The sequence below is a fragment of the Cellulophaga sp. RHA_52 genome (assembly GCF_007827205.1).
In the GTDB taxonomy this organism is placed as follows: domain Bacteria; phylum Bacteroidota; class Bacteroidia; order Flavobacteriales; family Flavobacteriaceae; genus Cellulophaga; species Cellulophaga lytica.
Map to the genome: position 1 here is coordinate 1,627,501 of NZ_VIRZ01000001.1, position 115,343 is coordinate 1,742,843.

The window sequence follows — 115,343 nt, forward strand, 5'->3', positions numbered from 1 at the left end:
CTCTGCAGATGGCTTACGCTCATGTGCTTGCTCTAGAAAAGCAAAAGTTTTATTAATTTTGTTTATAGATCCAATTTTGTTAAGAGGTAAACGTACAATACGAGATTGTTCTGCTAATGCTTGTAATATAGATTGACGAATCCACCAAACAGCATAAGAGATAAATTTAAATCCACGAGTTTCATCAAAACGTTGCGCAGCTTTTATAAGACCTAAATTACCTTCATTAATTAAATCTGGTAATGTTAAACCCTGATTTTGGTATTGCTTAGCAACAGAAACTACGAACCTAAGGTTGGCTTTAGTTAATTTTTCTAAGGCTACTTGGTCTCCCGCTTTAATTCGCTGTGCTAATTCTACTTCTTCATCGGCAGTAATTAAGTCTACCTTACCAATTTCTTGTAAATATTTATCTAGCGATGCGGTTTCCCTGTTGGTAACCTGTTTTGTAATTTTAAGCTGTCTCATTTAATATATAATTTACGCGCAACTAAAGGGCTGCATATACTTATACGTAGAAAAACAAGAAATGTTACATTTTATTAATGTTAAATTTATCTTTTTCTGATTATTTAGTCGAAATAAAGTAAATAACCTTAAAAAATATTTCAATTTTAATTTAATTGCTTCATTATTAGATATAAAAAAAGCAGGTATAAATTTGATACCCGCTTTTTTTTAATGATAATATGTAATATAATTTATTTTTTTTCTGCCAACCCACGTGTTAACCATCCTCTTCTGCTTGCTGTTGCTATGGCATAAGGAGTAATCCAGAATAAACCAAATGTGTATAATATGCTATAGGTGTATGCCCATAAAGACTCTTGCGGCTTGTATTTTTTAGAGTAAAATATTACAGAAAATGTAGATAATATTAAAATACTAAAAAGGGTAGATGTTAAAAATAATAGTGGGTGAGTGGCTACAAAAAATAGCATAAATAATAAAAATGGGTAACTCATTATTATTTTTAAAGATTGGTTTATAAATAATAATCTAGAACCAGCTTTAGATTCTTTTCTAAAGTTTGTAAATACGTATTTAGCCATTTCTATATTTTCACGTACATTACTTCTTCCCCATCTAATAAACATTTTATATAGGCCTTTGTATTTTTCTGGAACATTAGTATATGCATTTGCATTTCTTTGAAAAAGCACGTGATTGCCTTCTTTTAAAATCATATTTGTCATAGCTCTGTCTTCACCAATATCTGAAGGTTTTCCCATAAAGGTTTGGTTTATCCACTTAGGTAATACTTTAAAAACAGCAGAGCTACGGTATGCTGCTAAAGCACCAGGTGTGCATAAAACTGAATTTAATGTACTCTCTGCAGAACGCACAAACTCAAAACTTAAAACAAAACTTACGTCTAGCATTTTAGGGATTAATGCTTTTGCTTTGTTTAAAACTCTAATATTACCAGCTACGGCACCAACTTTTTCATTAACAACAAACGGACTAACTAAATTACGTAGAGTATCTGCGTCTACTATAGAGTCACTATCTACAGTAACAAAAACATCTCCAGTTCCTAAATTAAAACCACGGTATAATGCGTGTCTTTTGCCTTTATTCTCTGGCTGTTGGTAAATTTCTACACTTTCTCCTAGTTGTTGTTTGGCTTTTTTCATCCAATCCCAAGTGTCATCAGCACTACCATCATCAATAGATATTAATTGTAATTTTTCTTTAGGGAAATCGCTATTTATTAAACTAACTAAAGTGTCATGTACTTGTTTGCCTTCATTGTAAGCAGGTACAATAACAGTTACTCTTGGTAACTTATCATCAGAAACAGATGCTATAGGTTTATATTTAAAATATCTATATAATACAAAAAGAAAAAAGGCAACTTTAAATACTAATAATGTAGTAGCAATAACCATAAAAATTAAACCAAAAGTAGAGTTTGTTCTGCTTTGGTTAAACTGAAGAAAATCGTTTTGAAAAGTTACCATATAGTAAATAGAACCTAACAACAGTAAAAAGGTTGTTGCTAAAACTAATATAGCCAAAGAATTATTTTCTTTAGAGGCGCTTACTTTTTCGTCTACAGACATTTTAAAATCTTGAAAAATTGTTGCAGTCTTTTGATATGAAGTTTTTAATAGCATAGGTATAGTGTTCATAATTTTATAGTTTTTAACTCTGTTCTCTGTTAGTTTTACGAACTGAATGCTATTTTAGATTTTTAGAATTTTTTATTTATGAATATCTTAAGAAAAAGTATGGCTTTAAGTTTAAATTGTTAACAATTTGTTAAATAACAGAGAATTTGGTAGTGTTAGCTATTTGATGAAAATAAAAAAGAGACTATTTCTAAGCTTAGAAATAGTCTCTTTTTTTGTAGTAAAATAAACCAGTTTTTACTTACTCTCTTATGTGCCCGTCTCCAAATACATAATATTTATTTGTAACCAATTGTTTTAAGCCAAGTGGACCTCTGTGGTGTAGTTTATCTGTACTAATAGCTAGTTCAGCACCCACTCCCATTTGTCCACCATCTGTAAACCTAGTAGATGCATTGTGGTAAACCGCAGCACTATCTACCTGTTGCATAAATGTTGTTGCTTTTTTAGTGTCCTCTGTTAAAATTGAAGCAGAGTGTCCACCAGAATAAGTATTAATTTTTTCTATTGCATCGTCAATACCACTAACTTCTGCTATAAGAATTTTGAGAGCTAAAAACTCTTGATACCAAATATCATCAGCAGTAATTTTTTCATTTTCTGGTATTAAGTTGGCTATATTATTATCTGTAACTATGCTAACATTAAGTTGTTTTAAAACTATTTCTAGTTCTTTTACTTTAGCTTCGTAATCATTAATGTTTTTATTTATTAGCACTTTATCTAACGCATTACAGCCCGATATTTTATGCGTTTTTGCATTAACAATAACATTAATTGTTTTGGTCCAATCTGCATCTTGGGCTACATACAAAAAGTTGTTGCCACGGCCGCTTACAAGTACAGCGCAACTAGCATTATCTTTTACAAATTTAATTAAACGCTCACCACCTCTAGGAACAATTAAATCTAGCTTTTCCGGAGGATTTTTTAAAAACTCTTGCGTTTCTTCTCTTTGTAAATGCAATAGTTTTATCCAGTCTTTAGAAACATTATTTTCTTCTAAAGCTCTATGCCAACATTTTTCTAAAATTGTATTACTATGCAGTGCTTCTTTACCACCTTTTAGTAAAATTTTGTTGTTAGCTTTAAAGGCTAAAACAGCAGCTTCAATAGTAACATCTGGTCTAGATTCATATATAATAAGAATGGTTCCAAATGGAGCTGTTTTGTTGGTAACCACTAGGCCACTATCTAAAGTTAGGTTAGATATTTCTTTGCCAACGGGGTCTTCTTGTTGCTTTACTTCTGCTATAGCTTTTATCATACCGTCTATTTTACTGTTGTTAACAATTAAACGGTCTAATAATGCCTGATCTTCTTTGTTAAAAGCTTCAATGTCTTTTTTATTTGCTTCTAGAATTTTATCTCTGTCATTGTCAATAATTTTAATCATTGATTCTAGAACGTTATTTTTTATTTTGGAGCTTAATAATTTCATATATTTTTATTTTAATGAATAAATTTTGTTCCTATCTTTTTATTATCAATAATATCTACAATAACATTTTGTTTTTTTCCATTTGCTATGTAAGTAGGAATCTCTTTTTTAGCGGTACTTTTTGCTATTTTTAATTTAGATGCCATACCGCCACGGCCTTCGCCTTCTTTTTTGCCACTGGCTTTTACATATTTTTCTACATCTTGGTCATAAGTAACCTCACTAATTTTTTTAGAGTTTTCATCATCAGGATGCCCAGTGTATAAGCCATCTGTATCAGATAAAATAATAAGTCTGTCTGCATCAATTAACTCTGCAACTAAACTTGCTAATTCATCATTATCAGAAAACATAGACATTGTTACAGAAACGGCATCATCTTCATTGGCAATTGGTATTATGCCTTCAGATAGTAAACCTTCATAACAATTAATCATATTATCTCTATGTACACCCAAATCAAAATCTCTTTTAGTTGCTAAAACTTGGGCGCAACGCATACCATAATCGCTAAAAAGGCTGTAATAGTGCCTCATTAGTCTTGGCTGTCCAACGGAAGAATATACCTGTCTTCTAGTAGATTTGTCAGTAATATTAGTCTCTCCTAAAATTTCTTTTCCTGCTATAGCAGAGCCAGATGAAACTAGTACAACCATAATATCTCTTTCATATAAAACAGATATTTGTCGTACAAGTTCTTTTAAAATTGGACCTAAAATTCTGTTATCTTTATTTGTAAGAACGTTAGTACCTACTTTTACAACTACTCTTTTAATTTCCATTTTTACTTTTCTTTACCCATTTCTATAGCTCTATTAAATGCAGCATATGCGGCATCTTGTATAAGCTGTTTTACGTTGTTGTCTTCCATAGAATCTATAGCAGCTTGTGTGGTACCACCTTTAGATGCAACGCGGTCTATCCATTTTTTTGGAGAAATATCATTTTGGTTAAAAAGCTCTATAGCGCCTTCAAAAGTACTACTAACAAGAACTTTAGAGTCGTACTCAGAAAAGCCCATTTTTAAAGCGGCTTCTAGCATAGATTGCATAAAGTAAAAAACATATGCAGGACCACTTCCTGAGATTCCTGTAGATGCATCTATAAAATTTTCTGTTTTAACATGTATAGATGTTCCTGTAGTATCTAGTAAATTACGAACCATTAGGAGTTCTATTTTAGATACATCTTTAGACTCTGTATATGATGTAACACCCTTACCAACCTGTGCTGGTAAATTTGGCATTGTGCGTATTACTTTTGTTGTGTTTAGACGATCTTTAATAGATTGTATTGTAACGCCTGCCATTAAGGATACAATTATTTGCTGGTTGTTTAGCATAGTTTTCATTTTAGAAAATAAATCATCACTATGATAAGGTTTAACAGCAATAAAAACCAAGTCTGATTGTGGAAGACAATCTTCTAAATTGTCAAAAACATTAAATGCTGGGTTTTCTCTAAGTGTTTCAATTTTTTTTGGATCGGTGTCGTAAATTCTAAGTTTATGCTTGTTTAGAAGTGGAGATTTGGACATACCTTCTGAGTATGTTAACCCCATATTACCTGCACCAATTACTAATACTTTCATTTTTTGTATATATTGTTTTATATACATTAAGTGGCACAAGTATTATGCAAGAGTCCAGATATTAAAGTCTAATTTTAGGAAATCATTAATTTGATAATCATACGTCTATAGATTATGATGTTGTTAAGCTATATGTAAAAAGCTTGCAATATTTTAAATTGAAATTTTTTTAAAGCAAAACAAAGGTGACATACTGTCGGTAAAAAATGTCGGTTTTTGACAAAAAATGCGTTTTTAGATAAAAAAAAGCCCAAAAATATTAATTTTTGGACTTTTTTTATTGTTTTTCAAAATTTTTAGTAGATTACAGTTATGCTGCTGTAAAGTAATATTACATTTTTGAAGTAATAAATGTACCATTATTTTCTTGAGCTAGTGTTCTCATAAAATCTAAATCTGCATCTTCACCAAAAGCAATAGTATGTATAATAATATTGCTAGTATTTACTTTTTTAATTTCTTCTAAAACAGCTTTGGGTCCGCTGTTAGGAAGACCATCACTCATTAATACAATTTCTTGAACATCTGCAGTAGATAATGCTTCTAATAACCCTTCTAAAGTATTAGTTCCTCCACTAGCTTTTAGATTTTGAACAAATATGTTAGATGATGTTCTGGTAGTATTGCTAGCTACTCTAAATTCTGTAGCTTGTTTTGTAACATTATTATTAAAAGAAAAAACTAAGAATTTTTTTCCATCAGGAAGTCCTTTTATTGCAGGTATTAATTTACGTTTTACAGCGCCAAGCTTGGTAGCTTCTTTAGTAACTTGTTTCCCTAAAATAGAGCCAATTTTACCACCAATAGCTTTGCTAACTTGATTACCAGCTTTGTTGCCTACTTCTCTTACTACTTGGTCTTTTACAGAGCCCTCATCAATACCTTCCATACTTCCAGAAACATCTATAAGGTATAATGTGTTTTTGGTAGATGTTTCAATTCCAAAAAAATCATCAGACTTTTTTGCAACATAGCAAGATTGTAACAGGGTACAAATAGTAATAAGGGTAATTACGGTTAGTGTTCTTTTTGTTTTCATTTTGTGTTTCATTTTATTTAAAAAGCTAAAGTACTATTATTTTAGATTTACAATTAGTTAATAGTAATTTTTTAAAAGCCTCTTTTAACTAAAAAGAAAGCCCAGCAATTTAATATTGATGGGCTTAATAATTTTAAGAAAATTATAAATTAATCTTCTTTTTTGTTTTCTCTTGGTTTACGATCATCACGACGATTGTCACGACCACGATTATCTCTACCTTTATTATCACGTCCTTTATTTTCTCTAGGAGCTCTTTCTACATAACCTTCTGGTTTAGGTAATAAAGCTTTTCTAGATACTTTTTCTTTACGTGTTCTAGGATCTACGCCAAAATATTTTACGTCAAAAACGTCTCCCATATTTACAACATCGGTTACATTTTCTGTGCGTTCCCATGCTAACTCAGATACGTGTAATAAAACCTCGTTTCCAGGAGCCTCTGTATATTCTACAACAGCACCAAAATCTAACATTTTAATTACTTTAACTTCGTAAACACTACCTTTTTCTGGTTTAAATAATAGCGAATCTATTTTAGCTAAAACAGCATCTATACCATCTTGCCCAGTACCTAAAATTTCAACAACACCTTCTTCTGTTTCAGGATCTTCATTAATTACAATAGTAGTACCTGTTTCTTTCTGAAGCTCTTGAATAACTTTACCACCTGGGCCAATTAATGCACCAATAAATTCGTTAGGAATTCTTCTGGTAATCATTTTTGGAGAGTGAGATTTAACATCACTTGCAGGAGCAGAAATAGTATCTGTTAATTTACCTAAAATATGTAAACGTCCTTCACGTGCTTGTTTTAAAGCATTTACAAGAATTTCATAAGAAAGTCCTTTTACTTTAATATCCATTTGGCAAGCAGTAATACCGTCTGCAGTACCTGTTACCTTAAAGTCCATATCACCTAAATGATCTTCATCACCTAAAATATCTGATAATACAGCGTATTTACCTGTTTCTGCATCAGAAATTAATCCCATTGCAATACCAGAAACTGGCTTAATAAGTTGCACACCAGCATCCATTAATGCCATTGTACCAGCACAAACAGTTGCCATAGAAGAAGAACCGTTAGACTCTAACACCTCAGATACTACACGAACAGTGTAAGGGCAATCTGCGGGAACCATATTTTTTAATGCACGTTGTGCTAAGTTACCGTGACCAACCTCACGACGAGAAGTACCTCTTAAAGGACGAGCCTCACCAGTAGAAAAAGGAGGGAAGTTGTAGTGTAAATAAAAACGCTCCTCACCTTCGTAAGATGGCATATCTATTTGGTTAGCTTCTCTAGAAGTTCCTAAAGTAACTGTTGCTAATGCTTGAGTTTCTCCACGTGTAAAAATAGAAGAACCGTGTGTAGATGGTAGGTAATCTACCTCACACCAAATTGGTCTAATTTCATCAGTCTTACGACCATCTAAACGTAAACCTTCATCTAAAGTTAAGTTACGTATTGCAGCTTTTTCTGCTTTAGCGTAGTATTTAGAAACTAAGTCTCCATAGTCTGCTAATTCTTCTTCAGAAAAAGTAGCTTTTATTTCTTCTTTTATTTCACCAAAAGCAGTGCTTCTTTCGTGTTTAGAAGAGCCTGCTTTAGCTACAGCATATACTTTATCATATGCCATATCATAAATTTTCTTAGCTAAATCTTCATCTTCTCTTTCTGGCTCATACTCACGTGTTTCTTTTTTACCAAAAGCTTCTGCTAATTTTACTTGAGCAGCACATTGTACTTTAATTGCTTCGTGAGCAAATTTAATTGCCTCTGCCATTTCTTCTTCAGAAATTTCAAGCATTTCACCCTCAACCATCATTACAGAGTCTGCAGAAGCACCAATCATCATATCAATGTCAGATTCTTCTAATTGAGCTCTGGTTGGGTTAATGATGAATTCACCATTAATACGACCAACTCTAGCTTCAGAGATAGGAGTTTCAAAAGGTACATCAGATAATTGTATTGCTGCAGATGCTGCTAAACCAGCCATAGCATCAGGCATTACATTTTCATCATGAGACATTAACTGTATCATAACTTGAGTTTCTGCGTGGTAATCTTTTGGGAAAAGTGGACGTAAAACACGGTCTACTAAACGCATAGTTAATACTTCACCATCACTAGGTCTTGCTTCTCTTTTGAAGAAACCACCAGGATAACGACCTGCAGAAGCAAATTTTTCACGGTAATCTACCGTTAAAGGAAGAAAATCTACATCACTTTGTTTGTAGTTAGAAACTAACGTACATAGTAACATACAATTTCCAGATTGAACAACAACAGAACCGTGGGCCTGTTTTGCTAATTTTCCTGTTTCAATAGAGATTTCTCTACCGTCCCCAAGGTCTATGACCTCTTTAAATACTTTTGGAATCATAAATTTTTTTTAAAGCCTTATAATTTTAAGGCTTGTTAAACAATGGTCTTACGCCTTGTTGGGCGAGGTGTTGTGTTGTTGTGTTGACCAATGAAAAACTATAAATAAGCTTTTAATTTTGCCTTGTACTAAAACAAGGTCTTTGTAATTTTAGCTAAGATAAATATTATAAATTAACTAGTATAAAAAAAGGGAAAGCATTGCTTTCCCTTTATGTATTATTTTCTAATACCTAATTCTTTAATAATAGCACGGTAACGTACAATATCTTTTTTGATTAAGTAATCTAAAAGACTTCTTCTTTTACCTACCAATTTAACTAGAGAACGCTCTGTGTTATAATCTTTATGATTATTTCTTAAGTGACCTGTTAAGTGGTTAATTCTGTGTGTAAACAAAGCAATTTGTGCTTCTGCAGTACCAGAATCGTTTTCGTTTTTACCGTATTTCTTAAAGATTTCGGCTTTTACTTCTTTTGTTAAATACATTCCAATATTTATTTAATGATTTTTATGTATGTGATTGGTTTTCAATCAAGCCGCAAATATACAATTTATTTATTACACTTTAACTTAACCTGTGTAGATTTTTTTGTGCGAATACTATTTTTACTTTAATTGGATATGTTGCTAATAAAAACAACCCTTGATAATAATAAATCAAGGGTTGTAAAATTATAAAATAATGTTGCTTACGCAGACATAGGTTTATGTTTACGAACAGGTTTGTTCTGAATTAAATCTAGATAAAGATTTATTTTTTGTTTTAAATCTCTTCTGTGTGTAATAAAATCTAAAAACCCGTGTTCTTTTAAAAATTCTGCAGACTGAAAACCTTCAGGAAGGTCTTTACCAGTAGTGTCTTTTACAATTCTAGGACCTGCAAAGCCAATTAAGGCTCCAGGTTCAGATATGTTAATATCTCCTAACATTGCGTAAGATGCTGTTGTACCACCCGTAGTTGGGTCTGTACATAAAGATATGTATGGTAAGCCAGCCTCTGCAAGTTGTGCTAACTTAACAGATGTTTTTGCTAGTTGCATTAAGGATAATGCAGCCTCCATCATACGTGCTCCTCCAGATTTTGAAATCATCATAAAAGGAACCTTCTTTTTAATAGCAAAATCTATAGCTCTTGATATTTTTTCGCCAACAACACTACCCATAGAGCCGCCAATAAAGCTAAAATCCATACAGGCAATAACTATATCACTACCATTAGATTTTCCAATAGCGGTTCTAACAGCGTCATTTAATCCTGTTTTTTTCTCAGCAGCTTTTAAGCGGTCTACATACTTTTTAGTGTCTTCAAACTTTAAAGGATCTTTAGAAGTTAATTTCTCGTCTAATTCTTTAAACTTATTATCGTCAAAAAGTATTTCAAAATATTCCTTACTTCCTATTCTTACGTGGTAGTCATCTTCTGGACTAACGTAAAAATTCTTTGCTAAAACTTCAGACTCAACAATTTTACCTGTTGGAGATTTGTACCACAATCCTTTAGGTGTGTCTTTTTTCTCTTCTGTAGCTGTCTGTATTCCTTTTTCTTTTCTTTTAAACCAAGCCGACATAAAATAATATTAAGTTAAGTGGGGATCTGTTTGTTATAATGTGTTTACATTATTAAGATCCTCAAATGCTTTCTTTAAACGTGTACTAAACGTTTTTTCTCCTTCACGAAGCCAAACTCTTGGATCGTAAAACTTTTTATTTGGTACATCTGCACCTTCTGGGTTTCCTATTTGTGATTGTAAATAGTCTTTTTTACCCATTACATAATCTCTTACACCTTCTAAAAATGCATATTGTAAATCTGTATCAATATTCATTTTTATTACTCCGTATCCTATAGCTTCTCTAATTTCTTCTAAAGTAGAACCAGATCCTCCGTGAAAAACAAAGTCTATATGGTTTTCTTCTACATTGTATTTTTTAGAGATATACTCTTGTGAATTTAATAAAATTTTTGGAGTTAATTTTACATTACCTGGTTTGTAAACACCGTGTACATTACCAAATGCAGCTGCAATTGTAAACTTAGGGCTTACTTTAGATAACTCTTCGTAAGCATATGCAACTTCTTCTGGTTGTGTGTAAAGTTTAGAATCATCTACATCTGTATTATCTACACCGTCTTCTTCACCTCCAGTTATACCTAATTCTATTTCTAAAGTCATATCCATTTTAGCCATTCTAGCAAGATATTCTTTACAAATTTCAATATTTTCTTCAATTGGCTCTTCAGATAAATCTATCATATGTGAGCTAAATAAAGATTTACCAGTTTCTGCATAATGTTTTTCACTAGCATCTAGTAAACCATCAATCCAAGGTAATAATTTTTTAGCGCAGTGGTCTGTATGTAAAATAACAGTTGCACCATAAGCTTTTGCTAATTCATGAACGTGTTTAGCACCTGCAACTGCACCAGCAATAGCAGCTTTTTGGTTTTCATTAGACAATCCTTTACCAGCGTTAAATTGTGCGCCCCCATTAGAGAACTGAATAATTACAGGAGCGTTTAAGCTAGCTGCAGTTTCTAAAACACTGTTTATAGTGTCAGATCCAATTACGTTAACAGCAGGTAAGGCAAAGCCTTTTTCTTTTGCGTAGTTAAAAATTTCTTGTACTTGGTCGCCTGTAGCAACTCCTGGTTTAATGTTATGAGCCATACTTTATGTGTTGGTATTTTATTAGATTAACATAGCAAAAGTAATAAAATATTTAGGGTTAAAAAGGATAATTAACACCAATGTTAATTGTTGCATTGCTAAAATTATAGTCGTTAAACCATCTTTTTGACGCTTCTAACTCTGGATTGTATGTTTTAAAACCCGTATCTAAACGCAGTACAAAGTATGAAAAATCATACCTTAAACCAAAGCCAGTGCCTAGTGCAATTTCTTCTAAAGAATTAAAGTCTTTAAAAATTGCATCTTCGTTTTCTTCGTTATCAAAAACGTTCCAAATGTTACCGGCATCTGCAAATAAAGCTCCTTTTATACTACCCGCAATAGGAAATCTAAATTCTAAATTTGCAGCAATTTTTAGGTTGGCCTCATTAAAATCGTTTAAAGATTGTGTGCTACCTGGACCTAATGAATAGGCGTTCCATGCACGGTTATCATTAGAGCCACCTGCAAAGTAACTTTTGGCAAATGGCACACTATTAGAGTTGCCGTAAGGTACTGCTAAACCTAAGAAACCTCTAAAAGCTAAAACATTTTGAGACGGAAAACTCCAGTGTTTTATATAGTCAAAATCTGTTTTTATGTACTGGGAGAAAGGAACACCAAATATTTCTTTGTGTCCGTCTTCATTCTCATTAAATTTTGTAATTCCGGAAATAAGAGAAAGTAAGTTTCCTGCGCTTTCTACCTTAATTTTAAATTGATGAAAATCATTGTCATTAACACCCTTTCTACTGTCTTTAGAATAAGAGAAACTTGTAGAGAAAATAAGGTTGTTTTCAGTTAACCTTTTTTCTCTTTCATCTATACTTCTAACTTCTTTGTAGTTGTCTGATGTGGTAGGTATTAAACCTTGGTTTAAAACTTGGTCTATAAAGCCACTTGTACCAGTAGGAATTATTAGTTTTGGGTCAGAATCGTTCTCAGATGTTTCAAAAAACTCGCTTAATGCGGGATCATCTTGGTAATCATCTGCTACATCATCTAACCTTTTGTAGGTGCTTTGGTATACATTATAAAACCTATTTGGGTTAAGGTTTCTAATAAATTGTATATTAATTAACTCTAAAGAGTTTTTTTTAAATTGTGTAGGAGACCAGTTGTACCCTAAAATAGTATTAAAGTTTTGCTTATCTAAACCAATATTTTTCTGAAAATTTGTACCAATTACCATTCTTGTTTGTGGTAACATATAAGGAGGTATAATTTTCTTTGTTTTAAATGGCATCCAAATTCTTGGTACAGTTAAGTTTACATCTGCCCCAATTTCAGAAACAGAGTTTTCATTTGGGTTGTTAACTTCACTTAAAACACCAACAGATCCACGTGCAGATATACTAAGTGTTTCTGCACCGCCAAAAACATTTTTTATGTTTAAAGATGTACTAAGCGCAGCACCTAACCTTTGTATGTTAGAGTGTGTGCCTTCAATATTAGTTTCTAATGTGTACTTTTTTAAAGGAGATAAGTATATGTTAGTTTTAAGCCTATTGCTTAAAGTATCAAACGTAATGTTTGGGTATTTAAAAGTATTTAAATTGTTTATTTGTTTGTAGGTCCTAGACTTATTTATTTCTTTATAAACACTATCCTTTTTTATAAAAATAGCATTTGTAATTGCTTTAGGTTTATACTTTAACTTGTCTTTATAAAAAAGAGTGTAATTATCATAGGTGATAGATTTCATTTTAGAGACATCATCTCCAAAAAAATAATCAGTATAAATATTTATAGTATCAAACTTAAAAATTTTATAGGCAGTAAGTTTATTTTGTCCTCTTTGTTTTAGGTTGCTAATTTGTAGTTCAACCTCCATTTTTTTAGAAATAGGTTTTTTAGTACTATCACTAGGAATAAAATATTCTATAGAGCTCTCTTGAAAATTAAATATGCCAGAGTTTCTAAATAAATTAGTTAATCGTTCTCGTTCTTTATAAAAGTTAGATGAATTGTATTGCTCTTTTTCTTTTAAAAATGAATTTTCTGCGTTTAACTTGTAAATAGAGTCTAATGTTTTTGATGTAATGTTTTTTGTGATACTATCTATAATGTAAGGGTCTCCAAGCTCTAATTTATAGTTTATTTGTGCACGTTGTTTGCGGTTGCTAGAATCTATTTGATAAAATGATTTTGTGTCAAAATATCCTTTACTGTCGTAATAAGATTTTAAAAGCTTGGCAGATTTAGATGTTTTAGTTGTGTCTATAATAGCTGGTGATTCTCCAATATTTTTTAGCCATTGGCTAGCTCCTTTTACAATAAAAGATTCTCCTAAACCGTCTACCTGTTTTTTAGAAAGTAATTTGTTTAAACGGGCAACACGTTTTGGTTTTTTGTGCAGCCAAACTTGGTATAAAGAGTCTGGGTTGTCTTTTGCTAAATTGTATAAATTTAAACGTAAAGGATACCCTAATAAATTACTATTTGGTTTTTGAGAAATTAAACTGTAAGCTTCTTCATTTTTTATTTTTTTACCATCTGCTGTAATAGTATTTTTGGTTAGTAAAAGTTCATCTTCTTCTACTTTTTTTAACGCATTACAAGATGTTATTGCTATAACTAGCAATAATAAACTTATTTTAGCAAAATGTTTTGTGTTACGTAAGCACATTTTCATAGAGTTCAAAAATACATTATTTGTATGGTTAGTAAAAGCCAAATAAAATTTATAAAAAATCTACAGCAAAAAAAGTACCGAACTGAAAATAAGTTGTTTGTAGTAGAAGGTATAAAAACGGTAAAGGAGTTGGTAAATGCCAAGGTAAAGCCTTATGCAATTTATACAACAAGCAATGCCGTTTTAGAAGATAATGCTTTTAAGTGTGAGTTAATTTCTGAAACAGATTTAAAAAAGATTAGTGCCTTAAAAACACCTAATAACATCTTAGCTGTTTTTTATCAGCCAAAAACTAAAGAAATAATAGAAGACAATTGGCTTGTTGCGGTTGATGATGTGCGTGACCCTGGTAATTTAGGTACTATAATAAGGTTGTGTGACTGGTTTGGTGTTGCAAATTTATTTTGCTCTAAGCAAACCGTAGATTGCTACAACCCTAAAACCATACAGGCAACAATGGGCTCATTAGCAAGGGTCAATATAGTTTACGGAGATTTAGAAGCTTTTTTAAAGCAAACAAATTTACCTGTTTATGGTGCCTTTATGGATGGTAAAAATGTTTATAAGGAAGATTTTACAGCACAAAGTGGTGTTTTAGTAATGGGAAATGAGGCAAACGGTGTATCTAAAACGATAGAAGAATTAATTACTAAAAAAATAAGTATTCCTCAATTTGGTAATAAAACAACAGAAAGTTTAAATGTAGCTACAGCAACTGCAATTTTGCTAAATGAAATAAGACGAGGATAAAAACTATTCAAACGTAAAGTTTATAAAAATACCTCTGGTTTTCATAGAATTAATATTACCTGTCCAAGGGCTATTAGGGTCAGCATCTGGTACTAACTCATTATTAATAGCAAAAACTCCTCTAATAGATGGTGAAAATTTAAAGTATTCTAAGTAAAAATCTATACCAAAACCCATTTCGTAGTAGTAGGTGTTCTTTTTCATTCTAAATGTAGCACTACTATTATCTTCTACGCTGTCTTCATTAGCGCTTAAGTTCATAGATGTAGATGCGCCTCCAATAATATAAGGTTTCCAGTTTCCAATTCTTCTTGTGCTTACTTTAAGTAAAAGCGGAAAATTAATGTAGGTACTTTTTATTTCTCTAATAGCATCATTAGCATCTGTAAAACCCCTAAACCCTAATGTTCTTTTTGTGTAGTGCAATCCAGGTTCAAAACGTAAATCTAAAAATTCGTTTAAGCGCAGTTCACCAATTAAACCCACATTAAACCCAAGAGATTTATCAACCAAAACATCACCTAGGTCATCTTTGTAATCAAACTTAAAATCATATTGGTTAAAACCTAAAAAATACCCCCAGTTTAAAGGACGTAAATCTTCCGATTCTAAATTTATAATAGGATCTTCATTAAACTGAGCATTTGCAGTGTTGCCAGCAATAAAAAGGCACAAAAAAAGAAACAGAATTTTTTTCATTAGATTTTCATATCTTATTTAGATGCAACGTAAATGGATGCAACTCCAAAAGTTTGCGGCTTATTCTCTATAGATATAAACCCATTTTTTTGTAAAATATTGTTGAACTCTTCTCCATGAGGAAAAATAGATGCAGATTCAGACAAATAAGAGTATGCAGTACGGTCTTTAGAAAATAGTTTTCCTATAGTAGGTAGTATGTATTTGGTGTAAAATTTATAGCCTTGTTTAAAAGGAGTTTTTGTAGGTACAGAAGTTTCTAAAACTACAAAAGTTCCTTTGGGTTTTAATACTCGTAAAATTTCTGTTAACCCTTTGTCTAAGTTTTCAAAATTACGCACACCAAAAGCAACAGTAATAGCATCAAAAGTGTTGTCACTAAAAGGTAAGTTTTCACTATCACCAATAATCATATCTATGGTGTTACTTAAATTTTTTGCAGCTACTTTTTGTTTGCCTACTTCTAACATTCCTGGAGAAATGTCTAAGCCAGTAATTTTAGTAGCACCTGTTTTTGTTAAGTTAATAGCAAGGTCACCTGTACCAGTAGCAATATCTAAAATGGTTTCTGGCTTTTTACTTTTTATAAGATTTACAACTCTTTTACGCCATTTAACATCTATGCCAAAAGAAATTACTCTGTTTAAGCCATCATAATTCTTAGAAATGGTATCAAACATTTGTGTAACCTGTTCTTTTTTTCCAAGTTTAGAATCTTTATAGGGAGTAACTTTTTCTGCCATTATTATTTTTTTTGCAAAGATAGTACAATGGTTACATTTTATGCATTTTAGAGTCTTAAAAGAGCTAAAACCTGCCATTATGTAATATATGTAGGTATTATACGTTTTAAAAATTAGGGATTTAAACGTGCAAGTTAACTGGTTAGCAACGAAATATATAAGGTGTAAAAAGTATACTGTAAGTTGTTTTTTGTTTTTACGTCTATATACCAGCCAATTGCATAAAATTGAGTAATTTTGCCCTCCAAAGTTTACTAGGGTAGGTTTTGGCTTAGTTAAAAATATTTATGAAAATAATAATAGCAGGAGCAGGAGAGGTTGGTTTTCATTTGGCAAAATTATTGTCTTTTGAGTCGCAAGACATTACCTTAATAGATACCTATAAAGAAAGTTTAGCTTACGCAGATAGTCATTTAGACATTCGTGTTTTAAAAGGCGATGCTACATCTATTGCAGTTTTAAAAGATGCTCAGGTTGAAAAATCTGACCTTGTAATAGGTGTTACGTCATCAGAAACTACAAACCTAACACTATGTATTATGGCTAAGCAATTGGGCTGTAAGCGTACAATTGCCCGTATATCCAATACAGAATTTATAAGGAATAAAGAGGCTCTTAATTTTGAAAAATTAGGAGTAGACGAATTAATTTCTCCAGAAGAATTAGCTGCCACAGAAATACAGTTGTTACTAAACCAATCTGCTTTTAATGAGAGTTATGAGTTTGAGGATGGAGCACTAATTATGATTGGAGTTTGCTTGCCAAAATCTGCACCTTTTGTAGGTAAAATGGTAAAAGAAGCAGCGCGCATTTTTCCTGAATTAAATTTTATGCCAATAGCTATACAGCGTGTAGGAACGCAGTATACTATTATCCCTAGAGGTGATACTGAGTTTATGAAAGGAGATCAGGTATATTTTATTACTTCTAAAGAAGGATTAGATGATCTTTTAAAATTAACAGGTAAAGAAAAAAGACAAATTAAAAATGTAATGATTCACGGAGGTAGTAAGTTAGGTTATAAAACTGCTCGTGATTTATGCGGAAAAAGATTTAATGTTAAATTAATAGAAAAAGACAAGGAAAGAGCAATGCAACTTGCCGATGATTTACCAAATGCCTTAGTAATTAATGCAGATGGTAGAATTGTTGAGGTTTTAGAGGAAGAAAATTTAGATGCTATGGATGCATTTATATCAGTAACATCTAACTCAGAAACCAATATTATGTCTTGTTTGGTAGCTAAGTCTAGAAACATAAAAAAAACTATAGCATTAGTAGAAAATATGGATTATTTTCAGCTATCGCACACTATTGGCATAGATACGCTAATTAATAAAAAATTATTAGCGGCTAATAATATATTTAAACATATAAGACGTGGAGAAGTTGTAGCAATGACACGTTTAAACAACCTTAATGCAGAAATTTTAGAGTTTGTTGTAAAACCAAATTCTGCTGTTAATGGGCAAATTATTAAGGAGTTAGATTTTCCTAGGTCTGCAACCATTGGTGGTGTTGTAAGAGACGGAGATGGTATTATAGCTCTTGGTGATTTTAAAATTTTAGAAGGAGATAGAGTAGTGGTATGTTGTTTGCCAAGGTCTATTCCTAAAATTGAAAAGCTTTTCTTATAAAATGACGCTTAATTATAAAATTATTGTTCACATAATGGGCTTGTTGCTACTTTGCAACGGCGGATTTATGGGTTTGTCTGCTGGTATTAGCGCAATTTATAAAGATGGTGCTACATTAGAAATTGCTATGGCTGCATTAGTAACATTAGCAGCTGGTGCTATGGCAATGTTAAGTACAAAAGGGCACAAAAAAGAAGTAAAGAGAAAAGAGGGGTATTTAATTGTAACATTTGGGTGGATTGTGATGTCTATTTCTGGAGTGTTACCGTATTTATTTACAGACTCTATACCTAGTTTTACCAATGCTTTTTTTGAAACAGTTTCTGGTTACACAACAACAGGGGCAACTATTTTAAATGATATTGAAATTTTACCAGAAGGTGTTCTTTTCTGGAGAAGTTTAACTCACTGGATTGGTGGTATGGGTATTATTGTTTTAGCTATAGCAATTTTGCCAATTTTAGGTATTGGTGGTATGCAGTTATTTTCTGCAGAATCTCCTGGTCCTAGTGCAGATAAGTTACACCCACGTATTACAGATACCGCAAAGAGATTGTGGTATATTTATGTAGGTTATACTGTAGCAGAAACAATATTATTACAACTGGCAGGAATGTCTTTTTTTGATGCTATAAATCACTCCTTAGCAACATTGTCTACTGGTGGTTTTTCTACTAAAAATGCAAGTTTAGCTTATTGGAATAACGACCCACTAATACAGTATATTGTTATTTTATTTATGTTTTTAGCAGGTAGCAACTTTGTATTAAGTTACTTTGCTTTTAAAGGTAAAATACAAAAAATGCTTAAGGATGAAGAGTTTAAGTTTTATACTGGCTTTGTTGTCTTTTTTACATTAATAGCTGCTGTTACAGTTTATTTAAAAGCAGAAGTGCCTGTGTCTGATTATCATCCTATGGTTTTGGGTGAAGCTGAAAGTGCATTTAGGCATACATTGTTTCAGATAATATCTGTTATTACTACTACTGGTTTTGTAACTGCGGATTTTACTAGTTGGACACCTTTTTTAACGGTTTTCTTTTTTGGACTTATGTTTTTAGGTGGCTGTGCAGGGTCTACAGCTGGTGGTATTAAAGTTATGCGTCACTTGCTAATTATAAAAAATGGATTGTTAGAGTTTAAACGTACACTACATGTAAATGCAATTATACCTGTGCGTTACAACAATAAAATGGTGCCAGAAAAAATTGTATACAACATTATAGCTTTTTTAGTATTGTATATGTTACTTTTTATAATAGGTGCCTTAGTGCTTAGTTTTTTAGGGTTAGATTTTATATCTGCAATAGGTGGTGCAGCTACTTCTTTGGGCAATGTTGGCCCTGGTTTAGGAAGTTTAAATCCGTTAGCTAATTTTGATAGTTTACCTGCTTTAGGAAAATGGTGGACAGCCTTTTTAATGTTAGCTGGTAGATTAGAGTTGTTTACGGTACTTATTATTTTAACTCCGTATTTTTGGAAGAGGATATAAACTTGTCTAGTAAATTATTGGTTTTGGTTTGTATTTTAGTTTTAAAAAAAGAAGACCATCCTAATAAATAGCCACTTATACCTAATGCTTGTTTAGACCATTTCCATAAGTTAAAGCTATCTGTGTGTTCTATTATTTTTCCGTCTAAGAAAGTAAAATTTGCAGTTATGTTATTTACTACGCTTCTTTTTTTTGGGCCATAGTTGTATACTGCTTTCCAGTGTACACTTCCTGTGTTTTTATTGGTTTTAATAGTGTTAAACGTTATTTGTGTTCCGCCATTACTTTTACTTAATAACATTTGCCACATTGCCTTTGCTCTGTCTCCTTTTAGTGTGCCAAAGGCTGGATCTGTAAATATAATGTTGTCGTGGTAACAACTAAGCATACCATTTACATCTGCATTAGAGAAAGAGGTGTAAAACTTTTTAATAAGCTCTTGGTTGGTCATTTTTGTTTGGTTTAGTAGGTTGTAGTCATATCAGCATCAACACAAATAATATAATCTGCAATGTTTAAATGTTCTTCTTTTAGTTTGGTAAGGTCTTCTTGGTTTACAGTACTTATTGTTGCGTAGTTTAAGGTGTTATTTTCATTCTTTAAATACCACAAAATGCCTTCGTAGTTGTTAGAGTGGTAAGCTCCATTATAGTGTATAAAAGTTGTGTTAGCTTTGTAATTTTTTAGTATAAAATGTGCCATTGTAGCATCTTTTATAGCTTGTGCCATAACAAGTTCTGGTGTGCCATGATCTCCCATCATTTTTAAAATGTTTTTATAGGTAGGCAACTCACTATCAAAAGTAATAGGTAAAGGAGCAATCCATTCTTTTTCTTGTGCACTTAAAGTATCTAGGCTTTTAAAACCTTTTTTGTATACTAAGTTAGCGTACCTTCTAGGTATGTTGGTAGCAATAAAGTGTAGTTTATTTTTTTTAGCATAGTTTACTAGCGGAGCATAATCTGTATTGTAATTAGGCCATAGTCTTGCTACAGTATCTAAAGTCTTTGCGTCAATTACTCCGTTAACATAATTAGTTAGTTGTGTTTGGTTATCGGCTTCTAGCATTTCTGCACCTAGTGTAACTGTTTTGTTCTTGTGTATATCTTTGGTAACCTCTAATTCTAGCCAATGGGCAATAGCATTATTGTGCAACTCTCCAAATAAAATAATATCTTTTTGGTTAAGGTTCTTAATCATTTTTTTATAACTCACTTTTTTACCTTTTGCATTGTAAATTACATATGCAGGTTTTTGGCTGTATATTGATAAGGAGAAAAGTATGGCAATAGTAATCTGAAATATTTTCACAAGTGTAATTTTTTTTAAGTAGGACTAAATTAATGAATATTATTAAGTGTAAAGTGTATTTAAAAAATTGTATAAAGAAAGTTGCATATATTTAGGTAGAGTAATTTTATAATGAAGAATTTATGGGTAAAAAAATATTAAATGTAGCAATATTGATATCTGCTTTTGCAGCTATTTATAGTCAGTATGTTAAAAATCTAGAATTGTACAATTACTTAAAACCTTTAACCACTATTTTAATTATAGCTGTTGTTGTTGTATTTGGAAAAAGAAAGCCTAAAAAATATTTTATAACTGTATTAACAGCTTTGTTGTTTTGCTTGTTGGGAGATACATTGCTTTTAAATAATAACTATTTTATTTATGGATTAGCTTCTTTTTTAGTGGCTCATATATTATTTGCGTATAGTTTTATTTCTTTAAACGGAATTAATTTAAACATACGGCCACTTGTTGTTTTACTTACAACTGGTATTGCTTACTATAGTTTTATTTATAAAGGTTTAGGAGAGTTGGTTATTGTGGTTGGTGTTTATATTCTGTTTATTTTATTTATGTGTTGGCAAGGTATTAATCTCTACATAAAACACAAGGGTGGTGTATTTTTGGCTATAGCAATAGCTGTTAGTTTGTTTTTAATATCAGACGCTATTTTGGCTTACAATAAATTTGTACAAGCTTTCAATTACTCAGGAGTGTTAATTTTGCTAACATATTGGCTTGCTATTGGTATTATTGCAAATTCTACTATGTATCTAAAAAACACTAAATAAGTTAGTATGCTAAAAAAGCAAAAGTGCTTAGTATTGTAATGGCAATTGGTATAACAATAACAAAATAAATAAATGTAGCTAATGAGCTTTTTAAAAAGCTAGAAAGCCAACTTTGGTTGTAGAACTTTTTAACAGCAATACATAAATATATAAAAGTTGATAGCACAATTAAAAACTGTAAAAATCCAGAAAACCCAGACCATATATAGTTCATAATTAGTAAAATTATAAAAGTACTAAACAGGAAAGAGAAGTAGTAAAAAGCAAATACCAAGTGGTAAGCAAACGGATTTTTGTTGAAAAATAAAATTTTTAAGATGAAAGCAAATATTGGTAACAGAAAAAATAAAGCAATTGGTATAGTGTCATAAAACGAGTGTAGTATGCTTGCTAAACTACCATTATCTTTATAAAGTTTTAAAACTTGAGTGTATGCTTTTTTAGTAAAATAACCAGCATCTTCTTTTCTGCCCATTTCTTTAGTTATTAAAGAGTCTGGAGCGTTAATAGCTATTAAAGAGTCTACTTTAGATTCGTTAAAACCAAAAGTCATGAAGTCATCACCCTTATAATTTTGTCCTTTAATAATAGAGTCTAACTTGGCTAATTCCTCATCTTTTAAACCTGTTTTATCTTGACTTTGCTTTAGTTTTTTTATAACAGTGGCGGCAGCTAAAGAATCGGTAGTATTGTACTCTTTTATAGAATCTATAGTTTGCTTAAGTGTTTTCTCTGATTTTACACTTTCTCTAATTTGGCGCTCTTGTTTACTTACTTTAAATGAAAATAAAAAGAAGAACACAATTGAAGAAAATAAGTAGAGTTGTGCGGGATGTAAATATAACAGGCGCTTGCCCTCTATAAATTTAGATGGTAAGTAGCCAGGTTTTAAAAGCAATGGAAAAAAACTTTTAAAAAAACGAGCATCTACAGAAAAGTAATTTTTAATTGTATTGCTAAATAATACGCCAACCGTAAGTTTATCGTTAACTTTTTGTCCACAATGTGGGCAATATTCAAAATTAGCGTCAAATTTATTTTCGCAGTTTTTGCAGTTGATATCTTGGTTGGGCATTTACATTGGTTTTATGGCTAAGGTAATTATTTTATGTAAAAAAATAACTCTTTTTAGAACTAGAGCATCGGGAAAATTTTTGTGTATTTATTATGAGGCTCTTTAGTTACAGATATTTTTTTATTGGTAAAAGGGTGTGTAAAATCTAAAGAGTATGCGTGTAAATAAAGTCCTTTTCCTTTAATAATTTTTCCAGGAATACCATATTTTGCATCTCCTAAAATAGGGTTGTTAATTGAAGATAAGTGTACTCTTAATTGGTGTTTTCTGCCGGTTTTAGGTTCTAGTTTAACAAGGTTTAGATAGTTAAATTTGTTAGAGGTAACTGTTTTTAATACGTTATAAGTTGTAAAAGCCTCTTTGTTATCTACATTGGTATTAATAGTTCCTTTTTTTATCATTTCACCAATGGTAACTGCTAAATAGGTTTTTTGTATTTTTTTGTTTTCAAACAGTTTGTTTAATGCTAGTATACTTGCAGAGGTTTTACCAATAATAAGGAGTCCGGTTGTGGGAAAATCTAGCCTATGTACAGGTCTAGGTTTGGTAGCATCTGGTAAACTACTTTTAGTAATATTTTGTTCTAGTGCGTTATCTATGGTTTTAAAGGTATTACCACTAACTAAAATTCCTGGTGGCTTATTAATAATAGCAAGGTAATTGTCTTGGAATACAACTTCTAAATTTAAATTTAATCTCTTTTTTGTGTTGTTTTCTTCAGGTTTGTTAAAGGTTATTTTTTCAGACCCATAAATAAATGTTCCAGTAGATGCTTTTTTTTCATCAATATAAATTAACCCCTTTTTTATTGCTTTTTTTAAAGCAGATTTTGTGCTTATACCTGTAAAAATACCAGTTCCATAGTCTTGAAACCTAATAGGTTCTTTTTGTGTAACCGCTATGTGTGTTTCTATTGTAATAATTATTTTTTAAAGTAAAAGTATAAAAAAAGGTCTTATAGCAAATGCTAATAAGACCCTTTTGTAGTTTTTAAGTATATAATTATAAAACAGCTTTAATTCTGCTTATAGCTTCTTTTAATTCTTTTTCTGATGCAGCATAAGAAATACGGATACAGTTAGGATTGCCAAAAGCTTCACCTGTTACTGTAGCAACATTTGCATTTTCTAATAAGTACATAGATAAGTCTGACGCGTTGTTAATAGTAGTACCGTTTAAAGTTTTACCAAAAAACGCAGAGATGTCTGGAAAAACATAAAAAGCGCCTTCAGGTACATTTAAGTTAAACCCTTCTATTTGTCCTAATAGCTCTAAAACAAGATCTCTTCTTTTATGAAACTCATCTATCATAAACTGTATTTTGCTTACGGGAGCTTCAAGTGCAGCAATTGTAGCGCGTTGTGCAATAGCATTAGCACCACTTGTGTTTTGTCCTTGAAATTTAGTACACGCTTTAGCAATAAATTCTGGAGCACCAATAAAACCAATACGCCATCCTGTCATTGCAAATGCTTTGGATACACCGTTTACTGTTATGGTACGCTCATACATACCATCTATACCGGCAATACTAACGTGTCCTCCTCTAAAGTTTATGTGCTCATAAATTTCATCAGAAACCACATAAATATTAGGGTGCTTTTTTAATACTTCTGCTAAGCCTTCTAATTCTTCTTTGCTGTATACAGATCCGCTTGGGTTACAAGGAGAGCTAAACCACATCATTTTAGTGTTAGGGGTAATAGCTGCTTCTAGCTGAGCAGGGGTCATTTTAAAATCTGTATCTATACTAGTAGCTACTTCTACAGGAGTTCCTTCTGCAAGTTTAACAATATCACTATAGCTAACCCAGTAAGGAGCAGGTAAAATTACTTCGTCTCCTTTGTTAAGCATACACATTGCTATGTTTGCTAAAGATTGTTTAGCACCTGTACTAACCACAATTTGGTTAAGTCCGTATGTTAAATTGTTATCTCTTTTAAACTTATTTGCAATAGCTTGTTTTAAATCTGCATAACCATCTACAGGAGAATAACTACTGTAGTTATCATCAATAGCTTGTTTAGCTGCGTCTTTAATAAAATCTGGAATATTAAAATCTGGTTCTCCTAAGCTTAAACCAATAATATCTTTACCAGCGTTGCGTAATTCTCTTGCTTTTGCTGCCATTGCTAAAGTGGCAGAGGTAGACATGTTTGTAATTCTGTTAGATAAGTGATTGCTCATACTTTTTTGTTTTTACTAGTACTGTAAAGCAGGTTTTTTTCCTAGCTCCTTTAAATGTTTAAAGTGCGAAATTATAGCTTTTCTAGTAGTTTTGTATTCATTATATGGCAAATTAAATTCATTTGCCGTTTGTTTCACAATTTTAGAGATATTTGTGTAATGAATGTGACTAATATTTGGAAAAATATGATGTTCAACCTGATGATTTAATCCACCTGTAAACCAATTTACAATCTTATTTTTAGTCCCAAAATTTACAGTAGTAAATAATTGATGTATTGCCCAAGTGTTTTTCATTGTGCCTGTTTCATCTGGTAATGGTGTTTCTGCATCATCTACCACATGTGCTAATTGAAATACGACACTCAAAATTACACCAGCAACATAATGCATAATAAAGAAACCTAGGAGTACTTGCCACCAAGCTACATTAGCAAAAAGTAGTGGTAAAACAATCCAAATAGTAATGTATAATAATTTTGTAATAACTAAAGTACTCCAGTTGCCAATTTTACTTGGTTTTTTACCGTATGATAAATTACGTTTCATATAACGGTACATTTGCTGAAAATCTGTAGTAATAGCCCAGTTAAATGTTAGTAAGCCATATAAAAAAACCGAGTAAAAATGCTGAAATTTATGATGCTTGCGCCATTCTGCGTGTTTAGAAAAGCGTAAAATTCTACCAGCTTCTAAATCCTCATCATGTTCATGAATGTTAGTGTAAGTATGGTGCAGTACATTGTGTTGTACTTGCCAGTTGTATACGTTACCAGCTAGTATGTAAATACTACCACCCATTATTTTGTTAACCCATTTATTGTTAGAGTATGCGCCGTGGTTACCATCGTGCATAACATTCATACCAACACCAGCCATACCAACACCCATAATAATGGTAAGTAGTAAGTTAGCCCAAATTGGTAAGCCAAGGGTTAATATTAAAAAGTAAGGCGCTAAAAATAGCGTAAACATTATAACTGTTTTAACGTGTAGTTTCCAGTTACCTGTTTTTTTTATGTTGTTTTCTTTAAAATAAGTATTAACACGTTTGTTCAAAGTCTTAAAAAACTGAGCTGAGTCTTTACGTGAAAATCTAATTGATTTATTTTCCATATTTTTTAAATTCTTAATTCTGATTTCCTCTATAGTTACTTTTTTGAGGATTATGTTTTATATGTAGATGTTTTATATTATTCTGATATTTATGATCTATAAATTTTTAATAGTCACAAAAACTAAGTAAAGATAATGCAAAAGTACTTTTTATAATATGATAATTATCTTAAAATAAGAAATTTTTATGATTATGGAAATGCTTACTTTTGCCAAAACTTTGATAAAATATATGAAAGCAGATATTATTTTTAAGTATTTTCCAGACTTAACAGAAGAGCAAAAGCAACATTTTATACAGCTTGAAGCATTGTATGCAGATTGGAACCAAAAAATTAATGTGGTTTCTAGGAAAGATATAGATGAAATATATCTACGTCATGTATTGCACTCTACTGGCATTGCTAAATTTCAGCAGTTTTTACCAGGAACAACTGTTCTAGATGTTGGTACTGGTGGTGGTTTTCCTGGCATACCTTTGGCAATTCTTTTTCCTGAAACCCAATTTACTTTAGTTGATGCAATTGGCAAAAAAATAAAAGTAGTACAACACGTTGTAGACGGTTTAGGATTAACTAATGTTACCGCTAAACATATGAGGGTAGAGGACTTAGATACTAAGTTTGATTTTATAGTTAGTAGAGCGGTAGCCGCTATGCCCACATTTGTTCGTTGGATTAAAGGGCGTATTAAAAAAGAATCTTTGCATGAACGCCGTAATGGTATTTTGTACCTTAAAGGTGGCGATTTATCTGAAGAATTAAAAGATTATAAAACTACAGAGATATACAACCTTTCAGATCATTTTTCTGAAGACTTTTTTGAAACTAAAAAAGTGGTTTATTTACCTTTAAAGTACAAAGGGTAATTTAAATACTAAGCATTCTGTTAAAAGAATACTTGCAATTTTTAGCATAACTCTTCATATAGCTGTATATGTTGGTTATGCTAATTTTTTTTCTCTTTTTTTCTGTGTGTGTAACGCTCTCTTTCATGGTCTTTCTGTTTAATTATACAAATTTACAATAAGTAAACTATATGTTTACATTAGCTTAACGTTAAATTTACATTAAAATTGTTTAAAAAGCAATTTTATGCCGCAAGAGCTTGATTTTTAAGCATAAAAAAGCCAAAACAACAGATAATTACCTGCTTGTTTTGGCTTTAAATTTATATTTAAAAAAGGTTTATCCTAAAAATGGATATCTATAATCTGTTGGTGTAACAAATGTTTCTTTAATTAGTCTTGGAGAAACCCAACGTAGTAAGTTTTGTGCAGAGCCAGCTTTGTCGTTGGTTCCTGATGCTCTTGCACCACCAAATGGTTGTTGGCCAACTACAGCTCCTGTTGGTTTATCGTTAATGTAAAAGTTACCAGCACAGTTTTGTAATGCTTTTGTAGCTTCTTCTATAGCGTAACGGTCTGTAGATAATACAGCACCTGTTAATGCATACTCAGATGTACCATCAACTAACTTAAGTGTTTCTTTCCAATCTTTATCATCATACACGTAAATAGTTACAACAGGACCAAAAAGTTCAGTTTCCATTGTAGTATATTTAGGGTCTGTAGTTACAATTACAGTAGGTTCTATAAAGTAACCTTTAGATTTATCATAATTACCACCAGCTACAATTTCTGCATTATCATCAGCCTTAGCACCATCTATGTATTTGGCAAGTTTATCAAAAGAACCTTCATGAATAACAGCTGTAACAAAGTTGCTCATATCTTCAGGTGAACCTGGCTTGTTAATAGAGTCTAGGTCTCTTTTTACTAAATCTAATACTTCATCAGCAGTAGATTTAGGTAAGTAAACTCTAGATGCAGCACTACATTTTTGCCCTTGAAATTCAAAAGCGCCACGTACAATTGCAGTAGCTACTTGTGCAGGATTAGCAGTTTTATGAGCTAAAATAAAATCTTTACCTCCTGTTTCGCCAACTATTCTAGGGTAGGTTTTGTAATTGTGTATGTTGTTACCAATTTGCTTCCAAAGTTCTTTAAAAACATAAGTAGAACCTGTAAAGTGTAAACCAGAAAAATCTGGACTAGCTAATGCAGTTTCTGTAACCATAACTGGGTCTCCGTAAACAACATTAATAACGCCATCTGGTACACCAGCTTCTTTAAAAATATCTACAATTACTTTTGCAGAAAATATTTGACTATCACTTGGTTTCCATAAAACAACATTACCCATCATAGCGGCACTAGCAGGTAGGTTACCGGCAATTGCAGTAAAGTTAAATGGGGTAATTGCATAAACAAAGCCTTCTAAAGGTCGGTATTCTACACGGTTCCAAATACCCTCTGCAGAATCTGGCTGCTCTGCATATATTTGAGACATGTACTCTACGTTAAAACGTAAAAAGTCTATAAGTTCACAAGCAGCATCTATTTCTGCTTGGTGTATAGTTTTAGATTGTGCCATCATTGTGGCAGCGTTTATTTTAGCTCTGTAAGGACCAGCAATTAATTCTGCTGCCTTTAAAAAAATAGCAGCACGTTGTTCCCAAGCAAGGTTTGCCCAAGCTTCTCTAGATTCTAAAGCATTTTCTATAGCTTTAGTTACGTGTTCTTTTTCTGCTAAATGGTATTGACCTACAACATGTTTGTGATCATGCGGAGGAGACATTGGTTTTGTGTTACCAGTTTTTATCTCTTCTGCTCCAATATATAAAGGAACATCTACATTACCGTTGTAATAAGCTTTGTATTGCTCTAATACAGCTTGGCGCTCTGGTGTTCCCGGAGCATAGCTTTTTATTGGTTCGTTAAAAGCGGTTGGAACTTCAAAAAATCCTTTACCCATTGTGCTACGTTTTATAAATTAAATAATTGTAACAAATGTAGTAAAATCCTATTCGTTATTAAAACAATTAGAAAGTAAGAAATAGGTATTTTTTAATTTAAAGCAAAAGGTGCGCTAAATTTAAAACTAGGAATGTAAACTCTAAATTTTTTACCATCTGTAAAGCTTATCATATTGTAGTGTCCGCGCATTGCGCCAATAGGAGATGTTAATAGGCAGCCAGAGTTGTATGTATGAGATTGCCCTGGGTTTAAAACTGGTTTTTTGCCAACTACGCCTTCTCCATCCATAATTTCTAAGTCATTTAAAGAGTCGTAAATTTCCCAGTGTCTAGAGGTTAGTTGTACAGAGTCTTTGCTTAGGTTTTCTATAGTTACAGTGTAGCCAAATGCGTAGTGCATTTTGTAGTTTTTAAAAAATGTACCTTCAAAATTGGTGCTTACTGATATTTTTATGCCTTTAGTAACTTGTGTAGTCATACGTTTTAACTTTAAAAAATATAATACTCAATCTGTGTATTATGTCTAAAAAAAGAATACTTTATTACGTTGTAATACTTCTTCTTATTTTAAAGTAGAAATGTGTAACTTGCTATGAGTGTGACACATTCGCTACATACAAATATAAAAAGTAAAATTTAAAGTACCTTACTCAGCTTTCATATATTCGCTGAATGAACTTTTTTTCGGCAAACAGGCAATTACACCTGTTCATTGAGCCGGAGTTGGTTTTTTGTTAGTTGGTAATGTTTCTAGAGTTGCCACTTCCAACTCCAATAACGCTATCATATTGGTCGCCAAAATTTCTGTAATAAACCAATACTAAATAATTGTTTTCTGTAAAATGAAAATTGCCTCCAATTGCATTTTGCTTTAGTTCTCCTTTATCGGTCTTAATAACATATTTATAATTGTAAAAACCTTGCTTAAGTGTAATTTTAGCTTCTAAATAACCGGTTTTTTCATTGTAAGTCATTTTATTCTCATCTGTAATAGCGTAATTGTTAAACTTGCCAAATACATAAACATCATTTAATCCTATAATGTCAGTGTAAGGTAATTTAAAATGTACGTTGGTGTACTCTGCTTCTCTAGAGGCATCTTCACCTTGTTGCGTTGTAATTACAAAGTCGCCATTAATATCTGGGTAATAGGTATAAGGCTCGTTGGCTCTAATTAGATCTGCATACATATAGTGGTTGTACAATTCTTTCATCTCTACACGTGCAATTGCAGTGCTAGTTGCGCGTAAATCTTTTGTGGTAAAATTTAAAAACTCATTACCGCCAAAAAAACTACTTTCTTTGTCGTATTTGTATAACAACTCCTTACCAATTGTATATTGTGGTTTTAAATTGGTAATTGCAGTAGGCCAGTAGTAGTTTTTTAAAATTGTAACTTTAACCTCTTTTTTTGGGTTGATAAGTTGAAAATTACCTGCGTTTATGGCAATTTGTATGGCTTGCTTTTGGTTTAGAAACTCAAAGTCTCTTGTTCTTTTTGGACTAACGCCTACTGCTACAGCATCCTTGTAAATTATAAAGCGTCTAGAAAATTGAAGCTCATTATAGCTGTTGTATATTTCTAACATATAATTGCCACTTACCTTTAAACTAATGCTGCTATTGGGTATTTGTAAGCGGTAATTAGAGTAAGCTTGTAGTGTGTTGTAACTATTTTCGTAATTTGTGATTCTAAGATTGTCAAAGCCACTTAAATACTGAGATTTGGACAGTGTAGACGGAGACCAATCATAATTATAGTATGATATTTTGTAGTAGTAATCTTCTTCAGAGGCAGTTAAGTCATCAAACTCTAAATAAATTTTATCTCCCAATTGTGCAATAGGAAATTGATCTTCTGTAGGTCCTTTAAATACAATAGATTTTATATGGTTAGGAGCATCTTTTTCTACAGCGTTTTGTGCGTAAGTAGAGAAACTAACTAAAATTATAAAAAGTAAAAAAGAGTAGTGTTTCATTTATATAATAATTGTATCACAAAGATAAGCAAAAGTTATGCCTAAAAATTACGTGGATAAAAAGTGTTAAAATTTTATTTAGAATTAATATAAATAAAAACATCTTAGCTGATTTAACAAGGAAGTTTGCGCTTAAAACTTTAAATTTGCACGAAATTTTGTTAACCTAAGGTCTGCAATAATATGTCTAAAGACATTCGAATAAAAAAAGGCTTAAATATAAACCTAGTCGGTGCCGCTGAGCAAACTACTTCTAAAGCGGTTTTAAGCAATGTTTATGCAATAAATCTTAATGATTTTCACGGGATAATGCCAAAAATGTTGGTAAAAGAAGGGGCAACTGTAAAAGCAGGTGAACCTATTTTTTACAACAAAGATGTAGAAGAAATGAAGTTTGTTTCTCCTGTGTCTGGTGAGCTTGTTGAAATTGTAAGAGGTGCAAGGAGAAAAATATTAACGCTGAAAATACGCGCTAATAAAAGTGGTGAAGTAGTAGAACACAGTACGCTAAACTTGGCAAGCGCATCTGCAGAAGACGTAAAGTCGCAGTTGCTAATGTCTGGTTGTTGGCCTTTTGTAAAACAAAGACCGTATGATGTTGTTGCAAACCCTAATGTGGCTCCAAAGGCTATATTTATTTCTGGGTATACAACAGCCCCATTAGCAGCCAATTTAGATTACGTGTTACAAGGCAAAGAAAAAGAGTTGCAAGCGGCTGTTACAGCATTAGCAACTTTAACATCTGGCCAAGTGCACATTTCTGTGGGTAGTAGCAACTCTCCATTGTCTGGTTTGTCTGGTGTAACAGAACATAAAGTAGCTGGTCCGCATCCAGCAGGTTTAGTGGGTACACAAATAAACAAGATAGATCCTATTAACAAAGGAGAAGTAGTTTGGACAGTTAATGCACAAGACCTAGTTATAATAGGTGAGTTGTTGTTAACAGGTAAATTTAACCCTCAAAGAACTATTGCATTAGCAGGTTCTGCAGTTAAATCTCCAAAATATTACACAACTACTATTGGATCAGAAATTTCTACATTTTTATATGGTAGCGGAGTTTCTATAGAGAACTTTAGAGTAATTAATGGTGATGTGTTAACAGGTTCTAAAACTAGCCCAGAAGGGTATTTAGGGTTTTATAATAACACAGTAACTGTTATTCCTGAAGGAGATGATTACGAGTTGTTTGGTTGGAATAAGCCAGTTTTTAACAAAATATCGTCTACTAGAGCAATGACTTTCTCTTGGTTAAACCCTAAGAAAAAATACGATTTAAATACCAATACTAACGGAGAACATAGAGCATTTGTGGTAACTGGTGCTTATGAAAAAGTTTTTCCATTAGATATTTATCCAATGCAACTGCTAAAAGCTTGTATGATAAAGGATTTAGATGAAATGGAACAACTTGGATTGTATGAGGTTGCACCTGAAGATTTTGCTTTAACAGAGTTTATCTGTATATCTAAACAACCGCATCAGCAAATAATTAGAGAAGGGTTGGACTTATTACAAAAAGAAATAGGATAAAAGATGGGTCTTAAAAATAAATTACACAATTTAAAGGAAAAGTATAAAGGCAAAAAAATGGCGCCTGCATTTAATGCAATCCATACGTTTTTGTACTTGCCTAATGAAACTACGCACTCTGGGTCTCACGTAAGAGCAGCAGATGATTTAAAGCGTACAATGAATACGGTAATAATGGCGTTAATTCCGGTTTTAATTTTCGGGATGTTTAATGCGGGTTACCAACATTATTCTGCAATTAATGGTTTCCCTGCAGATTTTTCATTACTAAATGATTTTATAACATGGGATAACTTTTTAGTAGGTTTAACAACGGTATTACCATTGGTAATAGTATCTTATGTAATTGGTTTAGCAGTAGAGTTTGTTTTTGCTGTTATTAAAGGACATGAGGTAGAAGAAGGTTACTTGGTAACTGGTATGTTAGTACCATTAATTGTACCAATAGATACACCATTATGGATGCTAGCTATAGCAGTTATTTTTGGTGTTGTAATAGGGAAAGAAGTTTTTGGTGGTACAGGTATGAATATCTTAAACCCAGCATTAACAATTAGAGCATTTTTATTCTTTGCTTATCCAACTTGGATGAGTGGTGATAAAGTATGGGTACACGAGGCTGTAGAAAGAGCTGGTACTGCAGATGCTATTTCTGGTGAAACTATCTTAGGACAGTTAGCTCAAAATACAGATGCATCATACTCAATTTCAGATATGTTCTTTGGTTTTATACCAGGTTCTGTTGGTGAAACGTCTACGTTTTTAATTCTATTAGGTGGTTTATTTTTAATCTTTACAAAAATAGCTAGCTGGAGAATTATGTTAAGTGCTGTAATAGGTGCTTTAACAATGGGCTTAATCTTTAACGGGGTTGTTAGTGCAGATTGGATTAGTGAAGGAAGTAAGTTTTACGGATTAATGAGCTTTGAGTTCTGGCAACATTTACTTGTTGGAGGTTTAGCTTTTGGTATTGTATATATGGCTACAGATCCTGTAACTGGTTCACAAACTAATAAAGGAAAATGGTATTACGGTTTCTTTATTGGGTTTATCTCTGTTTTAATTAGAGTGTTTAACCCTGCTTATCCAGAAGGCGTATTCTTAGCAATATTATTAATGAACGTTTTTGCTCCAACTATAGATCATTATGTAGTGCAAAGTAATGTAAAAAAACGTTTAAAAAGATCAAATAAAGCTACAGCTTAATTAGCGTTAAAAGAATAGATATGGCAATTAATACAGATAAAAATAGTTACACCGTCATTTTTGCAGCCATTATGGTTGTAGTTGTGGGTTCTATCTTAGCATTTACTGCATCTAGTTTAAGTGGTAAAATTAAGATGAATGAAAAGTTTGAGAAGCAACAAAACATCCTTTATGCAATGGGTGTTAATGATAATGTAGACGAAGGGAGTATAAATTTTATACCTACAGATAAAGTAGAAGCTGAGTTTAAAAAATATATTAAAGAGCAAATAGTTATTGAAAATGGTAAAATTACGCCAAATGACGAAGCTTATTTAATAGATTTAAAAAAGCAAGAAACAGCAGCTAAAAATGGCGAAGTTAGAAAATTACCATTATTTATTGGTGAAAAAGATGGTGTAAAATCTTACATCATACCAATGAGAGGTAAAGGTCTTTGGGATGCTATTTGGGGCTTTGTTGCAGTAGGCGAAGATTTAAAAGTGCAAGGTGTGTTTTTTGATCATAAAGGAGAAACACCTGGTCTAGGAGCAAACATAAAGCAACGTTATTTTATGGATGATTTTAAAGGAGAATCTATTTTAAACAACGGAGCATTTGTTGGAATTAGTGTTGCTAAAGGTAACAATGACCCAATAAACGAAAGAAAAGATGATAATAAAGTAGATGCTTTAGCAGGTGCAACCATTACAGGTAATGGTGTAACAGCTATGATAAAAGAAAGCGTTAAACTTTATCAAGATTATTTAGAAACTATAGCTAAAAAATAAGAAATGGGATTACTTTCTAAAAAAGATGCAAATCTAATATTAGATCCATTAGCAGATAACAACCCAATTACTATACAGGTATTAGGTATATGTTCTGCATTGGCAATTACAGCAGAGTTAAAAGCGTCAATAGTAATGGCGGTTTCAGTAATGTTTGTATTAGGAATAGGTAACGTTGTTATCTCTTTAATGAGAAACATTATACCTTCTAAAATTAGAATTATTGTGCAATTGGTAGTAGTAGCTGCCTTAGTTATTATAGTAGATCAAGTGCTTAAAGCATTTGCATATGAACTTAGTAAAACCCTTTCTGTATTTGTTGGGTTAATTATAACAAACTGTATTATTATGGGACGTTTTGAGGCCTTTGCATTAGCAAACGGACCTTGGAGATCTTTCCTAGATGGTATTGGAAACTCATTTGGTTATGGTTTAATATTAATTATTGTTGGTTTCTTTAGAGAACTTTTAGGTTCTGGTACTTTATTAGGGTTTAAAGTATTAGGAGATCCTATTGAGAAAACAGGATTGTATGCCATAGGATATGAAAACAACGGATTTATGTTATTGTCTCCAATGGCATTAATAGTAGTTGGTATCATTATTTGGGTGCAACGTTCAAGAAATAAAGCATTAATAGAAGAAAACTAGAACTAGTTATATAAAAAATACAATGTTATGTTAGAACATGTAGAATTATTTTTTAAATCCATATTTATAGATAATATGGTATTTGCTACCTTTTTAGGAATGTGTTCCTATTTGGCAGTATCTAAAAAAGTATCCACAGCCGTAGGTCTTGGTGCTGCAGTAATATTTGTACTTGCAGTAACTGTACCTATGAACTGGTTGTTAGATCAGTACTTGTTAAGAGATGGTGCTTTAGCTTGGTTAGGGCCAGATTATGCAGATTATAACTTAAGCTTTTTATCATTTATATTATTTATTGCAACTATTGCAACAATGGTACAATTGGTAGAGATAGTAGTAGAAAAGTTTTCGCCATCATTATATAACTCTCTGGGTATATTTTTACCTTTAATTGCTGTAAACTGTGCCATTTTAGGTGGTTCTTTATTTATGCAATCTAGAGATATACAAACGTTAGGTTTGGCTTTTAACTACGGTATAAGTTCTGGTATTGGTTGGTTTTTAGCAATTTTAGCTATTGCTGCAATTCGCGAAAAAATTAGATACTCTAACGTTCCTGCTCCTTTAAGAGGTTTAGGTATTACGTTTATAATCACAGGTCTTATGGCTATTGGTTTTATGAGCTTTGGTGGTATGTTAACTGGTGGTGATGATGCTCCTAAAAAAGAAGCAAAAGAAACTGCACAGAAGGCACAAGACAAGGAAGTTAAAAATGAAATTGATGAAAATTCAGTTTCTTACAATAACGCTTTAAATAAATAAGAATGATTTTAGCTACAAGCACAATAGGTACAATTGTAATTACGGTAATTGCTTTTATGGCGTTATTGTTATTATTAGTTGCTCTTTTACTTTTTACAAAAGAAAAATTATCTCCTTCTGGTCCTGTTACTATAACCATTAATGGAGAAAAGAAGGTTGAAGTAGGCTCTGGTAGTTCTTTGCTTACAACATTAGGTAACCAAAAAATATTTTTACCATCTGCATGTGGTGGTGGTGGTACTTGTATACAGTGTGAGTGTCACGTTTTATCTGGTGGTGGAGATGCTCTACCAACAGAAACACCTCACTTCTCTAAAAAAGAATTAAACCACGGTGCGCGTTTAGCTTGCCAGGTTAAAGTAAAGCAGGATATGGAAATTACCATTCCTGAAGAAGTATTTGGTATTAAAAAATGGGATGCTACAGTTGTACGTAACTACAATGTTGCATCATTTATTAAAGAATTTGTAGTTGAAATTCCAGAAGATATGGGCTACAAAGCTGGTGGATATATTCAGATAGAAATTCCTGAATGTGAAATTAAGTATTCTGATATAGATATTACGGCTCACCCTGAAGAGCATGAAACTCCAGATAAGTTTCAGGCAGAATGGGATAAATTTAATTTATGGCCTTTAGTAATGAAAAACGAAGAAACTGTAGAAAGAGCTTACTCAATGGCTTCTTTCCCTGCAGAAGGTCGTGAAATTATGTTAAACGTACGTATTGCTACTCCGCCTTGGGATAGAGCTAAAAACGGATGGATGGATGTTAACCCAGGTGTAGCTTCATCTTACATATTTGCACAAAAACCAGGAGATAAAGTTGTTATTTCTGGACCTTACGGTGAGTTCTTTATTAATGAGTCTGAATCTGAAATGCTTTATGTTGGTGGTGGAGCAGGTATGGCGCCAATGCGTTCTCACTTATACCACTTATTTAAAACATTAAAAACAGGAAGAAAAGTTACTTACTGGTATGGTGGACGTTCTAAGAGAGAGTTATTTTACTTGGATCATTTCTACGAGTTAGAAAAAGAATTCCCTAACTTTAAGTTTTACTTAGCACTTTCTGAGCCTTTACCAGAAGATAACTGGAAAGTAAAAGAAAATATAGATGCACCTGGTGATGGTTTTGTAGGATTTATTCATAATTGTGTAATAGATAATTATTTAAGTCATCATGAGTCTCCAGAAGATATTGAATTGTATTTCTGTGGACCTCCTTTAATGAACAAAGCTGTTCAGAAAATGGGTGAAGATTTTGGTATTCCAGATGAGCACATCAGATTTGATGACTTTGGAGGATAAGTCTAAAAAAATATAAGTTTAAAAGCCGGTACATTTGTACTGGCTTTTTTTATGCACTGTTTTTAATGTGACTTCTATTTAAATATGCATTTTTAATTAAAGTCTTGCTTTTCACCGTTCGTTTCTTGGTTATTACCGTTCATCATAAAACTATTTTTTTTACTGTATTACTGTTCTACTTTTACATTGTAATTAAAATTTAGTAATCAATTAAATCATCAATCATGAAAAAATCAATCATCGCATGTAGTCTTTTATTAAGTGTAGTAGCAACTTCTGTAGCATCAGAGAAAAAGCCATTACCTGTAAAAAAAATTAATGTAACAACAATTAAAAATGTTTCGCCTTTAAGTATTGCAGTAGCAAAAGGAGACTATGGTACAACGGCAAGTTTTTTGGCGTATGGAGCAGATAGTAATGAAAAATCTGTTAGTACAGGTATGACACCTTTAATGTATGCAGCAAGGTATAACAATGTTAAATTGTTAAAACTGTTAATTAGTAATGGAGCAGATACTACATTAAAATCTAAAATTGGCTATACGGCACTTGGCTATGCAAAATTATCTAAAGCCTTAGAAGCAGTGGCCTTTTTGCAATCAATTTAAGCAATGCTAACAACTTGTTTTTAGAACGTTAACAAGCTTTTAACTAACTCCTAATCAGTGTTAAATAAAAGTTATAATGAAAAATTTCTGAAACAAAATAAATTTTTCATCGTCTATATAAGTGTAGTGTCAAAACAACATTATTAAAATCAAAAAAAAACAATCATCACATCAAAAAACAATTATCATGAAAAAATCAATTATCGCTTTCGGAATCGTATTTAGTTTAGTAGCAACAAGTTTATCAGCTAGTAATGGTCCGGATAAACCAGTATTAAAGAAAAATTTAAAAATTGAAAAAACAACTATTAAGGATTTATCTCCTTTAAGCATAGCTGTTGTTAAGGGTAATTTTGATACCACTAAAAAATTCTTAGAATTTGGATCAGATATTAATCAAAAATCAGGTACAATGGGTATGACTCCATTAATGTACGCTGCAAGATATAATAAAGTAGAGCTTATGAAGCTTTTAGTAGCAAATGGTGCAAATGTTAAGGCAAAATCTAAAATTGGTGTTACGGCATTAAAATATGCTAAAGCTGCCAATGCACATGCTGCTGTAAAATATTTAAAAAGCTTATAGAGCTTAAGATTTCTTATTTAATTTAGTTAGAAAGAGATTGCTTCTTTATTGGGGCAGTCTCTTTTTTTATTCTAATTTTGCAGTATGGGAAAACCATTAACAGAGCAAGAGCTACATAACTTGGCAATGAACATTGTTGGTAAGCATTTAGAGGCAAATGGGTATGAGTTTATGGGTGTTAACAGTAAACCTAAGCGTAACCCTCAATTTGTGTGTTTAAAAGATAAAGTTTTACATTTTATAGTTGTTAGGGCAATTGCTTACCCTAACAATCCTAATGCATACGACATTCCTTTTATGGAAAAAATGAAAGATCATGCAGAAAAAATGGATGCTACTGCTTATTATGCAGGAGTAAGGTTAACTAATGCAGCAGACCCTAACTTGCCAGTGTATTTAAATGAAGAATATATAGTAGATTATGACGGACTTATTAAAGTATAAATTAAAAGTAGTGCTATTTATTGCTACCGGTTGCTTATTTACAGCTTGTAAAAATGATAATAAATCTAAAATTGTAGAGAACCGAAATAATGGATCTGCTCTGGGTACATCATACAGTATTATTTATTTTACAAATGAAACGACTAATTTTCAAGAAGAAATAGATTCAGTTTTTAAAGTGATAAACAAGTCTATGTCTACCTATATGCCTTCATCAGACATTTCTAAAATTAATAAAGGAGATTCTACCTTACAAGTGGACCATATGTTTAAAGAGGTTTTTAACCTGTCTAAAGATATTAATAGCAAAACTGATGGCTATTTTGATCCTACTGTAGGGACTTTAGTAAATGCTTGGGGTTTTGGGCCAGGAGAGCAAATAAAATTAGACAGCTCTAAAGTAGATAGCTTGTTAGAGTATGTTGGTTTTAGTAAAGTAGAACTAACTAATAAAGGCACCATAAAGAAAGCAAATACTAACATTTTGTTTGATTTTAATGCTATTGCTAAAGGGTATTCTATAGACAGACTAGCAGTAATGTTAGAGAGTAAGGGTATTACAGACTTTTTAATTGAAGTAGGAGGAGAGATTTATGCTAAAGGCGAAAATTTAAAAAAGAAGAAAAAATGGGTTGTTGGTATTAATGACCCTGAGGTTGAAGACCGAACCAATTATAAAGCAGCCGTAACACTTAAAAATGTAGCTATGGCATCTTCAGGTAATTACAGGCATTTTAGAGTAGATCCAGTTACCAAAGAAAAATATGTGCACACATTAAATCCAAAAACTGGGTATACTAAAAACGCTAAAGTTTTAGGAACAACTATTATTACCGGTAACTGTGCTAAAGCAGATGGTTATGCAACTTCTTTTATGGCAATGGATTTAGAAGATTCTAAAAAAATAATTGAAAAAGACTCTACATTGCAAGCCTACATTATTTATTTGGATGATGATGGTAATACAAAAGAATATATTACAAAAGGCTTTAAAGATTTACTATTAGAGTAGGCTATTTTTTTACTACGGGTATTATTTCTCCTTGGGCTAAGCAATATTTTTTAACATCTTGTGGTGGTAATTTTTTAGTGTAGTTTACCTCTTCAACCGTAAATCCTATTTTTCTTAATTTGGCAAAGTAATCTTTGCCGTAAATACGTACATGGTCATACTGTCCAAAAATACGAGCACGTTCTTTTTTATCTGTTATGGTATCGTCTTCAAAAGTATTTTCTCTACTTAAATCTTGTGGTATTTGAAAAACTCCCCATCCGCCAGGTTTTAAAACTCTGTACATTTCTTGCATAGCTTTGGTGTCATCTGGTATATGCTCTAAAACATGGTTGCATAGTATAACATCATAACTATTGTCTTTAAAAGGTAAGTTGCATATGTCTGCTTTTACATCTGCTAAAGGAGATTCTAAATCTGTGGTAGTGTACTCTAAATTTTTCATTTTTCTAAAACGCTTATAAAACGCTTGTTCAGGTGCAAAATGTAGCACCTTAAGATCTGCTGTAAAAAAGTCTGTTTCGCTCTGTAAATAAAGCCAAAGAAGTCTATGGCGCTCTAACGATAGTGTTGAAGGAGATAATACATTGTCTCGTTGCTTTTCATATCCGTACGGTAAAAACTTTTTAAAGCCTTTGCCATCTATTGGGTCTACATAGGTTTTGCCACGCATAAAAAATGTTAGTATGGGACGTGATACATAACTTAGTTTTATTAATAGTGGTCTAGGTATGGTGTTTAAAATAGTCTTAAAAAGCTTTTTCATAAATGTATTTAGGTACTAAATGCTTGCTTCATATTTGTGTAGCAATTATTAAAACGTAAATATACTTTAAAAGTATGTTTTAGCTAGTTTTTATTGTCATTGCATACAAAATACCAACACCAATACTTAAAATCATTAAAGTAATAAAAGCTAGTATAATATAGCCCGCATATCTAAAAAAGGCATAGAGTGTTTGTTTAATAGTAAGTTGATATAATTTTATGAAAACATATAATCCATAAACAGCAGATATAAGTATAAAAGCACTTGAAATTAGTCCTTTTGAAAGCCCTATAAGGTTAAAAAAAATAAGTTGTGAAGCAATAAGTATATAGCCTAAATTGGCTTGTATGTATGCGTTAAAAACTAAGTGCTCTGAGTAGTTATGGTCTCTTTTTTTGAAAGTTAAATATGTTAGTAAGCTATACGCAGGAATGCTAGATATTATAATTAGATTATAATAATTAGAGTAAAACTGATAAATTATATTTATGCTTTCTAATGCCTCTTTTGGAGCTTTGGGGTTAGCATCCCCTAAACCGGATTTGATACCGTTAGTAAAATCTGCTACTTCTGTACTAGGAAAAATTTTATTAATAATTAAGGCAATAGTTGCGTAAACTACCAAATATGAAAATGGCTGAAAATATTTTTTACGAGCACCACCTATATAAGCCTCTAAAACCTCTTTAGGTTTTGTAAATAAGTTAAAAAAGGTTTTCCAGAAGTTATTGTCCCAACTAAAAAAAGGCCCAATGAACTCTTGCCATGCGCCTTTTAATGATATTCTGTCTAAAACTATTTTTGCTCCACAATTAGAGCAATATTTATGTGTGTTTGTAATGCCTGTATTGCACGTTTTACAATTCATAAATTAAAGATGTGGTTAGGTTGTTATTTTACCCTAAACTCATCCTCTTCATTACTCTCTATTCCTAGGGCTTCATAAATATAATCAAAAGTAGATAATAATTGTGGTTTGCCATTTACAATTGCTACATCATGCTCAAAATGTGCACTTGGTTTGTTATCTAAAGTTGTAATTGTCCAACCATCACTATGCTGTACAATTTTTCTTGTACCTTGGTTAATCATTGGCTCTATAGCAACTACCATACCTTCAACAAACTTTTTGCCTCTACCGCGTTTACCATAGTTAGGCATTTCTGGTCCTTCATGCATTTTTTTGCCTAAGCCGTGGCCAACTAGTTCACGAACAACACCATAACCTTCCGCTTCGCAAAATTGTTGTATTGCAAAACCAACATCACCAACTCTATTGCCGGCTTTAAATTCTTTTATACCTACATATAAAGATTGCTTAGTAATATCAAGCAATTTTTTAGTTTCCGGATTTACTTCTCCAACTTCAAAAGTGTATGCGTGATCTCCGTAGTAACCATTTTTTAATACACCACAATCTACAGATATAATTTCGCCATTCTCTAATGGTTTATTATTAGGTATGCCGTGTACAACCTGTTGGTTAGGGCTCATACATAATGTGTTAGGAAAATCATATAATCCTAAAAAACCAGGAATACCACCATTATCTCTAATGAATTCTTCTGCAATTTTATCTAACTGCAATGTAGTTACACCAGGCTTAATTTCTTTAGCAATTAAGCCTAATGTTTTAGAAACCATTAATGCACTTTCGCGCATTATTTCTATTTCTTCAGGTGTTTTAATTTTTACCATAGTTTGCAAAGGTAAAACAATCTTATAAAAACAGTATTATAACGTTAAAAATCTTAAACTAAAGATTTTTGTGTCATTAGCTCTGGTTGTTTTACTCCTATTAATTTTAAAATTGTAGGTGCTATATCTCCTAAAACACCATCATTAATTTGTTTTAATTCTTTGTCTACCAAAATTAGTGGTACAGGATTGGTTGTATGTGCAGTGTTAGGGCTCCCATCTGGGTTTACCATAGTTTCACAATTACCATGATCTGCTATTACAATAGTAGTGTAATCATTTTTTAAACCTGCAGTAATTACAGCTTCTGCACAACTGTCTACAGTTTCGCAGGCTTTTATTGCGGCTTGCATATCTCCTGTATGGCCTACCATATCTGGATTAGCAAAGTTTAGGCAAACAAAATCTGCCTCTGCTTTGTTCAATTCTGGTATAATAGCGTCTCTAATATCAAAAGCACTCATTTCTGGCTGTAAGTCATAAGTAGCAACCTTAGGAGACGGACATAAAATACGCTGCTCACCATCAAAAGGAACCTCTCTACCACCGTTGAAGAAAAATGTAACGTGAGGATATTTCTCTGTTTCAGCAATACGAATTTGCTTTTTTCCTGCTTTAGATAACACTTCACCTAAAGTTTCCTCAATATTTGCTTTGTCATAAATAACGTGCACATTTTTATAGGCTTCGTTATAATTTGTCATTGTAACATAATACAGTTTCAATGGGTGTGTGTTGTACTCATGAAACATTTCCTGACTTAACATTTCTGTTAGTTCTCTACCACGGTCTGTTCTAAAATTGAAGAAAATAACAACATCATTTTCTTGTATTTTTGCTGTTGGGGCACCATTTTTATCTGTTACAACAATTGGCTTAACAAATTCATCTGTAACATCGTTATCATAGCTATCTTGTATAGCTTGCTCTACATTGTTGGTTTTTGTGCCGGCATTATTAACTAATAAGTCATATGCTAATTTAACGCGCTCCCAACGTTTATCACGATCCATAGCGTAGTAACGACCAATAACACTTGCTAATTTGGTGTTTTTATCTTTACAAAAGGTAATAATATCATTTATGTAGCTTTTACCACTTTTAGGATCAACATCTCTACCATCTGTAAAAGCATGTATATAAGAATTTTCTACACCATAACTTTCAGCAGCTGTAATTAACCCTTTTAAATGTGAAGTGTGTGAGTGTACACCACCATTACTAAGAAGACCTAAAAAATGAACAGCTTTATTATTTTCTTTAGCATACTTAAAGGCGTTTTTAATTACTTCCTCATCCTTAAGAGTATTTTCTTTAATAGCTAAGTTAATTTTTGCTAAATCTTGATAAACAATACGGCCAGCACCCAAATTCATATGTCCAACTTCACTGTTACCCATTTGTCCTTCAGGCAAGCCAACATTCATTCCGTCGGTTAACAAATTAGCGTTTGCGTATTTTGTGTACAATCCATCTATAAAAGGAGTATTTGCGTTTTCTATGGCCGAGATTTTAGGATCTGGAGATTTCCCCCATCCGTCTAAAATCATTAAAATAACTTTTTTGTTCATCTTTTTATTTTTTTGCTACTCAAAAATAGCACCAATTATTAAGTTTTATGGTTAACTTACTTGTCTTTTTTTCATTTTTTTAGAAAGTGTTAACGTATTGGTTTAACTAAAACGATATCGTTTCTTAAAACAGCTGTTAAAATTATGTTATAATCAGTTTTTACTGAAACATATGTTCCTAGTTGTCGTCTTTATCTGTGTATACAATTCATCAATTAAATCAAAAAACAACAATCATCATGAAAAAAACAATTTTAGTTTTTGCGGCTGCTTTAGTGGTAGCAACAACAGTAGTAAAAGCAAATGTTAATGCAGTATTACCAAATTACAAAGTAGTAAATGTTGCTTTAGAAACCGTAAACCCTTTTTGTATGGCTATTTTAAAGGGCGATGTAGAAACGGTACGTAAACTTATAGAATTTGGAGAAGATGTAAATAAAAAGTCTAATGGTATGACGCCTGCTATATTTGCTGCGCGATACAATAAGGTAGAAATTTTAGAGATGCTTGTAGCAAACGGTGCAGATATTAGAATTAAATGCGATAAAGGACGTACAATAATGAAGCACGCAGAATTATCTAATGCAAAAGAAACTATAGCATTTTTAGAGCAAGTAGCTAAAGAAAAAAAGTTAGCAAGAAAAAATAAAAGAAAAAGAAAGTAGAGTTCATCCAACAATCATCAACCAAAAAATCCCTTTGAAGAAAACTCAAAGGGATTTTTTTATTAGGTAATACTTTTAGGTGTTCTCGTAAAAAAGTATAATTTTTTAGAATCTAAACCCTGTAAATGCTCTGTATAAAAATGCATAGACAGTTATAGATATTAGCGCAAAGCAAAAAAATGAATATGCTTTTAATAAAATCACAGCCAGTATTGGTCTGCAATTGTCAAATGCGCTTAAATAAATTCGTTTGTATTCTAGTAGCCTTCCCATATAGTCTCTTTTTTAGAATTAATATTCTCAAAGCTATAATGGTTAAAAACAACAAGTTAGGTTTGGGATGCTACAAAGCTAAATAAAAATAACGAGATTAAAATGCATTTCGTCGAATAGTTATTTTTCGTTTTTATATTTTTCTATTGCTTCTTTAATTTTTTCTATTCTGTTTTCAGGATCTGGGTGAGTGCTTTGAAACTCTGGTTGCCTGTTAGGTCCTGCGGCTGCCTTTAAAATTTTCATTACAGCTATCATTTCTTCTGGGTTGTAACCAGATTGTATCATAAATAACACTCCAAGTTCATCACTTTCTAATTCGTCTCCACGACCATTAGTGAGTAAGGTTTTTTGCCCTATACCGTTAACAACACCTCCCATATCTGCACCAACAGATGCCCCTGTAGATAATGTTTGCCAAAAATTGCTGTCTGCTATACGTTCTGCCGAATGTCTGCCAATTACATGTCCTATTTCATGTCCTAAAACACCAGCCAATTGTGCTTCATTAAGCTTAGAGAATAGGGCATAGGTAATAAATATTTGTCCGCCTGGTAACGCAAAAGCATTAATGGTTTTTTCGTCTGCCAATAAATGAAACTCGTATTTGTAAGGAGTGTCTTTAGCAATACTATTTTGTACTAATTTGTTGCCAACAGCATCTACAAAATTTTGCAATTTTTGGTCTGGATATAAACCTCCGTGTTGTTGTGCCATTTGTGGAGCACTTTGTAAACCAATAGCAATTTCTTGATTGGCATCCATATTAATATTTTGCACTCTACCGGTATACGGGTTTTCTTCTTTATTGCTGCACCTTTGTATGTATGCAAAAGCAACAATGGCAAGTCCTATAAGTATTCTTATTTTCCAATTTCCTCTTCTCATTATAGTTTATTCTTGGTTAGTTAAAAACCAAGATACAAAAAGAGTTATAAAAGTTCTGGATTAATATCTAAAATATTGTTTACTATATAAGATTTTAAAAAGCCAGCAGTAAAGTGTTCACCACCTAAAAGTTGTTGCTCTTTTACCAACCTCATAATATTTTTACCTCTAAACTGTTCTAGCATAGGTTTAGAAATAGGGGCATAGCTATAATGCCAAGGCTCATATTTAAAACCTCTACGTTTTTTGTTGTTAGTATACACTAAGTAAAAACCAAAGTCGTTCGCGTTTTCGTCCATCCATTTTTTAAGGTCTTCAAACGGCCCACCTTCTTCAAATTTTTTAGGAACTAAAACATCTCCGCTAGTTTTTTGATAGCCATCTATAATATCAATATCTGTTCCCCAATGGTGTCTACTTGTACCAGGAATAGTAGAGTATTCAATAATTTTATCAATAGCATTTAAAGGTTTCATTTTTTGATCGTCTGTATATTTTAAATACTTACGTTCCCAAATACCTTCTTGTCTGTAGTAATTTCTATAGCTGGATACTATTTTTAAATCAATGCCAGCACTGTAAGCAGCTACTTTCATTTTTTTAAAAGCATCATGGGCTTCTTTTCTTAGGTTAATTCCTTTGCCATACAAATCTATATCTGCTTTACCCATTAACTCTTCAATAGAATAGGTAACTTCTTCTTCTTGCTCTTGAGCAAAAATAAGTTGTGGAGCCGTAATTGCGGCAGCACCTATAATTCCGGTTTTTAGAATAAATGATCTTCTTTGCATAACTCTTAATTTAATTTTTTAAACATAACCACGTGTGGTCCCACCTTTTGTATGTCAAAAATGCTGCCACTTTTGGTATAACCACATTTTGTATAAAAAGGAATTGCGCTTACTCTGGCGTTCATCCACAATAATAAAACGCCTTTTTCTTTTAAAATTGTTTCTGCATAGTTAATAATTTTTTTGCCAAGCCCCTTTCCTTGGTGTTCATTAGCTATGGCCATTCCTCTAAGTTGGTAAGCAAAAACATTTAAAATAGAAGTATTTTTTACTTGTAACAGGCTTGCAACACCTATTAATTGGTTGTTTTGGTATGCGCCAATATGAAAAGTAGTTTTTAAATTATCTCCAGAAAACTCACACGAAGATAGGGGTTTACCTGCTCTTAATACAGGATGTCTAACTGGGTAAGTTTCAATAGCAGAAATTAATTTAAATGTAAGTTCTTTTTGGTCTTTCATACTGTTAATAAATGAAAAACAAAAGTACGCATTATTGGTTTTGCTTTCCTAAATAGATATACCCTTGGTGTATAATATTTACATCTTTTAAATTTAAAATATAAAAGTAAACACCATCTGGTAGAGCATTACCGGCTTTTACAACGCCACTTACATTAGCTATACCTCCAAAAGTATTGTTGTAAGCATCTTTGTCATAAACAATTCTTCCCCATCTGCTATATATTCTTAAGTTGTTATTTGTAGGAGATAACGATACTTCTTTAAAGTAAAGAAAATCATTTACACCATCATTATTTGGAGATACAAAATAGTTTTCAAAATTAGTAGAAATAGCACTTAAACTACTCCCAAAGGTAATTATATCATAATTATTTGGCACAAAAGTATCTGACGTTATGGAGCCAGAACTAAAGTTTCCGGTTATATCTATATTGCCTAGATTTTCCCAAATGTTTAATGTTTTGTTCCATCCTACAATGCGTAAATCTTCAATAGTATCAGTAAAACTGTCTATACTGCTATCATCATCCCAAGTTAATGTAATTTTAGAGTTGGTGTCTGCTTCTAGGTGCCAAAACTCATATGTACTTACAGCGGTTAAAATATCAGCAAAATTATCTGTATTAAAGGTTTTTGTAAATGTTGATGGAGAATTAGGGTCTTCATAAAAGTAAGCGCTCTTTGCAGTATTGTTATTTGTTTCAGAATCTAAATAAAGAGGTCTAATTTTATCAGCATCGCCAACAGGGAAACTAAAGTTGTATTTGTCTGTTACAGCAGCGTAACCATCTACTTTTGTTAGGTTACCATCACCATTATAAAAGGCGTAGTTAATAAAATCTAAATTTATATCTGTAGCGTTTCTGGGAGTAACTACATCACCTAAAATAAAATTGTTATTGTTGGTTATACCAACGGCTACATCTAAAAATAAGTCATTGGTAACTACAATTTCCATATCATTAAAAACAGGTTTAAAAGCTCCGGAGATAGTCCTGGTATCATCACTATAAAAACCGGCTAAACCTTCGTTTTGGTCAAAATTTCCATCGTTTGTCAAATCAATATGAAAACCAATTTGTCCGTCATTAAAAATTTTTAAGTTCCCTGTATTGTGCACCACATTTTGTGATGTTAGTATACAAGAGACACTTAGAGATATATAGAAAAGTATGTGTTTCATTATTATTGTATTTGTTGCCAATCTGTGCCATCACTTTGTAGCCAGATAGTTTTTTGACTAATTATTAAGTTTACATCTAAGCCTAATAAACTTTTGTAAGTACTTATGTTTGCCGTTATTCCAATCCCAAAAAGTATTGGGTTTTTAATAATATATATTCTGCCTTTACAGGTAGATGCGTCAGGTAATGTTATATTATGAGCACCTCCTAATATTATAGTATGGTGGGTTTCATCTAAAGCTAAATCTCCAGAGGTAACATCTATAGCTGTAGAAACAGAACCTTTAACATCTAAGGTAGAATGCGCATTTTCTCCAGAGTATGCAAGGTCTTCAGGCAAGTTAAAACCAATACCTAAACGCTCACTAATTAAAACTTGGGAGTTGGTAGAGCTGTATTTGTCTATGCGAATAGCCTCCTTGTTGCCTACACTAAAATTAAGTTCGTTGGTAGCAGTTCTGTACATACCTGTATCGGTATCTCCATTAAATCTAAATGATGGTTCACCTTGGTTACCATCACTATTTAATAAACCTGCACTTCTTATAGCACCAGTAACTTGTACTTTGTTTGTTGGAGTATTAGTTCCAATTCCTAGTCTGTTATTGGTACTGTTCCAATAAATTTGATTGTTGTCCTCTTCAGGTTCTCCAGATGAATTGGTGTATAAAATTGAACCGGGGGTATAGGTTGCGGGTATTAAATCTGTGATATCTGGAATTTTTTGCCAAAGGGATGAGTTGTATAAATAGATGCGTTTTTCATCTGTATTATACAAAATAGAACCTTCTAACGAACCGGTTATTCCACTTATTTCAGCAGAAGTTGCAGTTGTAAGTCCTAACAATAGGTTAGGGTCTATTTGGCCATAAGATATTACTATTGGAGCTAGTAACATTAGTTTAAAAATTATTTTTTTCATCGTCATTAAATTATTGGTTTTAACTATTTCTAAAAAATATACTAGTCTGCTATTGGTTGTTGATTTGTAACTAGTAAATAGAAGTAGTAGTAGTTTGTTTAATTTGATGAATTACTTGGGGAACTAAAAGTAACTCGGTTTTTTTGATTATAGATTTAAATTTTAGGGGTTAAACTTTATTTTGATTGTCTTTATATTTTACCTTTTAGTTATTTTTATAAGTCTAGAATTACAAACATAAATTCAGAGTCAAACCTTGCTCTATCTGAACCTCCATTATCGTTATCACCTATAATAACATCAAAACCTGTAGCTGTTTGATTGCTATAAGAAATTCCAGGGTCATCATTACCTACACCAGCTCTTCCTGGCTGACTCAATTGAATAATGTAGTTAGCATCAGAAACCGTTCCAGCAGGTAAGTTTACTCGGTAATGTCCAACTCCAACTTGTTTAACAACAGTAACACCAGTTGTACCTTTTAGTACTACACCAAGTGCATTTACTTTTCCTATAGCTTTTACCATACTATTGTAAAAAGCACCACCATCAGTTCCAGGAGTAATATCATTATTAGTATCTGTAGAAATAACTTCAGCTGTTTGTGTTATTGCAGATTCGTTTACATAGCTAATAACACCAGAGGTATCATCCTGACTTAGATTTGTAACACTTCCGCCTATTATTCCACTAATTTGAGTATCTACATAAGTCTTTACTGCATTTTGAGTAGGATATAAAGAGGAAGATGGTGTTGTATCTCCTAAGTCTGTAGCATCAGATTTGTTTGTTAAATCTTCTTTTAAAGCTATAGCAGCGTCTGCATCAGCTTCGTTAGTGTCTACATCAGTTTGTACCGCAGCAATAGCGTTTGTAGTTGCTATATTGTTAGCTGTTAATTCAGTTTCTGTAACAAAAGTTCCGTCTAAATCTTGCGATAATGTTCCGTCTGCATCTGTAATTTCTAAAGCAGTACCGTTTAAAGTAAATCCTGTGTTTATTTCGTTAGTAGCATCCGTATCGCCATCAGCAGAATTAGAAGCTGTGATCTGTGCATCTACATAAGTTTTAACAGCATTTTGAGTAGGAAAAGCATCATCAGAAGTTCCTAAAGCTACGTTGGTAGATTTATTAGCAGCATCTTCTTTTAGAGCTATAGCAGCGTCTGCATCAGCTTCGTTAGCGTCAACATCAGTTTGTACTGCAGCAATAGCGTTTGTAGTTGCTGTATTGTTAGCTGTTAATTCAGTTTCTGTAACAAAAGTTCCGTCTAAATCTTGTGACAATGTTCCGTCTGCATCCGTAATTTCTAAAGCAGTACCGTTTAAAGTAAATCCTGTGTTTATTTCGTTAGTAGCATCCGTATCACCATCAGCAGAATTAGAAGCTGTAATTTGTGCATCTACATAAGTTTTAACAGCATTTTGAGTAGGGAAAGCATCATCAGAAGTTCCTAAAGCTACGTTGGTAGATTTATTAGCAGCATCTTCTTTATCATTTTGTAAAGCTGTAATAGCGTTAGTGGCTGCTGTTTCGTTAGCGTCAACATCAGTTTGTACCGCAGCAATTGCGTTAGTTGCAGCAGTTTCGTTGGCATCAACATCTGCTTGTACTGCATTAATAGCGTTTGTAGTAGCCGTATTGTTAGCTGTTAATTCGGTTTCCGTAACAAAAGTTCCGTCTAAATCTTGAGACAATGTACCGTCTGCATCTGTAATTTCTAAAGCAGTACCGTTTAAAGTAAATCCTGTGTTTATTTCGTTAGTAGCATCCGTATCGCCATCAGCAGAATTAGAAGCTGTAATTTGTGCATCTACATAAGTTTTAACAGCATTTTGAGTAGGAAAAGCATCATCAGAAGTTCCTAAAGCTATGTTGGTAGACTTGTTAGCGGCATCTTCTTTAAGGTCGATAGCGTCATTAGCTGCAGTTTCATTAGCGTCAACATCTGCTTGTACCGCAGCAATTGCATTAGTTGCAGCAGTTTCGTTGGCATCAACATCAGCCTGAATAGCATTTTCTGCATTTGTAGCTCTTGTGGTTTCAGTAGTTATAGCAGTAGCGTTATTAGCAATATTAGTTTGCAAAGTAGCATCGTCATAAAAAGCACCACCATCAGCCCCAGCTGTAACATCATTATTAGCGTCTGCACTAACAATAACTTGAGTAGAAGCTGCAACTTGGGTATCTACATAAGTTTTAACAGCATTTTGAGTAGGGAAAGCATCATCAGAAGTTCCTAAAGCTACGTTGGTAGACTTGTTGGCAGCATCTTCTTTTAAAGCTATAGCAGCGTCTGCATCAGCTTCGTTAGTGTCAACATCAGTTTGTACCGTAGCAATTGCGTTAGTTGCCGCAGTTTCATTAGCATCAACATCAGCCTGAATAGCATTTTCTGCATTTGTAGCTCTTGTAGTTTCTGTAGTTATTGCAGTAGCATTATTAGCAATATTAGTTTGCAAAGTAGCATCGTCATAAAAAGCACCACCATCAGCTCCAGCTGTAACATCATTATTAGCGTCTGCACTAACAATAACTTGAGTAGAAGCCGCAACTTGTGCATCTACATAAGTTTTAACAGCATTTTGAGTAGGGAAAGCATCATCAGAAGTTCCTAAAGCTACGTTGGTAGACTTGTTAGCTGCATCTTCTTTAAGGTCTATAGCATTAGTTGCAGCAATTTCATTAGCATCAACATCAGCCTGAATAGCATTTTCTGCATTAGTAGCTCTTGTAGTTTCTGTATTTATTGCGGTAGCGTTATTAGCAATATTAGTTTGTAAAGTAGCATCGTCATAAAAAGCACCACCATCAGCCCCAGTAGTAATATCATTGTTGGCATCTGTGCTTACAATAACTTGAGTAGAAGCAATTATTTGAGCATCTACATAACTTTTAGAGGTAGCATCTTGTGGGTTTACAGGATTTGCTATTGAGGTTACGGCATTACCGCCCATTGTTAAAGGACCTGTCATAGCATCACCAATAATATTTACATACCGAGCATCATTAGTAGATAAATCTGTGGTTACCTCTTGCCATCCGGTTGGATCATCATATATAAAAGCAACACCATTTCTGTCTGTATTAGGGGCTACTTCACCAGATACAATGTAAATGTCAGAGTCTACTCCAGTTACTGGTCTGGCAGATTCAAGTCCAGTTGAAACACTAGATAGTACAACGGCTACATTTCCATTTGCAGCAGGATTTACACCATTTACACTTCTTACAATATTAGGTATTGTTGTTACTCCATTAATTTCATCTGTAAAAACTAAGCTGTTTTCAGAGCCGGCTGGACTCTCTAATTTGGATACCGTTTCATTATCTAATATCCAATTAGTTCCGTTCCATCTCATTATTTGGCCATTACTAGTTCCGTTAGCTAACTTATCTAAAGTAACATTATCATCAGCAATTTTACTTGCTATTATAGCATTATCTGCAATACTAAGGCTCACATTTTCAAATGCAGCATTAGTGCCACCTGTAACATCAATATCTGTTGAGGTTATATTGCCATTCGCTTGTGCATCTACATATGTTTTAACTGCATTTTGAGTAGGGAATAAAGTAGAAGAAGGAGATGTGTTGCCTAAATCAATTGCATCAGATTTATTGGCAGCATCTTCTTTAAGGTCGATAGCGTCATTAGCTGCAGTTTCATTAGCGTCAACATCTGCTTGTACCGCAGCAATTGCATTAGTTGCAGCAGTTTCATTAGCATCAACATCAGCCTGAATAGCATTTTCTGCATTTGTAGCTCTTGTGGTTTCTGTAGTTATAGCAGTAGCGTTATTAGCAATATTAGTTTGCAAAGTAGCATCGTCATAAAAAGCACCACCATCAGCCCCAGCTGTAACATCATTATTAGCGTCTGCACTAACAATAACTTGAGTAGAAGCCGCAACTTGTGCATCTACATAAGTTTTAACAGCATTTTGAGTAGGGAAAGCATCATCAGAAGTTCCTAAAGCTACGTTGGTAGATTTATTAGCAGCATCTTCTTTTAGAGCTATAGCAGCGTCTGCATCAGCTTCGTTAGTGTCAACATCAGTTTGCACAGCAGCAATTGCATTAGTTGCCGCAGTTTCGTTGGCATTAACATCAGCCTGAATAGCATTTTCTGCATTTGTAGCTCTTGTAGTTTCTGTAGTTATTGCAGTAGCATTATTAGCAATATTAGTTTGCAAAGTAGCATCGTCATAAAAAGCGCCACCATCAGCCCCAGCTGTAACATCATTATTAGCGTCTGCACTAACAATAACTTGAGTAGAAGCCGCAACTTGTGCATCTACATAAGTTTTAACAGCATTTTGAGTAGGGAAAGCATCATCAGAAGTTCCTAAAGCTACGTTGGTAGACTTATTAGCAGCATCTTCTTTATCATTTTGTAAAGCTGTAATAGCGTTAGTTGCCGCAGTTTCGTTGGCATCAACATCTGCTTGTACTGCATTAATAGCGTTTGTAGTTGCTGTATTGTTAGCTGTTAATTCGGTTTCCGTAACAAAAGTTCCGTCTAAATCTTGCGATAATGTTCCGTCTGCATCTGTAATTTCTAAAGCAGTACCGTTTAAAGTAAATCCTGTGTTTATTTCGTTAGTAGCATCCGTATCGCCATCAGCAGAATTAGAAGCTGTGATTTGTTCATCTACATAAGTTTTAACAGCCAGTTCAGTAGGGAATTTTGTATTTGTAGCATCAGCTAAATTTACATCGTCCGACTTATTAGCAGCATCTTCTTTTAGAGCTATAGCAGCGTCTGCATCAGCTTCGTTAGTGTCTACATCAGTTTGTACTGCATTAATAGCGTTTGTAGTTGCCGTATTGTTAGCTGTTAATTCGGTTTCCGTAACAAAGGTTCCGTCTAAATCTTGCGATAATGTTCCGTCTGCATCTGTAATTTCTAAAGCAGTACCGTTTAAAGTAAATCCTGTGTTTATTTCGTTAGTAGCATCTGTATCGCCATCAGCAGAATTAGAAGCTGTAATTTGTGCATCTACATAAGTTTTAACAGCATTTTGAGTAGGAAAAGCATCATCAGAAGTTCCTAAAGCTACGTTGGTAGATTTATTAGCAGCATCTTCTTTATCATTTTGTAAAGCTGTAATAGCGTTAGTGGCTGCTGTTTCGTTGGCATCAACATCTGCTTGTACTGCATTAATAGCGTTTGTAGTTGCCGTATTGTTAGCTGTTAATTCGGTTTCAGTAACAAAGGTTCCGTCTAAATCTTGCGACAATGTACCGTCTGCATCTGTAATTTCTAAAGCAGTACCGTTTAAAGTAAATCCTGTGTTTATTTCGTTAGTAGCATCCGTATCGCCATCAGCAGAATTAGAAGCTGTGATTTGTGCATCTACATAAGTTTTAACAGCATTTTGAGTAGGAAAAGCATCATCAGAAGTTCCTAAAGCTACGTTGGTAGATTTATTAGCAGCATCTTCTTTATCATTTTGTAAAGCTGTAATAGCGTTAGTGGCTGCTGTTTCGTTTGCGTCAACATCAGTCTGTACCGCAGCAATTGCGTTAGTTGCCGCAGTTTCGTTAGTGTCTACATCAGTTTGTACTGCAGCAATAGCGTTTGTAGTTGCCGTATTGTTAGCTGTTAATTCGGTTTCCGTAACAAAGGTTCCGTCTAAATCTTGAGACAATGTACCGTCTGCATCTGTAATTTCTAAAGCAGTACCGTTTAAAGTAAATCCTGTGTTTATTTCGTTAGAGGCATCCGCATCCGCGTCATCAACATTTAAAACTACAGAGCCACCATTTTCTAAAGTTAGATTACCAGATGTTCCATCTGTGCTAATAGCCTGGCTATCAGTTCCTGTAAAATTTACTGGAGTACCATTGCCATTAGCGTAGCTAAAAGTTCCGTCTCCGTTATCCGTTAATTGAGATTTTGTAATGGTTACCGTAACGTTATTTTCATTTGTGTAGGAAAACGTACCATCGTTATTATCAAAAATAACAGTATTTGTTTCATTAAAAGAACTAGTGTCACATAAAGATTGCCATAGAATTCCGTTGTATTGAAACATACAATTTTCATCTGTGTTGTAAACCATAGCCCCAGTTAAAGGTGTAATAGCTGCCATTTGAGCATTAGTAACCCTAGTTAATATTAATACTTTGTCTGTACTTTCTAACTCTAGTATGGAGGAGGAGTGAATAGTATTTATATCATTACCTATTTTTACTTGCCCAAAAGAGTATTGAGCTAAAGCAAAAAAACTGATTAATAATAATTTGTTGATTTTCATAAGTATATGTAATAGTTAACAGTTGTAAATTAAAAAATTAAATACTTGAAAGGTAAAGTTTGTTGTAAAACAACCTTTATTGTATGCGTGACAGCTACTTATAGATATATGGTTGGGTACACCTGTAACTGTTTTAAGACCTTATCTTTTGTAGAGTTAAGTTTGGTTTTATTATAAAAATACAATAAAAAGTGTGGTTTTTACGTATTTTAATAGACTTATTTTCTTACTATTTTATTTTGAATTGTGGCTCTATTTCTCTGTAACCAGTTGATATTGTTAGGTTAGCGAAAATTGTAAAACAAAAAAACAGACCCTTAAGGATCTGTTTTATGTAATAAATAGTAATGATTTGTTAACTTAAATTTTTAATTGCCTGTGTCTGTGAGGTATAAAAAGCCTTGGTATTCTAGTTGAAGATCATCTAAAAAGACCAAGTAAAAATATATGCCACTAGGTAAGCCTGCATTTCTTTGGTAAATAGTATTGTTTGTATTGCTGTAACCATTAAACTCGCCGTTGTAATTGTCTTTTTCAAATACCTTAAGTCCGTTTCTGTCGTAAATACGAAGACGATTGTTTGGAGATTCTTCTAGCTCTGGTATTACAAGATTGTCATTTATACCATCTCCATTAGGACTTACGTAGTAATTATCTAAATCTAATAATTCTGTTGCAACAGCCATTTTAGCCAATGTAATAACTTCATAATCATTAGGTACAAAGGTTTCAGATGTAACTGCACCTTGGTTAAGGTCTCCAATAGGATCTACACTACCTAAATTAACCCATCTTTTTTGAGTTCTGTGCCAACCGGCAATACCTACTTGATAATACTCATCTACTAGGTTTGCAATATTGCTACGGTTGTTCCATGAGATACTAACGGTAGATGGTAGGCTACTATCTACATCCCAAAACTCTGTAGTACTCACGGCTCTAACTTCTTTTTCTTTGCTATTGGTGTTAAAACTAGTTGTAAAGGTTGATGGCAAATTTGGATCTTCAAAAAAGTAAGCACATTTGGCGGTGACATTTTCGCTTTGAGACTGTAATGTTAAAGGTCTAATGTAACCAGAATCACCTACGGTAAAAAAGAAATTTTGTTTTTGTTCTACTAGCATATACCCATCTACTTTAGATAGGTTGGACTCGCCAACCGTAAATGCATTTTGAGTAAGTTTTAAGTTTTCTAATGGGTTGTTACGGTAGGTAACAAAGTCGCCATCTACTAAATTTAAAGCATTAGTAGCAGTAATAGAAGTCTCTAAAATAGCAGCACTAAAAGGCTTGTACATTTCTACATCATAAAAAACAGGAATAAACGCGCCAGTAACACTAGTTGTTACTTGACCATAAAAACCAAGTGTACCTAAATTATCCTCAAAAGGAGCGTTGTTAATTAGGTTGGTGTGCAACCCAAGTGTACCAGTATCGTGTATGCGTATACTACCGTTGTTGTACATAGCATTTTGTGCTACGGCAACAGAACTACAACATAAAAATATGTAAAGTAAGTTTTTCATACTAGTTTATTTGTTGCCAGTTAGTACCGTCAAACTGTAATTGAGTTACGCCTACAGGTAGAGATGATATTGAAGTTAAACTAGCAGAAGGAATGTAAGAGTCAGTTCCATTAATATCAATATTGCTACCTGTTAAGTTTTTCAGAATTAATACTTGACCTAAACTTGCAGATGCAGGAAAATTAACATTCATTACAGTTCCTGATAAAATAACTGTGTGTTCATCAACCTCAAGAACAGCTGTTGTACCTGTATCAATATTTCTAATTCGTGTTGAAAAAGCACCGTTTACAGTAACGTTTGTATCACCTGAATCTTCTTCAATTTTAAGAGCTTGTGTACCTCCAACAGAAAAGCCAATTTCATCGGCCGCAGGTCTATACATACCTGTATTGGTGTCATCTCCTGTATAGAAGCTATATGCTGGTTGGCCAACTGTACCTTGTGAAGAAGCAAAACTTTCAGATCTTATTTCTCCTGATACTTGTAATTTACTAGTTGGCGAACTAGTTCCAATGCCAACATTTCCACTTCCAGTGAAGGCAAAATCATTACCATTTAAGTCGTATGTTCTAAGTGCGTCTGTTTGTGATAAATTTCTTGTTTCTAAATTTCCTAATCCAGAAACTTCGGTATCTACATATGTTTTAACCGCATTTTGTGTTGGGAAAGCATCATCAGAAGTTCCTAAATTTACGTTTGGAGATTTATTAGCAGTATCTTCTTTTAAAGCTAAAGCCGTAGCTCCTGCTGCAGCTGCATCTGAAATTTCAGTATCTACATAAAACTTTGTTGCTGCATCTTGTGCATCAGTAGGATCTGAAACGTTGGTTAGTTTTTGTGAGCCTATAGATAAGTCGCCCGTTGGAACAGCAAAGCCTGATAAAGAAATATTTGCTTTGTCTAATTTATTATCATCAATTGCTGCGTTTGCAATTTTGTCTCTAGTAACATTTGTGTCAGCTATTTTTACTGTTGTTACGGCATTGTCAGCCAGCTCTGCTGTATCAATTCCGCCTGCACTAACATCTAGTGTTAATGGATCTGCAACAGTTCCTGTACCAGAAACAGCAAGTGTGCCATCTGTTGGGCCAGTAACTTCGTTACCAATTGTACCATCTGCTTCTGCAGTAGTTAAGGCAGCAGCATCAACTAAAACCCAATTTGTGCCATCCCATTGAATTAATTGTCCTACGGCAGTACCATTTGCTAATTTAGTTAGTGTAACATTTGCATCTACTATTTTGGTAGTTGTTACTGCACCATCAGCAAGTTCGTTTGCGCCAACAGCACTTGGGTTAATCTCTAAAGTAACGTCATTTAAAGCTGCATTTGTACCACCTGTAACATTTAAGTCTGTAGAAGTAATGTTACCATCACCCGTTAAGGCAGTTACATCTACATCTAAAGCACCAGTAGTTATATTTTTAGTTAATCCAGAACCGGCAACATCTGCATTTATTTTTATAGCAGTTACTGCATCATTAGCAATATCTAGTGTTGCTATTGTGCCATCTAAAATATTTTCTGTTTGTACAGCATCATCCGCTAGTTTAGTATTTTCAATAGCATCATCTTCAATCTTAACAGTAGTAACATTTGCATCTACTATTTTTACTGTTGTTACTGCATCATCAGCAAGTTCGTTTGCACCAACAGCACTTGGGTTAATCTCTAAAGTAACGTCATTTAAAGCTGCATTTGCACCACCTGTAACATTTAAATCGGTAGACGTAATGTTACCATCTCCAGTTAATGCAGCAACATCTACATCTAAAGCACCAGTAGCTATATTTTTAGTTATTCCAGAACCAGCAACATCTGTATTTATTTTTACAGCCGTTACTGCATCATCAGCAATATCTAATGTTGTTATTGTACCATCTAAAATATTTTCAGTTTGTACAGCATCATCCGCTAGTTTTGTATTTTCAATGGCATCTGCGGCAATTTTAACAGTAGTAACATTTGCATCTGCTATTTTGTCTGTAGAAACTGCATCTGCAGCTAATTTAGCATTCGTAATTCCTCCATCAGCAACAGAAATGCCAACAGTTTCTAAAAGTGCCCCAACACCAGTTGTACTACCCGTAAATTCTAAAGAAGCATCAACAGTTAAATCTTGCCCTGCAATGTTAGTAGCGTCTAAAGTTCCCCATTCTACATTGGTACCTGTTGCGTTTGTTTTTAAAACTTGGTTTGGTGTTGCACTAGGTTGTATTTTTACGGGTGTAACCGACTCGTCTATAAGATTATTTGTATTTACACTAGTGTCTCCTAACTCATCTACACCAATAGCATCATCTGCAATTTTAGTTCTGCCAATTGTTTTGTTTAATATAGAGTTACCGTGTATTTGGTCTACTTCTATATTAACCGTATTGCCATCGTCTGTTATTTTTATACCACTAGAAAAACCTACACCACCAGAACCTGTATGGTTGCTTGTAAAAGCAGGGGTTTCAAACGTAATATCGTTACCAGCAGCATTTGTAAAGGTGTAGGTATTATCACCATTATCTGCCAAATTAATATTGCCAGCATTTTCTGCTTCACATAAGTTTATCCATTCGGTATCATTATAATAGTGCAAACACCTAGTGTCTGTATTGTAAATAACAGCACCGTTTAGTGGTGTTATAGCATTCATTTGTAGGGTAGACATCCTTGTAATAACTAAAGCTTTACTTGTGCTCTCTAGTTCTAAAACCGAGTTAAAATGAAGGTTTTCAGGATTTTCGCCAATTTTTACTTGTGCTTGTATGCTAGTAAATAGGCAGGTACTTAAAAATAATCCAAAAATTAATTTTTTCATATAGTAGGGGTGTTATAATATGCAATTATGCATTACAAACAAAAATATATTAAAGATGTGTTACCACCTAAAACAGTGGTTAAAAGACAATTTTTGTCCTATAAATGACATCTATGTAATACTTAATGTTTAAAATTGAATTGTTTTACTCTCGTAAGGAGCTTTTTGTGGTTCAAAAATACGAGCGGTATGTTTACCTTTTAGGCTAATAGTGTTGTTGTTAACTAATAAAAAACTACCTTCTCTTAGTCCAACTACTGGTGTGGTATTAAATACGTGAAACTCTTTTAAGCGTGTTTCTCTAGTTTCACCGTTGTGTTTGCTATTAGGGTCCGGATCTAAATAATGTGCATTTATGTTAAAAGGAACCAGTTGCATTGTTGCAAAACTAGGAGGGTAAACAATGGGCATATCATTAGTAGTATGCATACTAACACCTGCAATGTTACTGCCAGCACTTGTGCCCATATAAGGTTTTCCGTTGGTAATATGCTCTTGTAAGTGTTGCATAGCATTTTGTGCATACAATTGCTGCACAAGTAAAAAAGTATTGCCGCCACCACAGAAAAAAGCTTGGGACTGGTTTATACCTTCTTGTGCAGTTGGGTACGTATGTAAGCCTACTATTTTTTTATCAATTTTTGCAAATGCTTTTGCAGCAATAGCAGTGTAATTGTCATGGCTAATACCACCAGGCCGTGCAAAAGGTATAAATGTTATGGTATCTACATCTTTAAAAAATAAAGCAACATCATCTAACAGGTACTCCAAGTAATTCTCTCCAAATAAGGTAGATGTGCTTGCTAATAATAGATTTTTCATACAGTATACTCTTTTCAGTTTTTTAGTTTTCTGGGTACAAATTAACAAAAGTTTAATGGTACTCTATTTTTTTTGAATGTAAATTGCATTTCATTATATTTAAAAGAAACTTAGAAAACTATTTTCTGGGGCTTAAAACTAACCTTTATGAAAAACAATTTACTAGCACTTTTTTTATTACTTACCACAGTGTCTTTATTTGCCCAAGAAAATGATAGAACACTTTTACGCGGAACCGTAATTTATAGAGATATAAATGTACCTAACTTAGATGTTATTAATGTAACTGCAGAAGATGCAACATTAACAGATAAAGATGGGGACTTTGAAATTAATGTGAAAATAGGAGACCAATTGGTGTTTACATCTTTTAATTACCAAATAAAAATTGTTTTTATTACTGAAGATATTTTAAAGAAAAACAGATTAGTAGTAGATGTAAATGAAAAAGTTACAGAGTTAGATGAGGTTGTGGTTAGTCCTGAAGATCAAGAAAAGTTTGTAGAGCTTAAAAACGAAGAATTTAAAGAAGTAGAATACGAAATAGACCGTACAACAACTGTTACTAACATAGCACAGTCTCAAATAGAACGTGGTATGGAAAATGGTATAAATTTTGTAAATATTTTTAAGGCATTAACTAAGTCTAAAAAGAAAAAAGATCCTAATGCTAAGGTGCCAGAAATTAAGCTTAGTAGAGTATTAAGACAGGTTTATGAAGATGATTTTTTTGTTAAAGATTTAGGAATACCACAAGATAAAATAGATAATTTTTTACAGTATTGTGATGACAAAATACCATCACAAACATTGCTTAAAAAGTCAAATGAATTTCAGCTTATAGATTTTTTAGTTACCCATAGCAAAGAATATAAAAAGCTATAAAGTTTGAGGAGATATATACTTTTTTTAAGCTTTTTAAGTGTATGTTTTTACGCAAATGCACAACAAGTCTATTACAAGTCTGTTAAAGGTGCAGTTGTAAGTAATACTCAAGAGGTTAATGGTGTTTATGTTATAAATACCACTAGCGGGCAAGCAACTATAACTAATGCTAATGGTTATTTTGTAATGCCAGCTAAGGAAAAAGATACGTTATTATTTTCTGCAGTACAGTTTAAAAAGAAACAACTTATAGTTACTAAAGCTATATTGGCAAAAAAAAATAACATTGTTTATTTAGAGGAAACTTTAGAAGAGTTAAATGAGGTTGTTTTAGATAACAGAACCTTTGTAACTGCCAAAAGTTTAGGTTTGCCAAATGCAGATGCTGTAGTGTTAACACAGAGCGAGCGTTTACTACATGATGCAGATCACGGACCAATGTTTGGAGGATTAAGTGTTAACGTAAATAAGTTGCTAAATGCAATTAGCGGGCGCACTAAAATGCTAAAAAAGCGTGTGGCAAGAGATAGGAAATACTTAGAAAGTCAGCAAATGCGAAACTCTTACGCAGATTCTGTTTTTGTAAAAGACCTTAATATTCCTAAAAACCGTATAGAAGAGTTTATGCTGTATTGTGAGTATGACAGTGAGTTTAACTCTATTGCAAAAGAAAAAAATAGTTTTATTATTTGGGACTTTTTAACACGCAAAAGCATTGCTTTTTTAAAAGAAGATAAAGAGCTTAAAATAGCTAAACAAGATAATAAATAACTTACCCTATATATTTATGAAATACATATGCACTTTATTGCTTTTACTTGTTGCGGCGCAAAACACAAGCGCACAAACAAAAATAGAAACATTAAAAGGGCGTATTGTAAGTAATACACAAGATGTAGTTGGGGTTTATGTGCTAAACAAAACAACCAATAAGGGAACAATTACATCCAAAACCGGAAATTTTTCTATTCCGGTTAGTTTAAAAGATACTATAATGTTTTCTGCCGTTCAGTTTAAAAATAAAAAGATTGTTATTACTCAAAAAATACTAGATTATAAATCCTTTTTGGTAAACTTAGATGAAACCTTAGAGGAGTTAAATGAAGTTGTTTTAGATAATAGAACTTTAATAACAGCCAAAAGTTTGGGCTTGCCTAATGCAGATGTAGAAGTTTTGCCATTGGCAAAAAGAGAATTGTTTGCGGCTAATAACGGAGATAATTACTTAAGCCTAGATTCGTTATTAAACTTTTTAAGCGGACGTACAAAAATGTTGAAAGACCGTATTAAAAGAGATGATATGTACGCGCGTAGTAAAGAGCTTAGGACTAGGTTTGTAGACTCTATTTTTTCTAAAAATTTAAAAATACCTGCAAGCAGAATAGAGGAGTTTATGTTGTATTGCGAGTACGACCCAAGATTTAAAGGAATAACAGAGAATAAAAATGAGCTTGTTGTTTGGGATTTTTTAAGGCAAAAAAGCGAATTGTTTTTAAAATTTAAATAAGGTAGATATGACACGTTTTCAACTATTATTGTTTTTTATTATGCTAAGTCAAATAAACATAGCACAAAACAAAAAAGTTGAAACATTAAAAGGTCGTGTAGTAAGCAGTAAACAAGAAGTTGTTGGAGTGTATGTGTTAAACAGGTCTAAAAAAAAGGCTACTATTACCAACCCAAACGGAGATTTTTCTGTGCCAGTTAGTTTGCATGATACATTGTTTATTTCTGCAGTACAGTTTAAAAACAGAGAAATTATCATCACAAAAAAAATATTAGACTACAATACCTTCATCATTAATTTAGATGAAACCTTAGAAGAGTTAGATGAGGTTATTTTAGATAATAGAACATTAATTACAGCTAAAAAATTAGGGTTGCCAGGGGCAGATGTAAAACTTTTAGATATTGATGAAAGGGCGTATGATACAGCAACAAATTGGTCTCCAAGTGATACTGTTTTTAGTATAGATCCTATTTTAAACTATTTGTTAGGTAATACAGCCAAGTACAAAGCAAGAGCAATGCGTAACAAACGCTATAAAGCAGGTCAATTTCTATATAAAAACTACTTAGATTCTACTTTTGTTAAAGAACTAAAAATACCAGAGCATAGAGTACAAGAGTTTGTGTTGTATTGTGAGCAAGATGAAGATTTTGATGCCTTTTCTAAGCAAACTAGTGAAATAATTATAAAGGCTTTTTTTAAAATGAAAAGTAAAACATTTTTAGTGTTAAATGATGAGTAATGAGTAAATTATTACTTTTTAGTATTTTAGTTTTTATCACTTTTACTACTGTGGCACAGCAAAAGCGGGTAGACTTAAAAGGTACTGTAACTAGTACTACAGAAGAAGTTGTTGGTGTGTATGTATTAAACAGAACTACAGAAAAAGGAACAATAACCAATTTAAATGGCTATTTTTCTATTCCAGTTCGTGTAAAAGATACCTTAGAGTTTTCTGCAGTTCAGTTTACAAATAAAGTTGTAGTTGTTACAGAAACTATGTTAAAAACTAACAACTATATAGTGCCTTTATACGAGTCTGTAACAACCTTAAATGAAGTTGTAGTAAAGCCTTTTAACTTGTCTGGAGACTTATCTACAGATTTAAATAATTTACCTTTAAAACCAGTAGTTACTGGCAGAACACTTGGTTTACCTAATCAAAATGTAAAAATACTATCTTCAGATGAACGTGCACTGTACTCATCAATGTCTGGCGGACCAATTTTATCGTTAATAAATGCAATAAATGGACAAACCAAATTATTAAAGAAAAGAGTAGAGCGTAACCATAGATACCAGAAAACTATGCGCGTTAAAAGATATTATGCCGACTCTTTATTTGTAAATGAATTAAAGATAGAAAAGGATAAGATAGACTTGTTTATGTGGTACTGTGAGTTTAAAGATGATTTTCAGGCTGTAATAAATACCAAAGACCAGTTAAAAATTTGGGCTTACTTACGTAAAATGAGCGTAGAATTTAGATCAAAAAAATAAAAACATAACCCTATAAAATAAATAACTACACTATATATTTGGCACGCCAATTGCTTACTTTTGGTAATTGTAAATTACATATTATGCTTAAAAAAAGATTTTTATTATTGTTGTTACCCCTTTTTGCTTTTGTTGCCATACATAAATATTATGTGAGTGTAACTAGTGTAAAATATTCTGATAAAGAGCATACTTTGCAAATTACGTCTAGAGTATTCATAGATGATTTTGATGAGCTTTTAAAACAACGTTATGGTATAAAATCTAACTTGGCAACTAAAAAAGAGAATCCCTTAGCAGAAGATTACATTAAAAAATATGTAAAACAAAAGTTTCATATTTACGTAAACGGAGAAGAAGTAGAAATTACATATTTGGGTAAAGAGTATGATACAGACAATATGGTACTTTATTTAGAAGTGCAGAACATATATGATAAAGATTTAAAAACGGTAGAAGTAGAGAGTACAGTGCTAACAGATATTTATGAAGAACAAAAGAATATTGTGCATCTTAAATTCTTAAAAAATAAAAAAAGTGTAGTGTTAACCCGTGTAAATAATAAAGGAATGTTAAAGTTTTAGAACTGCTTTAACAAATCGCTAAAAAAGTGTTAATTTTCGCCTACTTAAAACAATAGAAAATGAACAAAATTAACTACTATTTAGCTGCTGTTCTATTTTTGTTTGCCACTGTAATGGTACAAGCACAAGAACAAACAGAAAAACAAGCTGGCCACACCAACCAAAGTAAATTTAGACAAATGTACCAGGAGTTCTCAACTCCAAACACGTACAGATCTGCTTCAGGAGCACCAGGGCCAGATTATTACCAGCAACAAGCCAACTACAAAATGGATATTGAGTTGGATGATAAAAACGCAAAAATATACGGTGAGGAAACTATTACTTACGTAAACAACTCACCAGACGATTTAGAATTTTTATGGGTTCAGTTAGACCAGAACGTACGTGAAAAAGGAAATAAATCAGCCTTAAGAAACAGTTCTGCTTTACAAGGAGCAATGCCAGTCGGGCAATTTGCCGGATCTCATATGAAAGGTGCAGAATTTGATGGTGGATTTAAAATTCAGCATGTAAAAGATGCAAATGGTAAAGATTTACCATATACAATTAACCAAACTATGATGCGTGTAGACTTACCTACACCATTAAAAAGTAAAAGTGAGGTTTCTTTTTCTATTAAATGGTGGTACAATATACCAGACCATACAGTAAGCAGAGCTAGATCTGGTTATGAGTTTTTTGAAAAAGATGGAAACAGAGCATATGTTATAGCACAGTTTTTCCCAAGAATGGCTGTTTATAATGATGTAGAAGGATGGCAAAACCACCAATTTTGGGGTAGTGGAGAATTTGCACTTCCTTTTGGTGATTACGAAGTAAACATTACCGTACCTGCAGATCATGTTTTAGATGCTACAGGAGTGTTACAAAACAGAAAAGAGGTTTTCTCTAAAGAAATGATGAAGCGTTATGATAAGGCTAAAAAATCTTTTGATAAGCCAGTAGTTATTGTAACACAAAAAGAAGCGGAAGCTGCAGAAAAAGGTTTTTCTAAAGATAAAAAAACATGGAAGTTTGTAGCTAAAAACGTTAGAGATTACGGTTTTGCAACATCTCGTAAATTTATTTGGGATATGCAAAATGTTAAATTGCCAAGTGGTAAAACAGCAATGGCAGTTTCTTTATACCCTAAAGAAGGTAACCCATTATGGGAAGAGTACTCTACTAAAGCAGTAGCGCATACTTTACGTTCTTACTCTAATCATACTTTTGATTATCCTTACCCTAAGGCAATATCTGTACATGCAAAACAACAAGGTATGGAATACCCAATGATTTGCTGGAACTACGGAAGACCAAATGAAAAAGGAGAATACTCAGACCGTACAAAATACGGAATGATTAGTGTTATTATTCATGAAGTTGGTCACAACTTTTTCCCTATGATTGTAAACTCAGATGAGCGTCAGTGGGGTTGGATGGATGAAGGTTTAGATACTTTTATGCAGTATATGGCAGAGCAAGAGTTTGGAGAAGCATACCCAGAAGCTATTGCACCAAATGCTAAATACCCATCTAGAAGAGGTGAGCCATCTAAAATTGTACCTTATATGGCAGGAGACCAAAACTTTATGGCTCCAATAATGTCTAACCCAGAAAACGTGTACCAATTAGGAGCAAACGCTTACGGTAAACCAGCTACAGCCTTAAATATTTTAAGAGAAACTGTAATGGGTAGAGAATTGTTTGATCATGCTTTTAAAACATACTCTCACCGTTGGATGTTTAAACACCCAACACCAGAAGATTTCTTCCGTACTATGGAAGATGCGTCTGCAGTAGATTTAGATTACTACTGGAGAGGTTGGTTCTATACTACAGATTACGTAGATATGGGAGTTAAAGGAGTTAAAAAATACCAAGTATCTAACAAGCCACCTAAGCAAATTAGAGATATTATGGAGCAAAGAAACTTAAAAATGAGTGACTTGCCTCCAATGGTTTTCTTAGCAGATATGGATAGTGAAGATTTTGATGCTAGCTTAAAAGGTAAAAACCCATCTGATGTTTCTACTACATTAAAAGAGTATATGATGGATAACTTAACACCAGCAGAAAGAGCAGCAGTTAAAGAACCAAAATTCTTTTACGAGGTTACTTTTAACAAGCCAGGTGGTATACCAATGCCATTAATTGTAGAGTATACATACGCAGATGGTTCTAAAGAAAATGTTACTTACCCAGCAGAAGTTTGGAGAATGAGTGACAAAGAAATTAAAAAAGTAATTTCTTCTCAAAAAGAACTAGTAGGTATAGTTGTAGATCCTAAAGCAGAAACTGCAGATATAGACACAACAAACAATACTTGGCCAGCTAAAGAAACTAAGTCTGGTTTTGATAAATTTAAAGGGAATTTGAAGAAATAGTTTCAGTCCTAAAAACATAGAAAGCTCCACACTTGTTAATTATTCAAGATGTGGGGCTTTTTTTATGGTGCAAATAAAACTTCTGATTATATTTGTAATATGTATTCAACGTTTATCTTATTTATTAGCGGAGGCGAAATTTTCTTCATTATGTTTATTGTAGTGATGGTCTTTGGCGCAGATAAAGTTCCTGACATTGCAAAGGGCTTAGGCAAAGGTATGCGTCAACTTAAAGATGCTACTGAAGATATTAAACAAGAAATTACTAAAAGCGCAGAAAAGCAAGGTATAGATACCAGTTTTACCAAAGACATTAAAGATGGTGTTACAAAGGTAAAAGATGATGTAGAAGATATTGCTGGCGTTATTAAGAGAAAGTAATTTATGTTAGATAAACTATTGCAATGGGATAGGGATATCTTTATTTACCTAAACAATCTTGGCATTGAAGAGTATGACTCTTTTTGGTCCTTTGTAACCAATATTTCTAGCTGGGTGCCATTATACTTGCTATTTTTTATTCTAATTTTTTACAAACGCCCTAAAAAACAAGCATTGGTAGATTTTGCTACCGTAGTTTTGGTGTTTTTATTTGTATTGTTGTTAACCAACTTAACTAAAGATTTTGTAGGTAGGTTAAGGCCAAGTAGTGATACTACTTTAAGCAATCTTATACGTGTAGTAACCAAAGCTCACGGTTTTAGTTTTTTCTCTGGGCACGCATCATCATCATTTTCGTTAACAACTATAGTGGTATTGGTATTAAGAGATAAGTATAAGTGGGTTTATTTTGCTTATATATGGCCTTTACTGTTTTGTATGAGCAGAATATATGTTGGTGTACATTATCCTTTAGATATTGCTGTAGGTGCTTTAGTAGGTACAGTTTCTGCTTATTTGCTTTATAAACTAAGTAAAAAACTTACAAAACCCTACTTAGTGTAAGTCCGTCTCTAATTGGTAATAAAACGGTCTCTACCCTTGGATCATCCTTTAAACCTTTATTGTAGTCTAGTAATATTTTTGTAGTTATATCTTTTGGACTTAGTGGTTCTACTACCTTACCAGACCACAATACATTATCAGACAAAATAATACCACCAGGTCTTGTTTTGGCTAGTGCAGCTTCAAAATATTTAGGATAGCTCTTTTTTTCTGCATCAATAAAAACCAAATCAAAAGTACCCTCTAGTGTTGGTATAATATCTAAGGCATCGCCAATATGCGCATCAATCTTATCTGCAAAACCACTTTTTTCAAAATACTTTTGTTGTATATGGCTTAGTTCTTCATTAACATCTATAGTGTGTAATTTACCATTTTTACGCAAGCCTTCTGCCAAACAAATAGCAGAGTACCCTGTGTAAGTACCAATTTCTAATATATTTTCTGGAGATATAATTTTAGACAACATACTAAGTACACGTCCTTGAAAATGCCCTGTTAGCATTCTTGGTTGTATAACTTTTAAATGAGTTTCTCTAGTAAGCTCTGTTAAAACTGTTGGTTCATTTTCAGAGTTGTTAGTAATGTAGTTTTCTAGTAATGATGATAAAAAATGCATAAAAAAGTTTTTGCAAAAATAGTTATTTTGATTTCTTATTTTTGAATAAAAATTAAATAGATGCAGTTTAAAAATACTTTAGAGTTTGCCAAAGAATTAGATGTTAATGATGCTTTAAAAGGATATAGAGATCAGTTTTATTTTCCTAAAATTAATGGTAAAGATGCTATTTATTTTACAGGAAATTCTCTTGGGTTACAGCCAAAAACAGCACAAAAATTTGTAGATGATGTAATGCAAGATTGGGCACAACTTGGAGTAGAAGGGCATTTTTATGCAGAAAAATCATGGTGGGATTATCATGAGCGTTTAGCAGCGCCAATGGCTACATTATTAGGAGCAAAAACTAAAGAAGTTTGTGTAATGAATACATTAACTGTAAATCTTCATTTTTTAATGGCTTCATTTTACAGACCTACCGCTAAAAGGTTTAAAATTATTTGCGAAGAAAAAGCATTTCCATCAGACCAATATATGTTAACCAGTCAGGTTAAATTTCACGGTTTTAACCCTAAAGACACTATAGTTGAGGTTAAAAAACGAGAAGGAGAACATTTTTGGCGTACAGAAGATGTTGTGGCTAAAATTAACGAAGTAGGAGATGAGCTTGCACTTGTTTTAATTGGTGGTGTAAATTACTATAACGGTCAGGTTTTTGATATGAAAACGATAACAAAAGCAGGGCAAGATGTTGGTGCTTTTGTAGGTTGGGACTTGGCACACGCAGCAGGTAATATAGAACTTAAATTAAATGAGTGGAATGCAGATTTTGCATCATGGTGTAGTTATAAATATATAAATAGTGGTCCGGGTAATGCATCTGGTATTTATGTTAATGAAAAACATTTGGCAGATGATAGCATACCTAGGCTAGAAGGTTGGTGGGGATCTAAAAAAGAAACACGTTTTTTAATGAAGCCAGAATTTGAGTCTAGCCACACTGCAGACTCTTGGCAAGTAAGTAATCCACCAGTTTTGTCAATGGCTCCTTATTTAGCATCTTTAGAAATGTTTGCAGAAGTTGGTATGCCAGCTTTAATTAAAAAGAGAAATGTAATAGTAGCTTACTTAGAGTTTGTTTTGCAAGAAATAGATAAAGAAGTAGAAACAGCCAATTTTGAGATTATTACACCAAAAGAAAGAGGTACACAATTGTCTGTATTGTTACACGGGCAAGGAAAAGAGTTGTTTAATTATTTAATGAAAAACGGAGTAATAACAGATTGGAGAGAGCCAAACGTAATACGTTTAGCTCCTGCACCATTTTACTGTTCTTTTGAAGATATGTACCGTTTTGGACAAATTTTAAAAGAGGGTATTTTACAAAGTAATTAATTACTTGCTAATACTTTTTACATCTGTAAAGTAAAGTTTAAAATTGCCTTCGGCATTCTTATGGTCTAAGGCAATTTTTAATCCGTTTTGTTCTGTATAATTTTCCCAAGTAGTACTCATAGACGGTTCTGCTGCATTTGCTTTTCTGTACACCCATTCTTTAATTAAATAATCGTCTTCAAAATAAAAATCATAAGCATCACCAGGAGTGTAACCACCATCATTACCATATACAATAGTTAATTTTTGCATTGGTTTTTTACTAATTGGTGCCTCTTCATTTTTGGTAGTTGTAAATGTAATATTGTCTTTATCCCAAACAAGATTAAATGGGGCTAGCAGCCAATACTTATCATTAATAAAACCAGCATTAGTTTTTTTAGCAATAGAGTCCATAGAAGCTCTATTGTAAGCTAACGTATCTGTTGCAGAAATGGCTAAAACATCATTGCTTTTTGTGCGCCAGTTCCAGCTACGGTTAAAGTGGTTTTCCCCGCGGTCTACGTTAAAAGTAAACTGTATTTGTGTAATGTTTTTCCAGTTTTTAAATCCGTGAGCATTAGCAACAGAATCTAAAATTGTAAGCTCTTTTTTTACAGGTTCAAGTGTTTCTTTAGGAGTAACAACGTCTTCTTTTTTAGTTTCCTTACAAGAAATAAAAAGAGTTGTAGCTAGTATAAAAGTGAATATTTTGCGCATAAGATTTAATTTTTTAACAAAGATACTATGTTTTGTAGTATGTTTTATAGATTGATGAAACGTAGCAACGTACTTTATAAATAAATTGATTATTTTTGATGTAAATAAGAAATTAGGCAATGAGTTCAAAAAAAGGTAAAGTTCAAGAAGCAATTGATGAAAAATTGTTGAATGAAAGAAAAGTGTTTTTGTGGGGAATGGTTAATGATGACTCTGCAAAGCACGTTATAGATCGTTTATTGTATTTAGATTTACAGGGAAATGAAGAAATACAGTTGGTTATAAATAGCCCAGGAGGTTACGTAACATCTGGTTTTGCTATTTATGATACTATAAAGTCTTTAAAAAGTCCTGTTTCTACAGTTTGTACTGGTTTAGCAGCATCTATGGGGTCTATATTACTATCTGTTGGTGCTAAAGGAAGACGTTTTATACAACCACACGCACAGGTAATGATTCACCAACCAAGTGGTGGCGCAGGTGGCCAGGCTTCTAATATAGAAATACAAGCAAAAGAAATTATAAAAACTAGAGAGTTAAGTGCTAAAATCTTAGCAGATAATTGTGGTCAAGACTTTGATAAAGTGATGAAAGATTTTGACAGAGATTATTGGATGAATGCAGAAGAATCTGTAGCCTACGGAATTGTAGACGGAATTTTAGAATAAAGTTTACTAAAGTAAAAAGTCCTTCATAAAAATATAATTGTGAAGGACTTTTTTATATGTAGACGATTAACGCGGATGTGTACTATATACGAGTTATTTGCACTGCTTAGATGCTTGTTTGCATAACTTTAACATTCGTTATCACCTCTTTATAACAAAAAATATGTCACAATCTCCAAAAGACATTGCCATAGTTGGCTCCGGATTAGTTGGTTCTTTATTAGCTATTTATTTAAGAAAAGAAGGACATAAAGTTACTGTTTTTGACAGAAGACCAGATATACGTACGGTAGAATTCTCAGGAAGGTCTATTAATCTAGCAATGAGCAATAGAGGTTGGAACGCATTGCAGCAAGTAGGCTTAGAAGATGAAATTAAAAAAATAGCCATACCGTTGTACCAGCGTGCAATGCACGTAGATGGTGTGCCTTTGTACTACCAAAAATATGGTAAAGATGATGAGGCAATTTGGTCTACATCTAGAGGGCTTTTAAATAGAAAAATGATAGACTTGGCAGAGGCCGAAGGAACAAAATTTCGTTTTTCTGAAAAAGTATGGGATGTAGATTTACCTGAAGCAAAAATTTATACAGGAGAAACAGAAAAAGGAGTTTGGGAAGAGTATAAGTTTGACTGTGTTTTTGGTTGTGATGGTGCGTTTTCACGTGTACGTCATAAAATGCAAAGACGTAGTAGGTTTGATTATTCGCAGGAATTTATAAAAGTAGGTTACAAAGAGTTGTCTATTTTACCAAATGAAGATGGTACACATAAATTAGATAAGCACTCTTTTCATATATGGCCACGTGGCAAGTTTATGTTAATAGCTATGCCAAATATAGATGGTAGCTTTACCTGTACGCTTTTTATGCCTTTTGAGGGAGAGATATCTTTTGAGAGTATTACTAACAAGGCAGAGGCTAAAGATTTCTTTTCTACGCATTTTCCTAATGTTATGCCAGATTTAGATAACCTTATTGGAGATTTTTTTAAAAATCCAACTAGTGCAATGGTAACTATGAAATGCTTTCCTTGGACTTATTGGGACAAAGCAGTGCTTGTGGGCGATTCTGCGCACGCTATTGTGCCTTTTTATGGTCAGGGTATGAATGCTGGTTTTGAAGATATTTTTGTGCTTGCTAATATGCTTAAAAAATATCCAGATAATTGGACACTTGCTTTTGAAGAGTATGAAAAAGAGCGTAAGCCAAATGCAGATGCTATTGCAGAGCTTAGTTACAGGAATTTTGTAGAAATGAGTAGTAAAACTGCAGATCCTATGTTTTTACTACAAAAAAAGATAGAGAAAAAATTTGCGGCAGAATACCCAGAAAAATGGTTACCTGTATATTCTAGGGTTACCTTTAGTAACAGGCCGTACGCAGAAGCGTTAGCGTTAGGGGATGAGCAAGAAGCTATAATGAAAAAGATAATGCAACTACCTAATATTGAAGAAAAATGGGATAGTGAAGAAGTTACCAACAAAATAATAGAATTGCTTAAATAAAAAAAGACCGCTAATTAGCGGTCTTTTTTTATAATCATAAAATGCTATTTCTATAATTTAGAAAACATTTTTTGCATTCTTTCATTTTCTTCTTCTGCTAATACAGGGTCTACTAAAATTCTACCACTGTGCTCATCTGTAATAATTTTTTTACGAGCAGCAATCTCTACTTGTACTTGTGGTGGTATAGTAAAGAAAGAACCTCCAGATGCACCTCTTTCAATAGGTACAACAGCTAAACCATTTTTAACATTGGTTCTAATTCTAGTATAAGCTTTTACCAAACGCTCTTCAATCTGATTTTGAAAATCTTCAGATTTTTTAAGTAAGGCTTTTTCCTCCTTTTCAGTTTCAGCTAAAATTTCGCTTAATTCACCTTTTTTGTGTTTTAAGTGAGACTCCTTAGCAGCCAAACGCTCTTTAGTGTCAGCAATAACTTGCTTCTTTTGCTCTATTTGCGCTTTAAATTCTTTAATGTTTTTTTCAGCCAATTGAATTTCTAATTCTTGGAACTCAACTTCTTTAGATAAAGAGTTAAACTCACGGCTGTTTCTTACATTTTTTTGTTGTTCAGCATATTTTTTAATTAGGCCTTTAGATTCCTCAATTAAATTTTTCTTAGCTGTTATTTCATAATTAACTGTTTCTACATCAGTTTTTAATTTGTCCAATCTAGTTTTAAGTCCTAAAACTTCATCTTCCAAATCTTCTACTTCTAACGGGAGTTCACCCCTAACGTTTCTTATCTCATCGACTCTAGAATCAATTAATTGCAAGTCATATAATGCTCTCAATTTTTCTTCTACCGTTGCTTCTTTCTTTTTTGCCATATTTTTAAAAATACTTGATAGGATTTGTAATACTCTCCGATAAAGAGATTGCAAAATTAGGAATTTTTTTTGTAAGTATCTCTACTAAAAGATTTTTTGTAAACTGCTCTGTTTCAAAGTGTCCTATATCTGCTAGTAATATTTTGTTTTCTGCCTCGTAAAATTGATGATATTTTAAGTCAGCTGTAATAAAAACATCAGCGTTTACAGCCTTTGCGGCGGCTATTGCAAAAGAGCCGCTTCCGCCTAGTACAGCTACTCTTTTTATTTTTTTATTTAATAAATTAGAGTGCCTAATACACGCTACATTCATTTTATTTTTAAGATCATTAAGAAAATCTACCTCATTTAAGGCGTTTTCTAGTTCACCAACCATTCCCATACCAATATTTTGGTTTGTATTTTCTAGGGTGGTTATTTCATAGGCAACCTCTTCATAAGAGTGGTTTTTTAGTAAAGTTTGTACAATTTGCTTTTCTTTTGCTTTTTCAAAAGTTACGTTAATTTGTACTTCTTCATCAGTTTCTGTTTTGCCAATTTGGCCAACTGTTGGGTTGGCATTTTGGTTAGGTTTAAAACTGCCTATACCTACGGTAGTAAAACTACAGTTGCTATAATTACCAATATTACCTGCTCCTGCAATAAATAATGCTTCTTTTATTTTGTCAACTTCGTTTTTAGGTGCGTAAGTAGTTAACTTTTTTATTGTACCTTTTTGTGGTATTAATATGTTGGTGTTGGTAAGTCCTAAAACTTCACAAATTTTTGCATTTACACCTTTGTTACTATTGTCTAAGGCAGTGTGCATACTATAAATTGCAATATCATTTTTTATAGCTTTTAAAACCACACGCTCTACGTAATTAGCACCAGTAATTTTTTTTAGACCAGAAAAAATAATAGGATGAAAACTTACTATTAAATTACAATTTTTAGCAATTGCCTCATCTACAACATTTTCTAATGTGTCTAAAGTAACCAATACGCCAGTAACTTTTGTGCTAGCGTTACCAATTAATAGGCCTACATTATCAAAATCTTCTGCGTAATTTAGCGGCGCAAAATCTTCAATAATGTTTGTAATATCTTTTACAGTCATTTTTGATTGCTTTTATGAATATCAAAGATAAAATATTTACTTTCGTTCTTATGCAACTACTCAGAAAATTAGCATTTCCTTTTTCTTTACTCTACGGACTAGTAGTTTATTTGCGTAATTATTTGTTTAATGTTGGTGTGTTTTCTTCAGTATCATTTAAAACGCCAACCATTTGCGTAGGTAATTTAAGTGCTGGTGGTACTGGAAAAACACCTATGATAGAGTTGTTAATACACAACTTGCAAAACCAATATAAACTGGCTGTTTTAAGTAGGGGGTACGGAAGAAAATCTAAAGGTTTATTAATAGCAAACAGCACAACTAGTGTGGAAGAATTGGGAGATGAACCTTATCAAATATACAAGAAATACCCTGCTGTTACAATGGTTGTAGATGGCAACCGTAGAAACGGAATTGCAACCTTAGAAAAGCAAATAAAGCCAGATATTATTTTGTTGGATGATGCATACCAGCATAGAAAAGTTAAGCCAACATTTTCTATACTACTTACTGCATACGGTAACCTATATACAGATGATTGGTATTTGCCAACTGGCAATTTACGTGATGCTAAAAACGAAGCAAAACGTGCTAACGTAATAATTGTAACTAAATGTCCTGGTGCTATAACTGCAAAAGAACAGCAATTGATACAGCAAAAACTTAAGCCTAAAAAACACCAGCAGTTATTGTTTGCAATATTAAGTTATGCTACTACATTAAAAGGGTATAAGTCTCCGTTAACAATAAACAATTTAAAAGATAAAAAGATAACTTTAGTTACAGGTATAGCAAACCCTAAGCCTTTGGTAAATTTTTTAAGTACACAAGGACTAGATTTTGAGCATTTAGCGTATAAAGATCATCATTTTTTTACAGATGCAGAAATAGCAAACTTTGCAAGTAAACCATTTGTAATAACTACAGAAAAGGACTTTGTAAGACTGCAGGGTAAGTTAAGTAATTTATGTTATATAGAAGTGCAGCACCAAATATTACATAAGGGAAAAACAAAACTATTAAACAGTATAAAAAATATTGTTAGGTAATTTTTTTATTGAAGATATTTTCTCCTATTTTTTGATAAAAGTAATCTGGTTTAAAAGGCTTGGTAACAATATCATCACAACCGGCAGCGTAAAAATTCTCTACACTGTCATCTAAAGAAATAGCGGTAAGTGCAATAATAGGAATTTCAGAGTCAAACTTTCTGATCTCAATAGTAGCTTCTACACCACTTATACCTGGCATATGAATATCCATTAAAATAGCGTCATAAGTGTTATTTTGGGCAAGCTCTATGGCTTCTGTACCATTATTAGCAATGTCACTAGCCATTCCTTTTTTAGAAAGCATTTTTTTAGTAATTACTTGGTTTATTTTGTTGTCTTCTACAATAAGTAGTTTTAACCCTTCAAAAATAAACTCTTGTGGTATGTACTCATCTTCAGTATTACTTGCGCCTTTGTCTTTGCAAACAAGTTCTATTTCAAAGCTAAATATAGAGCCAACTCCTTTTGTGCTTTCTAAATGTATAGTGCTCCCAAATAAATTTAATAAGTTTTTTACAATTGTTAAGCCAAGACCTGTACCACCGTATTCTCTATTAATTTGTATAGATCCTTGTTCAAAACTATCAAAAATATTTTCTTGTAATTCATTAGATATTCCTATTCCAGTATCCTTTACTTCAAAATAAATAGTACAAATATCTTCAACTTTTTTAAGTTCATTAATGGTAACAGTAACCTCGCCATTTTTGGTGAATTTTATAGCGTTACCAATTAAATTTATTAGTATTTGTGATATTTTGATAGGGTCTCCTAAATGGGCTCTAGATATTTTTTTGTCTATAACCAAATTAAGTTTTGTATTGTTAGATTTTGCACTTTGTTGTAGAGAATCTATAACATCTTTTATAGTTTTTCTTAGGCTAAACTCAATTTGTAAAGTTTCTAATTTTTGAGCATCAATTTTGTTAACCTGTAGTATATCATTTATAAAATTTAAAAGGTAATCTCCAGAAAATTTAAGTGATTTTAAATGCTCTTTTTGATTTTCAGTAGGGTTTTCTTCTAATAGTAAATTGGTTAAACCGGTAACTGCATATAATGGTGTACGTAGTTCATGACTTACTGTAGATAAAAAATTGGTTTTAGCTTCCATAGCTTTAACCGCTTCATCTTTAGCAATTTCTAACTCTTTATTTGTTTTTTGTAGTAAATTATTTGTTTTAATTTTTATTTGATTGTTTCTGTATAATGAAATTGCCAGTAAAGAAATGATAGCTAAAATGGCAAAAGCAACAATATTTGTACTCTCAGACCTATTTATAGATGCTTCTTGCTCTAAATTTTTATCTAATAAAGTTTTTACATCTTGCTCTAATCCTTCAATATGTATATCATTTGCGGTTCTTTCACTGGCTTTACTTGCGGTTATACCGTATAATGAATCTTTTAAATGAATTAGGTTTTTATTAAAAATTAAAGCTGTGTTGTAGTCTTTAATATCTTCATAAGCTTTGCCAACTAGAGTATTAATTTCTAGCATTTCATTTATAAAACCATTTTTTTTAGCAATTGGTAATGCTTCTAATCCAAATTTTATGCAATCTTCAGGATTGTCAAAAGAATTAATTTTTGCTAAACCTAGGTAGCCTTGAGTTGTAAAGTAATCTTTTTCATAAATATCTGAGTTTACAACAAGTGCATTGTAAAATCTAGATGCTTTTAAAAAATTTGTTTTTTGAAAGTTGATGTTAGCCTGGGTTAAAACTATACGGTTAAGTAAATTACGATCATTACTTAGCTGTTTTGCTTCTGATAATTTTTCTTCGGCCTGAAAATTATTTTTATCTAAGTATAAGTAAATAGCCTCTAGATATTTGCTTTCACTAGAGCCGTATGGGTAGGCTATGTTTTTTAATAAAACTCTTGTTCTGTCCCAATAAAACTTAGATCTGGGTACATTGTTTAGTTCTAAATATAAAAATGCATATTTATGAAAACAATCTATTAACCCTTTTTCATCTTCTTTTTTTTCTGCGTAATCGGCAGCTTTTTGTATGGCCTCTAATGCAGATTTTATGTTGTTTTGATTTTTGTTTTTACGAGCAACAGAAAAGTAATAATCTAAATCTTTAAACGCAGTTGGAGATTCTTGAGCAATTGCACAAGAAAACAGTAAGCAACTAAAAATTGCAGTAAGTACTGTTTTAAATATTAGATTATGTTTTACTTTTTTCAAATATATTTTTTTTGAACCAACAAATTTATGAGGTCAATAATTCTACTGCTGTATCCAGACTCATTATCATACCAACCAATGACCTTTACCATTTTACCAATAACAGAAGTCATCTGAGAATCAAACGTACAAGAATAAGAACTATTGTTTACATCAATAGAAACAATAGGATCTTCGGTGTAATACAGTATTTTTTTTAAGTTGTTGTCTGCGTGGTACTTAAATGCGTTGTTTATTTCTTGTATAGAGGTTTCTTTTTTTACATTAAAGGTAATATCTGTTAATGAGCCATTTGGCACCGGTACTCTAATACCGCAACCTCCAATAACTTCTGCTAACTCTGGAAATATTTTAGTTAAAGCTCTGGCAGCACCAGTTGTAGTTGGTATTATAGATTGCCCTGCAGCTCTTGCTCTACGTAAATCTCTATGAGGCTGGTCATGCAGGCTTTGATCTGTAGTGTAAGAGTGTATGGTTGTAATATACGCTTGCTCTATACCACATAAGTCGTTAATAACTTTTACCATAGGAGCCGCATTATTTGTTGTGCATGATGCATTAGATATAATGTGGTCTTCTGCAGTTATGTCTGTATGATTTATGCCGTAAACTATCATTTTTATAGCATTATCTGCTGGCGGAACTGATAAAATAACCTTATTGGCTCCGTTTTTTAAATGATAATTTAGCTCTTTTTGAGTTTTAAATTTACCTGAAGACTCTATAACTAAGTCTACATTGCTATTGTGCCAAGGAATATCTTTAGGCGTGCTAGCATTTGTTAAATTTATAGTGTTACCGTTTACTACAATAGTATTTTCTGTATTAGATATATTTTCATTAAAAATACCGTGTACACTATCATACTTTAATAAGTGAGCTAATGTTTTAGCATCTGCCAAATCATTAATAGCTACAACATTTAAGTTTGGGTATTGGTTTAATAACCTAAATAAGGTACGGCCAATTCTGCCGAAACCGTTAATACCAATGTTTATTTTTTTCATTTTAAATACGAAAAAATAATGCTTAACAAAAAGCAGTTTTAGCTACTTGTATGTAGGCTAAAATTAGTTAATATGTTTGTGTGCTTTGTATGATGAGCGAACCAGTGCGCCACTCTCTACGTGTCTAAAGCCCATTTCTAGTCCTAGTTCTTCATATTTTTTAAATTGCTCAGGTAAAATAAACTCTTTTACAGGAAGGTGTTTTTTAGAAGGTTGTAGGTATTGGCCAATAGTTACAACATCTACATTTGCAGCTCTAAGGTCTTCCATAACCTTAATAACCTCTTCTTCTTGTTCTCCTAAGCCTAGCATAATACCAGATTTAGTTCTTCTGGCTCCGTTATCTTTTAAATAACGCAGTACATCTAAACTTCTCTCGTATTTAGCTTGTATGCGCACTTCTCTAGTTAGTCTTTTTACAGTTTCCATATTATGAGAAACTACTTCTGGACCAACTTCTATAATGCGGTCTAGGTGAGTGCCTATTCCTTGAAAATCTGGAATAAGAGTTTCTAAAGTTGTTTCTGGGTTCATTCTTCTTATGGCCTTTACAGTTTCTGCCCATATAATAGATCCCATATCTTTTAAATCGTCCCTGTCTACAGATGTAATAACAGCATGTTTAATGCTCATTATTTTAATAGAACGTGCTACTTTTTCTGGTTCTTCCCAATCTACATCTTCCGGTCTTCCTGTTTTTACACCGCAAAATCCGCATGATCTAGTACATACGTTACCAAGAATCATAAATGTAGCTGTGCCTTCTCCCCAACATTCTCCCATATTAGGACAACTACCTGATGTACATATAGTGTTAAGGCTGTATTTGTCTACTAAACCTCTTAACTGTGTGTACTTTTTACCAGTAGGTAGTTTTACTCGTAACCATTTTGGTTTTCCCTTAGGCGGTTTTACGTTATCTACAGTGTTAATACTCATAAAAATATTTTGTACAAATATACAAACAAAATAGCGTTAGTTATAATAGAGTAGAGGTCAAGATTTTGGTTTTGCTGTTATAATTTGAGCAAGTAGTTTTTTTGCGCGTAGTAGCTTTACTTTTACACTATTTATAGGTTCATTAAGCTCGGTTGCAATATCTGCATAGCTTAATTCATTAAAGTAACGCAAGTTTATAATTCTTTGGTAAGCAGGTTTTAGCTTTTTTATGTCTTGTAAAAGATTGGCTAAATTTTGTTCTATTATTAATTGGTCTTCTATGGTAGGTGCATCATCTAATACTTTTATAACATCATCATTGCCATAATTCATATTTTCAAGTACGCTACGCTTTCTTTTTCTAAATAAATCTACGTGTAAATTTTTACCAATAGTAATTAACCAAGTTTTAAACTTGTAGTTACCATCATAGGTGTTTATTTTATCAAAAGCTTTAGAGAAAGTTTGTATTGTTAGGTCTTCTGCGTCGTTTTCGTTTTCGGTTCTTACAAGTAAAAAGCCGTAAACATCATTCCAAAAGGCGTCTAAAAGGTTGCTAAAAGCAATTTGGTTACCTGCTTTAGCTTTGGTTAAGTTGGCGTTAAGTTCTTCTTCAGATAATTTCATAAAAAAAGGCAAATTTTCATTTGCCTATTGTATTTCTGTTGATGCCTCCATTTTGCAATCTTGCTCCGCAGGTAGTTTGCCGCACATACCGCAAGCTTGTCCGTCTTTATTTAAAAAAGGACTTTGGCTAGCACACGTCCCTGCAAATTTGCCATCTTTCTTTGCCCAAATTTTAATTGCAATTCCTGCAAAACCAAGACTAAGAAGGCCTATGGTTAATAAAACTAGTTTCATAATTAAATTTTAAGCAAAGATACTAATTATAGCTTTTATATGTATACACTTTAACGTTAGTTTGCGTATGATATATTAGCTACAATATTTTCTACTGTTGGTGTTTTGTTACCACCTTTAGGTTCTATTGTAATATAACCCATAGCATTTTCTCCGTAAGGTAATGCTAGTAATTTGTCTTTATCTGTAATGTCTTTAATTATACCAATATTAATCATTTTACCATCTACTTCTGCCCACATTTGTAAACATTGGTCTTCTGGTAAATTAGGTATGTTTTTTACATTTATGTATGATAATTTTTTAACAGGGTTAATGTAAGCAACAGCTTTTAATTCTTTAGCTTTTGTGTTGCCTTTTACATTGTACCTTTTTGTTTTAGGGTTGTTAAGTACAATAAATTGGTTTCTAACATCCTCTAATTGTTGTTTCATATTGTTTTCAATAGTCTTCATTTTATTGTTAACAATAGTGTTTTCTTCTTGTAACGATTTGTTTTGGTTCCAGAAGAAGAAAGAAGCAGCTGCAAAAACAAAAGCTAATGAACAAGCAATAGCAATGTACCTGTAAAATTTACTGTGCGATTTTTTCTCTGCTTTTACTCTTTCAAGAATTTTGTTTTTTAAACCATCTGGAGCATCAATTGCATGTAGTTTTGCAAAAATTTCTAAATTTTCTTGCAACTCGTTGTACGTTTTGCTTACCTCTGGGTACATAGCTATGTAGCGCTCTACCCTAAGCGTTTCTTCTGTAGTTGTAGTATCTAAAAGATACTTTTCTAGAAGATCTGATTCTAAGAATTTTTTTATTTTATCTGTCATAACAAAAATGATATAAGTATTGTTAATGCGGTAGAACCGTATATTTTCTTTAATTCTCTTAGTCCAATTTTTAATCTAGACTTTATAGTTCCTAAAGGAATATTTAATTCTTCGCTAGCCTCTTGTTGGGTCATCCCTTCAAAAAATAAGGCTTCAAGGACAATTTTATATTTAGACTCTAACTTGTGTAAGTTATCTTTAACATCCATAAGTTCTGGTCTAGTGCTTTCTGTACCTAAATTATATACGTCTGAAACGTCTATTTGGATTTCCTTATCTGATTTTGTGTTTACACTTCTAAGTTTGTCTATAGCTGTATTACGGGTAATTCTAAATAACCACGTAAATAGTTTAGCCTTAGAGGAGTCATAAGAGTCTGCTTTTTTCCAAATTTTCACAAAACTTTCTTGTAGTACGTCCTGTGCTAAGTCTTCATCTCTAACAACTTTGTTAGCCACACCAAATAAAGTATCACCATAATGGTCGTACAATAAAGATATTGCTTTTTCATCTCTATCTTGTAGTAATTCTACAATATGTTTTTCAAGTAGTGTACTCATTCTAGTTGTGTTACGCTATTTCTGTAAATTTTTTTTACACTGCGGCATCCAAATATACATTTACTAACGTATATAGTTAAACGCAAGATTACAAAAATGATTGCGATAATTAAAATATTTACAACTTAAGTAGGCAGCTGGTTACTGCCACTTATTTTTGGTTAGTTTGGTTTGGTATAACCCCTGTTCCATTTTGGTTTCAGGGGTTATTTTATGATATTAACTTCTGCTTCTATCTGAATGTTAAACTTCTCTAAAACAGAATTCTGTATTTTTTTTGATAGCTCAAGAATTTCATTTCCTGTAGCATTACCATAGTTAACTAAAACTAGCGCTTGGTTTTTGTGTACGCCAGCATCTCCATATCTTTTTCCTTTAAATCCGCATTGTTCTATAAGCCAGCCAGCTGGTATTTTGTACGTATTGTCTGGCAGGGCGTAAAACGGAGCATCAGGGTTATTTTGGCTAAAGTTATCAAAAATTAATTTGTCTACTATTGGGTTCTTAAAAAAGCTGCCGCTATTTCCAATTTCAACCGGATTTGGCAGTTTACTTTTTCTAATAGCTATAACAGCATCAGAAACATCTTTAATAGTAGGTTTTGTAATATTGTTTTTTTGTAGTTCTGTTTTTATTGCACCATAAGATACCTTTAAATTATGGTCTTTTTTGGTTAGTTTTAAAACTACAGATGTAATAATGTATTTGCCTTTTCCTTCATTTTTAAAGAAAGAATCTCGGTAGCCAAATTTACATTCTTCTTTGGTAAAGCTGTGTATTTCTCCGCTTTTTATATGTAATGCATTACAGCTTACAAAGGAGTCTTTAAGTTCTACGCCATATGCACCAATGTTTTGTATAGGAGCAGTACCTGTGTTACCTGGTATTAGAGACATATTTTCTAGTCCGCCATAATTATGGTCTAAAGACCAAAGTACAAGATTATGCCAATTTTCACCAGCCATAACATTTAGCCATACATTGGCACTATCTTCTTTACTAATGCTTATGCCTTTAATAGCAATGTGTATAACCAAAGCATTAATATTAGTGGTAATAAGCATATTGCTACCACCACTAATAATAAATTTGTTTGGGTAATTTGGTAATGCTACAGCTTCTTTTAACTCTTCTACGGAAGTTACCTCGCAGAAGTATGATGCTTTAGCGTCTATACCAAATGTATTGTATTCCTTTAATGATATGTTTTCTTTAATAACCATTAATCTTGGTATACAGCTAAAGCTTCTTTTAAGATGTTTACGGCTCTTTTTAAGCTTTCTTTATCTAAAACGTATGCTATTCTTATTTGGTTTTTGCCTAAACCTTTTGTAGCGTAAAAGCCAGCAGCAGGTGCAACCATAACAGTTTCATTATTAATATTAAAATCTTCTAAAAGCCACTGAGCAAATTTATCTGCGTCTTTAATAGGTAATTCTGCTATGCAATAAAAAGCTCCTTGTGGTTTAGCAACACGTACGCCTTTTACTTTTTCTAATTCTGTTATTAATATGTTTCTGCGTTCTACATATTCTTCAATAACATTTGTAAAATAACTATTAGGTGTTTCTAAAGCAGCTTCACTAGCAATTTGTGCATATGTTGGCGGAGATAGTCTTGCTTGTGCAAATTTAAGAGCTGTTTTTACAAGTTCTTTGTTTTTAGAAACAAGGCACCCAATACGAGCACCACACATACTATATCTTTTAGAAACAGAATCTACAATTATTGCATTTTCCTCTAAACCTTCTTCCTGTAAAATAGAGTAGTGCTCTTTACCGTCATATGTAAACTCTCTGTATACTTCATCTGCAATTAAAAACAAATTGTGTTTTTTTACAATTGCAGCTAGTTTTTTTATTTCTTCTTTACTGTATAGATAACCAGTTGGATTGCCTGGGTTACAAATTAAAATTGCTTTAGTTTTAGAAGTTATTAATTTTTCAAATTCTTCTATAGGTGGTAATGCAAAGTTATTTTCTATTTTAGACACTACAGGAACAACATGTACACCAGCTGCAGTTGCAAAACCGTTATAGTTTGCATAAAAAGGTTCTGGTATAATAATTTCATCATCAGCATCAGCAATGCTACCCATTACAAAGGCTAAAGCTTCAGAGCCTCCAGTTGTTACAATAATTTCTTGTGCGGTAACATTAATATGTTGCTTTTTATAATACGCAGCTATTTTTTCTCTATATGTTTCAGACCCCTCTGTTCTGCTATAGGCAATAACATCTAATGTATTATTTTTTACTGCATCTAAAGCTACTTGGGGAGTTTTAATATCTGGCTGACCAATATTTAAGTGAATAACATTTATTCCTTTTTTCTTAGCGTTTTCTGCATAAGGTACCAATTTACGAATTGGTGATTCTGGCATTGCTAGCCCTTTTGTTGAAATTGATGGCATAAAAAAATATTTTAGGCAAAAATGAGAAATACAAGCATAGAAAACAACACCATAATGCTTAATTTTTATCTATTTAAGACCATAAATTAAGTAGGTTAACATTTTTTTTTGTATTTTATATGGGTATATGCTGAAAATCAGTATCAATGAAACTAAAAGCTTTAATTTTTTGTATGCTTTTTTCAATAGTTTCTGGAGCTCAAACTTTTGAGTTGCCAGAAGGTAAAAAGTATGAGAAAATTAAGTTTAAACTAGTAAATAACCTTATTGTTTTACCAGCCAAAATTAATGGAGCTCAGTTTACCTTTATATTAGATACTGGGGTAAGTAAGCCTATTCTGTTTAATTTTGCTGATCAAGATTCTGTAGATATTAAAAATGTATCAGAAATTACAATAAGAGGATTAGGTGGTGGTGAGCCAATAAAAGCGTTAAAATCTACAGGAAACTTATTAGAACTAAACTCTTTTAAGAATGCCAATCAATTGGTATATATAGTTTTAGATAAAGACTTAAACTTTTCTCCTAAATTAGGAATGCCTGTACACGGAATTTTGGGGTATGACTTTTTTAAAAATCATATTGTAGAAATTAACTATACAAATACCTTTATTAAGGTGCATAACCCTAAAAACTATAAACAATCTAAAAATAAAAAAATAGAATACTTACCACTAAGTTTAGAGCGTAAAAAGGCTTACATAGAGGCTAAAGCACTAGTTAAAAAAAATACTGTGCCTGTTAAATTACTTATAGATACAGGTAGTAGTGATGCTGTTTGGCTTTTTGAGAATAAAATAAAAGGTATTTCTATACAGCATAAATATTTTGAAGATTTTTTAGGGAAAGGGTTAAGTGGAGATATATATGGTAAAAGGACCAAAATAGATCAGTTTAAGTTAGGAAGTTATGTTATTAAGGATACAAAAACAGCTTTTCCAGATAGTATTTCTGTAAAATACTTAACTAAAAAAGGAGAACGTAATGGTAGTGTTGGAGGAGAAGTCTTAAAACGATTTAATTGGGTTTTTGACTATCCTAATAAACAAGTTTCTTTCAAAAAAAATTCTAACTACAAAAAGCCATTTTGGTTTAGAACTAGTGGTATGGCTTTACAACATGGTGGTTTGCGCTATATTAAACAAAGTAGGGTAAATGCAAAAAAAGGTCTTGGTAATGTAAGTAATAATAGTTTTGCTTCTAATGTAACTGTTAGTTATGATAATGAAGTTGTAATAAGCTTAGTGCCGCAAATAGTTGTGTCAAACCTTAGAGAAGGGAGTCCTGCTAAAGATGCTGGCTTAAAAATAGGAGATGTTATATTAGAAGTAAATAAAAAAGAAGCACACAAATATAAGCTACAAGAGTTAACGCATATGGTAGATGATTTGCCAGGTAAAAAAGTAGTGGTGCTAGTAGAGCGTAGAGGAGAAAGGCTACTTTTTAACTTGCGTATTAAAAATTTATTTAAATAAAAAAGGCACTCTAAAAATAGAGTGCCTTTTGTTTATTGTGGTGTGTTGTAATTATTGTGCTACCGATTTAGCTTCTACAAGTTCACCTTTTATTTTTAAAACCTTAGTTGGCGTTTCTGCATTAGAAATAACAGTAATTGCTTTTCTAATAGGCCCTGCAGGTCTTTTAGTGTCGTATTTTACTTCAATTACACCAGTTTTACCAGGCATAATAGGCTCTTTTGGTTTTTTAGGAATAGTACATCCACAGCTAGAGTTTACCTTGCTAATAATTAAAGGAGCATCTCCAGTATTTGTAAATTCAAAAACTCTAACACCGTTACCACCACGTTCAACTTTTCCGTAGTCTACAGTTTCAGTTTTAAATTCAATTTTAGCCTTTTTGTCTTGTGCACTTAGGTTAAATGCTAGTAGGCCAACAAATAATACTAATACTATCTTTTTCATCATTTTGGGTTTAAATTAAGATCAAATATACTATTTACTATTTAACCTTTAAAAATTCTTTTGTTATGTGATAACGTTACTTATTTTTGTTTCGTATTTAAACACAGTAAAAATCCTTAATTTTTCTTTAAATTTGCAGGCTTTATTGTTAAAATTAAATACTCACGCTAAGAGTAAAACAAAAACTATACCAAAGAATGGAACTTGCATCAAAATACGATTCTCAAAAATCTGAAAACCAGTGGTATGACTATTGGTTAAAACATAAATATTTTCATTCTACTCCAGATGACAGAGAGCCATATACCATTGTAATACCACCGCCAAATGTTACAGGTGTGTTACATATGGGGCATATGTTAAATAACACAATACAAGATGTTTTAATACGTAGAGCTCGTTTACAAGGTAAAAACGCATGCTGGGTTCCTGGTACAGATCATGCATCTATAGCAACAGAAGCAAAAGTTGTAGCTAAATTAAAAGAAAAGGGAATTAATAAGGCCGACTTAACAAGGGAGGAGTTTTTAAAGCATGCTTGGGATTGGACAGATGAGTATGGAGGCGTTATTTTAGATCAACTTAAAAAATTAGGATGTTCTTGTGACTGGGACCGTACGTCTTTTACTATGGATGACCATATGTCTGCATCTGTAATAAAAGTTTTTGTTGATTTATACAACAAAGGAAAAATATACCGTGGTTACCGTATGGTTAACTGGGATCCTGAGGCACAAACTACCTTGTCTGATGAAGAGGTTATTCATGAAGAAAAACAAGGGAACCTTTATTATATCAATTATAAAATTGAGGGATCTGATGATACTTTAACTATTGCAACTACACGTCCAGAAACTATTTTTGGAGATACAGCAATTTGTATAAACCCTAATGATGAACGTTTTACTCATTTAAAAGGTAAAAAAGCAATTGTACCAATAGTAAATAGAGTTATACCTATTATAGAAGATGAGTATGTAGATCTAGAGTTTGGTACTGGTTGTTTAAAAGTTACGCCTGCTCATGATGTAAATGATAAAAATTTAGGTGATAAGCATAATTTAGAAGTGGTAGATATTTTTAATGCAGATGCTACTTTAAATAGCTTTGGTTTGCATTATGAAGGTAAAGATAGGTTTGTTGTTCGTAAAGAAATATCTAAAGAGTTAGAAGAAAAAGGCTTTTTAATTAAAACAGAACAGCATTTAAATAAAGTTGGTACATCAGAACGTACAAAGGCTGTTATAGAACCAAGATTGTCAGATCAGTGGTTTTTAAAGATGGAAGAGTTGGCTAAGCCAGCTATAGAGGCTGTACTTGGAGATAATGCTGAGGTTAAATTGTTTCCTAAAAAGTTTGAGAATACATACCGTCACTGGATGGAAAATATTAGAGATTGGAATATTTCTCGACAGTTATGGTGGGGACAGCAAATACCAGCTTACTATTTTGGAGACGGTAAAGATGATTTTGTTGTAGCAGAAAATAAAGAAGATGCGCTAAAATTAGCTCAAGAAAAATCTGGTAACACGGCATTAACGGCAAAAGATCTACGTCAGGATGAAGATGCATTAGATACGTGGTTTTCTTCTTGGTTGTGGCCAATGAGTGTTTTTAATGGTGTTTTAGAACCAGAAAACGAAGAAATTAAATACTACTACCCAACAAACGACTTAGTTACTGGTCCGGATATTTTATTCTTCTGGGTTGCACGTATGATAGTTGCTGGGTATGAATATAAAGATCAAAAACCTTTTGAAAACGTTTACTTAACTGGCTTGGTTAGAGATAAACAAAGACGTAAAATGTCTAAATCATTAGGAAATTCTCCTGATGCTCTCAAGTTAATTGAAGAGTACGGTGCAGATGGGGTTAGAGTAGGACTTTTGTTGAGTTCTGCTGCTGGTAACGATTTAATGTTTGATGAAGCCCTTTGCCAACAAGGTAAAAACTTTGCGAATAAAATATGGAACGGATTTAGATTAATAAAAGGGTGGGAGGTAGCAGATATAGCACAACCTGAAGCATCTAAAATTGGACTAGAGTGGTATAATGCTAAGTTTAATAAAACATTGTTAGAAATTGAAGACCATTTTAGTAAATACCGTATTTCAGATGCATTAATGGCAATTTATAAATTGGTTTGGGATGATTATAGCTCTTGGTTGTTAGAAATTGTAAAACCAGCCTACCAGCAACCAATAGATAGAACTACGTATAATGCTTTAATTACAGTTTTTGAACAAAACTTAAAATTATTGCATCCGTTTATGCCATTTTTAACTGAAGAAGTTTGGCAACATATAGAGGATCGTAAACCAGAGCAAGCATTAGTTGTGGCACAATGGCCAGAGCAACAAAAGGTAGATGAAGCTGTAATTGCGAATTTTGATTTTGCAGCCGAAGTTGTGTCTGGAGTAAGAACCATAAGAAAGGAGAAAAACATACCAATGAAAGAAGCTTTAGAGTTATCTGTGTTAAATGCAGAAAATGTATCTAAAGAGTGGGATGTTGTTATTGCTAAGCTTACTAATGTTTCTTCAATTTCTTATACAGATGCAGCTGTAGATGGGGCACTATCTTTTAGAGTAAAATCTAATGAGTATTTTATACCAATGGTTGGCGCAATAGATATTGAAGCAGAAATAAAAAAGATTGAAGAAGAGTTAAAATACACTAAAGGCTTTTTAATTTCTGTACAAAAGAAACTAAGTAATGAGCGTTTTGTAAACAATGCACCAGAAAAGGTTATTGAAATAGAGCGCAAAAAACAAGCAGATGCTGAAGCAAAAATTGAAACTTTAGAAAAAAGCTTAAAAGGTTTGCAGTAAGCCTTTATGGTTGATAAATATGCAAAAGCTACTCTGTACAGAGTAGCTTTTTTTTGTTAAAAACAGCAATGTAAGACGTTTGTTTTTTTTTAGTATATTTGAGTAAACCATACATTTATGATTAGCTATACCACTGCTCTTTTATACGCTATTCCGTTTTTTATGATTTTAATGGCCTTAGAAATAGGCTACGGATATTTTGTTAAAAAACAAATGTATACGGTTTTAGATACCGTATCTAGTATAAGCTCTGGTTTTACTAATATTATAAAAGATTCTTTGGGTATAGGTTTGTTAATTGTTTCTTATCCGTATTTAGAACGTAATTTGGCATTGGTTAATATCGGTAATTCATGGGAGGTTTGGGTACTTGGTTTTATATTTATAGATTTTGCTGGTTACTGGAATCATAGATTGAGTCATAAAATCAATATTTTTTGGAATCAACACGTAATTCATCATAGTAGTGAAGAGTTTAATTTGTCTTGTGCATTGCGACAATCAATTTCTAATTTAATTGGATATGTACCTTTATTATTGCTTCCTGCAGCTCTTTTGGGAGTTCCAGAACAAGTAATTGCTGTTTTAGCACCGTTGCATTTGTTTGCTCAATTTTGGTATCATACAAGGCATATAGGTAAGTTGGGTTGGTTAGAGTATGTAATTGTTACGCCATCTCAGCATAGAGTACACCATGCAATTAATCCGGAATATATAGATAAAAATTTAGGTCAGATTTTTAGTTTCTGGGATCGTTTGTTTGGTACTTTTCAAGAAGAGTTAGATGATGTTCCACCGCAATACGGAGTTTTGAAACCTGCAGCAACATGGAATCCTGTTCACATAAATTTTCAGCACTTTTGGAGATTAGTAAAGGATGCTTGGTATACGAAAAATATATGGGATAAAATTAAAATTTGGTTTATGCCAACAGGGTGGAGGCCGGCAGATGTGAAAGAAAAATATCCAATAGCAATTATTGAAGATGTGTATGCTTTTAAGCGTTATACTACAGAAGCTTCTAAATTATTTAAAGGATATATTCTTTTTCAGATGTTTGCTACATTAGGACTTATGCTTTTTTTGTTTTACAATTTTGAAAACATAGGGTTTGGTGCAGCTTTGCTTTACGGAGCATTTATTTTTGTTGGTGTATATGGTTATACCACCTTAATGGATAGAAAAAAATATGCATTAACTATAGAGGTAGTAAGGAGTATGTTAGGAGTAGCCTATTTAATAATTCAAAATGGTTGGTTTGGAATGCAAACATATTTTGCAGGAGCAACAAGTGTAATGTTAAGCTATTTTTTAATAACAATAACGGCAGCAGTATATTTTACGTTGTTAGAAAAAGAGTTTTTTAATAATGAAATTGTAGCTTAATTAAGCTTTATCCTTAATTTCTTTGTTCACCAACTTTATATAATTTTTCATAGCCTGTTTAGGCGTTAAGTTTTTTGCTTGTATTAAAGCATTAGCTTTAAAAGCATTAATTAAAGGGGTTCTACTACCTGGGTTATCAAAGTTTTTGTGTGCTATACGGTAATATGCATACAGTTTTAAAAGTAAATCTGCAGGTAATGGTTCTGTATAGTTATTAACGTGCTCTACAGACTCTAAAAACTCTTTATGTAATTTGTCATTAGTCATTTTGGCTTGGTAATGTAGCAATACAAGTTTTAGCACCAATAACTTTTTGGTTTAATTTAACAGTAACCACAGTATCTAATGGTAAAAAAATATCTACTCTAGATCCAAATTTTATAAAACCAGCATCTTCACCTTGGTGTACACTGTCACCAACTTTAGCATAGTTTACAATTCTTTTAGCTAAAGCACCAGCAATTTGTCTGTATAAAATATCTCCAAATTTAGGCGTGTTTATTACAACAGTAGTACGTTCATTTTCTGTACTTGCTTTTGGGTGCCACGCAACTAAATATTTTCCAGGGTGGTATTTAGAATATTTAATAGAACCAGATGCAGCGTACCTTGTAACATGTACGTTAACAGGAGACATAAATATAGATATTTGCTTACGCTTACCTTTAAAATATTCTGGCTCTTCTACTTCTTCAATAACTACAACTTTACCATCTACAGGAGCTAAAATATCATCAAAAGTTCTTTTTACTTTTCTTTTAGGGTTTCTAAAGAACTGTAGTATCAATATTAAAAAAACAAGGGCAACAACTTGTAGTCCTATTTTTAACCAGTTTAGTGTAACAAAATACTCTGCAGATACAATTGCTGCAACTACTAAAATAAAGGTAATGATGATAATTTTTTGTCCCTCTTTATGAAACATGTGAAAATATAATTAATGTTAAAAATGCAAATGGAGCAGCAAAGACTAAACTGTCTAAACGGTCCCAAATTCCTCCGTGTCCTGGTAATATTGCTCCGCTATCTTTTACCTTAGCTTTTCTTTTAAATTTAGATTCTATTAAGTCTCCTAAATTGCCAGTTACAACTATTACGGTTGCTAATATAAGCCATTGTAGTATACTTAAATTATTTTCAAAGATAGAAATAATATACGCAGCAATTAAGGCAAATACTAAACCGCCAGCTGCACCTTCAATAGTTTTTTTAGGGGAAACCGATGGAAAAAGCTTTGTACGGCCTAATTTACGGCCAACTAAGTAAGCAAAACTGTCATTTACCCAGATTAATATAAAAATACCCATAATCAATATTTTTTCAAAACCACCACCTCTATAAGGTATCATTGTTAAAAAAATACAGCCACCACCTAAAAATAATAATCCGCAAAGAAATTTTTCAATAGGAGTAAACACTTTCTCTTTTTTAGAAAGTAAAAAGTATAGTAATAGAATGTCTGTAACTAAAGTTGCTACAAGTAATATGTTAATTATCCATTCTTTTTGTATTAAATATATGTATGCCCACCAAAGTGCTAGGTAGGCAACAAAAACGTAGTATCCTTTTAATTTAACTATGCGCTTATACTCAAATAAACAAGCCAAACCAAATGCCATAAATAAAAAGTCGAATGCATCTGAATTTAAGAATACAGCTGATAATAAAAGCACTACGTATATAATGCCTGTTATTGCTCTTTTGTAAATTTCTTTCATACTTATAAATCTTCCATTAAGATAAGATATAAGTTTTTAGCTGTACTTCCGTAAGACAAAAAATCATCTTCTTCTTTTATATTAGACTGAAAATGTTTTATAGTGGTGATATTTGCAGGAATTCTGCCTTGGTATTTCTTTTTTATACTTTTTAATCCATCTCCTAAGCTAGCCGTAAGTTGGCTAGTAGTTGCATATACAATAAAATTGTCTGGTAGTTCATTCATTTTTCTTTCTTTTAATTGATTAGAAGAAATTAGAATAGAACCATTTTGAGCTATTAAGTGCTCACAAGTTGTAAAAAATACGGTACTTTTTTTGGTAGATTTTGAAAACGAAATATGTTCATTAGCAAATTTTTTCTCTAACCTGTCATCTAAAGAAAAGAAAGAGTTGTTTTGCCATCCGTTTTCCTCTACAATGTTTTGTAAAGCAGATGATACTTCATCATCAGAATCACAATAAATAAATTTTCCACCATTTTTTTTAAAGTAAATGGTAAACTTTTCGTCTATAGGCAAATCCAGTTCTGGCATATGCACACCACGATTTTCAGCGGGTGCATCCGAACTCTTTTTTTTACTAGCGCCAAAAAGTTTACCAAATATGCTCATTAAAAATATTAAAATTTATGGTGTGTACGTACTATTCTTCCTCAGAAGAATTGGTAGTAGCGTCTTTTTTTGCTTCTTCTTCAGCATTTTCATTAACATCTTTAGCAAAAGGTCTTTTTCCAAAAATCTTTTCTAAATCATCTTTAAAAATAACTTCTTTTTCTAACAAACGCTCTGCTAACTCTGTAAGCTTGTCTTTGTTTTTGTCTAAAAGATCTATAGCTCTTAGGTATTGCTCTTCTATTAATTTTGAAATTTCTTCATCAATAATACGAGCCGTTTCTTCGCTATAAGGTTTAGAGAATCCATAAGAGTCTTGCCCAGAAGAATCGTAATATGTTAAGTTACCAATTTTATCGTTTAAACCATAAACAGTAACCATACCTCTTGCTTGTTTAGTCACTTTTTCTAAGTCACTTAAAGCACCTGTAGATATTTTATTAAAAATAACTTTTTCAGCAGCACGTCCACCAAGAGTAGCACACATTTCGTCTAGCATTTGCTCAGAACGTACAATTAAGCGCTCTTCTGGTAAATACCATGCGGCTCCTAAAGATTGTCCTCTTGGTACAATGGTAACTTTTACTAACGGTGCAGCATGTTCTAGCATCCAACTTACGGTTGCGTGCCCTGCTTCATGGTAAGCAATAGTTTTCTTTTCCCCAGGAGTTATTATTTTGTTTTTCTTTTCTAAGCCACCAACTATACGGTCTACTGCGTCTAAAAAGTCTTGCTTGTTTACAGCTTTTTTCTCTTTACGTGCAGCAATTAATGCAGCTTCATTACATACGTTAGCAATGTCTGCTCCAGAAAAACCAGGTGTTTGTTTAGCTAAGAAATCTAAATCTAAAGTTTCAGCTGTTTTAATAGGCTTAACGTGTACTTCAAAAATTTCTTTACGTTCTCTAATATCTGGTAAGTCTACATAAATTTGTCTGTCAAAACGACCAGCTCTCATTAATGCCTTGTCTAACACATCTGCGCGGTTTGTTGCAGCTAATACAATAACATTTGTATTGGTGCCAAAACCATCCATTTCTGTTAATAACTGGTTTAATGTGTTTTCTCTTTCATCATTAGAACCTGTAACGTTGTTTTTACCACGAGCTCTACCAATAGCATCAATTTCATCAATAAAAATAATTGCAGGAGATTTGTCTTTGGCTTGCTTAAATAAATCACGCACCCTAGATGCACCTACACCTACAAACATCTCTACAAAATCTGAACCAGATAGTGAAAAGAAAGGTACTTTAGCTTCACCAGCAACAGCTTTAGCTAATAATGTTTTACCAGTACCAGGAGGGCCTACTAATAAAGCTCCTTTTGGTATTTTACCACCTAAAGAGGTGTATTTTTCAGGGTTTTTTAAGAATTCTACAATTTCTTCAACTTCTTCTTTAGCACCTTCTAAACCTGCAACATCTTTAAAAGAAGTACGCGTATCTGTTTTTTCATCAAATAATTTAGCTTTAGATTTACCAATGTTAAATATTTGGCCTCCGGCACCACCACCGCTACCACCAGACATTCTACGCATCATAAATATCCATATACCTATGATTAGTACAAATGGTAATAGTGTAAATAATAAGTTTTCAAACGTATTAGATTCTTTTTCGCTATCTATAATTGTATCAACATTATTTAATGCTTTAGCGTCTTTAATTTCTTTTTCAAAAATTTCTAAAGAAGCATAGTTTACAACATAGCTAGGAGATTCTGTAGGATTTAAAGAAAAACTAGGTTTAGAAACAGGTTTGTGAGAATCTTTTTCTAGCGCTTCTTCAGTTAAGTATACCTTTGCATAGCCTGCATTAGATATAATCATAACTTTTTTAACGTCACCATTTTTAATATATTCTAATAAATCTGATGTAGTTTTTTTTCTGGTAGAAGATAAGCCATCACTGCTTAAAAACTGAAATCCTATAATTAATGCTACTAAAATACCATAAATCCACCATGAGTTAAATTTAGGTTTGTTAGGTTTTGTATTATTGTCTTTTGCCATTCTATTTATTTACTGGTTATAACTACTTTCTATAGCGGTAACTTTTGCGTCTCCCCAAAGTCCTTCTATGTCATAAAAGTCTCTTGTTTGCTTTTGGAAAACGTGTACCACAACATTAACGTAGTCTAATAAAACCCATTCAGAATTGTCTGAGCCTTCTACGTGCCAAGGTTTATCCTGTATAGCTTTACTAACGGTTTTTTGTATTGAGCTTACTATTGCATTAACGTGCGTGTTAGAGGTACCGTTACAAACTACAAAGTAGTCGCATACCGTATTTTCTATTTCTCTAAGGTCTAGTAAATTTATATCGTGCCCTTTTACTTCTTCAATTCCTTGTAAAATTAAAGTTATAAGTTCGTCTGCACTAGCTGTCTTTTTTTGCATTCAAAAATTTTAGATTATACAAAGTTATTGTTTTTTTGTTTTTTTAACTATTGTTTTTAACATAAGATTGCAGAATATTATTATAATCTACATATGCAGATAATCAAACTTAATGCCACCAGCTCTACAAATCAGTATTTAAAAGAGTTAATTATGTCTACTTCAGTAGAAGATTTTACAGTGGTTATAGCAGAAAAGCAAGAACAAGGACGTGGGCAAATGGGCACGCAATGGCTTTCTGAACCTGGTAAAAACCTGACTTTTAGCGTTTTAAAAAAAGGTGAGACTTTAGAGGTTGCAGATCAGTTTTTGTTAAATATGTGTGTGTCTTTGGCAGTGTATGAAGCCTTAAAAGAACTTAATATACCAAATTTAGCTGTTAAGTGGCCAAACGACATTCTGTCAGCTAATTCTAAAATATGTGGAATTTTAATTGAAAATATACTGATTGGCAGTAAAATACAATCTTCTATTATTGGTATAGGTCTAAATGTAAACCAGCTTACATTTAATAATTTGCCTAATGTATCATCTTTAAAATTACTTAAAGGAGTAACTTTTAATTTAGATGAAGTTTTGCAGGTAATTATAGTAAAGTTAAAAAAGTATCTTACGTCAAATTATTTAAATAGTCCGGATGTTTTAAGAGCTTTATATCAGGAAATTATGTTTAGAATACATAAACCATCTACCTTTAAAAGTAAAGAGGGAGAAGTGTTTATGGGCTTTATAAAAGGAGTATCCTCTAGCGGAAAATTAATAGTTCTACTAGAGGATAATATTTTTAAAGAGTATAACTTAAAAGAAATACAATTGCTATATTAAATAACACTTAAGTTGCTTGATAAGGTGTCTATAAATTTTGTAATAGGGCCTTTTATCATCATAGCCATCATAGCGTTAAATTCGCCTTCAAAACTAAGAGTAACTTCTGTTTCTGTTGCGGCAATGCTATTAATGTCTGCAGTTAATGTAAACGGAAGTTTATCACTAGCTGCTCCTAATATTATTTTATTGTTAGGGTGTTGCTCTTTTAATTTTAAAACTATTTCTGGCATTCCTTTAAGTGCAAAAAGAAATTTATCTTCGCTTAATACCTCAAACTTACTAATGTTTTCTGGCATTAATTTTTCAAAGTTTTTAATGTCAATTAAAAAATCAAAAACTTCTTTATCACTTTTGTTTACTGTTTTTTTTGGTGCTTCTATATGCATATTGTTATGGTTTCCAAACTGCCGGATTGCTTTTCCATTGCAGTAGCGTGTTTAATTGTTCTTCTTTTATGTAATTAGTGTCTGATGCCTGTTGTATTAAGTTAGGGTAGTCACTAAGTGTATGCAATTCAATGTCTTCAGTTTTAAAGTTTTCATCGGCAACGTTAAATCCGTAGGTAAAAATAGCTACCATACCTTTAACATTTGCACCGGCTTCTTTTAAAGCTTTAACCGCATTTAAGCTACTTTTTCCTGTGCTAATTAAATCCTCTATAACTACAACGTTTTGGTTAGGAGATAATTGACCTTCAATTTGGTTTTGTCTTCCATGAGATTTTGGTTCTGGCCTAACGTATACAAACGGAAGTCCTAAATACTCAGCAACAAGCATACCAATACCAATGGCACCAGTAGCTACACCAGCAATAACATCTGGTTTGCCGTATAGTTCTTCTACTTGCTTAGCCATTTCTTCTCGTATATAGTTACGAATTATAGGATAAGATAGAATTATTCTATTATCACAATAAATTGGAGATTGCCATCCAGAAGCCCATGTAAAAGGATTTTCTGGTTTCAACTTAATTGCATTAATTTGCAATAAAAGTTCGGCTGTTTTTTTTGCAGTGTCTTTATTTAAAACCATAGCGCAAATGTATAAAGTTTTTGTGAATGAATTGCCCTTGATTTTGACAAATAAACTGTCAGACATAGCAGATAATAAATATTTTTTATTAAATGAGGAGGCAATTAATGAGGCAATTAAAGCCTTGTCAAAGAATAAATTGCCAAAGGCTTACATATATCATCCTAATAAAGAGGAGATTTTAAAAAAATTCTCTAAAAAAATACCTATTGTAGTAGCTGGTGGTGGTGTAGTAACAAATAAAGAGGGTAAAGTACTTTTTATTTATAGAAATGATAAATGGGATTTGCCTAAAGGAAAGCTAGATAAAGGCGAAACTATAGAGCAATGTGCCATTAGAGAGGTTGAAGAAGAAACAGGTGTACAAGGATTGAAAATTGAAAACCTGTTAAAAATTACATACCATATTTTTAAAAGAAATGGCAAGTATAAACTAAAAGAGGTGCATTGGTTTGCAATGAAAACATCTTACAAAGGAGAGCTTACTGGCCAAATTGAAGAGGGTATAGAAAAAGTGAAATGGAAAGGCCCAAGCAAAATTGCTAAGGCCCTAGAAAATTCTTATGCTAATATTAAAATTTTGTTTGAAGAATAATTTTAATTGTTCTTCATTAATTTATATATAGGATATTGCATATGTGCTTTTTCATAGTGTTCAGATTTTTTGTGCAACCAATTTAGCTGTGCGTACCAATTTTTAGCAAAGTTTTCATCTGTAGACTTTATGGTGTCAAACTCTGCTTTTAATTTAGGGTTGTTTTTTAATAGTTTGGCAGCTACGTCTTCAAAAACATAAGGAGAAAAACCTTCTTTCTGTTGTAAAATTGTGTCAAAAAAGTTCCAATTAAAAAAAGAATCTACAGCCTCTGGCTCTAGGGTTTCTAACAGGTAACGTATACCTCTTTGGTTGGTAGGTACGTAGTAATCACCCTTATAAAACTGCACACTTTGGTTGTTGGTGGTAACAGTTGTGTTGCTATGTGGGTAATGACCTTCATATGCAGATTTGCGAGTGTCATAATCTTCTATTCTGTATGTCTGTACCGTAATTATAGTATCTTTCTCTAGTTGAGTATACTCTATTTTATTTGCATCAAGATGTGGAATTACTTTTTTCCATCCCTTGGGTATTATGTAAGCCTCTGGTACTGTTACAAAATTTGTAGGAGCCATATAATTGCTATAGGTAACTTCTTTTGTAAAGGGCTTAGATCTGTCATATTTTAATCTGGTTAAGCCTGTTACTTCGCTCTCTATATAGTCTGCCTCATAGCCCTTAAAATTTAACGTAGAAGTCTTTGTGGTATCTATTTTAAATTTTACTGGGTAGGTGATTTTTTCTTGATCTGCAGCAAATGCATTAGCTCTTAATTCTTTAATTTTTTTGCCATCTTTTTCAGAGATATCTATCATTTTTTGCATAAGATAATATGTGCCCATAACTCGTTTTTTGTACGGTTTAAGCATATGTGTTTCTACCATTAAACCTAATGTGTTCCATAGGGTAGTGTAGCCAGTAGAATACCTTGGATAATCCATAAATTGAGAAAAACCTTTTTCAGGTACACTATTAAAAACATTAACATAAGGTGTTATAGGCCAATTAATTTCTTCTAAAGAATTTTCTAAAGTAGGCATCATCTCTGTATGAAGATAATTGCCTAAATCACCACCTAATTTATTATGTTGTGTAAATAAGTGTGTTAAGGTGTATTGGTAATCTGCGCCATTACTAACGTGGTTATCTATAAAAATATCTGGTTTTGTTAAATGAAAAATTTCAGCAAAAGTTTTTGCATTTTTAGTATCATTTTTTATAAAATCTCTGTTAAGGTCATAATTTTGTGCATTGCCTCTAAACCCATATTCTTTGGGTCCGTTTTGGTTGGTTCTAGAGGTAGAATTACGGTTTAATGCACCGCCAATATTGTAAATAGGAATAGTAGTTAATACGGTATTTCTTGGAGCTCCAATTTTGTTTACCACTAAATCTCTAAATAAGAGCATAGTAGCATCTATACCGTCACTTTCTCCTGGGTGTATACCGTTATTTATTAGAATTACAGTTTTGTCTTCTAACTTATTAAAGTTAAACTCACCATCTGGATTATAAGTTACTAAATGTAATGGCAAGCCACTGTCTGTTTCGCCAATAGTAAGTACGTTTATTTGCGGAAACTCTTTAGCAAGTTTAATGTAAAAGTCTATAACTTCTGTGTAAGTTGGTGTTTCTAATCCGTTGCTGGTTTCAAAAAAAGTCTGAAAATCTTTTTCTTTGTCTTCTGGTTTTTCGCTACAGGCAATAATGCACAAGAAGCAGAAAAGACTAATAATTTTTTTCATTCTCTAAAATAGTTTTTTGGGGTTTAATAAGTTTTAGTAGAGTTTACATAACTCTAACAGTATCTGGAACTAAGCTGGTATAATCTCCGTTGTTTCTAATTACGTCTCTAACAATAGAAGAGCTTATGTATGATTTACCAGAGGATGTAAGTAAAAACACAGTTTCAATTTCAGATAATTTTCTGTTGGTGTGTGCAATAGCTTTTTCAAACTCAAAATCTGCAGGGTTACGTAAACCACGTAAAATAAAATGTGCGTCTACTTTTTTACAAAACTCAACAGTAAGGCCTTCGTAGGTCATTACTTTTATTTTGGGTTCATCTTTAAAAGCTTCGCTAATAAATTTCATCCTTTGTTCTAAAGTAAACATGTATTTTTTATCGGCATTAATACCAATAGCAATAATTACTTCATCAAAAAGGGTAATGCCTCTGTTAATAATATCTGTATGGCCTAATGTAAGCGGATCAAAAGATCCCGGAAAAATGGCACGTTTCATATAGTTGTGGTTTAGTGTTTTGTAAAAATACACTAGGTTTTCTAATGGTTTTTTTACAAGTGATAAAGTTACTTAATTTATCTTAAAGCCTCAGTTATAGCACTCTCAAACAATTGCGATAGAGAAATACCTGCTACAGCGGCTTGTTGTGGTAAAATACTTTCTTCTGTTAGTCCAGGTGTTGTGTTCATTTCTAACATAAAAGGCTCATTATCTACAAAAATAAATTCGCTTCTAGAGTAGCCTTTCATTTTTAAAATCTTGTACACGCGTAATGCTATATTGCTAACCTTTTCTTCTTGTTCTTTAGTAATACGAGCAGGAGTAATTTCTTGAGATTTGCCTTCATATTTGGCTTCGTAATCAAAAAAGTCGTTCTCAGTAGTAATTTCTGTAATGGGTAAAACTTTAGGCTCTCCGTTGTACATAATAACTCCAACAGAAACTTCTGTGCCATCTAAAAAGGCTTCAATAATAATTTCATCATCAGCCAAGTAAGCATTTTCAATAGCTTTAGGTAAATCTTCTTTTTTGTGTACTTTAGATATGCCAAAGCTACTACCAGCTTTATTAGCTTTTACAAAGCAAGGTAACCCAACTGTATTTATAATTTCGTCTTCATTTACAACATCACCTTTATTTAGGTAGTATGATGCGGCTGCTTTAATACCATAAGGCTTTAACGTGCTAAGTAAATCTCTTTTATTAAAAGTTAATGCAGCTTGGTAAAAATCACAAGCAGTTTGTGTTATTCCAATTAAGTTAAAATAAGCTTGTAAATAACCATCTTCACCAGGTGTACCATGAATTGCGTTAAAAACACAGTCAAACTTAATTTTATGCCCATTTTCAATAATGCTAAAATCACTTTTATCTACAGGAGATTCAGCATCATTAGCATCTACATAAACCCATTTATCTTTTAAAATGTGAATTCTATACAGGTTAAACTTGTTAGAATTTAGGTGCTTATAAGCAACGTTTCCGCTTTTTAAGGATATTTTATACTCGTTAGAGTAGCCTCCCATAATTATGGCAATATTTTTTTTCATGATAAATTAATAAGGGTCATAAATGCAAATAACAAATATCATTTTTTTAAATTAAAGAAAAAAGCATTGGGTTTTATATATTTGTGCGATAATATTATAGTTATGCGAAATTTTTTCAACTTTTTAAAAAGTAAAACATTAATAATACAATTAGGTATAGCCCTAGGAGTAGTAATAGTTTTAGTATTTGTTGTTTTACAATGGCTAAAGTCTACAACAAACCACGGTGAATTTGTAGAGGTGCCAGACTTTTCTAAAATGACTGTTTCTCAAATGAAGCATGAAATAGATAAAGCTGGGTTACGTTCTCAGATTTTAGATTCTGCTAACTATAACCCTAATTACCCTAGGTTTTCTATTATAGAGCAAAATCCACCAGCAGGTAATAAGGTAAAAAAGAATAGAAAAATATACTTTACAGTAAACCCATCTGGGTATAAAAAAGTATCTGTACCACAAGTTATACAAAAAACCAAACGTAATGCAACTTCTATGTTACGTGCCGTTGGTTTAGATGTTTTAAAGGTAACTTATGTAGATGATATAGGGGAAGATATGGTACTAAAAATTAAGTACAAAGGTAAAGTAATTAAAGCCGGAGAGAAATTGCCAAAAACCTCTAAAATAGAGTTGGTATGTGGTAACGGAAACCACTAAATAATAATAGTTTAGCTACATATTTATGAGTGAAGAATTTGGACCAGAAGCCAATGATGATGAACTTTATGAGCACCATAAAGTAGTTGCTGCTAAAGGGCAAGAGCCACTGCGTATTGATAAATTTTTAATGAATTTTATAGAGAACGCAACTCGTAGTCAAATACAAAAAGCAGCAAAAGATGGTCATATTTGGGTAAATAATGTAGTTGTTAAGCAAAATTACAAGGTAAAAGCTGGAGATGATATACGTGTTATGTTTAGTCATCCTCCTTATGAGTTTTTATTGCAGCCAGAAGATATTCCTTTAGATATTGTTTATGAAGATGATGTGCTTTTGGTGGTAAATAAACCAGCGGGTATGGTAGTGCATCCAGGTCACGGAAATTATTCTGGAACTCTAATAAATGCTTTGTTACACCATTGTAAGGTAGATTTGCCAAACAACAGTAGTGATAGGCCAGGTTTGGTACACCGTATAGATAAAGATACCTCTGGACTTTTAGTAGTTGCAAAAACAGAAGCTGCAATGACATTTTTATCAAAACAGTTTTTTGATAAAACGTCAGAAAGAGAATACGTAGCTATTGTATGGGGAAATGTAGAGGCAGATGAAGGTACTATAGAAGGACATTTAGGTAGGCACCCAAAAAACAGGTTGCAGATGCACGTTTTTCCAGAAGGAGACCAAGGAAAAGAAGCTATTACGCATTACAAAGTTTTAGAACGTTTAGGTTATGTTACCGTAATTTCTTGTAAGTTAGAAACGGGAAGAACGCACCAAATTAGAGTGCATATGAAGCATATTGGTCATACTTTATTTAATGACGAGCGCTATGGAGGCGAGCGTATTTTAAAAGGTACAACCTTTACAAAGTACAAGCAATTTGTAGAAAATGCATTTAAAATACTACCAAGGCAAGCCCTACACGCTAAAACTCTTGGTTTTGTGCATCCTGTAACAAAAGAGTTAATGCAGTTTAATACAGAAATTCCTGAAGATATGGCCAGTGTTATAGAAAAGTGGAGACACTACGCTAAACACTCTACAGAGAATTAGTTTTTGCAATAGTGGTATTTAAAATCTCTTTTGTTGTTTGTACAAAACATAAAAAATGATTCTTAATTTTAGCATCAAATTATAGATAAGATGAAGATTGTTATTTCACCAGCTAAGTCGTTAGATTTTGAATCTAAACTGCCAACAGATAAATATACAGCGCCTAAATTTTTAAAGCAGGCCACTAAATTAAATACTATTTTAAAAAAGAAATCTCCTAAGGCTATATCTGAGCTTATGAGTATTTCTGATAATTTGGCACAACTAAACTGGCAACGCAATCAGGACTTTACAACGCCTTTTACAACTAAAAATGCTAGACCGGCAGTGTATGCTTTTAATGGCGATGTTTACCAAGGGTTAGATGTGTATTCTTTGTCAGAGGATAAGTTAGAGGTTTTACAAGATAAATTAAGAATACTATCTGGTTTATATGGTGTTCTTAAGCCGTTAGATTTAATAATGCCTTATCGCCTAGAAATGGGAACTAAAATGGCAGTAGGTAGTAATAAAAATTTACACGAATTTTGGAAGAAAGATGTAACAGCGTACTTAAATGAAGAGTTACAGGAAAATGAAATTTTTGTAAACCTTGCAAGTAACGAGTATTTTGGTGCAGTAGATAAAAAAGGTTTAAAGTCTACCATAATTACACCTGTTTTTAAAGATTGGAAAAATGATAAGCTAAAGGTAATTAGCTTTTATGCAAAAAAGGCTAGAGGATCTATGGTGCGTTATATTGTAGATACTAATGCAGAAACCTTAAACGATATTAAAAAATTTACTACAGACGGCTACGCTTTTAGTCAAGAGCATACAGAAAAAGAAAATATGCCAGTTTTTATTAGATAATAATATCTTTAAAACATCGTTTTTTATAGTAGACAATAATATATGTTTCCTATGAAAAATAAAATTCTACTTCCTTTAATACTACTAGTGCTAACTATTTTTAGCTGTGATGATAGAGATGATAACCTTGAAGCAGTAAATATTAGAATAAAAAATGTTAGTGCGGTAGCTTATGACGTAGTACAAATAAATGGAGATACCGAAAATGTACATACAGATGTTGCATCGGGTGCATTATCAGACTATTTTGAGTACGAAACAGCATACGCATATGCATCTATAGTAATAGAAACAGAGGAACAAACCTATACTTTACAGCCAATAGATTATGTAGGTGAAACACCTTTGCCTTTAGGTTTTTATACCTATGAGCTAAATATAACGGAAGAAGGTAATAGCGTAGAATTAAATTTAGTTGTAGACTAAATTAATTTTGTCTTTGCTTTTGTATGTTTTCAGCAATTTTTATTGCTAAAGCTCTCTTTTTAGATAATAATCTTTCAATTTCAGCTTCTAAAGCAACACGTTGTTTTTCTAATTCAGCTGCTTCTAATAATAAAGCGTTGTCTTTAAGTTCTAATTCAGATGAAACTGTATTAATACCGTTTTGAGTAAATATGTCTAAAGCTGTTATAGTGTTTTCAACATCTAATAAAGCTAATTTTGCGTAGTGTCTACCCAAATCCCAATCTTTAGGAGCAGCAGCCTTATCAATATTTTCTAATCCTTTTAAGACCGAATTTTTTGCATCTGCACAATTACAATCTTTCATTAGCCTATTTGTTTTCTCTAAAGCAATGTAAGCTTTGTTAGCATAAAATTTTTGATGATCAAAATTATCTGCCTTTAAAGATTTTTTGGCATAATTTAGAGCGTAAGAGCTTGCAGAGTAAGCATTGTCACAGTTAGATACTGGAGTACTTGTAAAACCTGTTGTTATTACAAGAGAAATAAATACAAATGCACTTTTAAACATAATCTTGGGGGTTGGTTTTGTTTGTAATTTGGAATTACAAAGTTGGTTTATTTTTGGCTTTTATTAAAAGTTATGTGGTAAACATAAGCAAAGTTGTGGTGAAAAACGCTTTTTATATCGGTTAAACTGTTTGTTTTTATGGATAAAAAGCATAAGTTGTTGACTTACTTCTTTTTATCTGGACTTATTTTTTCTTGTAATGTAGGCTGTTTTTTAATTTTTCTTTTTCTTCTAGCACCATAAGTGCCATTTATTATTTTACCTCTTTTAGATTTTTTATCTCCTTTTCCCATAGTGTTCATTAAATTCCCTTAAAAGGTAGTAAATTTTAAGTAGAATGTCAAGTCTAATTTTAAAAGTATTCAGAATAAAATATTCATTAAAACACATCCATTGCTTGTTAAATAATTGTAATATAGATAAAATAGTGACAATTTGATACGAAATACCTCTGTTTTGTAAAATTTTAATATTGTTAAAAACCCTTAAATGAAGTACCTTTGAAAACAGCAAATCAGGTAATAATTCTGTTAAATTATTTTGGTTATCTATAATTAATTTGATAAAATTATTAGAACTAGTAAGTAAACACTAATAAATACATTAATAAATGAAGATTAACAAGGTTTTAGTAGCTAATAGGGGAGAAATTGCAATCCGTATTTTTAGAGCTTGTGTAGAAATAGGCATAAAAACGGTAGGTGTATATACCTATGAAGATCGTTACTCGTTACACAGGTATAAAGCAGATGAATGTTACCAGATTGGAGAAGATCATGAGCCTTTAAAACCGTATTTAAATATAGATGCTATAATACAAGTAGCAAAGGATAATGGAGTAGACGCCATACATCCTGGTTACGGATTTTTATCTGAGAATGCTGAGTTTGCACAAAAGTGTGCAGATAATGATATAATTTTTGTTGGGCCTAAAGTTTCTGTTCTTAAATCTTTAGGAGATAAAATAACAGCAAAAGAAGTTGCTGTAGCTAATAATGTACCTGTAATACAAAGTAGTGATAAAGATTTAACAGATGTAAGTATAGCTATAGAAGAAGCTAAGCGTATAGGTTATCCAATTATGTTAAAAGCTGCTTCTGGCGGTGGTGGCCGTGGTATGCGTGTTATACGCACACAAGAAGAGTTAGAAAAGGCTTTTCCTGAAGCCCGTAGAGAGTCTTTAAATGCTTTTGGTGATGACACTGTTTTTCTTGAGAAATTTGTAGAAAACCCAAAACATATAGAGGTACAAATAGTAGCAGATACCCACGGTAATATGGTGCACTTATATGAGCGCGATTGTTCTGTGCAAAGACGTTACCAAAAGGTAATAGAGTTTGCTCCTTCTATTGGTTTACCTCAAGAAGCTAGAGATAGTTTGTATAAGTACGCTATAGATATATGTAAAGCAGTAAATTATAATAATATAGGTACTGTAGAGTTTTTAGTAGATGATGATGGTAGTATTTACTTTATAGAAGTAAACCCAAGAATACAAGTAGAGCATACAGTAACAGAAATGATTACCAATATAGATTTGGTAAAGGCTCAGCTATTTATTGCAGGTGGTTACAAATTATCAGATCAGCAAATAAAAATACAAGATCAAGAATCTGTAAAAATTAACGGTTACGCACTGCAATGTAGAATTACTACAGAAGATCCTGCAAACGACTTTAAACCAGATTATGGTGTAGTTACAACTTACAGAAGTGCTTCTGGTTTTGGTATTAGGTTAGATGCAGGTAGTATTTATCAAGGAGTGCGTATTTCTCCGTTTTTTGATTCTATGCTTGTAAAAGTTTCTGCTATTAGTAGAACATTAGACGGCTCTTGTCGTAAAATGCGTAGGGCATTGGCAGAGTTTCGTATTAGAGGTGTAGAAAGTAATATGGCGTTTTTAGATAATATTTTAAAACACCAAACTTTTAGAGACGGTAAGGTTACTGTAAATTTTATTAAAAATGAGCCTTCATTATTTGAGTTTGTAGAGCCAAGAAACCGAGCTAATAAACTTATAGAATACCTTGGGGAAACCATAGTTAATGGTAATCCAGATGTAAAAAAGAAAGATCCTAACCACGTTTTTTCTAAGCCCAAAGTACCTTCTTTTGAGAAAATGAGTTCTTACCCAAAAGGAACTAAAGATTTACTAACAGAATTAGGTCCAGAAGGTTTTGCTACCTGGTTAAAAAATGAGAAAAAAGTTCATTTTACAGATACCACAATGCGTGATGGTCACCAAAGTTTATTGGCAACCCGTATGCGTACTATAGATATGTTAAAAGTATCAGAAGGCTACGCTAAAAACTTTCCGGAAATATTTAGTATGGAAGTTTGGGGTGGTGCTACGTTTGATGTTTGCTTACGATTTTTACAAGAAAACCCTTGGGAGCGTTTGGCATTATTACGTAAATCTATGCCAAATGTATTGCTACAAATGCTTTTACGTGGTTCTAATGGCGTTGGTTATACAGCTTACCCAGATAATTTAATTGAAAAATTTGTAGAACAATCTTGGGAAACTGGGGTAGATGTATTCCGTATTTTTGACTCTCTTAACTGGATGAAGTCTATTGCTCCTACTATAGAACACGTACGTAACAGAACTGGTGGTTTAGCAGAAGGATCGCTTTGCTATACAGGTGATATTTTAGACCCTAAAAAAACAAAGTATAATCTTAAATATTATATTCAATTAGCAAAAGATATAGAGAATGCAGGTGCGCATATTTTAGGTGTAAAAGATATGGCTGGGTTATTAAAACCTAATGCTGCGTTTGAGTTAATATCAGCCTTAAAATCTGAAATAAATATACCAATACATTTACACACTCATGATACATCATCTATACAGGCGGCAATGTATTTAAAAGCTATAGAAGCAGGAGTAGATGTTGTAGATGTAGCACTAGGCGGGTTATCTGGTTTAACATCACAACCAAACTTTAACTCCCTCGTAGAAATGTTGCGTTTTCATGAGAGAGAAAATAAGTTAGATACAGATAAGCTAGCAGAATACTCTAACTACTGGGAAACCGTACGTAATTATTACTATACTTTTGAGTCTGGACTAAAATCTGGTACAGGAGAAGTATATAAACATGAGATTCCAGGAGGACAATATTCTAACCTAAAAGGGCAGGCAATTGCATTAGGTTTAGAAGATAAATTTCCTGAGGTAACAAAAATGTATGGTGAGGTTAACCAATTGTTTGGAGATATTGTAAAAGTAACCCCTAGCTCTAAAGTGGTAGGTGATATGGCGCAGTATATGATTAGCAATAACCTAACTGTAAAAGATGTTTTAGAGAATGGTGATAGTATTTCTTTTCCGCAATCTGTAATTAGTTTCTTTAAAGGAGATTTGGGACAGCCAGTAGGCGGATTCCCAAAAGAACTTCAAAAAATTATTTTAAAAGATCAAGAGGCCTATACAGAAAGACCAAATGCACACCTAGAGCCTATAGATTTTGATAAAGAATTTAAAACTTTTAAACGAAAGTTTAAGAAAGGAATGGGACGAGATTTAGAAATTACAGATTTCTTGTCGTATAAATTATATCCAAAGGTATTTACTGACGCTTATAACAACCATGTTAAATACGGTAATGTTATGAATATACCAACAAAAAACTTCTTTTATGGTATGGAGGTAGGAGAAGAAATTTTGGTAGAATTAGATAGAGGTAAAAATGTATTGGTGTCGTTAATGCTAAAAGGAGAGCCAGATGAAAACGGTTACGTTAGTATTTTCTTTAAAATAAATGGGCAATTACGTAATGTAATGGTTAAGGATAAGGCTGTAAAAGTTATTAAGGCTCAAAACGTAAAAATAGATAAAGATAACCCTAAAGAAATAGGAGCTCCTTTACAAGGATTATTATCTAATGTTTTAGTTAAAAAAGGACAAGAGGTGAAAAAGAATCAACCTTTGTTTGTAATTGAGGCAATGAAAATGGAAACAACAGTAACCGCTACAGCAGAAGGTGTTGTAGATAAAATACAACTAACAGGCGGAGCACTTGTAAATTCTGATGATTTAGTTTTAGTGCTTAAGTAATATTTATAGCAACTATTTTAAAATAGTAAACACCATTTCTCTACAATTAGGGGAATGGTGTTTTTTTGTTTGTAAACATTTAAACATACCTAGTTTATTCTATTTATCTAAATAAAAAAACGCATTGTTAATTTTTTTATGAGTTTTTGTTTATTTTATGTATATGATTTAATTACTTAAAAATCAATTATTTAAAATTAATTTTAACTTTCTATTTATATTTATTCTAAATAATTTTGTTGCTACAATTTTCAGTTTTACTTTTGGGTATTATTTTAAATAAATCTAAATAAGGATTATGTGTAAAAAGTTATGTTTACTATTTGTATTAGCAATTCAAATGTCTTTTGCTCAATCACAAATAGAAGGTTATGTTACAGACGCTAACAATGAGCCAGTGAGCTATGCTAATGTTTTTTTATCAGGAACAAAAATTGGAACAACTACTAATGAAAATGGTTTTTTTACGATTTCTAATTTAAAAGAAGGCACCTATAACGTAAAAGTATCTTATGTTGGTTACCATGGTGTTGTTAAGTTGGTTACATTAAAAGAAAACGAAACTATTAAGCTTACTTTTAAGTTAGAAGATAATTTAAAATTAGAAGAGGTTGAGGTTTTTGGTAACAGATTTGAGCATCCAGACAAAATTGAAGCACTTACACGTTTACCTTTAGCTCCTTATGAGCAAATTCAGAGTATTTCTATCATTTCTGATAAATTAATAGAGCAACAAGGAAACCTTACAATTTCTGATGCAACTAAAAATGTACCAGGTGTTTATACATTTGCTACTTATGGTAATAAAAGAGAGAGTATGTCTTCACGTGGGTTTAGAGGTATTCCTATTTTAAAAAATGGAGTGCGTGTACATTCAGATTTTAGAGGGCAGGGAATACTAACAGATATGCAAGGTGTAGATAACATTCAGGTTTTAAAAGGTGCAGCATCTATTACGCAAGGTGTAGCAACAGATTTAGGTAGTCCGGGTGGTGTTATTAATATAGTAACAAAAACCCCAAAATACTACTCAGGAGGTTCTGCTTCATTACGTGTAGGTAGTTTTGGGCAAACACGTGCTACTTTTGATGTGTATGGGCCTCTAGATAACGCTAAAAATTTAGCATTCAGAATTAACGGAGCTGTAGAAAGATCTGATAGCTACAGAACAGGTGTGTCATCAGACCGTTTTTACATTAACCCTTCTTTAGAGTGGAGGTTAGATGATAAAACAACCATTACTGCAGAAATGGATTATTTAGATGACAGTAGAACTCCAGATGTTGGTACTATAAATTTAGATGAGAATAATGTAAATGCAATTTATGACCTGCCTGATAATATATTTTTAGGCTATGCAAATGACAAAGCATTAACAAAAAACGCAACGTACTCTATTCGTTTTAACAGAGAAATAAATGATAAATTAAGTATTAAAGCAGCTTATTTTTCTTCTACACTAGATTTAGATGATAAAGGAGCTAGTTTAGGAAATGTAGTTACAGATACAGATGACAACCCTATTTACAACCAAAGAAATCGCGGTTATGCAATTTCTACACGTAATGATAAAAATAGCGTGTTGCAGATAGATTTAATTGGTGATGAAGTGCAAACAGGAAATATAGCACACACTTTTCAGGTTGGTTTTGACTATAGAACTACTGCATATAGTACCACAAGTCAAAGCGGATCTAATTTAGATATTGTAGACGTTTTTAATCCTTCTTCTAACTCATCAACACTGCCAGCAGATTTAGGTTTTGGAGATGTAAGTATAGGAGAATCTGAGTCTAGGTCTTTAGGAGTAGTTGCGCAAGATGTAATAACATATAACAAATGGTTAAAATCTTTTATAGGCTTGCGTTACAGTAAAACACTAACAGATGCAGCAACAGAAACTACAGAAAGTGATGCCTTTAACCCGTTAGCCGGACTTATAATTACTCCAATAGAAAATATAAATGTTTTTGCATCTTATACAAATAGCTCTTACCCAAGAACAGGTACTAGGTTAGATGTAAATGGAAATCAGTTAGGTAATGAGCGTTTTGATCAATTAGAAGCCGGCGTAAAAACAAATTGGTTAGACAGCCGTTTGCGTTTTAATTTTACTTATTTTAAAATCAATAATAAAAATATTAATTTACCTGTTTATGATGAAAATTGGGTCGCTACTGGTTTTTATGAAAAAGGAGGTAATGACGAGCGTAAAGGTGTAGAGGTAGAATTAAGTGGTCGTATTTTAGATAACTTAGAAGTAATAACAGGATATAGCTATATAGATGCGCAATACAAAGAACATACATCTTTTGTATATGGTTCTGCTCCTTTAAATACGCCAAAGCATACTTTTAATGTGTACGCAAATTATAGTTTTAAACAAAAATTAAAAGGATTATCTGTAGGAGCAGGAGTGTACTATACAGGAGAAAGACCAATTAATGACTGGAGTGCAGGAGCTGTAACTCATGAAGGTATTGTGCCTAACCAAGAACCTTTTTATGTGAATTCTTATACGCAAGTAAATACGCAAGTTTCTTATGCACTTAACAAACAATGGAGTTTACGCTTTTTGGTAAACAATGTGTTTGATCAAATTGGGTATAATGCATACAGAACTCGTTACATTAACCAAACAGATCCAAGAAATTTTGCAGGAGTACTAACCTACAGGTTTTAATAAGTTAGTTTAAGTTTATAATGAGAAAAGTACAACCGTAGTTGGTTGTACTTTTTTTGTAAAAAGAAAACCCCTAAAACCATTTTGGTTTTAGGGGTTTTATATGATAATCATTTATTTTTTAAAATCTATATCCAATACTTAAACCAGCACGTACACCAGCCCAAGGACCATCTAAATCTATTTCTGCTCCATTAGCGTCTACTTTATACTCAGTATCTACTAAAGGAATATCTGTGTCTTGTAAAGTTTCTAGTAAAGCGTCTTGTTCGTTTTGAGATAATTCTCTAGATGATACACCTTTTAAGTTTCCGTTACTAGACCCAATATGCGGACCAGCAATCCACCAGTCTAAAACAAGGTTGCTTCCTAGGTTAAACTGAGATCCAAATAACAAACCAAAAGTATTACCTTTAACAGTACCGCTAGTGGTTAAAGTTTCTGTTCCTCCACCATCTGCATCAAAACTAAAGTTTACATTTTTAAAAGTGTATTTAGATGCTCTAAAAAACGGAGCTAAATAAAAGCCTTTTCCATATCCTTTTTTCCCTGTGTAAATACGTACTTCTGGTGTAAAACTAGAGTAACTCATTTTACCGTCGTTTACAATGTTAGATAAATCATCATCTTCGTCTTCATCAACAAAAGAACTCCCAAATGGAATACCGCCTTCTGGTATTGTACCATAAGATAACGCTACAGAAAAAGTTTTGTTTAAAACCCTCTCGTACTGAAATTGAAAATTTCTAAAAACTAAACTTGTTAAACTTAGTTTAGCAATATTTTTTTTGTCCTGATACTCTAAAACAGATTGCTCTGCATTGTTGTTTTGGTCAGTAGATTCTAGTTCTTGTGCGTAGGTAAAACACGTTACAGATAAGAACGTTGTAAGTAGTAAAATTTGTTTTTTCATTGTTTATTTTTAATTATTGAAACTAAACGATTCTTGTAAGAATTTATTGCAATTATATGCTTTTTTCAATTATTAAAATAAAATATTCTATAAACGGTAAATGTTTTTTTAAACAAAAGAAAAGCCCCAAAATCATTAAGATTTTGGGGCTTTTGCATATAAAGCTTGTAAGGTTATTTCTTATTTTGTTGATCCTTAATGGTTTCGGAGTCAATATCAAACTTGTTTGTGTCTATATCCGTATTACCTGTTGGGTTTGTAGGATTTGATTGTTTTACTTTTCTTTTTAATCTCTTATCATCTATAATTCCCATATCATTTGTTTTTTATGTTCATCTACAATGTACAATTAATATTAAAAAAAAGTAGTTAATAGACTTGTAAGTCTTTGTTAATGAGTGTTAAATGGACGATTTAATGCTTTTTGATAAACTATTTAAACTATCTACTAAATTCTTTACTTTTTGTTAGTTTTGCAGTCTTAAATTATAAAAATGATTACAGTAGATAATATTGCAGTAGAATTTAGCGGAACAACCTTATTTAGTGGTGTAAATTTTGTTATTAATGAAAATGATAAAATTGCATTAATGGGTAAAAACGGGGCTGGAAAATCTACAATGATGAAAATTGTTGCTGGCAAGCAAAAGGCAACAAAGGGTAAAGTTAGTTGCCCTAAAGATACTGTAATTGCTTATTTACCACAGCATTTATTAACAGAAGACAACAGTACGGTAGTAGAGGAGGCTTCTAAGGCTTTTAGTCACGTTTTTGAAATGAGAGACCGTATGGCTTATTTAAATAAAGAGCTAGAGACAAGAACAGATTATGAGAGTGATGCCTATATGAAAATTATAGAAGAGGTGTCTGAACTTGGTGAGCAATATTATGCCTTAGAAGATGTAAATTATGATGCTGAGGTAGAAAAAGCATTAAAAGGATTAGGATTTAGATCAGAAGATTTTACAAGGCAAACAAGTGAGTTTAGTGGTGGTTGGCGTATGCGTATAGAGCTAGCAAAAATACTATTACAAAAACCAGACTTGATACTGTTAGATGAGCCAACAAACCACATAGATATTGAGTCTGTAATTTGGTTAGAAGACTTTTTGGTAAACAAAGCAAAAGCTGTAATGGTAATATCACATGACAGAGCTTTTATAGACAATATTACCAATAGAACTATAGAGGTTACTATGGGTAAAATTTACGATTACAAAGCAAATTATACTCATTACTTGCAATTAAGAGAAGACCGTAGAGCGCATCAAATAAAAGCCTATGAAGAACAGCAAAAGTTTATAGAAGACAATATGCGTTTTATAGAGCGTTTTAAAGGAACATACTCTAAAACAAACCAAGTTTCATCAAGAGAACGTATGTTAGAGAAATTGGAGATTATAGAGATTGATGAAGTAGATAACTCTGCTTTAAAATTATCATTTCCATCTGCACAGCGTTCAGGAGATTACCCAGTTACTGTAGAAGACTTAACAAAAACATATGGAGCCCATACAGTGTTTAAGAACGCTAATATGTCTATCTCTAGAGGAGAAAAAGTATCTTTTGTTGGTAGAAACGGAGAAGGTAAATCTACAATGATAAAATCTATTTTAGGCGAAATAGAGTATGAGGGCAAATGTAGTTTAGGACATAATGTGCAAGTAGGTTATTTTGCTCAAAACCAAGCGTCATTACTAGATCCAGATTTAACTATTTTTCAAACAGTAGATGAGGTTGCTAAAGGAGATGTGCGTACTCAAATAAAAAATATTTTGGGTAGGTTTATGTTTAAAGGAGATGATGTAGATAAAAAAGTAAGTGTACTATCTGGAGGCGAAAAAACAAGGTTAGCAATGGTAAAATTATTGCTAGAACCGGTAAACCTCTTAATATTAGATGAACCTACAAATCATTTAGATTTAAAATCTAAAGATGTTTTAAAAGAAGCATTGTTAGATTTTGATGGTACATTAATACTTGTGTCTCATGATCGTGATTTTCTACAAGGTTTAGCAGAAAAAGTATTTGAATTTAAAGATCAACGTGTAATAGAACATTTTGAAACTATTGATGCTTTTTTAGAGCGAAATAAGATTAAAAACATAATAGACATCGATTTAAAAAAATAGCGATTATATTTTATTTTTGATATAAGCCCAAACATTATATTGTTTAGGGCTTTTTTTTATTGTATAAATTGAACAGTTGTACAATTTATAAATTGAATAGTGTTTTTAGTTCTAACAAGCTTGTTTTTAGTTAGTTATGTGTTTTGTTTAAACTTTTATTAACAATGGAAGCTCTTTATTAATACTTACTTAATGCGTATTAATGTTTGTGTAACATTATTATAAAGTAGCCTAACTTTTAGCTTAACAGTAGCTGTATAGTTTTGGGCAACTTAAAAACACACAATGAAAAATAATTACTATTTAATTTTACTATTACTTACCGCATTTACGGTAACAGCACAAAACAAAGGAGGTATAACTGGTCAGGTTTTAGATGAAACAGGAACTCCTGTAATTGGAGCTAACGTAGTCATACAAAGTATATCAATAGGAGCAGTTACAGATGAAAACGGGACATACAAGTTGGATGATTTATCTTATAATACTTATACTATTACAGTATCTTACTTAGGGTATAAAAGCATAAAAAAATCAGTAGAAATTGCAACTCCGCAAACAACTTTAAACTTTAATTTAAAAGAACCATCTTTTCAGTTAGATGGTTTAGTGGTTACAGCACAAAAAAGAGAGCAATTAAATAAAGATGTACCAATTGCAATAACTTCTTATGGGAGTGACTTTATAAATAACCAAGGTACGTTTGAGTATGATACTTTTTCAGATTATGTACCAGGTTTACAAATACAAATACAAAGTGTAAACAATCCTGGTATAGTTGTTAGGGGAATTACTAGTGATAGCGGAGATTCTAGAGTAGAGCCAAGAGTATCTGTTTTCCAAGACGGGGTTTCTATTAGTAAGTCTCGTGGTTCTGTAGTAGAGTTGTTTGACATAGAACGAGTAGAAGTTTTAAAAGGCCCGCAAGGGACTCTTTTTGGTAGAGGAGCGCAGATTGGAGCAA

At 32.4% G+C, this 115,343-nt stretch carries 107 protein-coding genes (2 of these 107 only partly in view); 42 read left to right on the forward strand and 65 right to left on the reverse strand.

Features of this window, described 5'->3' with window-relative positions; all coding sequences use genetic code 11:
• The 11 genes from JM80_RS07165 to JM80_RS07215 all read right to left on the reverse strand — a co-directional run.
• Positions 1-468, reverse strand: the 5' portion of a protein-coding gene (locus JM80_RS07165) for an RNA polymerase sigma factor RpoD/SigA (protein ID WP_013620242.1). It extends 396 nt beyond the left edge of the window; 468 of the gene's 864 nt are visible here — the first part of the coding sequence; it begins with the start codon at positions 466-468; the stop codon falls past the left edge of the window.
• 233 nt (positions 469-701) lie between these two features.
• Positions 702-2,135 carry a glycosyltransferase family 2 protein gene (locus JM80_RS07170; RefSeq protein WP_144709595.1) on the reverse strand — a complete coding sequence of 478 codons (1,434 nt, stop codon included), beginning with the start codon at positions 2,133-2,135 and terminating at the stop codon, positions 702-704.
• Positions 2,136-2,376: 241 nt separating this feature from the next.
• A complete protein-coding gene (locus tag JM80_RS07175; RefSeq protein ID WP_038504785.1) occupies positions 2,377-3,576 on the reverse strand; it encodes a glutamate-5-semialdehyde dehydrogenase in 1,200 nt (399 codons plus the stop codon).
• A gap of 11 nt (positions 3,577-3,587) precedes the next feature.
• A complete protein-coding gene (gene proB / locus JM80_RS07180) occupies positions 3,588-4,358 on the reverse strand; it encodes a glutamate 5-kinase (RefSeq protein ID WP_013620239.1) in 771 nt (256 codons plus the stop codon).
• A 2-nt stretch (positions 4,359-4,360) separates the two neighbouring features.
• Positions 4,361-5,167: a pyrroline-5-carboxylate reductase gene (gene proC, locus JM80_RS07185; protein ID WP_013620238.1), complete on the reverse strand. Its 807-nt coding sequence runs from the start codon at positions 5,165-5,167 to the stop codon at positions 4,361-4,363.
• Between the two features lie 331 nt (positions 5,168-5,498).
• Positions 5,499-6,206 (reverse strand): VWA domain-containing protein, encoded by a 708-nt coding sequence (locus tag JM80_RS07190; RefSeq protein WP_034646764.1) that lies wholly within the window; start codon positions 6,204-6,206, stop codon positions 5,499-5,501.
• A 149-nt stretch (positions 6,207-6,355) separates the two neighbouring features.
• Complete coding sequence (locus JM80_RS07195) at positions 6,356-8,599, reverse strand: polyribonucleotide nucleotidyltransferase (RefSeq protein ID WP_038504775.1); 2,244 nt, start codon at positions 8,597-8,599, stop codon at positions 6,356-6,358.
• Between the two features lie 218 nt (positions 8,600-8,817).
• Positions 8,818-9,087 (reverse strand): 30S ribosomal protein S15, encoded by a 270-nt coding sequence (gene rpsO / locus JM80_RS07200; protein WP_013620235.1) that lies wholly within the window; start codon positions 9,085-9,087, stop codon positions 8,818-8,820.
• A 203-nt stretch (positions 9,088-9,290) separates the two neighbouring features.
• A complete protein-coding gene (gene accD, locus JM80_RS07205; protein WP_144709596.1) occupies positions 9,291-10,169 on the reverse strand; it encodes an acetyl-CoA carboxylase, carboxyltransferase subunit beta in 879 nt (292 codons plus the stop codon).
• 33 nt (positions 10,170-10,202) lie between these two features.
• The gene (fbaA, locus tag JM80_RS07210) at positions 10,203-11,270 is read right to left on the reverse strand and encodes a class II fructose-bisphosphate aldolase (RefSeq protein ID WP_034646768.1); all 1,068 of its coding nucleotides are present in this window, start codon (positions 11,268-11,270) and stop codon (positions 10,203-10,205) included.
• Between the two features lie 58 nt (positions 11,271-11,328).
• On the reverse strand, positions 11,329-13,905 hold the full coding sequence (locus tag JM80_RS07215) for a BamA/TamA family outer membrane protein (RefSeq protein ID WP_013620232.1): 2,577 nt from the start codon (positions 13,903-13,905) through the stop codon (positions 11,329-11,331).
• A gap of 24 nt (positions 13,906-13,929) precedes the next feature.
• Here JM80_RS07215 and JM80_RS07220 point away from each other — a divergent pair, with 24 nt between their 5' ends.
• Complete coding sequence (locus JM80_RS07220) at positions 13,930-14,655, forward strand: RNA methyltransferase (RefSeq protein WP_075694410.1); 726 nt, start codon at positions 13,930-13,932, stop codon at positions 14,653-14,655.
• A 3-nt stretch (positions 14,656-14,658) separates the two neighbouring features.
• On the opposite strand, the gene JM80_RS07225 is transcribed toward JM80_RS07220, so the two are convergent.
• Both JM80_RS07225 and ubiE read right to left on the reverse strand, forming a co-directional pair.
• Positions 14,659-15,354: a porin family protein gene (locus JM80_RS07225; RefSeq protein WP_013620230.1), complete on the reverse strand. Its 696-nt coding sequence runs from the start codon at positions 15,352-15,354 to the stop codon at positions 14,659-14,661.
• 14 nt (positions 15,355-15,368) lie between these two features.
• Complete coding sequence (gene ubiE / locus JM80_RS07230) at positions 15,369-16,097, reverse strand: bifunctional demethylmenaquinone methyltransferase/2-methoxy-6-polyprenyl-1,4-benzoquinol methylase UbiE (RefSeq protein ID WP_034646799.1); 729 nt, start codon at positions 16,095-16,097, stop codon at positions 15,369-15,371.
• A 287-nt stretch (positions 16,098-16,384) separates the two neighbouring features.
• Between ubiE and trkA the strand changes: the two genes are divergently transcribed.
• Both trkA and JM80_RS07240 read left to right on the forward strand, forming a co-directional pair.
• A complete protein-coding gene (trkA, locus tag JM80_RS07235) occupies positions 16,385-17,734 on the forward strand; it encodes a Trk system potassium transporter TrkA (RefSeq protein WP_013620228.1) in 1,350 nt (449 codons plus the stop codon).
• Between the two features lies 1 nt (position 17,735).
• Positions 17,736-19,226: a TrkH family potassium uptake protein gene (locus JM80_RS07240; protein ID WP_013620227.1), complete on the forward strand. Its 1,491-nt coding sequence runs from the start codon at positions 17,736-17,738 to the stop codon at positions 19,224-19,226.
• Here the strand turns inward: JM80_RS07240 and JM80_RS07245 are convergent.
• Positions 19,192-19,677, reverse strand: a complete 486-nt coding sequence (locus tag JM80_RS07245) for a nuclear transport factor 2 family protein (RefSeq protein ID WP_034646773.1) — start codon at positions 19,675-19,677, stop codon at positions 19,192-19,194. The genes JM80_RS07240 and JM80_RS07245 overlap by 35 nt on opposite strands.
• A gap of 11 nt (positions 19,678-19,688) precedes the next feature.
• Positions 19,689-20,537: a ChaN family lipoprotein gene (locus JM80_RS07250; RefSeq protein ID WP_013620225.1), complete on the reverse strand. Its 849-nt coding sequence runs from the start codon at positions 20,535-20,537 to the stop codon at positions 19,689-19,691.
• 122 nt (positions 20,538-20,659) lie between these two features.
• On the opposite strand from JM80_RS07250, the gene JM80_RS07255 reads away from it, so the two are divergent.
• Entirely contained in the window at positions 20,660-21,310 is a 651-nt protein-coding gene (locus JM80_RS07255) for a lysoplasmalogenase (RefSeq protein ID WP_144709597.1), read from the forward strand.
• A gap of 1 nt (position 21,311) precedes the next feature.
• Here the strand turns inward: JM80_RS07255 and JM80_RS07260 are convergent, their stop codons facing one another.
• From JM80_RS07260 to JM80_RS07275, 4 genes are all read right to left on the reverse strand, one after another.
• The gene (locus tag JM80_RS07260) at positions 21,312-22,385 is read right to left on the reverse strand and encodes a DUF3667 domain-containing protein (protein WP_144709598.1); all 1,074 of its coding nucleotides are present in this window, start codon (positions 22,383-22,385) and stop codon (positions 21,312-21,314) included.
• A gap of 59 nt (positions 22,386-22,444) precedes the next feature.
• Positions 22,445-23,311 carry an RluA family pseudouridine synthase gene (locus JM80_RS07265; RefSeq protein ID WP_370511835.1) on the reverse strand — a complete coding sequence of 289 codons (867 nt, stop codon included), beginning with the start codon at positions 23,309-23,311 and terminating at the stop codon, positions 22,445-22,447.
• A gap of 76 nt (positions 23,312-23,387) precedes the next feature.
• Complete coding sequence (locus JM80_RS07270) at positions 23,388-24,572, reverse strand: pyridoxal phosphate-dependent aminotransferase (protein ID WP_013620221.1); 1,185 nt, start codon at positions 24,570-24,572, stop codon at positions 23,388-23,390.
• A gap of 15 nt (positions 24,573-24,587) precedes the next feature.
• A complete protein-coding gene (locus JM80_RS07275; protein WP_034646777.1) occupies positions 24,588-25,688 on the reverse strand; it encodes an acyl-CoA desaturase in 1,101 nt (366 codons plus the stop codon).
• Positions 25,689-25,920: 232 nt separating this feature from the next.
• On the opposite strand from JM80_RS07275, the gene rsmG reads away from it, so the two are divergent.
• The gene (rsmG, locus tag JM80_RS07280) at positions 25,921-26,556 is read left to right on the forward strand and encodes a 16S rRNA (guanine(527)-N(7))-methyltransferase RsmG (protein ID WP_034646800.1); all 636 of its coding nucleotides are present in this window, start codon (positions 25,921-25,923) and stop codon (positions 26,554-26,556) included.
• Positions 26,557-26,875: 319 nt separating this feature from the next.
• Here the strand turns inward: rsmG and pruA are convergent, their stop codons facing one another.
• The 3 genes from pruA to JM80_RS07295 all read right to left on the reverse strand — a co-directional run bounded on the left by pruA (position 26,876) and on the right by JM80_RS07295 (position 30,484).
• Positions 26,876-28,504 (reverse strand): L-glutamate gamma-semialdehyde dehydrogenase, encoded by a 1,629-nt coding sequence (gene pruA, locus JM80_RS07285; protein WP_034646778.1) that lies wholly within the window; start codon positions 28,502-28,504, stop codon positions 26,876-26,878.
• Between the two features lie 92 nt (positions 28,505-28,596).
• On the reverse strand, positions 28,597-28,983 hold the full coding sequence (gene apaG / locus JM80_RS07290; RefSeq protein WP_013620217.1) for a Co2+/Mg2+ efflux protein ApaG: 387 nt from the start codon (positions 28,981-28,983) through the stop codon (positions 28,597-28,599).
• 256 nt (positions 28,984-29,239) lie between these two features.
• On the reverse strand, positions 29,240-30,484 hold the full coding sequence (locus JM80_RS07295; protein ID WP_034646779.1) for a type IX secretion system plug protein domain-containing protein: 1,245 nt from the start codon (positions 30,482-30,484) through the stop codon (positions 29,240-29,242).
• Between the two features lie 183 nt (positions 30,485-30,667).
• Here JM80_RS07295 and JM80_RS07300 point away from each other — a divergent pair, with 183 nt between their 5' ends.
• The 10 genes from JM80_RS07300 to JM80_RS07345 all read left to right on the forward strand — a co-directional run bounded on the left by JM80_RS07300 (position 30,668) and on the right by JM80_RS07345 (position 39,366).
• On the forward strand, positions 30,668-32,017 hold the full coding sequence (locus JM80_RS07300; RefSeq protein WP_013620215.1) for a Na(+)-translocating NADH-quinone reductase subunit A: 1,350 nt from the start codon (positions 30,668-30,670) through the stop codon (positions 32,015-32,017).
• 3 nt (positions 32,018-32,020) lie between these two features.
• Entirely contained in the window at positions 32,021-33,223 is a 1,203-nt protein-coding gene (locus JM80_RS07305) for an NADH:ubiquinone reductase (Na(+)-transporting) subunit B (RefSeq protein WP_144709600.1), read from the forward strand.
• A gap of 20 nt (positions 33,224-33,243) precedes the next feature.
• The gene (locus JM80_RS07310) at positions 33,244-33,993 is read left to right on the forward strand and encodes a Na(+)-translocating NADH-quinone reductase subunit C (protein WP_013620213.1); all 750 of its coding nucleotides are present in this window, start codon (positions 33,244-33,246) and stop codon (positions 33,991-33,993) included.
• Positions 33,994-33,996: 3 nt separating this feature from the next.
• A complete protein-coding gene (locus JM80_RS07315) occupies positions 33,997-34,644 on the forward strand; it encodes an NADH:ubiquinone reductase (Na(+)-transporting) subunit D (protein ID WP_013620212.1) in 648 nt (215 codons plus the stop codon).
• Positions 34,645-34,671: 27 nt separating this feature from the next.
• Complete coding sequence (nqrE, locus tag JM80_RS07320; protein WP_144709601.1) at positions 34,672-35,406, forward strand: NADH:ubiquinone reductase (Na(+)-transporting) subunit E; 735 nt, start codon at positions 34,672-34,674, stop codon at positions 35,404-35,406.
• A gap of 2 nt (positions 35,407-35,408) precedes the next feature.
• A complete protein-coding gene (gene nqrF, locus JM80_RS07325; RefSeq protein WP_013620210.1) occupies positions 35,409-36,716 on the forward strand; it encodes an NADH:ubiquinone reductase (Na(+)-transporting) subunit F in 1,308 nt (435 codons plus the stop codon).
• A gap of 224 nt (positions 36,717-36,940) precedes the next feature.
• The gene (locus JM80_RS07330; RefSeq protein WP_144709602.1) at positions 36,941-37,324 is read left to right on the forward strand and encodes an ankyrin repeat domain-containing protein; all 384 of its coding nucleotides are present in this window, start codon (positions 36,941-36,943) and stop codon (positions 37,322-37,324) included.
• 187 nt (positions 37,325-37,511) lie between these two features.
• Positions 37,512-37,910 (forward strand): ankyrin repeat domain-containing protein, encoded by a 399-nt coding sequence (locus JM80_RS07335; RefSeq protein ID WP_013620208.1) that lies wholly within the window; start codon positions 37,512-37,514, stop codon positions 37,908-37,910.
• An 84-nt stretch (positions 37,911-37,994) separates the two neighbouring features.
• Positions 37,995-38,354 carry a hypothetical protein gene (locus JM80_RS07340; RefSeq protein ID WP_013620207.1) on the forward strand — a complete coding sequence of 120 codons (360 nt, stop codon included), beginning with the start codon at positions 37,995-37,997 and terminating at the stop codon, positions 38,352-38,354.
• Positions 38,332-39,366: an FAD:protein FMN transferase gene (locus JM80_RS07345; protein WP_013620206.1), complete on the forward strand. Its 1,035-nt coding sequence runs from the start codon at positions 38,332-38,334 to the stop codon at positions 39,364-39,366. Before JM80_RS07340 ends, JM80_RS07345 begins: the two co-directional genes overlap by 23 nt.
• Before the next feature lies 1 nt (position 39,367).
• Here the strand turns inward: JM80_RS07345 and JM80_RS07350 are convergent, their stop codons facing one another.
• The 4 genes from JM80_RS07350 to gpmI form a co-directional block, all read right to left on the reverse strand.
• The gene (locus tag JM80_RS07350; RefSeq protein WP_038504760.1) at positions 39,368-40,132 is read right to left on the reverse strand and encodes a class I SAM-dependent methyltransferase; all 765 of its coding nucleotides are present in this window, start codon (positions 40,130-40,132) and stop codon (positions 39,368-39,370) included.
• Between the two features lie 79 nt (positions 40,133-40,211).
• Entirely contained in the window at positions 40,212-41,003 is a 792-nt protein-coding gene (locus JM80_RS07355; RefSeq protein ID WP_144709603.1) for a DUF3667 domain-containing protein, read from the reverse strand.
• Positions 41,004-41,026: 23 nt separating this feature from the next.
• Positions 41,027-41,833 (reverse strand): type I methionyl aminopeptidase, encoded by an 807-nt coding sequence (map, locus tag JM80_RS07360; RefSeq protein ID WP_144709604.1) that lies wholly within the window; start codon positions 41,831-41,833, stop codon positions 41,027-41,029.
• Between the two features lie 53 nt (positions 41,834-41,886).
• A complete protein-coding gene (gene gpmI / locus JM80_RS07365) occupies positions 41,887-43,404 on the reverse strand; it encodes a 2,3-bisphosphoglycerate-independent phosphoglycerate mutase (RefSeq protein ID WP_144709605.1) in 1,518 nt (505 codons plus the stop codon).
• Positions 43,405-43,643: 239 nt separating this feature from the next.
• Between gpmI and JM80_RS07370 the strand changes: the two genes are divergently transcribed.
• Positions 43,644-44,069 carry an ankyrin repeat domain-containing protein gene (locus JM80_RS07370; protein WP_144709606.1) on the forward strand — a complete coding sequence of 142 codons (426 nt, stop codon included), beginning with the start codon at positions 43,644-43,646 and terminating at the stop codon, positions 44,067-44,069.
• 105 nt (positions 44,070-44,174) lie between these two features.
• Here JM80_RS07370 and JM80_RS16665 read toward each other — a convergent pair whose 3' ends face one another.
• The 10 genes from JM80_RS16665 to pepE all read right to left on the reverse strand — a co-directional run bounded on the left by JM80_RS16665 (position 44,175) and on the right by pepE (position 60,017).
• Positions 44,175-44,342 (reverse strand): DUF6747 family protein, encoded by a 168-nt coding sequence (locus JM80_RS16665; protein ID WP_013620200.1) that lies wholly within the window; start codon positions 44,340-44,342, stop codon positions 44,175-44,177.
• Positions 44,343-44,462: 120 nt separating this feature from the next.
• Positions 44,463-45,230, reverse strand: a complete 768-nt coding sequence (locus JM80_RS07375) for a M48 family metalloprotease (RefSeq protein ID WP_013620199.1) — start codon at positions 45,228-45,230, stop codon at positions 44,463-44,465.
• Positions 45,231-45,274: 44 nt separating this feature from the next.
• Positions 45,275-46,021, reverse strand: coding sequence for a M15 family metallopeptidase (locus JM80_RS07380; protein WP_013620198.1), 747 nt, complete (start codon positions 46,019-46,021; stop codon positions 45,275-45,277).
• Positions 46,022-46,026: 5 nt separating this feature from the next.
• Positions 46,027-46,482 (reverse strand): GNAT family N-acetyltransferase, encoded by a 456-nt coding sequence (locus JM80_RS07385; RefSeq protein WP_013620197.1) that lies wholly within the window; start codon positions 46,480-46,482, stop codon positions 46,027-46,029.
• Positions 46,483-46,513: 31 nt separating this feature from the next.
• Positions 46,514-47,668 (reverse strand): gliding motility-associated C-terminal domain-containing protein, encoded by a 1,155-nt coding sequence (locus JM80_RS07390; protein WP_144709607.1) that lies wholly within the window; start codon positions 47,666-47,668, stop codon positions 46,514-46,516.
• Between the two features lie 2 nt (positions 47,669-47,670).
• The gene (locus JM80_RS07395) at positions 47,671-48,591 is read right to left on the reverse strand and encodes a hypothetical protein (protein ID WP_144709608.1); all 921 of its coding nucleotides are present in this window, start codon (positions 48,589-48,591) and stop codon (positions 47,671-47,673) included.
• A gap of 215 nt (positions 48,592-48,806) precedes the next feature.
• Positions 48,807-54,854 carry a hypothetical protein gene (locus JM80_RS07400; RefSeq protein WP_144709609.1) on the reverse strand — a complete coding sequence of 2,016 codons (6,048 nt, stop codon included), beginning with the start codon at positions 54,852-54,854 and terminating at the stop codon, positions 48,807-48,809.
• A gap of 368 nt (positions 54,855-55,222) precedes the next feature.
• Positions 55,223-56,380 (reverse strand): gliding motility-associated C-terminal domain-containing protein, encoded by a 1,158-nt coding sequence (locus JM80_RS07405; RefSeq protein ID WP_144709610.1) that lies wholly within the window; start codon positions 56,378-56,380, stop codon positions 55,223-55,225.
• A 1-nt stretch (position 56,381) separates the two neighbouring features.
• Positions 56,382-59,195, reverse strand: coding sequence for a hypothetical protein (locus tag JM80_RS07410; protein WP_144709611.1), 2,814 nt, complete (start codon positions 59,193-59,195; stop codon positions 56,382-56,384).
• Between the two features lie 129 nt (positions 59,196-59,324).
• The gene (gene pepE / locus JM80_RS07415; protein ID WP_034646268.1) at positions 59,325-60,017 is read right to left on the reverse strand and encodes a dipeptidase PepE; all 693 of its coding nucleotides are present in this window, start codon (positions 60,015-60,017) and stop codon (positions 59,325-59,327) included.
• 147 nt (positions 60,018-60,164) lie between these two features.
• On the opposite strand from pepE, the gene JM80_RS07420 reads away from it, so the two are divergent.
• The 9 genes from JM80_RS07420 to JM80_RS07460 all read left to right on the forward strand — a co-directional run bounded on the left by JM80_RS07420 (position 60,165) and on the right by JM80_RS07460 (position 67,810).
• Positions 60,165-60,902 (forward strand): hypothetical protein, encoded by a 738-nt coding sequence (locus JM80_RS07420; RefSeq protein ID WP_013620190.1) that lies wholly within the window; start codon positions 60,165-60,167, stop codon positions 60,900-60,902.
• Positions 60,903-60,905: 3 nt separating this feature from the next.
• Positions 60,906-61,673, forward strand: coding sequence for a carboxypeptidase-like regulatory domain-containing protein (locus JM80_RS07425; protein WP_144709612.1), 768 nt, complete (start codon positions 60,906-60,908; stop codon positions 61,671-61,673).
• A gap of 16 nt (positions 61,674-61,689) precedes the next feature.
• Positions 61,690-62,409 carry a carboxypeptidase-like regulatory domain-containing protein gene (locus JM80_RS07430; protein WP_144709613.1) on the forward strand — a complete coding sequence of 240 codons (720 nt, stop codon included), beginning with the start codon at positions 61,690-61,692 and terminating at the stop codon, positions 62,407-62,409.
• Positions 62,410-62,416: 7 nt separating this feature from the next.
• Positions 62,417-63,154, forward strand: coding sequence for a hypothetical protein (locus JM80_RS07435; RefSeq protein WP_144709614.1), 738 nt, complete (start codon positions 62,417-62,419; stop codon positions 63,152-63,154).
• Entirely contained in the window at positions 63,154-63,912 is a 759-nt protein-coding gene (locus tag JM80_RS07440; RefSeq protein ID WP_144709615.1) for a carboxypeptidase-like regulatory domain-containing protein, read from the forward strand. The genes JM80_RS07435 and JM80_RS07440 overlap by 1 nt, the downstream gene beginning before the upstream one ends.
• Positions 63,913-63,995: 83 nt before the next feature.
• Positions 63,996-64,496: a DUF6702 family protein gene (locus tag JM80_RS07445; protein WP_255436706.1), complete on the forward strand. Its 501-nt coding sequence runs from the start codon at positions 63,996-63,998 to the stop codon at positions 64,494-64,496.
• A 59-nt stretch (positions 64,497-64,555) separates the two neighbouring features.
• Positions 64,556-66,865: a M1 family metallopeptidase gene (locus JM80_RS07450; protein WP_013620184.1), complete on the forward strand. Its 2,310-nt coding sequence runs from the start codon at positions 64,556-64,558 to the stop codon at positions 66,863-66,865.
• 99 nt (positions 66,866-66,964) lie between these two features.
• Positions 66,965-67,246, forward strand: a complete 282-nt coding sequence (locus JM80_RS07455; RefSeq protein ID WP_034646275.1) for a twin-arginine translocase TatA/TatE family subunit — start codon at positions 66,965-66,967, stop codon at positions 67,244-67,246.
• A gap of 3 nt (positions 67,247-67,249) precedes the next feature.
• On the forward strand, positions 67,250-67,810 hold the full coding sequence (locus tag JM80_RS07460; RefSeq protein ID WP_013620182.1) for a phosphatase PAP2 family protein: 561 nt from the start codon (positions 67,250-67,252) through the stop codon (positions 67,808-67,810).
• On the opposite strand, the gene JM80_RS07465 is transcribed toward JM80_RS07460, so the two are convergent.
• Positions 67,788-68,429: an O-methyltransferase gene (locus tag JM80_RS07465; RefSeq protein WP_013620181.1), complete on the reverse strand. Its 642-nt coding sequence runs from the start codon at positions 68,427-68,429 to the stop codon at positions 67,788-67,790. The genes JM80_RS07460 and JM80_RS07465 overlap by 23 nt on opposite strands.
• A gap of 60 nt (positions 68,430-68,489) precedes the next feature.
• On the opposite strand from JM80_RS07465, the gene kynU reads away from it, so the two are divergent.
• Positions 68,490-69,764, forward strand: a complete 1,275-nt coding sequence (gene kynU, locus JM80_RS07470) for a kynureninase (RefSeq protein WP_013620180.1) — start codon at positions 68,490-68,492, stop codon at positions 69,762-69,764.
• Here kynU and JM80_RS07475 read toward each other — a convergent pair whose 3' ends face one another.
• Positions 69,765-70,463, reverse strand: coding sequence for a hypothetical protein (locus JM80_RS07475; protein WP_034646262.1), 699 nt, complete (start codon positions 70,461-70,463; stop codon positions 69,765-69,767).
• A 119-nt stretch (positions 70,464-70,582) separates the two neighbouring features.
• On the opposite strand from JM80_RS07475, the gene JM80_RS07480 reads away from it, so the two are divergent.
• A complete protein-coding gene (locus JM80_RS07480; protein WP_013620178.1) occupies positions 70,583-71,131 on the forward strand; it encodes a ClpP family protease in 549 nt (182 codons plus the stop codon).
• 163 nt (positions 71,132-71,294) lie between these two features.
• A complete protein-coding gene (locus JM80_RS07485; RefSeq protein ID WP_144709617.1) occupies positions 71,295-72,638 on the forward strand; it encodes an NAD(P)/FAD-dependent oxidoreductase in 1,344 nt (447 codons plus the stop codon).
• Positions 72,639-72,688: 50 nt separating this feature from the next.
• Here JM80_RS07485 and JM80_RS07490 read toward each other — a convergent pair whose 3' ends face one another.
• Together JM80_RS07490 and JM80_RS07495 are read right to left on the reverse strand one after the other, a co-directional pair.
• Entirely contained in the window at positions 72,689-73,468 is a 780-nt protein-coding gene (locus JM80_RS07490) for a zinc ribbon domain-containing protein (RefSeq protein WP_013620176.1), read from the reverse strand.
• A 4-nt stretch (positions 73,469-73,472) separates the two neighbouring features.
• Positions 73,473-74,567, reverse strand: coding sequence for a Nif3-like dinuclear metal center hexameric protein (locus tag JM80_RS07495; protein WP_144709618.1), 1,095 nt, complete (start codon positions 74,565-74,567; stop codon positions 73,473-73,475).
• 50 nt (positions 74,568-74,617) lie between these two features.
• Here JM80_RS07495 and lpxK point away from each other — a divergent pair, with 50 nt between their 5' ends.
• Positions 74,618-75,616 (forward strand): tetraacyldisaccharide 4'-kinase, encoded by a 999-nt coding sequence (lpxK, locus tag JM80_RS07500; RefSeq protein ID WP_144709619.1) that lies wholly within the window; start codon positions 74,618-74,620, stop codon positions 75,614-75,616.
• Here the strand turns inward: lpxK and JM80_RS07505 are convergent.
• The 9 genes from JM80_RS07505 to JM80_RS07545 form a co-directional block, all read right to left on the reverse strand.
• On the reverse strand, positions 75,609-77,816 hold the full coding sequence (locus tag JM80_RS07505) for an ATP-binding protein (RefSeq protein ID WP_034646257.1): 2,208 nt from the start codon (positions 77,814-77,816) through the stop codon (positions 75,609-75,611). The two genes, lpxK and JM80_RS07505, sit on opposite strands and share 8 nt — an antisense overlap.
• Positions 77,813-78,823, reverse strand: coding sequence for a type I glyceraldehyde-3-phosphate dehydrogenase (gap, locus tag JM80_RS07510; protein WP_013620172.1), 1,011 nt, complete (start codon positions 78,821-78,823; stop codon positions 77,813-77,815). Before gap ends, JM80_RS07505 begins: the two co-directional genes overlap by 4 nt.
• Before the next feature lie 63 nt (positions 78,824-78,886).
• Positions 78,887-79,762, reverse strand: a complete 876-nt coding sequence (gene lipA / locus JM80_RS07515) for a lipoyl synthase (protein ID WP_013620171.1) — start codon at positions 79,760-79,762, stop codon at positions 78,887-78,889.
• Positions 79,763-79,819: 57 nt separating this feature from the next.
• On the reverse strand, positions 79,820-80,389 hold the full coding sequence (locus JM80_RS07520; RefSeq protein WP_013620170.1) for an RNA polymerase sigma factor: 570 nt from the start codon (positions 80,387-80,389) through the stop codon (positions 79,820-79,822).
• A 24-nt stretch (positions 80,390-80,413) separates the two neighbouring features.
• Positions 80,414-80,623, reverse strand: coding sequence for a hypothetical protein (locus JM80_RS07525; protein WP_013620169.1), 210 nt, complete (start codon positions 80,621-80,623; stop codon positions 80,414-80,416).
• Between the two features lie 56 nt (positions 80,624-80,679).
• A complete protein-coding gene (locus tag JM80_RS07530) occupies positions 80,680-81,444 on the reverse strand; it encodes an anti-sigma factor (protein WP_013620168.1) in 765 nt (254 codons plus the stop codon).
• Positions 81,441-82,004 (reverse strand): RNA polymerase sigma factor, encoded by a 564-nt coding sequence (locus tag JM80_RS07535; protein ID WP_013620167.1) that lies wholly within the window; start codon positions 82,002-82,004, stop codon positions 81,441-81,443. The genes JM80_RS07530 and JM80_RS07535 overlap by 4 nt, the downstream gene beginning before the upstream one ends.
• 206 nt (positions 82,005-82,210) lie before the next feature.
• Entirely contained in the window at positions 82,211-83,227 is a 1,017-nt protein-coding gene (gene murB / locus JM80_RS07540; protein ID WP_144709620.1) for a UDP-N-acetylmuramate dehydrogenase, read from the reverse strand.
• Positions 83,227-84,417 carry a pyridoxal phosphate-dependent aminotransferase gene (locus tag JM80_RS07545; RefSeq protein WP_013620165.1) on the reverse strand — a complete coding sequence of 397 codons (1,191 nt, stop codon included), beginning with the start codon at positions 84,415-84,417 and terminating at the stop codon, positions 83,227-83,229. The genes murB and JM80_RS07545 overlap by 1 nt, the downstream gene beginning before the upstream one ends.
• A 146-nt stretch (positions 84,418-84,563) precedes the next feature.
• Between JM80_RS07545 and JM80_RS07550 the strand changes: the two genes are divergently transcribed.
• Complete coding sequence (locus JM80_RS07550; protein WP_034646255.1) at positions 84,564-85,892, forward strand: aspartyl protease family protein; 1,329 nt, start codon at positions 84,564-84,566, stop codon at positions 85,890-85,892.
• A 51-nt stretch (positions 85,893-85,943) separates the two neighbouring features.
• Here JM80_RS07550 and JM80_RS07555 read toward each other — a convergent pair whose 3' ends face one another.
• Positions 85,944-86,342 carry a DUF1573 domain-containing protein gene (locus tag JM80_RS07555; protein ID WP_013620163.1) on the reverse strand — a complete coding sequence of 133 codons (399 nt, stop codon included), beginning with the start codon at positions 86,340-86,342 and terminating at the stop codon, positions 85,944-85,946.
• A 194-nt stretch (positions 86,343-86,536) separates the two neighbouring features.
• Here JM80_RS07555 and JM80_RS07560 point away from each other — a divergent pair, with 194 nt between their 5' ends.
• The gene (locus JM80_RS07560; protein WP_144709621.1) at positions 86,537-89,170 is read left to right on the forward strand and encodes a valine--tRNA ligase; all 2,634 of its coding nucleotides are present in this window, start codon (positions 86,537-86,539) and stop codon (positions 89,168-89,170) included.
• A 117-nt stretch (positions 89,171-89,287) separates the two neighbouring features.
• Entirely contained in the window at positions 89,288-90,556 is a 1,269-nt protein-coding gene (locus tag JM80_RS07565; RefSeq protein WP_013620161.1) for a sterol desaturase family protein, read from the forward strand.
• Here the strand turns inward: JM80_RS07565 and JM80_RS07570 are convergent, their stop codons facing one another.
• From JM80_RS07570 to rsfS, 6 genes are read right to left on the reverse strand one after another with little or no spacing between them, the layout of a single operon-like run.
• A complete protein-coding gene (locus JM80_RS07570; RefSeq protein ID WP_013620160.1) occupies positions 90,557-90,823 on the reverse strand; it encodes an acyl-CoA-binding protein in 267 nt (88 codons plus the stop codon).
• The gene (locus tag JM80_RS07575) at positions 90,816-91,481 is read right to left on the reverse strand and encodes a phosphatidylserine decarboxylase family protein (protein ID WP_013620159.1); all 666 of its coding nucleotides are present in this window, start codon (positions 91,479-91,481) and stop codon (positions 90,816-90,818) included. Before JM80_RS07575 ends, JM80_RS07570 begins: the two co-directional genes overlap by 8 nt.
• On the reverse strand, positions 91,471-92,274 hold the full coding sequence (locus tag JM80_RS07580) for a phosphatidate cytidylyltransferase (protein WP_013620158.1): 804 nt from the start codon (positions 92,272-92,274) through the stop codon (positions 91,471-91,473). The genes JM80_RS07575 and JM80_RS07580 overlap by 11 nt, the downstream gene beginning before the upstream one ends.
• Before the next feature lie 2 nt (positions 92,275-92,276).
• Positions 92,277-92,888 carry an LUD domain-containing protein gene (locus JM80_RS07585; protein ID WP_013620157.1) on the reverse strand — a complete coding sequence of 204 codons (612 nt, stop codon included), beginning with the start codon at positions 92,886-92,888 and terminating at the stop codon, positions 92,277-92,279.
• A 31-nt stretch (positions 92,889-92,919) separates the two neighbouring features.
• Positions 92,920-94,902 carry an ATP-dependent zinc metalloprotease FtsH gene (ftsH, locus tag JM80_RS07590; RefSeq protein WP_144709622.1) on the reverse strand — a complete coding sequence of 661 codons (1,983 nt, stop codon included), beginning with the start codon at positions 94,900-94,902 and terminating at the stop codon, positions 92,920-92,922.
• A 9-nt stretch (positions 94,903-94,911) separates the two neighbouring features.
• On the reverse strand, positions 94,912-95,289 hold the full coding sequence (gene rsfS / locus JM80_RS07595; protein WP_038504726.1) for a ribosome silencing factor: 378 nt from the start codon (positions 95,287-95,289) through the stop codon (positions 94,912-94,914).
• Positions 95,290-95,382: 93 nt separating this feature from the next.
• Here rsfS and JM80_RS07600 point away from each other — a divergent pair, with 93 nt between their 5' ends.
• Positions 95,383-96,114 carry a biotin--[acetyl-CoA-carboxylase] ligase gene (locus JM80_RS07600; protein WP_038504724.1) on the forward strand — a complete coding sequence of 244 codons (732 nt, stop codon included), beginning with the start codon at positions 95,383-95,385 and terminating at the stop codon, positions 96,112-96,114.
• Here the strand turns inward: JM80_RS07600 and JM80_RS07605 are convergent.
• Both JM80_RS07605 and pyrE read right to left on the reverse strand, forming a co-directional pair.
• Positions 96,111-96,503, reverse strand: coding sequence for an orotate phosphoribosyltransferase (locus JM80_RS07605; RefSeq protein ID WP_013620153.1), 393 nt, complete (start codon positions 96,501-96,503; stop codon positions 96,111-96,113). The genes JM80_RS07600 and JM80_RS07605 overlap by 4 nt on opposite strands.
• Before the next feature lie 4 nt (positions 96,504-96,507).
• On the reverse strand, positions 96,508-97,149 hold the full coding sequence (pyrE, locus tag JM80_RS07610) for an orotate phosphoribosyltransferase (RefSeq protein ID WP_013620152.1): 642 nt from the start codon (positions 97,147-97,149) through the stop codon (positions 96,508-96,510).
• Positions 97,150-97,156: 7 nt separating this feature from the next.
• Here pyrE and JM80_RS07615 point away from each other — a divergent pair, with 7 nt between their 5' ends.
• A complete protein-coding gene (locus tag JM80_RS07615; RefSeq protein WP_013620151.1) occupies positions 97,157-97,744 on the forward strand; it encodes an NUDIX hydrolase in 588 nt (195 codons plus the stop codon).
• Between the two features lie 2 nt (positions 97,745-97,746).
• On the opposite strand, the gene JM80_RS07620 is transcribed toward JM80_RS07615, so the two are convergent.
• From JM80_RS07620 to JM80_RS07630, 3 genes are all read right to left on the reverse strand, one after another.
• Positions 97,747-99,492, reverse strand: coding sequence for a M14 family metallopeptidase (locus JM80_RS07620; RefSeq protein WP_144709623.1), 1,746 nt, complete (start codon positions 99,490-99,492; stop codon positions 97,747-97,749).
• A 43-nt stretch (positions 99,493-99,535) separates the two neighbouring features.
• A complete protein-coding gene (gene coaD / locus JM80_RS07625) occupies positions 99,536-99,991 on the reverse strand; it encodes a pantetheine-phosphate adenylyltransferase (RefSeq protein WP_013620149.1) in 456 nt (151 codons plus the stop codon).
• A 77-nt stretch (positions 99,992-100,068) separates the two neighbouring features.
• Positions 100,069-101,043: a D-alanine--D-alanine ligase gene (locus JM80_RS07630; RefSeq protein ID WP_013620148.1), complete on the reverse strand. Its 975-nt coding sequence runs from the start codon at positions 101,041-101,043 to the stop codon at positions 100,069-100,071.
• Between the two features lie 102 nt (positions 101,044-101,145).
• Between JM80_RS07630 and JM80_RS07635 the strand changes: the two genes are divergently transcribed.
• The 4 genes from JM80_RS07635 (at position 101,146) to JM80_RS07650 (ending at position 104,038) form a co-directional block, all read left to right on the forward strand.
• A complete protein-coding gene (locus tag JM80_RS07635) occupies positions 101,146-101,700 on the forward strand; it encodes a PASTA domain-containing protein (protein ID WP_038504719.1) in 555 nt (184 codons plus the stop codon).
• A 25-nt stretch (positions 101,701-101,725) separates the two neighbouring features.
• Positions 101,726-102,760 carry an RluA family pseudouridine synthase gene (locus JM80_RS07640; RefSeq protein ID WP_034646252.1) on the forward strand — a complete coding sequence of 345 codons (1,035 nt, stop codon included), beginning with the start codon at positions 101,726-101,728 and terminating at the stop codon, positions 102,758-102,760.
• Between the two features lie 90 nt (positions 102,761-102,850).
• Complete coding sequence (gene yaaA / locus JM80_RS07645) at positions 102,851-103,612, forward strand: peroxide stress protein YaaA (protein ID WP_013620145.1); 762 nt, start codon at positions 102,851-102,853, stop codon at positions 103,610-103,612.
• Positions 103,613-103,663: 51 nt separating this feature from the next.
• Positions 103,664-104,038: a hypothetical protein gene (locus tag JM80_RS07650; RefSeq protein WP_013620144.1), complete on the forward strand. Its 375-nt coding sequence runs from the start codon at positions 103,664-103,666 to the stop codon at positions 104,036-104,038.
• 1 nt (position 104,039) lies between these two features.
• Here JM80_RS07650 and JM80_RS07655 read toward each other — a convergent pair whose 3' ends face one another.
• Both JM80_RS07655 and JM80_RS07660 read right to left on the reverse strand, forming a co-directional pair.
• The gene (locus JM80_RS07655) at positions 104,040-104,588 is read right to left on the reverse strand and encodes a hypothetical protein (protein WP_013620143.1); all 549 of its coding nucleotides are present in this window, start codon (positions 104,586-104,588) and stop codon (positions 104,040-104,042) included.
• A gap of 164 nt (positions 104,589-104,752) precedes the next feature.
• Positions 104,753-104,881 carry a 30S ribosomal protein THX gene (locus tag JM80_RS07660; RefSeq protein ID WP_075695785.1) on the reverse strand — a complete coding sequence of 43 codons (129 nt, stop codon included), beginning with the start codon at positions 104,879-104,881 and terminating at the stop codon, positions 104,753-104,755.
• Positions 104,882-105,198: 317 nt separating this feature from the next.
• Here JM80_RS07660 and JM80_RS07665 point away from each other — a divergent pair, with 317 nt between their 5' ends.
• Positions 105,199-108,651, forward strand: a complete 3,453-nt coding sequence (locus JM80_RS07665) for a pyruvate carboxylase (RefSeq protein WP_144709624.1) — start codon at positions 105,199-105,201, stop codon at positions 108,649-108,651.
• Between the two features lie 298 nt (positions 108,652-108,949).
• Positions 108,950-111,334: a TonB-dependent receptor gene (locus tag JM80_RS07670; RefSeq protein WP_144709625.1), complete on the forward strand. Its 2,385-nt coding sequence runs from the start codon at positions 108,950-108,952 to the stop codon at positions 111,332-111,334.
• A gap of 121 nt (positions 111,335-111,455) precedes the next feature.
• On the opposite strand, the gene JM80_RS07675 is transcribed toward JM80_RS07670, so the two are convergent.
• Both JM80_RS07675 and JM80_RS16435 read right to left on the reverse strand, forming a co-directional pair.
• Positions 111,456-112,247: a DUF3575 domain-containing protein gene (locus JM80_RS07675; protein ID WP_144709626.1), complete on the reverse strand. Its 792-nt coding sequence runs from the start codon at positions 112,245-112,247 to the stop codon at positions 111,456-111,458.
• 173 nt (positions 112,248-112,420) lie between these two features.
• Positions 112,421-112,561, reverse strand: coding sequence for a hypothetical protein (locus JM80_RS16435; RefSeq protein ID WP_013620138.1), 141 nt, complete (start codon positions 112,559-112,561; stop codon positions 112,421-112,423).
• A 180-nt stretch (positions 112,562-112,741) separates the two neighbouring features.
• Here JM80_RS16435 and JM80_RS07680 point away from each other — a divergent pair, with 180 nt between their 5' ends.
• Together JM80_RS07680 and JM80_RS07685 are read left to right on the forward strand one after the other, a co-directional pair.
• Positions 112,742-114,379 (forward strand): ABC-F family ATP-binding cassette domain-containing protein, encoded by a 1,638-nt coding sequence (locus JM80_RS07680; RefSeq protein ID WP_144709627.1) that lies wholly within the window; start codon positions 112,742-112,744, stop codon positions 114,377-114,379.
• Positions 114,380-114,664: 285 nt separating this feature from the next.
• On the forward strand, positions 114,665-115,343 hold the 5' portion of the coding sequence (locus tag JM80_RS07685; protein WP_144709628.1) for a TonB-dependent receptor. It continues 1,823 nt past the right edge of the window; the window shows 679 of its 2,502 coding nt (coding positions 1-679); its start codon is at positions 114,665-114,667; the stop codon falls past the right edge of the window.

Excerpts from the sequence above, each read along its gene's own strand:
- JM80_RS07170 (WP_144709595.1), bottom strand. The coding sequence starts at position 2,135 with ATGAACACTATACCTATGCTATTAAAAACTTCATATCAAAAGACTGCA.
- JM80_RS07175 (WP_038504785.1), bottom strand. The coding sequence starts at position 3,576 with ATGAAATTATTAAGCTCCAAAATAAAAAATAACGTTCTAGAATCAATG.
- proB (WP_013620239.1), bottom strand. The coding sequence starts at position 4,358 with ATGGAAATTAAAAGAGTAGTTGTAAAAGTAGGTACTAACGTTCTTACA.
- proC (WP_013620238.1), bottom strand. The coding sequence starts at position 5,167 with ATGAAAGTATTAGTAATTGGTGCAGGTAATATGGGGTTAACATACTCA.
- JM80_RS07190 (WP_034646764.1), bottom strand. The coding sequence starts at position 6,206 with ATGAAAACAAAAAGAACACTAACCGTAATTACCCTTATTACTATTTGT.
- JM80_RS07195 (WP_038504775.1), bottom strand. The coding sequence starts at position 8,599 with ATGATTCCAAAAGTATTTAAAGAGGTCATAGACCTTGGGGACGGTAGA.
- rpsO (WP_013620235.1), bottom strand. The coding sequence starts at position 9,087 with ATGTATTTAACAAAAGAAGTAAAAGCCGAAATCTTTAAGAAATACGGT.
- accD (WP_144709596.1), bottom strand. The coding sequence starts at position 10,169 with ATGTCGGCTTGGTTTAAAAGAAAAGAAAAAGGAATACAGACAGCTACA.
- fbaA (WP_034646768.1), bottom strand. The coding sequence starts at position 11,270 with ATGGCTCATAACATTAAACCAGGAGTTGCTACAGGCGACCAAGTACAA.
- JM80_RS07215 (WP_013620232.1), bottom strand. The coding sequence starts at position 13,905 with ATGAAAATGTGCTTACGTAACACAAAACATTTTGCTAAAATAAGTTTA.
- JM80_RS07220 (WP_075694410.1), top strand. The coding sequence starts at position 13,930 with ATGGTTAGTAAAAGCCAAATAAAATTTATAAAAAATCTACAGCAAAAA.
- JM80_RS07225 (WP_013620230.1), bottom strand. The coding sequence starts at position 15,354 with ATGAAAAAAATTCTGTTTCTTTTTTTGTGCCTTTTTATTGCTGGCAAC.
- ubiE (WP_034646799.1), bottom strand. The coding sequence starts at position 16,097 with ATGGCAGAAAAAGTTACTCCCTATAAAGATTCTAAACTTGGAAAAAAA.
- trkA (WP_013620228.1), top strand. The coding sequence starts at position 16,385 with ATGAAAATAATAATAGCAGGAGCAGGAGAGGTTGGTTTTCATTTGGCA.
- JM80_RS07240 (WP_013620227.1), top strand. The coding sequence starts at position 17,736 with ATGACGCTTAATTATAAAATTATTGTTCACATAATGGGCTTGTTGCTA.
- JM80_RS07245 (WP_034646773.1), bottom strand. The coding sequence starts at position 19,677 with ATGACCAACCAAGAGCTTATTAAAAAGTTTTACACCTCTTTCTCTAAT.
- JM80_RS07255 (WP_144709597.1), top strand. The coding sequence starts at position 20,660 with ATGGGTAAAAAAATATTAAATGTAGCAATATTGATATCTGCTTTTGCA.
- JM80_RS07260 (WP_144709598.1), bottom strand. The coding sequence starts at position 22,385 with ATGCCCAACCAAGATATCAACTGCAAAAACTGCGAAAATAAATTTGAC.
- JM80_RS07270 (WP_013620221.1), bottom strand. The coding sequence starts at position 24,572 with ATGAGCAATCACTTATCTAACAGAATTACAAACATGTCTACCTCTGCC.
- JM80_RS07275 (WP_034646777.1), bottom strand. The coding sequence starts at position 25,688 with ATGGAAAATAAATCAATTAGATTTTCACGTAAAGACTCAGCTCAGTTT.
- rsmG (WP_034646800.1), top strand. The coding sequence starts at position 25,921 with ATGAAAGCAGATATTATTTTTAAGTATTTTCCAGACTTAACAGAAGAG.
- pruA (WP_034646778.1), bottom strand. The coding sequence starts at position 28,504 with ATGGGTAAAGGATTTTTTGAAGTTCCAACCGCTTTTAACGAACCAATA.
- apaG (WP_013620217.1), bottom strand. The coding sequence starts at position 28,983 with ATGACTACACAAGTTACTAAAGGCATAAAAATATCAGTAAGCACCAAT.
- JM80_RS07295 (WP_034646779.1), bottom strand. The coding sequence starts at position 30,484 with ATGAAACACTACTCTTTTTTACTTTTTATAATTTTAGTTAGTTTCTCT.
- JM80_RS07300 (WP_013620215.1), top strand. The coding sequence starts at position 30,668 with ATGTCTAAAGACATTCGAATAAAAAAAGGCTTAAATATAAACCTAGTC.
- JM80_RS07305 (WP_144709600.1), top strand. The coding sequence starts at position 32,021 with ATGGGTCTTAAAAATAAATTACACAATTTAAAGGAAAAGTATAAAGGC.
- JM80_RS07310 (WP_013620213.1), top strand. The coding sequence starts at position 33,244 with ATGGCAATTAATACAGATAAAAATAGTTACACCGTCATTTTTGCAGCC.
- JM80_RS07315 (WP_013620212.1), top strand. The coding sequence starts at position 33,997 with ATGGGATTACTTTCTAAAAAAGATGCAAATCTAATATTAGATCCATTA.
- nqrE (WP_144709601.1), top strand. The coding sequence starts at position 34,672 with ATGTTAGAACATGTAGAATTATTTTTTAAATCCATATTTATAGATAAT.
- nqrF (WP_013620210.1), top strand. The coding sequence starts at position 35,409 with ATGATTTTAGCTACAAGCACAATAGGTACAATTGTAATTACGGTAATT.
- JM80_RS07330 (WP_144709602.1), top strand. The coding sequence starts at position 36,941 with ATGAAAAAATCAATCATCGCATGTAGTCTTTTATTAAGTGTAGTAGCA.
- JM80_RS07335 (WP_013620208.1), top strand. The coding sequence starts at position 37,512 with ATGAAAAAATCAATTATCGCTTTCGGAATCGTATTTAGTTTAGTAGCA.
- JM80_RS07340 (WP_013620207.1), top strand. The coding sequence starts at position 37,995 with ATGGGAAAACCATTAACAGAGCAAGAGCTACATAACTTGGCAATGAAC.
- JM80_RS07345 (WP_013620206.1), top strand. The coding sequence starts at position 38,332 with ATGACGGACTTATTAAAGTATAAATTAAAAGTAGTGCTATTTATTGCT.
- JM80_RS07350 (WP_038504760.1), bottom strand. The coding sequence starts at position 40,132 with ATGAAAAAGCTTTTTAAGACTATTTTAAACACCATACCTAGACCACTA.
- JM80_RS07355 (WP_144709603.1), bottom strand. The coding sequence starts at position 41,003 with ATGAATTGTAAAACGTGCAATACAGGCATTACAAACACACATAAATAT.
- map (WP_144709604.1), bottom strand. The coding sequence starts at position 41,833 with ATGGTAAAAATTAAAACACCTGAAGAAATAGAAATAATGCGCGAAAGT.
- gpmI (WP_144709605.1), bottom strand. The coding sequence starts at position 43,404 with ATGAACAAAAAAGTTATTTTAATGATTTTAGACGGATGGGGGAAATCT.
- JM80_RS07370 (WP_144709606.1), top strand. The coding sequence starts at position 43,644 with ATGAAAAAAACAATTTTAGTTTTTGCGGCTGCTTTAGTGGTAGCAACA.
- JM80_RS16665 (WP_013620200.1), bottom strand. The coding sequence starts at position 44,342 with ATGGGAAGGCTACTAGAATACAAACGAATTTATTTAAGCGCATTTGAC.
- JM80_RS07375 (WP_013620199.1), bottom strand. The coding sequence starts at position 45,230 with ATGAGAAGAGGAAATTGGAAAATAAGAATACTTATAGGACTTGCCATT.
- JM80_RS07380 (WP_013620198.1), bottom strand. The coding sequence starts at position 46,021 with ATGCAAAGAAGATCATTTATTCTAAAAACCGGAATTATAGGTGCTGCC.
- JM80_RS07385 (WP_013620197.1), bottom strand. The coding sequence starts at position 46,482 with ATGAAAGACCAAAAAGAACTTACATTTAAATTAATTTCTGCTATTGAA.
- JM80_RS07390 (WP_144709607.1), bottom strand. The coding sequence starts at position 47,668 with ATGAAACACATACTTTTCTATATATCTCTAAGTGTCTCTTGTATACTA.
- JM80_RS07395 (WP_144709608.1), bottom strand. The coding sequence starts at position 48,591 with ATGAAAAAAATAATTTTTAAACTAATGTTACTAGCTCCAATAGTAATA.
- JM80_RS07400 (WP_144709609.1), bottom strand. The coding sequence starts at position 54,854 with ATGAAAATCAACAAATTATTATTAATCAGTTTTTTTGCTTTAGCTCAA.
- JM80_RS07405 (WP_144709610.1), bottom strand. The coding sequence starts at position 56,380 with ATGAAAAACTTACTTTACATATTTTTATGTTGTAGTTCTGTTGCCGTA.
- JM80_RS07410 (WP_144709611.1), bottom strand. The coding sequence starts at position 59,195 with ATGAAAAAATTAATTTTTGGATTATTTTTAAGTACCTGCCTATTTACT.
- pepE (WP_034646268.1), bottom strand. The coding sequence starts at position 60,017 with ATGAAAAATCTATTATTAGCAAGCACATCTACCTTATTTGGAGAGAAT.
- JM80_RS07420 (WP_013620190.1), top strand. The coding sequence starts at position 60,165 with ATGAAAAACAATTTACTAGCACTTTTTTTATTACTTACCACAGTGTCT.
- JM80_RS07430 (WP_144709613.1), top strand. The coding sequence starts at position 61,690 with ATGAAATACATATGCACTTTATTGCTTTTACTTGTTGCGGCGCAAAAC.
- JM80_RS07435 (WP_144709614.1), top strand. The coding sequence starts at position 62,417 with ATGACACGTTTTCAACTATTATTGTTTTTTATTATGCTAAGTCAAATA.
- JM80_RS07440 (WP_144709615.1), top strand. The coding sequence starts at position 63,154 with ATGAGTAAATTATTACTTTTTAGTATTTTAGTTTTTATCACTTTTACT.
- JM80_RS07445 (WP_255436706.1), top strand. The coding sequence starts at position 63,996 with ATGCTTAAAAAAAGATTTTTATTATTGTTGTTACCCCTTTTTGCTTTT.
- JM80_RS07450 (WP_013620184.1), top strand. The coding sequence starts at position 64,556 with ATGAACAAAATTAACTACTATTTAGCTGCTGTTCTATTTTTGTTTGCC.
- JM80_RS07455 (WP_034646275.1), top strand. The coding sequence starts at position 66,965 with ATGTATTCAACGTTTATCTTATTTATTAGCGGAGGCGAAATTTTCTTC.
- JM80_RS07460 (WP_013620182.1), top strand. The coding sequence starts at position 67,250 with ATGTTAGATAAACTATTGCAATGGGATAGGGATATCTTTATTTACCTA.
- JM80_RS07465 (WP_013620181.1), bottom strand. The coding sequence starts at position 68,429 with ATGCATTTTTTATCATCATTACTAGAAAACTACATTACTAACAACTCT.
- kynU (WP_013620180.1), top strand. The coding sequence starts at position 68,490 with ATGCAGTTTAAAAATACTTTAGAGTTTGCCAAAGAATTAGATGTTAAT.
- JM80_RS07475 (WP_034646262.1), bottom strand. The coding sequence starts at position 70,463 with ATGCGCAAAATATTCACTTTTATACTAGCTACAACTCTTTTTATTTCT.
- JM80_RS07480 (WP_013620178.1), top strand. The coding sequence starts at position 70,583 with ATGAGTTCAAAAAAAGGTAAAGTTCAAGAAGCAATTGATGAAAAATTG.
- JM80_RS07485 (WP_144709617.1), top strand. The coding sequence starts at position 71,295 with ATGTCACAATCTCCAAAAGACATTGCCATAGTTGGCTCCGGATTAGTT.
- JM80_RS07490 (WP_013620176.1), bottom strand. The coding sequence starts at position 73,468 with ATGGCAAAAAAGAAAGAAGCAACGGTAGAAGAAAAATTGAGAGCATTA.
- JM80_RS07495 (WP_144709618.1), bottom strand. The coding sequence starts at position 74,567 with ATGACTGTAAAAGATATTACAAACATTATTGAAGATTTTGCGCCGCTA.
- lpxK (WP_144709619.1), top strand. The coding sequence starts at position 74,618 with ATGCAACTACTCAGAAAATTAGCATTTCCTTTTTCTTTACTCTACGGA.
- gap (WP_013620172.1), bottom strand. The coding sequence starts at position 78,823 with ATGAAAAAAATAAACATTGGTATTAACGGTTTCGGCAGAATTGGCCGT.
- lipA (WP_013620171.1), bottom strand. The coding sequence starts at position 79,762 with ATGAGTATTAACACTGTAGATAACGTAAAACCGCCTAAGGGAAAACCA.
- JM80_RS07520 (WP_013620170.1), bottom strand. The coding sequence starts at position 80,389 with ATGAAATTATCTGAAGAAGAACTTAACGCCAACTTAACCAAAGCTAAA.
- JM80_RS07525 (WP_013620169.1), bottom strand. The coding sequence starts at position 80,623 with ATGAAACTAGTTTTATTAACCATAGGCCTTCTTAGTCTTGGTTTTGCA.
- JM80_RS07530 (WP_013620168.1), bottom strand. The coding sequence starts at position 81,444 with ATGACAGATAAAATAAAAAAATTCTTAGAATCAGATCTTCTAGAAAAG.
- JM80_RS07535 (WP_013620167.1), bottom strand. The coding sequence starts at position 82,004 with ATGAGTACACTACTTGAAAAACATATTGTAGAATTACTACAAGATAGA.
- murB (WP_144709620.1), bottom strand. The coding sequence starts at position 83,227 with ATGGTTATTAAAGAAAACATATCATTAAAGGAATACAATACATTTGGT.
- JM80_RS07545 (WP_013620165.1), bottom strand. The coding sequence starts at position 84,417 with ATGCCATCAATTTCAACAAAAGGGCTAGCAATGCCAGAATCACCAATT.
- JM80_RS07550 (WP_034646255.1), top strand. The coding sequence starts at position 84,564 with ATGAAACTAAAAGCTTTAATTTTTTGTATGCTTTTTTCAATAGTTTCT.
- JM80_RS07555 (WP_013620163.1), bottom strand. The coding sequence starts at position 86,342 with ATGATGAAAAAGATAGTATTAGTATTATTTGTTGGCCTACTAGCATTT.
- JM80_RS07560 (WP_144709621.1), top strand. The coding sequence starts at position 86,537 with ATGGAACTTGCATCAAAATACGATTCTCAAAAATCTGAAAACCAGTGG.
- JM80_RS07565 (WP_013620161.1), top strand. The coding sequence starts at position 89,288 with ATGATTAGCTATACCACTGCTCTTTTATACGCTATTCCGTTTTTTATG.
- JM80_RS07570 (WP_013620160.1), bottom strand. The coding sequence starts at position 90,823 with ATGACTAATGACAAATTACATAAAGAGTTTTTAGAGTCTGTAGAGCAC.
- JM80_RS07575 (WP_013620159.1), bottom strand. The coding sequence starts at position 91,481 with ATGTTTCATAAAGAGGGACAAAAAATTATCATCATTACCTTTATTTTA.
- JM80_RS07580 (WP_013620158.1), bottom strand. The coding sequence starts at position 92,274 with ATGAAAGAAATTTACAAAAGAGCAATAACAGGCATTATATACGTAGTG.
- JM80_RS07585 (WP_013620157.1), bottom strand. The coding sequence starts at position 92,888 with ATGAGCATATTTGGTAAACTTTTTGGCGCTAGTAAAAAAAAGAGTTCG.
- ftsH (WP_144709622.1), bottom strand. The coding sequence starts at position 94,902 with ATGGCAAAAGACAATAATACAAAACCTAACAAACCTAAATTTAACTCA.
- rsfS (WP_038504726.1), bottom strand. The coding sequence starts at position 95,289 with ATGCAAAAAAAGACAGCTAGTGCAGACGAACTTATAACTTTAATTTTA.
- JM80_RS07600 (WP_038504724.1), top strand. The coding sequence starts at position 95,383 with ATGCAGATAATCAAACTTAATGCCACCAGCTCTACAAATCAGTATTTA.
- JM80_RS07605 (WP_013620153.1), bottom strand. The coding sequence starts at position 96,503 with ATGCATATAGAAGCACCAAAAAAAACAGTAAACAAAAGTGATAAAGAA.
- pyrE (WP_013620152.1), bottom strand. The coding sequence starts at position 97,149 with ATGGTTTTAAATAAAGACACTGCAAAAAAAACAGCCGAACTTTTATTG.
- JM80_RS07615 (WP_013620151.1), top strand. The coding sequence starts at position 97,157 with ATGTATAAAGTTTTTGTGAATGAATTGCCCTTGATTTTGACAAATAAA.
- JM80_RS07620 (WP_144709623.1), bottom strand. The coding sequence starts at position 99,492 with ATGAAAAAAATTATTAGTCTTTTCTGCTTCTTGTGCATTATTGCCTGT.
- coaD (WP_013620149.1), bottom strand. The coding sequence starts at position 99,991 with ATGAAACGTGCCATTTTTCCGGGATCTTTTGATCCGCTTACATTAGGC.
- JM80_RS07630 (WP_013620148.1), bottom strand. The coding sequence starts at position 101,043 with ATGAAAAAAAATATTGCCATAATTATGGGAGGCTACTCTAACGAGTAT.
- JM80_RS07635 (WP_038504719.1), top strand. The coding sequence starts at position 101,146 with ATGCGAAATTTTTTCAACTTTTTAAAAAGTAAAACATTAATAATACAA.
- JM80_RS07640 (WP_034646252.1), top strand. The coding sequence starts at position 101,726 with ATGAGTGAAGAATTTGGACCAGAAGCCAATGATGATGAACTTTATGAG.
- yaaA (WP_013620145.1), top strand. The coding sequence starts at position 102,851 with ATGAAGATTGTTATTTCACCAGCTAAGTCGTTAGATTTTGAATCTAAA.
- JM80_RS07650 (WP_013620144.1), top strand. The coding sequence starts at position 103,664 with ATGAAAAATAAAATTCTACTTCCTTTAATACTACTAGTGCTAACTATT.
- JM80_RS07655 (WP_013620143.1), bottom strand. The coding sequence starts at position 104,588 with ATGTTTAAAAGTGCATTTGTATTTATTTCTCTTGTAATAACAACAGGT.
- JM80_RS07660 (WP_075695785.1), bottom strand. The coding sequence starts at position 104,881 with ATGGGAAAAGGAGATAAAAAATCTAAAAGAGGTAAAATAATAAATGGC.
- JM80_RS07665 (WP_144709624.1), top strand. The coding sequence starts at position 105,199 with ATGAAGATTAACAAGGTTTTAGTAGCTAATAGGGGAGAAATTGCAATC.
- JM80_RS07670 (WP_144709625.1), top strand. The coding sequence starts at position 108,950 with ATGTGTAAAAAGTTATGTTTACTATTTGTATTAGCAATTCAAATGTCT.
- JM80_RS07675 (WP_144709626.1), bottom strand. The coding sequence starts at position 112,247 with ATGAAAAAACAAATTTTACTACTTACAACGTTCTTATCTGTAACGTGT.
- JM80_RS16435 (WP_013620138.1), bottom strand. The coding sequence starts at position 112,561 with ATGGGAATTATAGATGATAAGAGATTAAAAAGAAAAGTAAAACAATCA.
- JM80_RS07680 (WP_144709627.1), top strand. The coding sequence starts at position 112,742 with ATGATTACAGTAGATAATATTGCAGTAGAATTTAGCGGAACAACCTTA.